The 115,343-nt window shown below is 63.8% G+C and carries 97 protein-coding genes (2 of these 97 only partly in view); 45 read left to right on the forward strand and 52 right to left on the reverse strand.

What is annotated here, in order from left to right; all coding sequences use genetic code 11:
• The 10 genes from PSEMO_RS07320 to PSEMO_RS07365 all read left to right on the forward strand — a co-directional run.
• A protein-coding gene (locus PSEMO_RS07320; protein WP_144443553.1) for a TonB-dependent receptor plug domain-containing protein crosses the window boundary here: on the forward strand, positions 1-357 show its final stretch. It extends 1,578 nt beyond the left edge of the window; the window shows 357 of its 1,935 coding nt (coding positions 1,579-1,935); its start codon lies beyond the left edge, outside the window; its stop codon occupies positions 355-357.
• A gap of 125 nt (positions 358-482) precedes the next feature.
• Positions 483-833 (forward strand): (2Fe-2S) ferredoxin domain-containing protein, encoded by a 351-nt coding sequence (locus tag PSEMO_RS07325; protein WP_075802454.1) that lies wholly within the window; start codon positions 483-485, stop codon positions 831-833.
• Complete coding sequence (locus PSEMO_RS07330) at positions 830-1,747, forward strand: ABC transporter substrate-binding protein (RefSeq protein ID WP_075802455.1); 918 nt, start codon at positions 830-832, stop codon at positions 1,745-1,747. Before PSEMO_RS07325 ends, PSEMO_RS07330 begins: the two co-directional genes overlap by 4 nt.
• Positions 1,748-1,880: 133 nt before the next feature.
• Positions 1,881-2,798, forward strand: coding sequence for a citrulline utilization hydrolase CtlX (gene ctlX / locus PSEMO_RS07335; RefSeq protein ID WP_075802456.1), 918 nt, complete (start codon positions 1,881-1,883; stop codon positions 2,796-2,798).
• Between the two features lie 28 nt (positions 2,799-2,826).
• Positions 2,827-3,873, forward strand: coding sequence for an ornithine cyclodeaminase (locus tag PSEMO_RS07340; protein WP_075802457.1), 1,047 nt, complete (start codon positions 2,827-2,829; stop codon positions 3,871-3,873).
• Positions 3,874-4,142: 269 nt separating this feature from the next.
• Positions 4,143-4,922 carry an ABC transporter substrate-binding protein gene (locus PSEMO_RS07345; RefSeq protein WP_075802458.1) on the forward strand — a complete coding sequence of 260 codons (780 nt, stop codon included), beginning with the start codon at positions 4,143-4,145 and terminating at the stop codon, positions 4,920-4,922.
• A 70-nt stretch (positions 4,923-4,992) separates the two neighbouring features.
• Positions 4,993-5,703 (forward strand): ABC transporter permease, encoded by a 711-nt coding sequence (locus PSEMO_RS07350; RefSeq protein WP_075802459.1) that lies wholly within the window; start codon positions 4,993-4,995, stop codon positions 5,701-5,703.
• Complete coding sequence (locus tag PSEMO_RS07355) at positions 5,700-6,413, forward strand: ABC transporter permease (protein WP_075802460.1); 714 nt, start codon at positions 5,700-5,702, stop codon at positions 6,411-6,413. Before PSEMO_RS07350 ends, PSEMO_RS07355 begins: the two co-directional genes overlap by 4 nt.
• A gap of 3 nt (positions 6,414-6,416) precedes the next feature.
• Positions 6,417-7,241: an ABC transporter ATP-binding protein gene (locus PSEMO_RS07360; protein WP_256721029.1), complete on the forward strand. Its 825-nt coding sequence runs from the start codon at positions 6,417-6,419 to the stop codon at positions 7,239-7,241.
• Between the two features lie 12 nt (positions 7,242-7,253).
• Positions 7,254-7,748, forward strand: coding sequence for an Lrp/AsnC family transcriptional regulator (locus PSEMO_RS07365; RefSeq protein WP_075802461.1), 495 nt, complete (start codon positions 7,254-7,256; stop codon positions 7,746-7,748).
• Positions 7,749-7,847: 99 nt separating this feature from the next.
• On the opposite strand, the gene PSEMO_RS07370 is transcribed toward PSEMO_RS07365, so the two are convergent.
• Positions 7,848-9,551, reverse strand: a complete 1,704-nt coding sequence (locus tag PSEMO_RS07370) for a putative bifunctional diguanylate cyclase/phosphodiesterase (RefSeq protein WP_075802462.1) — start codon at positions 9,549-9,551, stop codon at positions 7,848-7,850.
• A gap of 243 nt (positions 9,552-9,794) precedes the next feature.
• Between PSEMO_RS07370 and PSEMO_RS07375 the strand changes: the two genes are divergently transcribed.
• From PSEMO_RS07375 to PSEMO_RS07390, 4 genes are all read left to right on the forward strand, one after another.
• Positions 9,795-10,109: a helix-turn-helix domain-containing protein gene (locus PSEMO_RS07375; protein WP_075802463.1), complete on the forward strand. Its 315-nt coding sequence runs from the start codon at positions 9,795-9,797 to the stop codon at positions 10,107-10,109.
• Positions 10,110-10,330: 221 nt separating this feature from the next.
• Complete coding sequence (locus tag PSEMO_RS07380; protein ID WP_075802464.1) at positions 10,331-11,635, forward strand: C4-dicarboxylate transporter DctA; 1,305 nt, start codon at positions 10,331-10,333, stop codon at positions 11,633-11,635.
• Positions 11,636-11,664: 29 nt separating this feature from the next.
• Positions 11,665-12,372, forward strand: coding sequence for a FadR/GntR family transcriptional regulator (locus tag PSEMO_RS07385; protein WP_075802465.1), 708 nt, complete (start codon positions 11,665-11,667; stop codon positions 12,370-12,372).
• Positions 12,373-12,388: 16 nt separating this feature from the next.
• Positions 12,389-13,051 carry a GntR family transcriptional regulator gene (locus PSEMO_RS07390; protein ID WP_075802466.1) on the forward strand — a complete coding sequence of 221 codons (663 nt, stop codon included), beginning with the start codon at positions 12,389-12,391 and terminating at the stop codon, positions 13,049-13,051.
• Here PSEMO_RS07390 and PSEMO_RS07395 read toward each other — a convergent pair.
• The 5 genes from PSEMO_RS07395 to PSEMO_RS07415 form a co-directional block, all read right to left on the reverse strand.
• Positions 13,048-14,097 carry an AI-2E family transporter gene (locus tag PSEMO_RS07395; RefSeq protein WP_075802467.1) on the reverse strand — a complete coding sequence of 350 codons (1,050 nt, stop codon included), beginning with the start codon at positions 14,095-14,097 and terminating at the stop codon, positions 13,048-13,050. The two genes, PSEMO_RS07390 and PSEMO_RS07395, sit on opposite strands and share 4 nt — an antisense overlap.
• Positions 14,098-14,269: 172 nt before the next feature.
• On the reverse strand, positions 14,270-15,058 hold the full coding sequence (locus tag PSEMO_RS07400) for a DUF4892 domain-containing protein (RefSeq protein WP_075802468.1): 789 nt from the start codon (positions 15,056-15,058) through the stop codon (positions 14,270-14,272).
• A 117-nt stretch (positions 15,059-15,175) separates the two neighbouring features.
• On the reverse strand, positions 15,176-16,030 hold the full coding sequence (locus PSEMO_RS07405; RefSeq protein ID WP_075802469.1) for an alpha/beta fold hydrolase: 855 nt from the start codon (positions 16,028-16,030) through the stop codon (positions 15,176-15,178).
• Positions 16,027-16,821 (reverse strand): alpha/beta fold hydrolase, encoded by a 795-nt coding sequence (locus PSEMO_RS07410; RefSeq protein ID WP_075802470.1) that lies wholly within the window; start codon positions 16,819-16,821, stop codon positions 16,027-16,029. The genes PSEMO_RS07405 and PSEMO_RS07410 overlap by 4 nt, the downstream gene beginning before the upstream one ends.
• A 152-nt stretch (positions 16,822-16,973) precedes the next feature.
• Positions 16,974-17,303: a hypothetical protein gene (locus tag PSEMO_RS07415; RefSeq protein WP_081430214.1), complete on the reverse strand. Its 330-nt coding sequence runs from the start codon at positions 17,301-17,303 to the stop codon at positions 16,974-16,976.
• A 269-nt stretch (positions 17,304-17,572) separates the two neighbouring features.
• On the opposite strand from PSEMO_RS07415, the gene PSEMO_RS07420 reads away from it, so the two are divergent.
• Positions 17,573-17,851 carry a helix-turn-helix domain-containing protein gene (locus tag PSEMO_RS07420; protein WP_081430215.1) on the forward strand — a complete coding sequence of 93 codons (279 nt, stop codon included), beginning with the start codon at positions 17,573-17,575 and terminating at the stop codon, positions 17,849-17,851.
• A gap of 46 nt (positions 17,852-17,897) precedes the next feature.
• On the opposite strand, the gene PSEMO_RS07425 is transcribed toward PSEMO_RS07420, so the two are convergent.
• The 9 genes from PSEMO_RS07425 to PSEMO_RS07465 form a co-directional block, all read right to left on the reverse strand.
• A complete protein-coding gene (locus PSEMO_RS07425; protein ID WP_075802472.1) occupies positions 17,898-19,367 on the reverse strand; it encodes a hypothetical protein in 1,470 nt (489 codons plus the stop codon).
• Between the two features lie 160 nt (positions 19,368-19,527).
• A complete protein-coding gene (locus tag PSEMO_RS07430) occupies positions 19,528-21,720 on the reverse strand; it encodes an autotransporter outer membrane beta-barrel domain-containing protein (protein ID WP_075802776.1) in 2,193 nt (730 codons plus the stop codon).
• Positions 21,721-21,914: 194 nt separating this feature from the next.
• Positions 21,915-23,936, reverse strand: a complete 2,022-nt coding sequence (locus PSEMO_RS07435; RefSeq protein WP_144443554.1) for a hypothetical protein — start codon at positions 23,934-23,936, stop codon at positions 21,915-21,917.
• Positions 23,937-24,161: 225 nt separating this feature from the next.
• Positions 24,162-24,749, reverse strand: coding sequence for an RHS repeat-associated core domain-containing protein (locus tag PSEMO_RS07440; protein WP_075802474.1), 588 nt, complete (start codon positions 24,747-24,749; stop codon positions 24,162-24,164).
• Entirely contained in the window at positions 24,749-28,696 is a 3,948-nt protein-coding gene (locus PSEMO_RS07445) for an RHS repeat domain-containing protein (protein WP_075802475.1), read from the reverse strand. Before PSEMO_RS07445 ends, PSEMO_RS07440 begins: the two co-directional genes overlap by 1 nt.
• A gap of 79 nt (positions 28,697-28,775) precedes the next feature.
• Positions 28,776-31,664 carry a hypothetical protein gene (locus PSEMO_RS07450; protein ID WP_075802476.1) on the reverse strand — a complete coding sequence of 963 codons (2,889 nt, stop codon included), beginning with the start codon at positions 31,662-31,664 and terminating at the stop codon, positions 28,776-28,778.
• Positions 31,665-31,679: 15 nt separating this feature from the next.
• On the reverse strand, positions 31,680-34,019 hold the full coding sequence (locus PSEMO_RS07455; RefSeq protein ID WP_144443555.1) for a hypothetical protein: 2,340 nt from the start codon (positions 34,017-34,019) through the stop codon (positions 31,680-31,682).
• Positions 34,020-34,071: 52 nt separating this feature from the next.
• On the reverse strand, positions 34,072-35,865 hold the full coding sequence (locus PSEMO_RS07460; protein ID WP_075802478.1) for a hypothetical protein: 1,794 nt from the start codon (positions 35,863-35,865) through the stop codon (positions 34,072-34,074).
• A gap of 179 nt (positions 35,866-36,044) precedes the next feature.
• Positions 36,045-38,351, reverse strand: coding sequence for a hypothetical protein (locus PSEMO_RS07465; RefSeq protein WP_075802479.1), 2,307 nt, complete (start codon positions 38,349-38,351; stop codon positions 36,045-36,047).
• 159 nt (positions 38,352-38,510) lie between these two features.
• Here PSEMO_RS07465 and PSEMO_RS07470 point away from each other — a divergent pair, with 159 nt between their 5' ends.
• From PSEMO_RS07470 to PSEMO_RS07505, 8 genes are all read left to right on the forward strand, one after another.
• Positions 38,511-39,104, forward strand: coding sequence for a hypothetical protein (locus PSEMO_RS07470; protein ID WP_075802480.1), 594 nt, complete (start codon positions 38,511-38,513; stop codon positions 39,102-39,104).
• A gap of 35 nt (positions 39,105-39,139) precedes the next feature.
• Positions 39,140-40,231 carry a hypothetical protein gene (locus PSEMO_RS07475; RefSeq protein ID WP_075802481.1) on the forward strand — a complete coding sequence of 364 codons (1,092 nt, stop codon included), beginning with the start codon at positions 39,140-39,142 and terminating at the stop codon, positions 40,229-40,231.
• Positions 40,232-40,331: 100 nt separating this feature from the next.
• Positions 40,332-41,390 (forward strand): hypothetical protein, encoded by a 1,059-nt coding sequence (locus PSEMO_RS07480; protein WP_075802482.1) that lies wholly within the window; start codon positions 40,332-40,334, stop codon positions 41,388-41,390.
• Between the two features lie 60 nt (positions 41,391-41,450).
• Positions 41,451-46,388 carry an RHS repeat domain-containing protein gene (locus PSEMO_RS07485; RefSeq protein ID WP_075802483.1) on the forward strand — a complete coding sequence of 1,646 codons (4,938 nt, stop codon included), beginning with the start codon at positions 41,451-41,453 and terminating at the stop codon, positions 46,386-46,388.
• Positions 46,389-46,641: 253 nt separating this feature from the next.
• Positions 46,642-47,193 (forward strand): fimbrial protein, encoded by a 552-nt coding sequence (locus tag PSEMO_RS07490; RefSeq protein WP_075802484.1) that lies wholly within the window; start codon positions 46,642-46,644, stop codon positions 47,191-47,193.
• 64 nt (positions 47,194-47,257) lie between these two features.
• Positions 47,258-47,992: a fimbrial biogenesis chaperone gene (locus PSEMO_RS07495; protein WP_075802485.1), complete on the forward strand. Its 735-nt coding sequence runs from the start codon at positions 47,258-47,260 to the stop codon at positions 47,990-47,992.
• 31 nt (positions 47,993-48,023) lie between these two features.
• Positions 48,024-50,531 (forward strand): fimbria/pilus outer membrane usher protein, encoded by a 2,508-nt coding sequence (locus PSEMO_RS07500; RefSeq protein WP_075802486.1) that lies wholly within the window; start codon positions 48,024-48,026, stop codon positions 50,529-50,531.
• An 18-nt stretch (positions 50,532-50,549) separates the two neighbouring features.
• The gene (locus PSEMO_RS07505; protein WP_075802487.1) at positions 50,550-51,659 is read left to right on the forward strand and encodes a fimbrial protein; all 1,110 of its coding nucleotides are present in this window, start codon (positions 50,550-50,552) and stop codon (positions 51,657-51,659) included.
• Between the two features lie 295 nt (positions 51,660-51,954).
• On the opposite strand, the gene sixA is transcribed toward PSEMO_RS07505, so the two are convergent.
• The 3 genes from sixA to PSEMO_RS07520 are packed head-to-tail and all read right to left on the reverse strand — an operon-like array spanning position 51,955 to position 53,796.
• A complete protein-coding gene (sixA, locus tag PSEMO_RS07510; RefSeq protein ID WP_075802488.1) occupies positions 51,955-52,410 on the reverse strand; it encodes a phosphohistidine phosphatase SixA in 456 nt (151 codons plus the stop codon).
• Positions 52,407-52,754: a DUF4389 domain-containing protein gene (locus tag PSEMO_RS07515; RefSeq protein WP_075802489.1), complete on the reverse strand. Its 348-nt coding sequence runs from the start codon at positions 52,752-52,754 to the stop codon at positions 52,407-52,409. The genes sixA and PSEMO_RS07515 overlap by 4 nt, the downstream gene beginning before the upstream one ends.
• 16 nt (positions 52,755-52,770) lie before the next feature.
• Entirely contained in the window at positions 52,771-53,796 is a 1,026-nt protein-coding gene (locus PSEMO_RS07520) for an NAD(P)H-dependent glycerol-3-phosphate dehydrogenase (RefSeq protein ID WP_075802490.1), read from the reverse strand.
• A 107-nt stretch (positions 53,797-53,903) separates the two neighbouring features.
• Here PSEMO_RS07520 and PSEMO_RS07525 point away from each other — a divergent pair, with 107 nt between their 5' ends.
• The 5 genes from PSEMO_RS07525 (at position 53,904) to fabB (ending at position 60,817) form a co-directional block, all read left to right on the forward strand.
• Complete coding sequence (locus PSEMO_RS07525) at positions 53,904-56,048, forward strand: TonB-dependent receptor plug domain-containing protein (RefSeq protein WP_178391974.1); 2,145 nt, start codon at positions 53,904-53,906, stop codon at positions 56,046-56,048.
• On the forward strand, positions 56,048-56,941 hold the full coding sequence (locus PSEMO_RS07530) for an ABC transporter substrate-binding protein (RefSeq protein WP_075802491.1): 894 nt from the start codon (positions 56,048-56,050) through the stop codon (positions 56,939-56,941). Before PSEMO_RS07525 ends, PSEMO_RS07530 begins: the two co-directional genes overlap by 1 nt.
• Positions 56,938-58,857 (forward strand): response regulator, encoded by a 1,920-nt coding sequence (locus tag PSEMO_RS07535; RefSeq protein ID WP_075802492.1) that lies wholly within the window; start codon positions 56,938-56,940, stop codon positions 58,855-58,857. The genes PSEMO_RS07530 and PSEMO_RS07535 overlap by 4 nt, the downstream gene beginning before the upstream one ends.
• 212 nt (positions 58,858-59,069) lie before the next feature.
• Complete coding sequence (gene fabA / locus PSEMO_RS07540) at positions 59,070-59,585, forward strand: 3-hydroxyacyl-[acyl-carrier-protein] dehydratase FabA (RefSeq protein ID WP_075802493.1); 516 nt, start codon at positions 59,070-59,072, stop codon at positions 59,583-59,585.
• Positions 59,586-59,596: 11 nt separating this feature from the next.
• Entirely contained in the window at positions 59,597-60,817 is a 1,221-nt protein-coding gene (gene fabB / locus PSEMO_RS07545; protein WP_075802494.1) for a beta-ketoacyl-ACP synthase I, read from the forward strand.
• Positions 60,818-60,975: 158 nt separating this feature from the next.
• Here the strand turns inward: fabB and PSEMO_RS07550 are convergent, their stop codons facing one another.
• The 3 genes from PSEMO_RS07550 to PSEMO_RS07560 all read right to left on the reverse strand — a co-directional run bounded on the left by PSEMO_RS07550 (position 60,976) and on the right by PSEMO_RS07560 (position 64,284).
• Positions 60,976-62,601, reverse strand: coding sequence for a methyl-accepting chemotaxis protein (locus PSEMO_RS07550; RefSeq protein ID WP_075802495.1), 1,626 nt, complete (start codon positions 62,599-62,601; stop codon positions 60,976-60,978).
• Positions 62,602-62,745: 144 nt separating this feature from the next.
• Positions 62,746-63,210, reverse strand: a complete 465-nt coding sequence (locus tag PSEMO_RS07555) for a DUF3859 domain-containing protein (protein WP_075802496.1) — start codon at positions 63,208-63,210, stop codon at positions 62,746-62,748.
• 69 nt (positions 63,211-63,279) lie between these two features.
• Positions 63,280-64,284 (reverse strand): amidohydrolase family protein, encoded by a 1,005-nt coding sequence (locus PSEMO_RS07560; protein WP_075802497.1) that lies wholly within the window; start codon positions 64,282-64,284, stop codon positions 63,280-63,282.
• Between the two features lie 97 nt (positions 64,285-64,381).
• Here PSEMO_RS07560 and PSEMO_RS07565 point away from each other — a divergent pair, with 97 nt between their 5' ends.
• Positions 64,382-65,242, forward strand: coding sequence for a pirin family protein (locus tag PSEMO_RS07565; RefSeq protein WP_075802498.1), 861 nt, complete (start codon positions 64,382-64,384; stop codon positions 65,240-65,242).
• An 86-nt stretch (positions 65,243-65,328) separates the two neighbouring features.
• Here the strand turns inward: PSEMO_RS07565 and PSEMO_RS07570 are convergent, their stop codons facing one another.
• The 4 genes from PSEMO_RS07570 to PSEMO_RS07585 form a co-directional block, all read right to left on the reverse strand.
• Positions 65,329-66,054: a dienelactone hydrolase family protein gene (locus PSEMO_RS07570; RefSeq protein WP_075802499.1), complete on the reverse strand. Its 726-nt coding sequence runs from the start codon at positions 66,052-66,054 to the stop codon at positions 65,329-65,331.
• Positions 66,055-66,111: 57 nt separating this feature from the next.
• The gene (gene htpG, locus PSEMO_RS07575; RefSeq protein WP_075802500.1) at positions 66,112-68,016 is read right to left on the reverse strand and encodes a molecular chaperone HtpG; all 1,905 of its coding nucleotides are present in this window, start codon (positions 68,014-68,016) and stop codon (positions 66,112-66,114) included.
• A gap of 109 nt (positions 68,017-68,125) precedes the next feature.
• Entirely contained in the window at positions 68,126-68,587 is a 462-nt protein-coding gene (locus tag PSEMO_RS07580) for a PaaI family thioesterase (RefSeq protein WP_075802501.1), read from the reverse strand.
• Positions 68,584-69,060 carry a PaaI family thioesterase gene (locus tag PSEMO_RS07585; RefSeq protein WP_075802502.1) on the reverse strand — a complete coding sequence of 159 codons (477 nt, stop codon included), beginning with the start codon at positions 69,058-69,060 and terminating at the stop codon, positions 68,584-68,586. The genes PSEMO_RS07580 and PSEMO_RS07585 overlap by 4 nt, the downstream gene beginning before the upstream one ends.
• 157 nt (positions 69,061-69,217) lie before the next feature.
• Between PSEMO_RS07585 and PSEMO_RS07590 the strand changes: the two genes are divergently transcribed.
• Positions 69,218-69,511 (forward strand): hypothetical protein, encoded by a 294-nt coding sequence (locus PSEMO_RS07590; RefSeq protein ID WP_075802503.1) that lies wholly within the window; start codon positions 69,218-69,220, stop codon positions 69,509-69,511.
• 79 nt (positions 69,512-69,590) lie between these two features.
• On the opposite strand, the gene PSEMO_RS07595 is transcribed toward PSEMO_RS07590, so the two are convergent.
• From PSEMO_RS07595 to sdhC, 11 genes are all read right to left on the reverse strand, one after another.
• Complete coding sequence (locus PSEMO_RS07595; protein WP_075802504.1) at positions 69,591-70,328, reverse strand: DUF599 domain-containing protein; 738 nt, start codon at positions 70,326-70,328, stop codon at positions 69,591-69,593.
• Positions 70,329-70,590: 262 nt separating this feature from the next.
• Positions 70,591-71,904, reverse strand: a complete 1,314-nt coding sequence (gene brnQ / locus PSEMO_RS07600; protein ID WP_075802505.1) for a branched-chain amino acid transport system II carrier protein — start codon at positions 71,902-71,904, stop codon at positions 70,591-70,593.
• Between the two features lie 440 nt (positions 71,905-72,344).
• Positions 72,345-73,229 carry a succinate--CoA ligase subunit alpha gene (gene sucD, locus PSEMO_RS07605; protein ID WP_004376004.1) on the reverse strand — a complete coding sequence of 295 codons (885 nt, stop codon included), beginning with the start codon at positions 73,227-73,229 and terminating at the stop codon, positions 72,345-72,347.
• Positions 73,229-74,395 (reverse strand): ADP-forming succinate--CoA ligase subunit beta, encoded by a 1,167-nt coding sequence (sucC, locus tag PSEMO_RS07610; protein WP_023629628.1) that lies wholly within the window; start codon positions 74,393-74,395, stop codon positions 73,229-73,231. The genes sucD and sucC overlap by 1 nt, the downstream gene beginning before the upstream one ends.
• Positions 74,396-74,570: 175 nt before the next feature.
• Entirely contained in the window at positions 74,571-76,007 is a 1,437-nt protein-coding gene (lpdA, locus tag PSEMO_RS07615; RefSeq protein ID WP_075802506.1) for a dihydrolipoyl dehydrogenase, read from the reverse strand.
• A gap of 96 nt (positions 76,008-76,103) precedes the next feature.
• Positions 76,104-77,327, reverse strand: coding sequence for a 2-oxoglutarate dehydrogenase complex dihydrolipoyllysine-residue succinyltransferase (gene odhB, locus PSEMO_RS07620; RefSeq protein WP_075802507.1), 1,224 nt, complete (start codon positions 77,325-77,327; stop codon positions 76,104-76,106).
• A gap of 40 nt (positions 77,328-77,367) precedes the next feature.
• Positions 77,368-80,199 carry a 2-oxoglutarate dehydrogenase E1 component gene (locus PSEMO_RS07625; RefSeq protein ID WP_075802508.1) on the reverse strand — a complete coding sequence of 944 codons (2,832 nt, stop codon included), beginning with the start codon at positions 80,197-80,199 and terminating at the stop codon, positions 77,368-77,370.
• 258 nt (positions 80,200-80,457) lie between these two features.
• Positions 80,458-81,162, reverse strand: a complete 705-nt coding sequence (locus PSEMO_RS07630) for a succinate dehydrogenase iron-sulfur subunit (RefSeq protein ID WP_009396299.1) — start codon at positions 81,160-81,162, stop codon at positions 80,458-80,460.
• Between the two features lie 11 nt (positions 81,163-81,173).
• Positions 81,174-82,946 (reverse strand): succinate dehydrogenase flavoprotein subunit, encoded by a 1,773-nt coding sequence (gene sdhA / locus PSEMO_RS07635; protein WP_075802509.1) that lies wholly within the window; start codon positions 82,944-82,946, stop codon positions 81,174-81,176.
• Between the two features lie 3 nt (positions 82,947-82,949).
• Positions 82,950-83,318 (reverse strand): succinate dehydrogenase, hydrophobic membrane anchor protein, encoded by a 369-nt coding sequence (gene sdhD / locus PSEMO_RS07640; protein ID WP_075802510.1) that lies wholly within the window; start codon positions 83,316-83,318, stop codon positions 82,950-82,952.
• Positions 83,312-83,698 (reverse strand): succinate dehydrogenase, cytochrome b556 subunit, encoded by a 387-nt coding sequence (gene sdhC / locus PSEMO_RS07645; RefSeq protein ID WP_170394861.1) that lies wholly within the window; start codon positions 83,696-83,698, stop codon positions 83,312-83,314. Before sdhC ends, sdhD begins: the two co-directional genes overlap by 7 nt.
• A gap of 351 nt (positions 83,699-84,049) precedes the next feature.
• Between sdhC and gltA the strand changes: the two genes are divergently transcribed.
• A complete protein-coding gene (gene gltA / locus PSEMO_RS07650) occupies positions 84,050-85,339 on the forward strand; it encodes a citrate synthase (protein WP_075802512.1) in 1,290 nt (429 codons plus the stop codon).
• Between the two features lie 212 nt (positions 85,340-85,551).
• On the opposite strand, the gene PSEMO_RS07655 is transcribed toward gltA, so the two are convergent.
• The 9 genes from PSEMO_RS07655 to PSEMO_RS07695 all read right to left on the reverse strand — a co-directional run bounded on the left by PSEMO_RS07655 (position 85,552) and on the right by PSEMO_RS07695 (position 92,694).
• Positions 85,552-86,157: an START domain-containing protein gene (locus tag PSEMO_RS07655; RefSeq protein ID WP_075802513.1), complete on the reverse strand. Its 606-nt coding sequence runs from the start codon at positions 86,155-86,157 to the stop codon at positions 85,552-85,554.
• Positions 86,158-86,190: 33 nt separating this feature from the next.
• Positions 86,191-86,445: a YkgJ family cysteine cluster protein gene (locus PSEMO_RS07660; RefSeq protein WP_075802514.1), complete on the reverse strand. Its 255-nt coding sequence runs from the start codon at positions 86,443-86,445 to the stop codon at positions 86,191-86,193.
• A gap of 119 nt (positions 86,446-86,564) precedes the next feature.
• Positions 86,565-86,996, reverse strand: coding sequence for a translation initiation factor 2 (locus tag PSEMO_RS07665; RefSeq protein ID WP_256721035.1), 432 nt, complete (start codon positions 86,994-86,996; stop codon positions 86,565-86,567).
• A 114-nt stretch (positions 86,997-87,110) separates the two neighbouring features.
• Positions 87,111-88,556, reverse strand: a complete 1,446-nt coding sequence (locus PSEMO_RS07670) for an aminotransferase-like domain-containing protein (RefSeq protein WP_075802516.1) — start codon at positions 88,554-88,556, stop codon at positions 87,111-87,113.
• A 344-nt stretch (positions 88,557-88,900) separates the two neighbouring features.
• Complete coding sequence (locus PSEMO_RS07675) at positions 88,901-89,710, reverse strand: OmpA family protein (RefSeq protein ID WP_075802517.1); 810 nt, start codon at positions 89,708-89,710, stop codon at positions 88,901-88,903.
• Entirely contained in the window at positions 89,707-90,060 is a 354-nt protein-coding gene (locus PSEMO_RS07680) for a DUF4398 domain-containing protein (RefSeq protein WP_075802518.1), read from the reverse strand. Before PSEMO_RS07680 ends, PSEMO_RS07675 begins: the two co-directional genes overlap by 4 nt.
• 9 nt (positions 90,061-90,069) lie before the next feature.
• Positions 90,070-90,894 carry a substrate-binding periplasmic protein gene (locus tag PSEMO_RS07685; protein WP_075802519.1) on the reverse strand — a complete coding sequence of 275 codons (825 nt, stop codon included), beginning with the start codon at positions 90,892-90,894 and terminating at the stop codon, positions 90,070-90,072.
• A 120-nt stretch (positions 90,895-91,014) separates the two neighbouring features.
• Positions 91,015-91,944, reverse strand: coding sequence for an electron transfer flavoprotein subunit alpha/FixB family protein (locus PSEMO_RS07690; RefSeq protein ID WP_075802520.1), 930 nt, complete (start codon positions 91,942-91,944; stop codon positions 91,015-91,017).
• Positions 91,945-92,694, reverse strand: coding sequence for an electron transfer flavoprotein subunit beta/FixA family protein (locus PSEMO_RS07695; protein WP_075802521.1), 750 nt, complete (start codon positions 92,692-92,694; stop codon positions 91,945-91,947).
• 544 nt (positions 92,695-93,238) lie between these two features.
• On the opposite strand from PSEMO_RS07695, the gene PSEMO_RS07700 reads away from it, so the two are divergent.
• Positions 93,239-94,903 carry an electron transfer flavoprotein-ubiquinone oxidoreductase gene (locus PSEMO_RS07700; RefSeq protein ID WP_075802522.1) on the forward strand — a complete coding sequence of 555 codons (1,665 nt, stop codon included), beginning with the start codon at positions 93,239-93,241 and terminating at the stop codon, positions 94,901-94,903.
• Positions 94,904-95,084: 181 nt separating this feature from the next.
• Here PSEMO_RS07700 and PSEMO_RS07705 read toward each other — a convergent pair whose 3' ends face one another.
• Together PSEMO_RS07705 and PSEMO_RS07710 are read right to left on the reverse strand one after the other, a co-directional pair.
• Positions 95,085-96,395, reverse strand: coding sequence for an MFS transporter (locus PSEMO_RS07705; RefSeq protein WP_075802523.1), 1,311 nt, complete (start codon positions 96,393-96,395; stop codon positions 95,085-95,087).
• A gap of 89 nt (positions 96,396-96,484) precedes the next feature.
• Positions 96,485-96,970: a histidine kinase gene (locus PSEMO_RS07710; protein WP_075802524.1), complete on the reverse strand. Its 486-nt coding sequence runs from the start codon at positions 96,968-96,970 to the stop codon at positions 96,485-96,487.
• Positions 96,971-97,275: 305 nt separating this feature from the next.
• On the opposite strand from PSEMO_RS07710, the gene PSEMO_RS07715 reads away from it, so the two are divergent.
• From PSEMO_RS07715 to PSEMO_RS07725, 3 genes are read left to right on the forward strand one after another with little or no spacing between them, the layout of a single operon-like run.
• Positions 97,276-98,445, forward strand: coding sequence for an efflux RND transporter periplasmic adaptor subunit (locus PSEMO_RS07715; protein WP_075802525.1), 1,170 nt, complete (start codon positions 97,276-97,278; stop codon positions 98,443-98,445).
• Complete coding sequence (locus PSEMO_RS07720; RefSeq protein WP_075802526.1) at positions 98,446-100,410, forward strand: MacB family efflux pump subunit; 1,965 nt, start codon at positions 98,446-98,448, stop codon at positions 100,408-100,410.
• Between the two features lie 3 nt (positions 100,411-100,413).
• Complete coding sequence (locus tag PSEMO_RS07725) at positions 100,414-101,814, forward strand: efflux transporter outer membrane subunit (RefSeq protein ID WP_075802527.1); 1,401 nt, start codon at positions 100,414-100,416, stop codon at positions 101,812-101,814.
• Positions 101,815-101,902: 88 nt separating this feature from the next.
• Here the strand turns inward: PSEMO_RS07725 and pvdP are convergent, their stop codons facing one another.
• The 3 genes from pvdP to PSEMO_RS07740 all read right to left on the reverse strand — a co-directional run bounded on the left by pvdP (position 101,903) and on the right by PSEMO_RS07740 (position 105,745).
• Positions 101,903-103,522: a pyoverdine maturation tyrosinase PvdP gene (gene pvdP / locus PSEMO_RS07730; protein WP_075802528.1), complete on the reverse strand. Its 1,620-nt coding sequence runs from the start codon at positions 103,520-103,522 to the stop codon at positions 101,903-101,905.
• A gap of 220 nt (positions 103,523-103,742) precedes the next feature.
• Positions 103,743-105,065 carry an ATP-binding protein gene (locus PSEMO_RS07735; protein WP_075802529.1) on the reverse strand — a complete coding sequence of 441 codons (1,323 nt, stop codon included), beginning with the start codon at positions 105,063-105,065 and terminating at the stop codon, positions 103,743-103,745.
• Positions 105,062-105,745 carry a response regulator gene (locus PSEMO_RS07740; RefSeq protein WP_075802530.1) on the reverse strand — a complete coding sequence of 228 codons (684 nt, stop codon included), beginning with the start codon at positions 105,743-105,745 and terminating at the stop codon, positions 105,062-105,064. Before PSEMO_RS07740 ends, PSEMO_RS07735 begins: the two co-directional genes overlap by 4 nt.
• 168 nt (positions 105,746-105,913) lie before the next feature.
• On the opposite strand from PSEMO_RS07740, the gene dsbD reads away from it, so the two are divergent.
• The 4 genes from dsbD to PSEMO_RS07760 all read left to right on the forward strand — a co-directional run bounded on the left by dsbD (position 105,914) and on the right by PSEMO_RS07760 (position 110,083).
• The gene (gene dsbD, locus PSEMO_RS07745; protein WP_075802778.1) at positions 105,914-107,626 is read left to right on the forward strand and encodes a protein-disulfide reductase DsbD; all 1,713 of its coding nucleotides are present in this window, start codon (positions 105,914-105,916) and stop codon (positions 107,624-107,626) included.
• On the forward strand, positions 107,626-108,471 hold the full coding sequence (locus PSEMO_RS07750) for a TlpA family protein disulfide reductase (RefSeq protein ID WP_075802531.1): 846 nt from the start codon (positions 107,626-107,628) through the stop codon (positions 108,469-108,471). Before dsbD ends, PSEMO_RS07750 begins: the two co-directional genes overlap by 1 nt.
• Complete coding sequence (dsbG, locus tag PSEMO_RS07755) at positions 108,468-109,226, forward strand: thiol:disulfide interchange protein DsbG (protein WP_075802532.1); 759 nt, start codon at positions 108,468-108,470, stop codon at positions 109,224-109,226. The genes PSEMO_RS07750 and dsbG overlap by 4 nt, the downstream gene beginning before the upstream one ends.
• A 311-nt stretch (positions 109,227-109,537) precedes the next feature.
• On the forward strand, positions 109,538-110,083 hold the full coding sequence (locus PSEMO_RS07760; RefSeq protein ID WP_075802533.1) for an RNA polymerase factor sigma-70: 546 nt from the start codon (positions 109,538-109,540) through the stop codon (positions 110,081-110,083).
• A 24-nt stretch (positions 110,084-110,107) separates the two neighbouring features.
• Here the strand turns inward: PSEMO_RS07760 and PSEMO_RS07765 are convergent, their stop codons facing one another.
• On the reverse strand, positions 110,108-110,860 hold the full coding sequence (locus PSEMO_RS07765) for a substrate-binding periplasmic protein (protein WP_372239102.1): 753 nt from the start codon (positions 110,858-110,860) through the stop codon (positions 110,108-110,110).
• Positions 110,861-111,082: 222 nt separating this feature from the next.
• Here PSEMO_RS07765 and PSEMO_RS07770 point away from each other — a divergent pair, with 222 nt between their 5' ends.
• Entirely contained in the window at positions 111,083-111,634 is a 552-nt protein-coding gene (locus PSEMO_RS07770; RefSeq protein WP_075802535.1) for an exonuclease domain-containing protein, read from the forward strand.
• A 74-nt stretch (positions 111,635-111,708) separates the two neighbouring features.
• The gene (ppnP, locus tag PSEMO_RS07775; RefSeq protein ID WP_075802536.1) at positions 111,709-111,993 is read left to right on the forward strand and encodes a pyrimidine/purine nucleoside phosphorylase; all 285 of its coding nucleotides are present in this window, start codon (positions 111,709-111,711) and stop codon (positions 111,991-111,993) included.
• A 120-nt stretch (positions 111,994-112,113) separates the two neighbouring features.
• Here the strand turns inward: ppnP and PSEMO_RS07780 are convergent, their stop codons facing one another.
• Complete coding sequence (locus tag PSEMO_RS07780) at positions 112,114-112,803, reverse strand: alpha/beta family hydrolase (protein ID WP_075802779.1); 690 nt, start codon at positions 112,801-112,803, stop codon at positions 112,114-112,116.
• A 49-nt stretch (positions 112,804-112,852) separates the two neighbouring features.
• On the opposite strand from PSEMO_RS07780, the gene ccoN reads away from it, so the two are divergent.
• The 4 genes in view from ccoN to ccoP are tightly spaced (at most 10 nt apart) and all read left to right on the forward strand, a layout consistent with a single transcriptional unit that may run on beyond the window.
• Positions 112,853-114,277 (forward strand): cytochrome-c oxidase, cbb3-type subunit I, encoded by a 1,425-nt coding sequence (ccoN, locus tag PSEMO_RS07785; RefSeq protein ID WP_075802537.1) that lies wholly within the window; start codon positions 112,853-112,855, stop codon positions 114,275-114,277.
• A gap of 10 nt (positions 114,278-114,287) precedes the next feature.
• On the forward strand, positions 114,288-114,896 hold the full coding sequence (gene ccoO, locus PSEMO_RS07790; RefSeq protein ID WP_075802538.1) for a cytochrome-c oxidase, cbb3-type subunit II: 609 nt from the start codon (positions 114,288-114,290) through the stop codon (positions 114,894-114,896).
• Positions 114,897-114,902: 6 nt separating this feature from the next.
• Positions 114,903-115,100, forward strand: coding sequence for a cbb3-type cytochrome oxidase subunit 3 (locus tag PSEMO_RS07795; RefSeq protein ID WP_075802539.1), 198 nt, complete (start codon positions 114,903-114,905; stop codon positions 115,098-115,100).
• On the forward strand, positions 115,097-115,343 hold the start of the coding sequence (gene ccoP, locus PSEMO_RS07800; protein ID WP_075802540.1) for a cytochrome-c oxidase, cbb3-type subunit III. The gene runs 689 nt beyond the window's last position; only the first 247 of its 936 coding nucleotides appear in the window; the start codon lies at positions 115,097-115,099; its stop codon lies off the right edge, out of view. Before PSEMO_RS07795 ends, ccoP begins: the two co-directional genes overlap by 4 nt.

Consider the following 115,343-nt stretch of genomic DNA (forward strand, 5'->3'; position numbering starts at 1 on the left):
GACATGACCCGCAACCTCACCGAATCGCGCAATGGCGCCTCTATCAACAACATCCCCGGCTTCTTTGCCCGCAGCCGGGTCGGCTACGAGTCCGCCGACCGCATGTGGGGTGCCGGCGCGGCGATTCGCTATATCGGCAGCGTGGTCAGCCCGCGGGATATCGACTACGGGCACTACAGCGTGGTGGATGCCGATGCCTACCGGTACCTGGATGCCCGGCGCCAGCATCGCCTGGCGCTGCTGCTGGAGAACCTGCTGGACCGGGATTACACCACCAGCATGGACAGCGGGTCGCGACGGGTCGGGAACCTGGGGCGGCCGTTTACGGCTGAAGCGCGGTACACCTACAGCTTCTGACCTTGTGCTGTAACTGATGGCCTCATCGCTGGCAAGCCAGCTCCCACAGGTACTGCACAGGTCTCAAGCTTTGTGCTGAACCTGTGGGAGCTGGCTTGCCAGCGATGCTTTACCAAGGACACACCATGAACGAACAGGACATCCCCACCCACCCCGACTGGTCGCATATTCCCGAGCATGCCCGTCACGTCATGCTCTGCACCGGCCCGCGCTGCACCTTGCGCGGGGCGCTGAAGGTGTGGAAGACGGTACGCAACGAGCTGCTCGCCGCCGACCGGATCGAGACCAGGGACGGCGTGCTGCTGACCCGCACCCATTGCCAGTTCCCGTGCAATCTCGGGCCGATCGCCACGGTCTATCCGGATCGCTGCTGGTACCGCATCGCCAGTCACGACGATGCCCGGCGCTTTGCCCGGGAACACCTGGTCGACGGCAAACCGGTCGAGAACCTGCTGCTCAACAGGAGCAATCCATGAAGCACGCGCTCTGGCTCACCCTGCTACTGAGCACCACCGGCCACGCCCTCGACTACCGCAACTGCGGCGAAGACTGGACCCTGCGACAGTCACCACCGCAGCGCATCCTCGCCCTCAACCAGCACGCCGCCGACATGGTCCTGGCGCTGCAAGCCGGCCCAGCCCTGGCTGCCGTCAGCTATATAGATGACGATGCCAGCGCCCTGACCGATAACCGCTATCGCGGCGTGCCGCTGCTGTCACGCCAATACCCCTCGCCGGAGGTGTTCTATACCGGGCGCTACGACCTGGTGATCGGCGGTTTCTACAGTGCTTTCCGCGACGGCGTCGGCCCCCGCCGTGATCTGGCCCGGCACGGTATCGCCAGCTACCTGCTGGAAAATGCCTGCACACCCAAACCAGCAGCCAGCGGTTTCCAGGCCATCGAACAGGACCTGCGCACCCTCGGCCGCCTCCTCGACCGCCAGCCCCAGGCCGAACACCTGATCGCCCGGCAGCAGCACGACCTGAACGCCGCCCACCAGCTCGCTGCCGGACACAAACCCCTGAAAGTCTTCTACCTGGACAGCGAAACCCGCGGCCTCGACAGCGAAGGCAAGCAAGGCTTCGTCACCGAGCTGATCGCCAACGCCGGTGGCCGCAACGTACTCGCCGACATCGACCTGCACCGCGTTACCGTGGATGCCGAGACCCTGCTGCAACTGGACCCGGACGTCCTGCTGCTGGCCGACGCCGTGTGGTCCACCGCCGCAGCGAAACGCGCCTACCTGAGCAAACACCCGGCTTTGTCCCACCTGCGCGCCGTCAAGGAACAGCGCCTGATCGACCTGCCTTTCACCCACCTGGTCGCCGGCGAACACAGCGCCCGCACCGCCCTGCACCTGGCCCGTGAGCTGGCAGCAATGAGCGACTGAAGGCACGCAGCCGATTCGGCTGCGAAAGCGCCGGTTTCAGCTTTCCCCGCTGGGCACTCCACGTGCTTCAGCCGGGATTGCGGCGCCATCGGGAGGAAAATGAACGCATCGCCAACCCCTGGATGCGTGCCCGATGCAAACAACAAATACGGTCCTGATGATCCGCCCGGCGCGATTCGCCTTCAACCCGGATACCGCCCTCAACAACCGCTTCCAGAAGCCGCTGCTGGACGCCGACAGTGCACAGCAGAAAGCGCTGGAAGAGTTCGACGGCTATGTCGATACCTTGCGCCAGCATGGCGTCGAGGTACTGGTCGTCCAGGACACCCCGGCACCACACACCCCGGATTCGATCTTCCCCAACAACTGGTGGAGCAGCCACGCCGACGGCAGCCTGGTGCTCTATCCCATGGAAGGTCATAACCGCCGCCTGGAGCGGGACAAGGGCGTGCTGCGCGCGCTCGACGAGCGCTTCGCCATCCGCCACACCATCGACCTCAGCCCGCTGGAGCAACAGGAAATCTTCCTCGAAGGCACCGGCAGCATGGTCCTCGACCGCGAGCACCGCATCAGCTACGCCTGCCATTCCGGGCGCACCCATGGCGAGGCCCTGCGTGAGTTCGCCGAGCGCCTGGACTACCGCCTTTGCGTGTTCCATGCCGTCGACCGCCACCAGGCACCGATCTACCACAGCAACGTGATGATGAGCGTCGGCCGCCAGCTCGCCGTGGCGTGCCTCGACGCCCTGCCCAACGCTGCCGAGCGCTACACCCTGGAACGCAGCCTGCGCGACACCGGCAAGGACATCCTCGCCCTGGACTTCGACCAGCTCGAAGGCTTCGCCGGCAACATGCTCGAAGTGCACGACAAGCAAGGCCAGGCGCTGCTGGTGATGTCGCGCAGCGCCTGGAATTCCCTGAACCCGGCGCAGCGTCGCCAGGCCGAGCGCCACAGCCACCCGGTGGTGGTGAACATCGACCATATCGAACGCATCGGTGGCGGCAGCGCGCGCTGCATGCTCGCCGAAGTGCACCTGCCCGTTCGCAACTGAATCCGCCGCCTAGAAGAAGGAAGCCCTCATGACCCGCTATATCGACGTGACCGACCTCAGCCACCTGGTCGCCCGCAAAGGCCTGACCACCTGCCTGGAAGAAATGGCCGAGTACATCCGCCAGGACTACCTGCGCTGGCACGATTTCGAGAAGTGCGCGCGGGTGGCCAACCACTCGCCGGACGGGGTGATCGAGCTGATGCCGGCCTCGGACGCCAACCTGTACGCCTTCAAGTACGTCAACGGCCACCCGAAGAACACCCACAACGGCATGCTCACGGTCATGGCCTTCGGCGCCCTGGGTGACGTCGATACCGGCAAGCCCCTGCTGCTCAGCGAAATGACCCTGACCACGGCGATCCGCACTGCCGCCACCTCGGCCCTGGCCGCGCGCCATCTGGCCCGCCCGGACAGCCGCAGCATGGCGCTGATCGGCAACGGTTCGCAGAGCGAATTCCAGGCCATCGCCTTCCATGCCCTGCTCGGCATCGAGGAAATCCGCCTGTACGACCTCGACCCGCAAGCCACCGCCAAGCTGGCTGCCAACCTTGCCGCCTACCCGGGCATCCGCCTGGTCCTGGCCAAATCGGTGGCCGAGGCGGTACGCGGCGCCGATATCGTCACCACGGTCACAGCCGACAAGGCCTACGCCACCATCCTCACCCCGGAGATGATCGAACCCGGCATGCACCTCAATGCCGTCGGTGGCGACTGCCCGGGCAAGACCGAACTGCACCGTGACATCGTCGAGCGCGCCCGGGTGATCGTCGAGTACGAACCGCAAAGCCGCATCGAAGGCGAGATCCAGCAGATGCCGGCCGATTCGCCGGTGACCGAGTTCTGGCAAGTGGTCAACGGCCAGGCCCAGGGCCGCGAAACCGCAGACCAGGTGACCCTGTTCGACTCCGTAGGCTTCGCCATCGAGGATTACTCGGCGCTGCGCTACGTGCTGGATGTGGCCAAGGCCCTGGAGATCGGCAGCGAGATCGAACTGGTGCCGGACCTGAAGAACCCGAAAGACCTCTACGCCCTGCTCCAGCCGGCGGTTTCCGCAGTGCAGAAGAAGCGCGCCTGAGCCAGCCGAATCCGCCGCGACCAGAGCGCGGCGGATCGGAAAACGCTGCGCCAAAGCCAAAACCGGAGGTGCCTCGACAGAATCGGCTGCGCCATGCGCCGCTAACAGCATATTCCGGCAGTCAGCGCCGGTCTTTACGACACAAAAAATCCGCTGTCATCACGCATCCTGAGCCCCTGACCAGAGAGTCACTGCAAGACCCCACGGCTCACACCCGCGAAGATTTTCCAACTGCCCTACATCAACAACAAAACACAGGGAACCCACACATGACTTCATTGCGCAAACTCCTCGGCGTCATCCTCCTGCCCCTCTGCGCCAGCGCGGCCCAGGCCCAGGAATGGAAGGAAATCCGCTTCGGCGTCTTCCCCGAATACCCTCCCTTCGAGTCCGTCGCTGCCGACGGCAGCCTGCAAGGTTTCGATATCGAGCTGGGCAATGCGATCTGCGCCAAGCTGGAAGTCAAGTGCACCTGGGTGCACAACGAGTTCGACGGCATGATCCCCGCCCTGCGCGCGCGCAAGTTCGACGCCATCATGTCGTCCATGGCCGTGACCCCGGCGCGGCAGAAACAGATCGATTTCAGCGACCGCCTGTTCCTCAGCCCGACCTCGGTGATCGTGCGCAAGGGCGCGGATTTCGGCGAGACGCCGGAGTCGCTCAAGGGCAAGTCGGTCGGCGTGCTGCAAGGCTCGCTGCAGGAAGCCTACGCCCGCGCCAAGCTGGCGCCGCTGGGGGCCCAGGTCAAGGCCTACCAGGCCCAGGACCAGAACTACGCCGACCTGATGAATGGCCGCCTCGACGCCACCGTCACCGACAAGCTCGAAGCCCAGCTCAACTTCCTGACCAAGCCTGAAGGCGCCGGCTTCCAGAGCGGCCCGGCAATCAAGGACCCGACCCTGCCGCTGGATATCGCCATGGGCGTGCGCAAGAACGACACCGAGCTCCGGGAGCTGCTGAACAAAGGTATCGCTGCCGTGCTGGCCGATGGCACCTTCGCCAGGATCCAGCAGAAGTACGTGGGCGACCTGGATATCTACAACGAGTGACCCGCCCGGGCGGTGACCTGGGCCCGGCGCCCAGGTCACCGGCACACCCAATGCCCACCGAGACTTTCCCGTGAACGACTTCCTTCACTCTGTCAGCCTGCAGGGCTTCGGCCCGCTGTTGGCGCAAGGGACCTGGATGACCCTGAAACTGGCCTTCCTGTCCCTCGGCCTGAGCCTGTTGCTCGGCCTGATCGGCGCCAGCGCCAAGCTCTCGCCCGTGCGCCTGCTGCGCATCCCCGCGACCCTCTACACCACCCTGATCCGCAGCGTGCCCGACCTGGTGCTGATCCTGCTGATCTTCTACACCTTCCAGATCTGGCTCAACGACTTCACCGAATGGATGGGCTGGGGCTACTTCGAGATCGACCCGTTCGCCGCCGGGGTGCTGACCCTCGGCTTCATCTACGGCGCCTATTTCACCGAGAACTTCCGCGGCGCCATCCTCAGCGTCCCCGCCGGGCAACTGGAAGCCGCCACCGCCTACGGCCTGAGCCGCGCCCAGCGCTTTCGCCTGGTGCTGTTCCCGCAACTGATGCGCTTCGCCCTGCCGGGCCTGGGCAACAACTGGCTGGTGCTGCTCAAGTCCACCGCGCTGGTCTCGATCATCGGCCTCGCCGACCTGGTCAAGGCTGCGCAGAACGCCGGCAAGAGCACCAATAACGTCCTGTATTTCCTGATCATCGCCGCGCTGGTCTACCTGCTGATCACCACCCTCTCCAACCGCCTGTTCAAGCGCCTGGAGCGGCGCTACAACACCGGCATCAAGGGACTCGCATCATGATCGAACTGATCCAGGAATACGGCCTGGCCTACCTGTACAGCGACGGCGCCGGACTCTCCGGGCTGGCCATGACCCTGTGGCTGTTCATCGTCACCATGGTCGCCGGGTTTTTCCTCTCGCTGCCCCTGGCGCTGGCGCGGGTTTCGCGCAAGCCATGGCTGCGCTGGCCGGTGGAGTTCTACACCTACCTGTTCCGCGGGACGCCGCTGTATATCCAGTTGCTGATCTGCTACACCGGGCTCTACGGCCTGGAGGTGGTACGCGATCACGAGATGCTCGACCGCTTCTTCCGCAATGCGCTGAACTGCACCCTGCTGGCCTTCGTCCTGAATACCTGCGCCTACACCGTGGAAATCTTCGCCGGGGCCATCCGCAACATTCCCCATGGCGAGATCGAGGCAGCCCAGGCCTACGGCCTGCATGGCTGGAAGCTGAACCTGTTCGTGGTCCTGCCGGCGGCGCTGCGGCGTTCGCTGCCGTCCTACAGCAACGAACTGATCCTGATGCTGCACGCCACGTCGCTGGCCTTCACCGCGACCATCGCCGACATCCTCAAGGTGGCTCGCGACGCCAACGCCGCGACCTTCCTCACCTTCCAGGCCTTCGGCATCGCCGCGCTCCTGTACATGCTGCTGTCCTTTGCGCTGGTCGGGCTGTTCCGCCTGGCCGAACGACGCTGGATGCGTTTTCTCGTTCCTTCCCGAGGCTGACCCATGACCACTTCCGCACACGCCTTGTCGATCCAACCTTCCTTCACCGCCCAACCGGTTGCCGCCGCCAACAGCGCCGCGATCAAGCTGACGGTGGACGCGCTGCACAAGAGCTACGGCGATCACCAGGTGCTCAAGGGCGTCTCGCTGCAGGCGTGCAAGGGCGACGTGATCAGCCTGATCGGCGCCAGCGGCTCGGGCAAGAGCACCATGCTGCGCTGCATCAACTTCCTCGAACAACCGGAAGCCGGCGCCATCACCCTCGACGGCCAGACCATCGAGATGCGCCAGGGTCGCGGGCCGAATCCGGCACAGCTGCAGAACCTGCGCACGCGCCTGGCCATGGTCTTCCAGCACTTCAACCTGTGGAGCCACATGACCGTGCTGGAGAACATCACCCTCGCCCCGCGCCGGGTGCTGGGGGTCAGCCAGCAGGAAGCCGAGACCCGGGCACGCACCTACCTGGACAAGGTCGGCCTGCCGGCCCGCGCCGCCGACCAGTACCCGGCCTTCCTTTCCGGCGGCCAGCAACAGCGGGTCGCCATCGCCCGGGCCCTGGCGATGGAGCCGGAGATCATCCTGTTCGATGAACCGACGTCAGCCCTTGATCCAGAGCTTGTAGGAGAAGTCCTCAAGGTCATACAGACGCTGGCCGAGGAAGGTCGTACCATGCTCATGGTCACCCACGAGATGGGCTTTGCCCGCCAGGTGTCCAGCCAGGTGCTGTTCCTGCATCAGGGCCGGGTCGAGGAACAGGGAAGCGCGAGCATTCTCGACCAGCCGCAAAGCGAGCGCCTGCAGCAATTTCTTTCCAACCGCTTGAAGTGAAACAACGCCACCATGGATACCAAGGCCAACCCGACCCACGCCACGCCGCCGCTGGACCGCATCGACGAAGCGATCATCGATGTGCTGCGGCATAACGGCCGCATCACCTACGAGAAGCTCTCGACCCTGGTGCACCTGACCCCCAGGCCCTGCCTGGAGCGGGTGCGCAAGCTGGAGCGACGTGGGGTGATTCGCGGCTACGGGGCGATCATCGATGTGCAGATGGTCTCGCCGGGGTTGTCCTTGCTGGTCCTGGTGGCGTTGTCGAACCAGAGCGGGCGTTCGGCGCAGAAGGCTTTCGAGGCGTGTGTCAGGGCTTGTCCGCAGGTGTTCGATTGCCAGCTGATCAGCGGGCATTTCGACTACAGCCTGAGGATGCGTTGCCGGGACATGGAGCACTACCGGGTGCTGACCGAGACCTGGATGAACAACGACGAGCTGCATATCGACAAGCTGGTGGCGCATCCGGAGCTGGCGGTGGTCAAGAACACTGCCCCGCAGCTGTAGTTTTCTGCTGCCTGTACCGGCCTCATCGCTGGCAAGCCAGCTCCCACAGGGTTCGCGTAACCTGTGGGAGCTGGCTTGCCAGCGATGAGGCCATCTGCATCACAGCACTCCTAAAGCCTTCACCCGCCATTCCCTGGGCTGCTGGAACCGCTCCACCCACTCCACCACCTGCCAGGCCGGCATCGGCCGGGAAATCCCGTAGCCCTGGGCAATATCGCAGCCCAGGTCCATCAGCAGTTCGCCATGGGCCACGGTTTCCACACCCTCGGCAATCACCTGGCGGTCGAACTCCCGGGCCAGGCCGATCACCGCGCGGGTCAAAGCCAGGTCATCCTGGTCGTGGAGGATGTCCTGGATAAACGACTTGTCGATCTTCATGGTCTGGGTCGGCAGGCGCTTGAGGTAACTCAGCGATGAATACCCGGTGCCGAAATCATCCAGCGAGAAACGCACACCCAGGCGCTGGCAGGCTTCCAGGCAATCACTGACCCGCTGCAGGTTCTCGATCGCCACCGACTCGACGATCTCCAGGTCGAGCATCTGCGGCGCCACCGCTTCATGCCGCGCGAGCAAGCGCTGCAAGCGCACGACGAAATCATCACGCTGGAAATGCCGCGCCGCGATATTCACGCTCACCGGCCAGTAGCAGCCCAGTGCCTGCCATTGCTGCATCTGCGCCAGGGCGCGGTCGATGACCCATTCGCCAATATCGACGATCAGGTCGGTACGCTCCACCAGCGGCAGGAAATCCCCCGGCGGCACCACGCCGCGCAGCGGGTGATTCCAGCGCAGCAACGCCTCGAATCCGACCACCGCGCCGCTGCGCATATTGACCTTGGGCTGGTAGTACAACGACAGGTCGCCATGCTGCAGGGCGTGCCGCACCTGCTCGACGGTCTGGTGGTTGGCCTTGACCTCCTTGTCCAGCGACACATCGAACAGCTGGTAGCGATTGCGCCCGCGCTGCTTGGCCAGGTACATGGCCTGGTCGGCATGCCGCAGCAAAGTGTCGGCGTCGTCGTTGTCGTGGGGGAAACGGGTCACGCCCATGCTGGCGCTGACGCTGATGGAGCGCCCGCGGATCACGCAGGGCACGGCCAGGGCGCGAAGGACCTGCTCGAGGGTGTCCTGCAGGCACGGCGGCCCCTGGAGGTCGCCGAGGATCAGCACGAACTCGTCACCGGACAAACGCGCCAGGACGTCGCCGACACCAAGAAAACGCTTCAGGCGCCGCGCCATTTCCACCAGCAACAGGTCGCCGCTGTCATGACCATAACCGTCGTTGACCGCCTTGAAGCCGTCGAGGTCGAGCATGCACACCGCCAGCGAGCCATGTGCCGCGCGGGCACGCAGGAGCATCTCTTCAAGCAGCTCGCCGATGCAGGAACGATTGGGCAGGCCAGTGAGCGGGTCGTGCCCCACCCGCCATTCCAGGGTGTGCATCATCTGCCGCTTGTGGGTGACATCGAAACGGATCGAGGCGTACTTGCGCAGCTCGCCGGTGTCGCGGTCGAACAGCGGCACGATGGTGCTGTCGACCCAGAACAGCGAGCCGTCCTTGGACCGGTTGCACAGCTCGCCTTTCCACACCTGGCCGCCGGTCAGGGCCTGCCACATTTCCCGGAACAGCTCCGGGCCATGCTGGCCTGAATTGAGCAGGCGATGGTCGGCGCCCAGCAGTTCCTCGCGGCTATAGCCGGAGATGGCGCAGAACTGGTCATTGACGTAGGTGATACGCCCGTCAAGGTCGGTCTCGGAGAAGATCGCGGCCGCATCGACGGCGGTGCGGTAGCCCTCACCCATGGGCCACCCCGACGGAGAATGTCTGCTGCACAGCAGTGATTGGCAACTTGGGACGCACGATAGAGCTCCATGAGCCGCAGTAAAGATACGGGTTGTTCTCACCGAAACCCGCTGCGGGAAAACCTGTCCAGGGCACAAATTCTACGAGAAGCATCACCTTTTGCAATCCAAGGTGATGGCAGCGGAGGTTGTCCTTTAAAATAATTTGTCGTTAAGTTCTTGATTCTAAAAGGGAATTGAGCGATGGAAATTTCAAGTTTGGGGTCAGCCATCCGACGCTATCGCAAGGTCGCGGGGCTCACCCAGGCGGAGTTGGGGGAGCGTGCCGGTTTCGACCCCAAGACCATAAGCCGCTTTGAAACCGGTACCTACACCCCCAGCGTCGAAGCCCTCGTCATCTTTGCCCGAATCCTGGGCGTCAGACTCACCGCCTTTTTTACCGAACTCGATAGCGAAGAAGAACAACGCGCCTATCTGTTCGGTGTCATCCACAAAGCCCCGCGTCAGGACCTGAGCAAGCTGATCGCCGCCGTCGATCAGGCACTCGCCGATTCCTGAAGGCAGGCTGCGCGACAGAATGGTTCGCGACGTACAAGCGCAATATCAATATGATATTACTGGTCTGACCGGTAAAACCAATTGTCGCCTACCCTCTTGCGAAAGCGAAAATCCGGTGCGTATAGTGGCCGCGCACTGGACATACCGGTAAGACCACAATAATTAAGTCCGACGCGCCATCCTCGTCATGGCAGCCAGGACACCGATCAGAGATCCCTCCCATGCTCAAATGGTGCTCGCGTTCGATCTTTCTCCAAGTAGTGCTCGGCCTGATGCTCGGCATCGCCTGTGGCCTGAGCTTCCCCGACCTCTCCCTGCAACTCAAACCCCTCGGTGACGGTTTCATCAAGCTGATCAAGATGCTGATCGGCCTGATCGTGTTCTGCGTGGTGGTCAGCGGCATTTCCGGTGCCGGCGACCTGAAGAAAGTCGGGCGCATCGGCCTGAAATCGGTGGTCTATTTCGAAATCCTCACCACCATCGCCCTGGTCCTCGGCCTGGTGCTGGCCTTCAGCACCGGCATCGGCAGCGGCGCCAACATCCATCTGGACCAGCTCTCGGCCACCGACGCCGGCGCCCTTGCCGAGCGTGGCCAGCATATCCACAGCACCACCGCGTTCCTCATGGACCTGATCCCGACCTCGGTGATCGGTGCCTTCGCCGACAACAACATCCTTCAGGTCCTGGTGTTCTCGGTACTGTTCGGCAGTGCGCTGAACCTGGTGGGCGAATCGGCCTCGGGCATCTCGCGGCTGATCAACGAACTGAGCCACATCATCTTCCGCATCATGGGCATGATCGTGCGCCTGGCACCGATCGGCGTGTTTGGCGCCATCGCCTTCACCACCAGCAAGTACGGCCTGGACTCCCTGCAGCACCTGGGCGGCCTGGTGGCGCTGTTCTACCTGACCTGCGCCGGCTTCGTCCTGCTGATCCTCGGCGTGGTGATGCGCGTGTCCGGCCTGAAGATGCTGCCGTTCCTCAAATACCTGCGCGAAGAGCTGACCATCGTCCTCGGCACCGCCTCCTCCGACGCCGTGCTGCCGCAGATCATGCGCAAGCTGGAACACCTGGGCATCGGCAGCTCCACCGTGGGCCTGGTGATCCCGACCGGCTACTCGTTCAACCTCGACGGCTTCTCCATCTACCTGACCCTGGCCATCGTCTTTATCGCCAACGCCACCGGCACTCCGCTGGCGATGACCGACCTGCTGACCATCCTCCTGGTGTCGCTGGTCACCTCCAAGGGCGCCCACGGCATCCCCGGCTCGGCGCTGGTGATCCTCGCCGCCACCCTGACCGCGATCCCGGCGATCCCGGTGGTGGGCCTGGTGCTGGTGCTGGCGGTGGACTGGTTCATGGGCATCGGCCGCGCGCTGACCAACCTGATCGGCAACTGCGTGGCCACCGTGGCCATCGCCCGCTGGGAGAAGGACATCGACCTGGAGCGCGCCAACAACGTGCTCGAGGGCAAGCAGGGTTATAACTTCCAGCCGCGCAAGACGGCCCATCAGCAAGACTTCTAAAGCATGACCGATATCTCCTGGAGCGACCTGTGATCACCTCATCGACCGTCGTCAACGCAGTCGTCGACAAACTGCGCAAGGCCCTGGCCCGAGGCCAGTGGCGCTCCGGCGAGATGCTGCCGGGGCAACGCGAACTGGCCGAGCAACTGGGCATCAGCCGGCCCAGCCTGCGCGAAGCGGTAACCGTGCTGGAAACCCTTGGCCTGGTGCGTTCCATGCCGGGCAAGGGGGTGCTGGTGCTCGACCCCGACACGGCGGAACCGACCCTGGTCCCCGCCTCGTCGGTGGCCGAAGCCAGCCTCGAGGATGTGCTGCAACTGCGCTACACCCTCGAGCCGTTCATCGTCGGGCTGGTGGCCCAGTCCATCAACAGCAGCGAGACCGGGCAGTTGCGCCTGACCCTGATGGACATGCGCGAAGCCCTCGACGCCGACGACGCCGAAGCCGGGGTCAGTGCCTATATCGCCTTCCACGAGGCGCTGTTCGCCCTGACCTCCAACCCGATCTTCCAGAGCGTGGTGCAGCAGACCAGCAACGCCCTCAAGCAGAGCGCGCAGGTCCTGCGCAAATCACCGGAGCACCTGGCGGCGCGGCTGGCGGAAAACGAAGCGGTGGTGCGTGCCATCCGCAACAAGGACAGCGCCCAGGCCAGCGCGCAGATGCGCCGGCACATCCTCGAGGAAGGCCGGCGCATGGGTATCGAACTGAACGTCCCGGACGAACAGCCGGGTCACTGACCACAGGAGAGCGAAGATGAACACCTCCCTGCCCTTCCTCATGGCCGGCGGCGGGCGCCGGATGTCCGCGGAAGAGATTTATCCGCAGCTGTTCGACGCCATCCTCGAACAGCGCCTGAGCCCAGGCACGCCGTTGACCGAACTGGCCCTTGGCGAGGCATTCGGGGTCAGTCGCACGGTGATTCGCCGGGTGCTGGGACGCTTGTCGGACCAGCAGGTGATCGTCCAGCGCCCGGCCCATACCGCGCGCCTGGCGGCGCCGGACCCGGAGCAGGCACGACAGGTGCTGAGTGCACGGCGCCTGGCCGAAACTACCCTGATCGAACTGGCCGCGCAACGCTCGCGGCCGGGGCAACTGCGCCAGTTGCGCGACCTGATCGCCCGCGAGCGCCTGAGCCACGAACAGGGCCAGCGCTGCACGGCGATCCGCCTTGGCGGCGAGTTCCACCTGAAGCTTGCGGAAATCGCCGACAACGCGCCGCTGACGCGCTTTCTCAACGGCCTGGTGCCGATGACCTCGCTGATCATCGCCAAGTACGAGCAGCACGGTTGCGAGCATTGCGCCTGGGAGGAACATGCGGCGCTGGTGGATGCGCTGGAGGACGGTGACAGCGAGGCCGCGCTGCGGTTGATGCACCTGCATCTGGACCGCATCGAGGCCAAGCTGGACCTGGATTAAGTACGCTTCGCCGGGTTGCTGTGGTTGGACCAGTCCACCAGCAGGCTGTAGCCCACCGCCAGCAGGGTTGGCCCGATGAACAGGCCGATGAAGCCGAAGGCCAGCAACCCGCCGAACACCCCGAGCAGCACGATCACCAGCGGCAGGTCGCCGCCGCGGCTGATCAGGTAAGGCTTGAGCACGTTGTCCACGCCGCTGATGACGAAGGTGCCCCAGATCCCGAGGAACACCGCCATGCCGTATTCGCCCTGCCAGGCCAGCCAGGCGGTGGCGGGAATCCAGGCCAGCGGCGGGCCCATGGGGATCAGGCTGAGCATGAAGGTCACCAGACCCAGCACCAGCGCCCCCGGCACCCCGGCGATCAGGAAGCCGATCAGCGCCAGCAGGCCCTGGGCGGCGGCGGTGCCGATCACCCCGTTGACCACCCGCTGTACGGTGCCGGCAACCAGCCCCAGGTAGTAGGCGCCACGATCATCGACCAGGCGTTCCAGCAGGCGCAGGACAAAGCCCGACAGGCGTGGCCCGTCCCTGTAGAAGAAGAACACGAAGACCAGGCTGAGAATCAGCTCGACGATCCCGCTGCCGATCTGTGCACTGCGGGCAAGCAGCCAGTTGCCGACCTGGCCCAGGTACGGCTTGACCGTGGTCAGCAGCGCCGCGCCCTGCTGGTCAAGGGTGTTCCAGTAGCTCACCAGACGCTCGCCGATGAAGGGCACGCTGCCCAGCCAGGCGGGTGCGTCCGGCAGGCCGTCGACCTGCACGTCGCGGATGAAGGCGGTGGCGTCGCGGACATGGTCGGCGAGGTTGAACCCAAGCCAGACCAGGGGCAAGGCCACCAGCAGCAGCCACAGGGTAGTCAGCAAGCTCGCCGCGAGGGTTTCGCGCCCGCCGCACCAACGCGTCACCAGGCGCATCAGCGGCCAACTGGCGAAGGCCAGGATCGCGCCCCAGAGCAGCGCGGAAATGAACGGCGCCATGACCCACAGGGCGGCCCCGAGCAGGGCCAGCAAGAGGATCTGCACCAATAGGCGGTCGTTGTTGAGCATGATGCCTCTCTCATGGAACACAGATAAATCTTCGATTTGACGCAGGCCCCTGTGGGAGCTGGCTTGCCAGCGATGGCGTCAGATCAGACAACTCCTTTGCCAGCTAGGGCCTCATCGCTGGCAAGCCAGCTCCCACAGGGTTATTGGCAAGCCCGAATGGGGCGATCACCTGTCAGCGGATCAGTTCGACATGCAGGCCGGCAGCCGGCTTGTCGCCAGTCTCCAGCCTTGCCGCCCGCACCCCGGCCGCACTCAACTGGTCATTCCACGCCACCGCCTTGGCCCCGGTCAGGCTGACCCGCAAACTGCTGTCCAGGTTCAGGCTGCGCGCCAGCAACTCCACCCACGGCCTGGGTGGCTCGCCGTCCAGGTCCGGGTAATCCAGCTTGCCGGTGCTGCGCAGTTCCCGTAGCACCGTAGCCGGGGTCGGCAGCAGGTCGCCCAGCGGCGCATTGGCCTCGAACTGCTCCACATGCAGGAACGCGCGCTTGTTGCCGCGGGTGATGGCGTACAGGGCAATCAGGGTGTCGTGGTCGTCACCGGAACGGCGCAGGAGGATGAACGCCTGGTCCTCGTCCGAGCCATACAGCCGCGCATTGCGGAAGATCTCGTTGGCCCACAGGCTGCTCTCACCGCAATCGCGCCTTTCGCACCAGAACAGCGGATAGCCGCCATCGGCCTGCAAGGCTTCACGGGCGGTGGTAAAGGCTTCGCCGGCACTGCGCTCGGGCGGCAGTTGCCAGGTGGTGGAGCTGACCTGGCCACGGCTTTCCACCTTGCCTTCCATGCGCAACTGACCGCTGATCTTGCGCAACGCACCGAGCGGATAGACCCGCTCCTGCTCCCGCGCCGGCTGCTGGTCGAAGACCTTGGCATCCTGGGGAACCGGCAGTTCGCCGGCGGCCTGGGCACTGCCGGCAACCAGCAAAAGCGCGGCGAGAACGGACTGGACGGCACTCATCGGCGAACCCCGCCGGCATACCCGGCGTGGCGTACGGAAAGGGGGCTGCTGTCGTGCTGGGTCATGATTGTCTCCCTGATCAAAACCCGCCAAGCCTCGACAGTTGCCCGTTACAAGTCAAGGAATGGCAAAGAAGCGATTGAAACAGTCTGCAACAAGGGCCGCACCGGCCTCGTCGTTCAAGTGCAGGTGATGGCCACCGGGCAAGTGTTCCAGGGTGAAGGGTAGCTGCTCGAGCAGACTCGTGTTGCGCGCCAGCATGCCGTCGTCGGCGACCACCAGGGTGGTCGGGCAGGCGATGCGGCGGACGAAGCTCATGGCCTGTTCTTCGCTCATGCGCAGCGGCGACGGCAGGGTCAGGCGGCTGTCGCTGCGCCAACTGAAACCACCCGGAACCGGTCCAAGTCCGCGCTGGGCCAGGAGTTCGGCGGCTTCGCGGCTGACCGCGACCATGCCCTTCATCCGCGCTTCCACCGCCCGGTCCAGCTCGGCGTACACCGATTTGCGCTTGCCCTCATGGTGCAACTGCGCCTCCAGGGCCATGCCCATGCGCTCGGCGGCATCCTGTGCCGCCGCACCCGGCGGAATCACCCCGTCGATCAGGGCCAGGCGCACGATGCGCTCGGGCAGGCTGCCGGCGAGGATCACCGAGACGATCGCCCCCAGCGAATGCCCGAGCAGGGAAAAACGCTCCCAGCCCAGTTGCGCGGCGACCCGCAGCACGTCATGGGCGTAGTCCCACAGGGCGTAGCCGGCACCCGGCGGACGATGCCCGGAGTAACCGTGGCCGGCAAAATCCAGGGCGACGATGCGCAGGCCGTTCAGCTTCGGCGCCAGGCGGGCGAAGCTGTTGGCGTTGTCCAGCCAGCCATGCAGGGCGATCACCGGCCGGCCGTCTTGCGGCCCGTACAAATGCGCGGCCAGTTCGATATGGCCAAGGTCAAGGCGGATTTCTTCCACGGGGTGGCTCATGCCGATTGCTCCTGCCAGCGCTGGAACACGCTGCGAATCAGCCGTGCGGTGTCGTCCGGGCGCTCCAGCGGGAACATATGGCCGCCGGCAACACTGTGGTTTTCTCCCAGCGGCATGCGTCGCACCGCCTGGGCGTGATGGGCACGAACGATACGGCTGTCACTGCCGCGGACCATGGCCAGCGGCACCTTGAGCTTGCCGGGCGATGCCGGCCGGGTGTGCGGGATGCTGCGGTAGATGCGCATCTCGATGGCCGGATCGAAGGCCAGGCGCAGGCCCTCGCCTTCGCTTTTCAGGCCGTGTTGCAGGTAGGCTTCCAGGCAGTCCGGGTCGAAGGCGCGGAACAACGACTTGGCGGAAAAATAGGCGCGGGCCTGGTCGAGGTCGTCGAAGGCTTCGCGGCGGCCCTCGGTGCGCCCGGCCGGGGTGATCCGGTCGATGAAGCCCCAGCGTTTGGCCAGGCGGATCAGCCATTGGTCGGCGAGGGTCAGCACCGGCGAGTCGAGCATCACCACCCCGCGATACAGCTCCGGGCAGCGCAAGGCGGCATGCAGGTGCAGCACCCCGCCGAGGGAATGACCGACGCCCCAGACCGGCTCGGCCTGCTGCTCCAGGTGATGGATCAGTTCGTCCACCAGCAGCAGCCAGTTATCCCCGGCGGGAAAGCGCGGATCATGGCCATGCTGGGGCAGATGGCGGACCTGGTAGTCCGGCGCCAGGCCGGCGAACAGCTTGCCGTAGGTGGCCGAGGGGAAGCCGTTGGCGTGGGCGAAGAAGATCTGCTGCGACATTTTCGGACGGCCTGCTGCGGAAAAAACTGACAGTGATTGTCCGCAACGGACGGGGATGGAGCAATGACCGGAACGGCCATCAGGGACGGCACTCCGGTCAGGAGCTCTATGTTGCTGTCCAGGGCCTCACTGCAGGCACGTTCCCACAGCGCTCAGAACCCTTCGAACGAGCGATGCAGGCAGGCCTGGATATAGGCCACCTGGTACTCGTAGGCCTCACGCACCTGATGGCGCTCCTGTTCGCAAAGCTGGGCCCGCTGCATGGCCAGGCACGACACCTGGAGCATCTTCGCCATCTGCTCGCAGGCCAGTTGGAACTGCTGCAACTGCTCGGACCCGCGGCGATTGCCATAGCGCCGTACCAGCGCATCGAGGCGGGCATCGGCGGCATCGTGCAACACCTGGAACTCGGCGAAGTCCAGTTGATGGTTGAAGTTGCATTCATCCAGTACCTGGCGCAGGTCCGCTGAACAGGCTCGCATTCCATTACTTCCGATCATGGGGTTTCCTCCCAGGGCATGCTGCTCGTACACCTCCACGCTAGCAATTCGGAGTGAGTGCAACAACTGACAAAAAATACCAGGTCGGCGCATCGAAAGCGGGGGCGTGTCCACCCCGCAAAATCTCCACAACTGATATTTTTGTCAGGTTTCAACATGAAGAAACGGCGATATAAGTGTGTCCGTACCGTCCCGGTCGAATCGATTTTCGAAGGAATCACACTGCACTTCCAACGTCAGGAGCTCACTTCATGTACGCATCCCAATCCCTTGGCAGCGCCCCGTCCCTTGCTCCGGTCCAGCGCGTGCCCACCCTGTCGGAAGACCCCATCAGGCTGACCCTGCGCGAAACCGTGGTCCTGCAATGGAGCGCCGAAGGCAAGACGTCCTGGGAGATCGCCCACATCCTGCAATGCAGCGAGTCGGCGGTGAATTTCCATTTCTGCAACATCCGCCGCAAGTTCGGCGTGACCTCGCGCAGCGCGGCGATGCTCAAGGCCCTCGACCAGGGCCTGATCAAGTTGCGCTGAATCCGTCGCCCAGGCCGACCGCAAGCAGTCGGCCACGGGCCCGGCATCAGGGGATGAGCGTCAGCCTGAGGCTCGGAAAGTTCGGCGCGGCCTCGTACGGCCAGGTCTCACCAAGGTCGAAGCTGACATAGACTTTCACGCTGAGCATTTCCCCGATCTTCAGCGATTCGAGGAACGCCCTGGTGATGACCACATCACCTTCGGCACCGATGCCGCTGACCAGCTCCGCCTCGGTGACCCGATGGTCGTACAGGGCCCGGTGCACCAGGGTTTCGCCTGCGGGGTTAACGCCACTCACCAGAATCCTGACCATCTGATCGGTAGTCATCAGCTTCCAGAACGCAAGGGTCAGGCGCGCCCCCGAGGCCGGCACCCCCGCCAGGCTGAGCCCATTGCTGGTCTGGCCCTCGCACTGCACGGTAGGAAATCCGGACGAGACCTTGCTGACGCGGACACGGCGCGGCGTCGATGGCAGCACCTCGCCAGGCCCTCTTACCTCGTAATACAAGGTCACCGTCTTGCCGATCGACGCAATCACGCTTTCCCTGGGAATCCGGCAGAGCCGCGGATCACCGTCCTTGTCCAGCAGGCCCTCGAAGTCCGCCACACTGCCGGGATCATCCCAATGCACCCAGACCTCCTCGTCGGGATGGATGAGCACTTGCGCGTCGAGCACGACCTGTATGCCGCTGCGCCCCTTATCGGGATCGAGCACCAGTTCCTCGCCGACGCCATCGGCCTCCACTACATCCAGCCACAGCAGTTCCCGCGGTATCGGCGTGGCACTGACCGACAAGGGCACCTGCCTGGAGGAAACACTGGGATTGCCGGCGCGGTCCGTGACGTCGTAATGCACATAGCGCCGGCCATCGCCCCGCTCGCGAATCAGATTGCCGTCGAAGACCAACTCCAGCGGCTGGCCGATATCATCGGAAGTAAGCGTGCGCGAGCCCGCCTGATGATAGGCGAAGGGCTCTTCGTCCCAATACCAGGTCAGCGTGTCGCCGGGCCGTACCTCACGGTACTCCGGAACCTGCGCCACCACCCGGTCGTTGCAGGCCTCCAGGTACTGCCAGGTCAGGCCGCCGTCGATGACCTCGGGCGGAAAGACCAGGGCGCCCTGCTCACCGCCCAGGATCGGCGGGGAGGTATCGATGGTGAGGATGAGCGGCTGCGATCCCTGGGGCGAGCCATTGTAGAGCACCACCCTGTACTCCATGCGCTGCTGCCCTTCGGTGAGAAACTCCGTCGCCACCGTCAGGTGCAGATCTTCCGGCAGGATCGGCGTGGTCCAGAATCGCGTGGCTACGGCCTTTCCATTCCAGAACAGCTCCAGGCTCTCGGGATGGTCCGGCGAGGGGTCGCTGTGCAGCCATTCCGGGATCTCGACCGCCAGCGGCACCTGCAAGTCATCGATATGCAGCAGATTGGGCTGGCCACCGTCGATATCGTCGAGCAGGGCGTCGACGATGGGTGGCGGGAGCAGTACCAGGGCTTCTTGCAACGGGGTCGACATCGGCAGCTCTCCTCAAGAAAGCGGATCGGTACCCGAAGGCTCGGGTGTCGCACTCCATTTAACGGCAAGAAGGGGATCGGGCATAACTGACAGAAGTATCAGGTATCCGCGGCAGGCCAGGGTATTCAAGGAGCGAGCCTGGCGGCTCGCTCCCGCAGCATTACCAGCTATAGCGCAGGCCGACGTTGGCACCCCATGGCTGCTCGATCTGCTCGCCGTTGCTGTAGTCCAGGTCGACGTGCAGTTGCAGGCTCTGCGCCAGCGACACCGAGACCCCGGCCCCCAGCTCGCCACGCGAGCCGGAGAGGTCATTGTTGAAGCGGTTGTCGTTGACCCGCACCGCATTGTTGCTGGCGAACTCGTGGGCATAGGCGACCCGTACATAGGGCTGGATCACCCGCCCCTCGCCCAGCTCGACAGTCCGCCCGAAGGTGCTGCCAACCTTGCCCAGCAGCGAGTGGGTGGTATCGCCATCGGCGCGCATGCCATTGTCGAGGTCATAGCGCTTGCCCTGGATGGTCACGCCGGACCACTGGGTGTAGGGCTCGGCGAACCAGCCGTTGCCCAGGGCGATATGCCGGCCGAACTCCAACGAGGTCCCCAGCGCGTGGGTGTCGTAGTCGCCCTTGGTCCGGGTTCCGTCGCTGAGATTGACCGTAGCGTCGTTCTGCAGGCGGTTGAACTTGAGCACGGCATCGAAGTAGTAGCCGCTTTGCGGATCCAGCCAGGTGGTGTACGCCCCCAGGTAGTAGCTGTCGACCTGGCCACTGGAGCCACGGGCCAGGTTCAGGTCCGAGTCGCTGTAGCCGGCCAGCACGCCCGCCAGCCAGTGCCCGTCACCGATCGGCAGCGGCGCATCGGCACCGAAGGACACGCCCTGCTGGGTCTGTTGGTAGGCGGTGCCCGACGAAGCGGAAACGTTGTACTTATTGCCGTAACCGCGCATCCAGGCACCGGCCTTGCCGCCGTTCAGGCGCAGTTCCCCCATGCGGCTGCGCAGGCTCGACAGCTCGCCGTACCACACGGTGGGCGCGGCATTGAACAGGCCAAGCACGGTCTGGGTCCCGGGGCTGATTTTTCTCGTCGAGGCGTCCAGGTACCAGTTGTCACCATCGCGGAGCAGGTCGTAGGAAAACGTGCCAAGGTCCACCTCGCCGTTGAGCAGGGAGAAGCTGGCATCGCCACCGGCGGTTTGCACTACATGGATCTGCCCGTCGGTCAACGGGTCGGCACCGCTGCTGCCGACCAGCAATTTGTGATCGCCGTGGGCTTCGCCGGTCACTTCGAGAAAATCGGTCTGCCCGGTGGAGAAGTCGGTATCCATGATGAAGGTGCCGTTGCCGGAGAGGTTCTCCACGGTCAGGCGGTGGAAGGCGTCGGCCTCGCCGAACCGGACCGCGCCCCCGTCCATGACCAGGTCACCCACTTCGTCGTCCTCGATCATGTTCCACTGGCCCTGGCTGGCCAGGGTCAGGCTGGCGACGTTTTCCAGGGCGCCGGTCAGGGTGGCATGGTTCTGCAGGGTCAGGTTGGCCGTGGCGCCGTCCTCGGCCACCACATTGCCCACCAGGTGGCTGTTGTCCACGGTCATGTTGCCGGTCGAGCCGCTGGCGACCTTCAATACATTGCCGTCGCCGCCTGTCAGGGTCGATCCGTTGGCCACCACGATATCGGCGCTGACGCCCTGGCCTGCTCCCGTACCGACCAGGATCGCCGCACCGGTGCCACCCTCGACATGGGTGCCATCCAGGTTCACCGTGCCGCTGTCGGGAAGAGCGCTGTCCAGACGGATACGGATACCGTGGGTGCCGCCGATGATCGAGCTGTTGCGGGCCGTGACCGAGCCGCCGAACATCTGGATGCCCTGGCTGGTGGCATTGGTGCCGGTCACCTGGGTGTTTTCCAGGATCAGGTCGCTGTTGGCGGAAATCTGCACGCCGCTGCGGGCACCGGTGATGTTGCTGTCACGCACATTGGCGGTGGAGCCGTTGCTGCCCTGGCGTCCCAGGGACAAGCCTTCGGTTTCGCTGGTGATGTTGCTTCCCGAGATATCCGCCGAACCGCTGCCGAGGAACACGCCGACATTGATGCCGGTGGCGGTCACGGTGCTGCCGTTGAGGGTCAGCCTGCCGCCATCCTGGGTCAGGATATGTTGGGTCTGCGCACCATTGGCGGTCAGATGGGAGCCGCCGGTTACCAGGTAATTGTCGGAAGGCGTCGTTGCATCGATGGTTTCATCGCCGATGATCGTCCTGGCCATTGCATACTCGCTGCCCAGCACCAGCGGCGCGAGGGCGGCGAATTTCAGAATGCGAACCAGGGGACGCAGTTTGAACGAAGGAGTCTTGGGCATCATGAGAAGCTCTCGCAGGCTATGAAACGACGCGGTCAAACCAAGCTGACGGGCAACCGGGTTCACTTCGCAAAGGCCGGCGAGACTACAGACGACAACCCAAATTTTATGTAGGAAAATTCCACAAAATATAGCAGAGATTATGACAAGCCCCGCGCCCGCCGAATGCCCCGGGCGCGAGGTAACCCGGCCTGCTAGGGCACGCGTTTGCGCTCAGGCATAGGGCAGTAGCCCGAGGGCAGGTGCATGGAAACGGTCGCCACGACTTCCAGGGATGTCACCGGTACACCATTCAACTGGAAGGAATACTTGGTGTAGGCCCGCCCGTCGATCTTGCCCCCGTCCGGGTTATAGGTCGGCAGGATGTGCTTGTCGTAGGGGTGCACGCGAATGACGAAGCCGGTGGCCGGATGCTCGGTACCGATGATGTAGTCCTCGGTGAAGATCGCGTCCTCGATGATCTCACCGGTGTCGGCGAAACGGCTGTCCCAGGGTGTCCAGGTCACGGTCACGCTATCACCGTCCTTGAGCCATTTGCTCAGGTCGGGAATTCTCACCCGCACCGCCGGCTCGTCCGGATGGGGGTTGGCGAAGTCCTCGAACAGCGACTCGCAGAGCAGCCAGCCTCTGTCGGCGCTGACCCCCAGGTATTCCGGTGCTTCCGGGGTCAGGACGAAGGCGTCGACCTTCACGTGGTAGGTCTTCGAATGCTGCTTGTTGTTCCCGCCTGGCGCGCTGATGCGGTAATGCACCGGCACGGCGGGGCCATTGCCGACGTCCTGGATGATCTCCCAGGGAATCTCCACGCCGATCTCCGAGCCTGGCTCTTCGAAACCCTGCAGCACGTAGGTGTAGCCGAGGCGATCACCCCAGTAGAACTCGATGATCTCGTCCTTCACCGCCGGTGCGTAGAGGATGATGTTCTGCTTGGCCGGCTCGCCGTTGTCCGCGGGGGTCAGTTCGTTGAACTGCTCGGAGACCTTGCCATAGGTATCGAGCTGGCCCAGGGCCGGATTGACCGGGTCGGGCCAGGTCAGGTCCGGGTCGGGCCGCGGCGGACCGATATGGGAGAAGTCGACGTTGATCTTGATCTCCGGCGCATCGAACGGCACGGTGCCGCGCAGGATCCTGTAGCTGACACTGGTTTCCAGCTCGCCCACGGCGGTGCCGTACTCGGCCTTGAGAATGGCCGACGGTACCCGCACCGGCACCGGGAACACCGGGACCGAGCCCAACTCCTCCGCGGTCACCAGGCTGTTGCCCCACTTCACCTCGACGCGGTCTTTCGGCTTCCAGCCGACGTAGCCGGGAATGTTCACCACCACACCGATCCCGGCATCGGCCATGTCGATCAGGTTGTCGCCCTCGGCCAAGGGTACCGTCGGCGGCTCGAGGTCGGCCGGCAGGGTGCCCAGGGCAACGGCCACCGGCTGGTAGACGGCCAGGCGGCTGCGGTTCAGCGCCTTGTCGATCAGCATATAGGTTATGTAGCAGCCACCGTCCCCCACCTCGCGGATCAGATCCGTCCTGACCTTGAACGTCATCGGCTCGCCCGTCACAGCGAAACGCCCGCCGATCGGTACATCCATCGGGTCGTCGGGAATGGGGTAAGTCGCCCACCAGTAGATCAGTTCATCACCTGGCTGGCGGTCGCCGTACTCCGGAAGGGTGGCGGTGATGCCATCGGGGTTGTCGGTCAGGGTCTGCTCGCTGATGAAGCCATCGGGCATGATCAGCTTCGGCGGCTCGTGCGGGCGCCAGGGCTCGGAGGCGTCGACCAGCACAGTGAGCGCCGGCGACGTCTCCGTGGTGGTGTTGTAGTGGATGATCCGGTAGGTGATATCCCAGGCGCCATCCGCCTGCATGACCTCGACCGGCACGTGCCGGGTCAGCGGAAAGTGCGCGAGGAACGGCGGCGCCAGTTCGATCTCGTCGACCGTTTCGTAGTGGGTGGTGCCAGCGGGTGCCCACTGGATGAACACTCGCTCACGGTCCTCCGGATCGGCCGGGTCAGGCAGGGTCCAGGCCTGCATGGTAACGGCCAGTGGCGCCTGCCGGGCACTGCTGAACAGGGTATTGTCGTTGGCGTCGGCGATCACCCCGGGGGCCAGCGTCACCGGCGGCAGGTCCGTCGTTTCGTTACGCCGGTCCATTTGTGCCTTGCGGTAGTCCCTGCGCGCCTGCTCTGCGATTCGTTGCTGTTCTGACTGTGACATAGTGGTCACCCCTCTCCATGTGTCCAGCCATTCGCTGACACGGCGGATGCCGCTCCGGAACGAACAGCCGTGGGGCCATTTAATACCCCCGGATGGATTGGCGTAACTGACAGAAATAACAGGTGCACCCGGCGCGAGGGGCAGAAAAAGGCCGCCCCGAAGGGCGGCCACGAAGGGAGGGTGTGGAGGTCAAGCCAGGCAGGCTCACGGGCTTGAACGTTGATATCAGGACTTCCGATGCCCAACGGGATCACGAATGTCTTCGACACGTGGTCGCCCCGGCAGCGGTATACCGTTCTTATCGGTCAGCCCTTGCGTGTAGCTTTCCAGCTTCGACGATTTCGACGGCTGCTTGTGGGCATTCTCGAGAAATGCTTCATGCCTCTCACGGCTCTCGTACAGCTTGCTCGCCTCCTTCATCGACTGCAGTTCCTTGGCCTGTTGCTTGGCCGAAGTGTTGCTGCTGATACTCTGCTTGATACTGCCGTTCACCGGCGTTTCCGGAGCGTCGCCGGGCGCCGACGGGTATTTGCTGTTCCCCTTCGCCCTGTAGGCCGAGTACCCCAATCCCAAGGCCATCACACCGGAAAATGCAGCCACGATGCTCCAGTCGGCCTGGGCACGCCCCTTCTTCGTGGCGGCCATGATACTGGCATAGGCCGTGAAGGCGCCCGCGAGCAGAGCACCGCCCAGATACCAGACGTTATGCCCCGTCGGATCACTCGCATTCACCGGATCGCCCTTGCAATAGGCATAGGCATTCGGGCCTCCGCGGCCAAACGGGCTCCATTCGTCAGGGCTGCAGAACTTCATCAGGACAGGTCGGTAGAACCGGTAGCCTTTCCCAGCAGTTGCCCCCCCGCCTCCTCGTCCAGTTCGCCATTGAAGGCCAGGCGGGCCTGCACCCGGGTGCTGCGATGGCCGTGGGCGGTGTAGACCATGTCGGTGATACCCTCGCCGGCCACATGCTCGCTGAGCACGCTGTTCTTCTGGTCGCAGCCCAGCAGCAGGCTGATGTCGCCGGCCTGGTGCTCCGCCAGCAGGTTGCCTGCGCCGCGCATGAAGGTACTGCCCTGCTCGCCCTGGAGCAGGTTGGCCAGCTCCTCCTCGCGGTAGAAGCGCTGCTCGGCGCCCTGGGCACCGGACAGGCTGGCCAGGCGGTCGAGTGGATCGTAGCGGTAGCTACCGGACAGCGCGCCATTGCCGTCGCCAACCCCGAGCAGGCGCCCGAGGGCGTCGTAGTTCAACTGCCGGGCCTGTTCGTCGCGCACCAGGTTGCCGTCCTCGTCGTACTCCAGATCGATGCGCTGCGGATACGGTTCATCGCTGTTGATCACATGGGTCAGTTGGGTCGGATCGGCGGGGTTGTCGTAGTGGTAGTCGGCACGGTTCTGACCGCCGGGGAACACGGTCATGACCCGGGTGATGTTGTCCATTCCGTCGAAGCGGAACAATTGCGCCTGCACCGCCTGGCCGTAGGCGTCCAGCGGCGGCGAGCCATCGCACTGGTAGTCGGTCAGGCGATTGCGCTCGTCGTATCCGTAGCGCTCCTCGCGCACCAGCGTCTCCCCCTCATGGTGGATGCGCTTGGTCAGGCGATCCACCGCGTTCCACTCCTGGGTCAGGTGCTGGGTCAGGTCGCCGAAGTCGAAACAGCGCGAGATCTCCCGGGAGAAGTCGTCGTAGCCGATCTGCACATGCAGCTGCTCGGCGTTATCGTGAGTCTTGATGCACTCCAGTTGCCCCAGGCCGTCATAGTGGAAGGTCGAGTTGGTGGACCCCAGCACGGTACACATCAGGCGGCCGGCCGTATCGTACTCGTAGGTCTGGGTCTGCCCGAATACATCGGTATAGCTCAGCAAGCGCCCGCGCAGGCTGTAGGCGTAGTGCATGGCGTACTCCTGGCCATCCTCGCTGCGCGTCTCGCTTTTCAGTTCGCCGGTGCTGAAGTATTCGCGCACCAGCGACTGGCCCAGCTCGGTGCAACTGAGCAGGCGGGCGTTCTTCTTGTCGTACACATAGTCGGCCGCCACCTCCGGCGACAGCTCGCGACGCATGGGCTCATCGCCCAGTTGCGGCAGGTACTCATAGGCGATCACCGCGCCGGCCGGGGTGGTCACCGTGGCCGGCTGCATGCGCCCCGGCTTGTAGGTGAACAGGCGTTCGCGGCCGCCGGTCACCGAGCGGGTCATCCGCGACAGGCCGTCGAAGTCCTGCTGGCCAAGCTCGACCTCATCGACGCTGATGTGGGTCGGCAGGTCTTCATCGCTGTGGGTGACGAAGCGCCGGCGAACCACCGCCAGGCCAGGCAGGACGTTCTCGACCAGACGGTCGAAGGCGTCGTAATGGTAGAGGGTGGTCTGGTCCCGACCGTCCACCTCGCGTCGGGTCCGGCCCAGGCCGTCATAGAAATATTCGTGCAGGCTGATCCGCACCGGCTCGGCCTCGGTATCGAAGCGCTCGACCCGGGCCGGCTTGCCGAACAGGTTGACGCGGGTCACGGTCTGCCCGCTGACCTGCTCGCCGTCGATGCTTTCACGCCAGGCCCGGCTGATCGGCCCGGTCCAGTCGGTACTGCCGATGGGGTCGTGCTCCTCGAACACCACCACCTGGTCCGGCCCTGTGTCGCTGCGCTGCTGCCCCCAATCGTCATAGGTAAAGTGGTGCTCCAGCGGCAACTGCTCCTGCAGCAACCAATCGAACTCGCACTCCTCGACCTTCTGCCCCAGGCCGTCGAAACGCGCGGTATAGGTGGTGCGCCAGGCAATCTCGGCGTCGTCGGCACCGTCGACGTCCTGACGCTCCTCCAGAATCGGGCGGTTGAGGCCATCGACCGTGGTCCGGGTTTCGACGTTCTTGACATCGGTCATCACCTGGACCGCCCGCTGACCGTCAAGCCGGGCCAGGGTGTAGGCATAGTGGCGGGTGGCTTCGTAGTCGGTATCCGGGGCCACGGTTTCGGACGTGACCCGGCGCAGGCTGTCATAGCTGTAGCGGATCACCACATCGTCATCGTCGTGGGTCTGCACCGGCTCGCCGATCAGCAAGGCGTGCTGGAGCACCAGGGTCTTGCTGGTCTTATCGAAGCCGGTCAGGGTCTCGGTGGTTTGCAGCACGCCCTCCGTGGCCAGCACCTGGTAGCCATAGTCGGTGAAGGTCGGCTGGCCATTGCAGGTTTCACTGTCGCTGGCGATGCGTCCGTGCAGGCTGGCATCGTCCGGCTTGTCGAAATGTTCGTGGCGGGTTTCCTTGAGCACGGTCGCGCCGTCGCTCAGGGTTTCGCTCTCCAGCGCCAGCCAGGCGTTCTTCGCCACCGAGGCCAGGGGTTCGAGGCGAACGTAGCGGTATTGGGTGCGCAGCACCGGCGCATCGCAGGCGCCATCCGGCGCCGGCGTGACCACCTGCTCCTTGAGATGACGGACGAAGCCATCCGGATCCTCGGGGCAACCGTCCTCCCCTGCCGCCTTGTACCAGGTGCTGCTGGTGCTTACACCGTCGGGCCGGACTTCGAGGGTCGGGTTGCCATCGAGGTCGAATTCGCTGATCTGGGTCTCGGTGCGGTGCCGGCTCGGCTCGCCGTCGATCGACCAGCGGGTTTGCACCGAGCGTGGCAACTGGAAGTTTGCCGGCTGGTTATCGAAGGCGGTGTCCAGGGCATGATAGGCGGTCGTCACGGTTTTCACGCAACGCCCCTGCTGGGTCTGTTCCTCGGTCATCAGGTGGAACCGGTTGAAGGTGTACTTCACCGTGCGCACCACCTTGCCATCGAGTACGTGGCTGGCGACCGAACCGTAGTCGTAGGTGTAGTCGACCTTGTACAACTGGTCGAGGCCATCGTCCTGCCAGTTGATCGAGGAGCCGTTGCCGATGAAGTTCTCGGTGGTGTAGGTGTAGGTGGTTTCCTGCGCTGCCAGGCCCGGGCCAGGCACTATGGTGTGGCGGGTCACCCGCGGCAGATTGGGCCGGCCGGTGCTGCCCGGATAGGCATGGCCACCATCGAGGTATTCGAGGGTTTCGCTGCCGCCCAGCGGCGTGCCAACCGACTTGATACAACTGATACCGCGGACCGTCTCGTAAGTCAGGCGCCAGGACGCCAGCTCCGGCACCGGCAGCACGATCTCGCTGACCCGGCCACCACTCAGCTTCATCACGAAGCGCGACAGCGGCTTGTCATCGAACGGCGGCAACAGCAGCTTGACCTCGGAACTGTCACGCACAAGGCGCAGCAACTCGCCGCTGGCATCCGCGATGCTGGCCAGGCGATGGGTCGTCTCGAACACCGCGTAGCTCAGTTTGACCGCATGCCCGCTCGGCGCCAGGATCTCGCTGGGCAGGGCGATGCGCCGCGAGCCGCTGCCAAGCTCCTTGAGCACTTCCACCAGGCCGCTCTTGTGCACGATGCGCCAGACGCCGTTGCCCTCGTCGAAGAAGCGGAAGGTGTCGAGCTTCTTCTCCTTGATCGACGGTTCCTGGCCATCACCGGTGACCTTGTAGCTTTCCCCGGTATGCAGCGACAACATGCTGGTGACCGGGTTGAACTCGCTCAGGCGCAGGTTCCAGCCCAGGCCGTAGCCGCTGTCGAGCAGGTTGAGCGGATTGAAGTCGAGCTTGATCGGCACATTCGGGCCGATCAGGGCATTGGCCTTGAGCTCGGGCAGGTCGATCGACAGCGTGTACTGCCCGGTCCGCGGGTCGACGCTGTTGTTCATGAAACTCATGAAATTGAAGGCGTTGGAATGCACGGCGGAAGAAGTGGTCATGGTCTTTGGTCCCCAACGGAGAGAGAGCAGACGGCGCGGGCCCCGGTCGCTGGCCCGCGCCGCCCGGATTGCAGAGCGGTTACTGGATCTTGAGGACCAGCGTGTTGCGGCTGTCCTCCTCTGTCGGTGACTCGTAGCCCACCGCCAGCCGATGGCGATTGCCATACACATCCAGCAGGACGAAGATCACCGGTTTGTCCAGCTTCTCGCGGAAGCGCTTGTTCGGATCGCCTTCGGCCATGTCGTCGTACCAGTACCGCATGTCCGCCACGCGGTGGTTGCTCACCAGCAACTGGCCCGGAGACGGCGTGAAGTCACCTTCGAACTCCTCGCGGATCGGCGTGCCCAACGCCTCGCGTCCCAGCCTCTGGAAATAGGTGTCGAATGACAGCCGGGGCGGCGGCTCGTCGTAGCCGGAGAATGGGTACGGATAAAAGGCGTAGCCGGTGTAGCTGAAGAAGGTCTCGGCCATCTGCTCGCTTTCCCACTGCATGGTCGAGCAGTTTTCCTCGATCTGCAGGGTGGCGAAAGGTACTGGCCGGCCCAGGCTCTGGTAGTTGATGTACCAGTAGTCCAGCGAATCCATGTAGTAGGTGAAATCGTCGTCGCTGCCGGGATCGTCACCGCCGGGAGGGCCCTGCCAGACCCGATCGCGCACGATGTCGAAGTCATGGCCCGGACCGACCACCGGATCCACGAAGGGTGGAGGAACTCCGGTCAGCTCGATGCTGGTGTCCTCGACGCCTTTATCCGTGGACTCCCAGATCCCGCCGAATTTGTCGGTGAAACGCACGAAGAACTTCTCCGTGTCCCGCACCGTCGTATGCAGGTACAGTTCGCGATACCGCGTCTTGCCGTTGCGCGGCACCGGCACGGGCTGGCGCTGCAGCGGACCGGCCGCCGTGGCGGGGAACAGGGCGAAGCGGTTGGCGTACTTGTGGGTGAAGCTCACTTGACCACTGCCGTGCTCGATGCCTTCCTGCTCGTCAGCGAGAAATCCAATGTCGTCGCCGGTGTACATGTCCACCAGGCGGATCGACGCGACCTCGGCATCGTCCAGGGGCACCTCGTACTTCTCACCATCGAAATCGACGGTCGTGGTCTCCACCTCCACCACCAGGGGAATCTGCTGGTAGCCATTGGCATAGGCGCGGGTCAGGTTGTTGGGCGCCCTGATCTTGAAGGTCTCAAGCTGCGACCAGGGCGGCAGTTCCTTGCGGGCCGACAACTGCACCACCGCGTAGCCGGTGGCCAGGACCCTGTCGTCATAGACCAGCTGGCAGAGCACCAGGCTGATCACCGAGGTGGCCTGGTCTGGCGGGGTGAATACACCCTGGGCGTCCACGCTGCCTTCGCCGATCACGCTCCAGCGTTGGTACTGTGCCTCGATATCGGTGCTGAACGACGCCGTCTGGCCACGGGCGACGGACGGCACGTACACCGGCTCCACCAGCGCACCCGGGCTGCCGCCCAGCACGATCATGGTCGACTCGATGGTCTCGCCGCTCAGCTTGTCGCGGCACTGGATCTTCTGCACATTGATCAGCGTATCGACCTTGTCCGGCGGCGTGTAGACCGCGTGGCCCGGGCCCTGCACCTGCAGGCTGCCGATGCCCGGCGCGAGCAGCGTCCACTCCAGCTCGCCGCCACTCTGGCTCGATACATGGATATCCACCGGCTCACGCCCGCTGAGCAGGGACTGCGCCCGCGGCTGTACGCTCATCAGTTCGAAACGGCCGAGCACCATGGCCGAGCTTTCATGGGGCTGGCCATCGATCCTGTACTTGGCCGTGACCACCGCAGGCACGCTGTCCTGGCCCATGCGCTTTTCCGCCGGCGCGGTATAAAGCCCGCTGCTGCTGATGCTGCCCGCGGAGATCGGGCTGCCGAGGCTGCGGGTGCTCCATTGCACATCCGTTACCAGGCTGCCATCGGCAGCGCGCACCCGGAACTGGCGCTCCTGGCCCGGCTTCACCGCCCCCAGCAACGGCTCGATCACCGCGCTCTGCTGCGCCGGCTGGATGTTGCCCAGCACCAGCAGGTCGTGCGGCTCATGACGCCCGTCGGCGGTTTCGCTGAACAGGTTGCGCGCCGGGAAGCCCAGGCGCTCGATCATTTCCAATGGACGCTCGCCGACCCATTCGCGCAGCTCCGCATTCAGCACCAGCGACGCGTTGTACAGGGGCTCGCCACCCTTGCTCATGTCACTGGGGATCAGGTAGGGGAAATCATCGTTGTGTGCCGGTTCGCCACCGTTGCTGTCGATGCCCTTGAGCCGGGTGAACAGCAGCAGCGCACCGTCACCGTCGGTGGAACCGGGCGCCGGCTGGGTGTACACATGGAATTCCCTCGGGCTCAAGGGGTTGTAGCCATTGAGGTCCATCAAGCCCATCTCGAAGATGCGCCGGCTGCGCGGTTGCCCCTTGATGAAGTCGAGCAGCAGCGCGCCCATGGTTTTCTGTGCCCGTTCTTCGACCAGAACGTTGCACAGCGGTTTTTCACCCTTTTCCAGGTCGAGGACGAAGCGACCGCGGTGGTCGACATCGCCGACCAGGGTCGAGAGGTCCAGGTCCATGGCCAGGGTGAAGCCGTCGGCTTCGCTGAAATCGAAGCAGGTCAGCAGCCGCGGCATGCTGTCCATCAGGTTCTGCACCAGGCTGAAGCTGCCACCGATCACCCCGACCGACAGCCTGACCCGGGCCATGGGCAACGCAGCCGGTTCGAAGGAAATCTGCGGCGCGCCGAAGGTCAGGTTGCGGAAGGTGGCGAGCATGCTTTGCTCGTCGGTCAGCGACACCGTGCCACTGAACGGCGGCATCAGGCGGAAATCGCTGAGTCCGCTGACGTATTGATGGCGCAGCAGGTGGTTGATACGGTCGCGGCCGAAGGCGGCGATGGCGCCCCAGCCGAGGGTGACCGGCTTGTCGCGCATGCGCGCCAGCAGTGCTTGCAGGGTATGTTCGGACATGATGGTGACTCCCTCTCAGGGCTTGCCTGGCTTGTGCTCCAGGCACTTGGCCTGGACTTGGAGCGCCTTGTCGATATCTAGCAACGGGATCGGCAGGATGATGTGGCCCCTGGCCTTGAAAATGCCGATCGAATACAGCGCCTCGACCACGGCGAACTTGTGCTTGCCGGCCGGGTCGATCTTAAACAATCCATTAGGGGTGACGGTTCCGGATCCGGCGACCACCGTAAGGGTCAGGTTTTCATCAGGTGGCACATCGTCCATTTCATGCTTGAGGCGCAGTCGCACCTCGTCCGGCTTGTCGGTCTTCTCGTAGCGAATGGTCAGGGTGCCAGAAATATGGGTCACCACGACGTAGCTGGAAACCTTGGAGCCCGTGCTCTTGTTCTCCACCACCACTTCCTCGACGAGGATATGGACGTCCTTCTTCGGCCCGGGCTTGAACGCCTTGTCACCGAACTCGACGTTGCTCGGCACGATCTGCGAGCCGGAACTGGGGTCGGCGATCGACCAGACCAGCTCGCCGTCACCCAGGGTGCCCGCCGACATTTCCCGCAGCACCCCGCTTTCCACGCCCATGGACACCACCAGCGGGTTGAGGGCAATGTCCCGGCTGACGATGCTGACCAGCGCACTCTGGCGGTAGTCGCCCACCTTGGCCGTGACCCTGACCCGGGTGAAGGTGCCGTCGAGTTCGCTCTTCTCCGGCGCGGTATACACTCCGCTGGTGCTGATGCTGCCGACGTTGTCGGACGAACCCGGGACCTTCTCCACCGACCAGGTGACACCGCTGAGCGGCGGCACCGTCTTGAACGTCACCTGGCCTTCGGGGCCGACCTTCTCGTCCATGGGCGTGATGGAGAAATGGGTCAGGGAGGGAGAAACATCGCCGACCAGGAACATGTCACGAGGCTGGTGCACGTCCTTGAGCACCACCACGTTGTCGCCCTTGAACATGATGCTGTTGAGGCGGAACACATCGATGGCCGAGGCTGGTTCGGAGAACCTCGCCAGGGTGTCGAACAACCGCTGCGCCAGTCGCGGCTCGAGGAAGCTGGTGATTTCCACAAAATTATCGATCACCACCGGCAGCTCGTGATCACCGGGTGACACTTTCAGGCGCTTCATCGGGGTTTCGTCCAGGGCGACCAGGCTAACCATACCCGTCGCACTGTCGAGCCGGGGTTCGAACGAACGGATCATGTGCCAGGCCGCATCCGCCCAAAATTCCTGTATCTGACCATACTGCGGTAAAACTCCCAGGCGGAACTGCGAAAAGCCTTTCCAATCCAGCGTGATACGGCCGTCGCTGAACTTGCAGGTCATGACCACATCATTGTTGGCCAGCGGGAACGCGAGCAAACCAGCGGTGATCTCCTTGAAGGTCGCGCTGCTGCCGGTGATTTCGGGCCCGCTGACAACACCCCGCAATACCCGCATATGATCGATGATGCCTTCCTGATAGCTGACCAGTTCGAAGTCATATTCGCTGCCTTGATCGGCCAGGGCCCGGCAGCCCTCGGAAAAGATCTTGGCCATCAGGAAGTCGTGGCCCAGCAGCATGCTGGCCGAGAAACCATCCGGGATCAGGTACGGCTGGTCCTCGTCCTTGACCGCGATCTTGCCGTTGTCCTGGCCCAGGGTGGTGATGAACACCAGCACCGCCCCGGCACCACGGTTGGCGGAATGCGGATCCTTGCCTCCGGGCGCAGCATGGGTGCGGATAAAGAACTCCTGGTGCACCAGGTACTGGTCGGGGTTCACCTTGATTTCATTGAGCACGTGGATCTGCTGGTCCTCCGGCAGGTCCTTGAAATAGTCATTGAGGAATTCCCCGCCGATTGCGCGTTCACGGTCGGTCGCCGCGAAGGTCAGCATGATGACTTCGAAGTCATCCTTGAGGTTGAGGTAGATCTTGCCGTCCTCGCTGATCACCCCCTCGGTCCCCTTGAGCTTGATGTCCATGTACACCAGCGGTCCCTGCAGGGCATCGATGGAGCTGATCCCGGCCACCTTCAGCTGGCCGGAGTCCGACTCCTCCAGGGACACCTGCGAACCACCGATGACATGCATGGTCAGCCGGGCTTCCGATTTGTCGATGCTGGCGTTCTCGAAGGACAGCCGTCCGGCATCGAGGATGTAGTCGTAGGTCAGCTCGCGGGTCTTGCCCGAGGTCGGCACGTCCATGTTGATGGGTTTCAGGTAGGTACCGGCGGTGAAGCGTTCGATGTACTCCTGGAGCAGCACGGTATTGGTCTTGGTCCGGTCGTAGGCGACGATGCAGTTGAAGCCGCCGGTCCGCGAGCCGCCGCGCAACCACTCCAGCATGTCGTCAAGGGAAGCTCTGGATTCCATGGTGTGTATCCTCTTTCGGTGCAGGGTTGCATAAGCAGGCGTTGGCCTGCGGTCAGGGTCTCAGGGGCAGGTTCAGGTCCTTGAAGGGGTAGTAGCTGCCACCGCCGTCGAAACTCACCCTGGCGGTCAGGGTGAAGTTCTGCCCCATTTGCAAGGATTCGAGGAACATGCGGATCAGCCTCGCCTCGATCTGCTCGGCCGCCACTTCGGCGGCGGTCACCGGCGCGGCGTTACGTACCATCAGGTTGACCGGCTGGCCTCCGGCGTCCACTCCGCTGGCTTCGATGCTGAGCAACTGGCCCACGGCCATGAAGTACCACCTGGCCAGGACCAGGTCGGCCCCGGCAGCGGGAACCCTGGCCAGGGACAGGGCCCCGGAGTCGGCCTGGACGATCTGCACATTGCCGTAGCTGCTGCGCGGGATGGCTTCGATCCGCAAGTTGAAGGGCTCGGACTTGAGGGGCTCTTCGCCCTCGGGCGTCAACTGGTAGAACACTTCGAAACGCTTGGTCTCGCCCGCGCCCATGTTGGCGGCGATGGCCGTGGACGGAATGTGGAAGCGGCGTTCCCGGCCGTTGACCGGAGTGTCGGCGATATGCTGCCCGCCTGCCGGATGACCGTCCCAGTGCACGGCCAGGCGATCGCCCGGGCCCAGCGGGAAGCTGTCCGGCACGTCGACGTAAGCGCCCGTGCGGGCATCGAAGGCCAGCAACACACCCTTGTTCTCCCCGGCGCCGCCCTCGGCCGTGGCGTGCTCGACGTTTGGCGGCAGCAGGTTCAGCGGCGCGCGGATGTTCAGGGCCAGTTCTTCGCTGCTATGGGCCACACCCTCGCGGGCATACTGGTGGAACACCCGCACCTGGCTGCCGATATTGGCCTGCAGCCAGTGGGCCTCGATCAACACCTCGATCACCCCGCTATCGATGGCCGAGGTATCGATGCGCAGCGACTTGATCACGCTGTCGGCCTCGCGTCCGCCAATCCAGTGCACCAGCAGGCGGTCACCGTCCTGCATGTCCGGCCAGGGCGCGATACGCAGGTACAGGCCATCGGGAAAATGCCCGGGATCGAGGCTGTCGTCGTCATGCCCCTCGACTTGCGGCGCCGGCAGGCGCGCGGAGTCTGCCGGGCGGATCTGGAACGTCTGCACTGCCGAGACGCTGGCCTGCTCGCCCGAGGCATATTCGACCCGGTAGCTGACCTCGGCATGACCGCCCTCGATCCAGCTCAGCTGGCTCTTGGGCACTTGCCAGGTCAGCGGTTTGCCGACATCGGCGGCGCTCAGTTCCTTGGGCTGCGACCAGGTCTCATCCAGCTCCCCGTCGTCGTAATAACCGGCAAAGCTGAGGGTCACCTTGTCTCGCGGACGCATGGCCAGGTAAGGCGGGACCACCGCCGGGGTGGTGCTGCCGATGACGCTGTCGGGGTCCAGGGCCAGGTCATGGGAATCGCGCATCTGCGCCACCGGCAACACGGCCGCCTGCCGCGGGCGTACCCCGACGTAGCAGAACTGGCGCAGCGACTCCGGACCGCGCTCGCCGCCCTGGAGCGCGACCGAGTAGGAGTACATGGCCCAGCCCTGGTCCAGGGCGTTCAGCAGGCTGCCCCTGATGGTGACCGCCACGCCCATCTCCGGGTCGTAGTTGGAGTCGTCGACTTCGATCACCTCGCCGACGTAGTCGTAGGCTGCGCTGTCCTGGCCGCAGCCACGCCACACGGGAAAGACCTCGTCGCCATGGGCAAACCCCGGGTACTTGATCCAGGTGGCCAGGTCCCCTTCCAGGTCCTTCAGGTCGATGGTGTCGTCCCGCAACAACGGGATGGACGGTTTGGGTAAATCACTCATGAGTCATTCCTGTCAGTGGCCGGAATCAACCGGCAGGCATTCGCTTGCAGTGGAGTTTTTGTACACCCCGCTGCGCGTTGCCGGTACTGGCAGAACTATCAGGTTGCCAAATGCGCAACGGCAGTTACGCTTGATCAGCGCGGCATTCGCCAATACGCCCCGAACAGCGCCGGGGAACGTTATCGTTGCGCAGGCGAGGAAATGGAAAAGCCTTGCCAGGACGGCTTTGGAAGTTCAATGAAGGGAAACGGCAAGAGCATATAACCGTTCGACTTTATGGTTTCCGTCCAATGAACTTTGGCGATCACTATTGAATAGCGCAGCGGCGATGTTGCATCGGGGGTAAAGACTCCCGAAGTTGCATCGACCGTGCCGGCACCCAGAAGTACTTGCCATTCCCGCGGATATTCGCCGGGTACTTCCTCGCCCTCGTGGAACGCCTTGAGTGCGATGGTCTTGCCATCGGCTGCCGGTGTCGCGGTGATCTGCAAGGTGGGGGTGAAATGAGTCAGCATGACATGCACGGTTCGCGAGCGCCGGGTCGGGTCGTGGGTGACCTTGATCTCGTCGATCGACCAGAGGACGCCAGCCTGTACCGGCCCGGGGAAGTAGGTCTTGTCGCCGTCCGCCATCTGGCTGGGCACGATGCGCGCGCCAGAGCCCGGGTTGACCAGGGTCCAGGTCAGCGAGCCCGGATCGCGGGCCCCGGCGCGCATTTCCCGGCCCATGCTCGAGCCGGCGCTGTGCACCATCACCAGCGGGTTGACGCTGATCTCGCCGGGCAGCACGGTGACCAGGGCGCTGCTGGTATGGCCGGGGGCCGAGGCGCTGATGCGCACCCGCAGGAAGGGACGGTCGAGCTCGCGCGGGGCGGTGTACATGCCCAGGGCATTGATGCTGCCCACCGGACTGCTCTCCCCCTCTGGCGCTTCCACCGTCCAGGTCACGCTGCGCAGCGGCAGGGTGTAGAACATCCGCGTCTCACCCGGGCCCATGAGCAGTTCCCCCGGCTGCACGAAGAACACCTGTGAATACGGGGCTATGCTGCCGAACAGGGCCAGGTCGCGGGCAAAGCCGGTCTTGTCGAAACGCAGGTGCTCCTCGCCGCGAAACAGCAGGCGGGTCATCTTGTCCAGATCGATGGAGACGAATTTCGATTTCGCCTGGTCCAGCCAGGTCTTGACGTGACCGAGCACGGCGTCGCGCATCTTTACGCCCAGCTCTTCCTTGAACCGGTCCACTATCTCGGCTGGTATATTCGTGCCCCCGATCGCGAACTCACAGGTATTTTCACTACCACCACTCACTTCGACGACCTGCAACTGTCCTTCGCTTCTGAGCAGGCTTAGCCGGTACTGGCGCCTGATCAGAAAATCGACTTTGCCGACCGCGACCAGCTTGGTGCCGGATCTCAGATCGAGATTGACGTCGGGGTTATATTCGCCCTGCCAGAGCAGGACGATATCGTTGTTGGAAAAGGTCAGTTTGAACTGACACTGGGCCGAAGCCAGCGGCAACCTGATCCTGCAGTTCACGTAGTCGAAGGTCACGGACCTGCGACTGATGTACAAGGACCAGGCACTGCCGGAGGCTGCATGCAGGTAGAAGGCCGCCCCCTCCGACGGTGACTCCACGCGCCCGACAAACGGCGTTGCGGAGTCCGTGAGCACGGCGCAGGCCGGAGTGAACATCCGCTCCAGCAAGAAGTCGCGCCCCAGCAACATGGCAAAGGAGTAACCGCCCTCCAGCAGATAGCGCAGGTCCCGGTCGGTGGGCGGCTCGCCACCGTTGTCGTAGCCTCGCATCCTGACCATGAACAGCACCGCTCCCGCCTCGGGATCACCCGGCTTGCCATGGATGCGGATCTCGAAATACTCCGGCTGCAGGAACTCGCCCGGAGGCACCAGCAGTTCGCCGAGGACGAAGATCTTTTTCTCCTTGGGCAGGTCCTCGAATTTCTTCTGGAAGAATTCGCCGCCGATCAGCCGCTCCCGCGTCGAGTCGGCGAAGCTCAGCTCGAAATCGCCGCCCTCGGCCAGGTCCAGCACCACCTGGCCCAGTGCATTGGTTGCTCCGGCCGTGCTCCGGAGCGCCAGCTTCATGTACAGGGTGGGGCCGGCCAGCACATCGATCTCGGCGATCCTGGCGAGCTTCGGCGAACCGTCGTCGGCAGCCTCCACCGAGAGTTGCGAGCCACCGACCACCCTCATGCGCAAACGGGCCCTGGGGTCGGCGTAGGTCGACTGGTCGAACGACAGCCGCGGGCAATCGAGGGTGTAGTCGTAGATCAGTTCGCGGGTGAGCGGCGAGGTATCGATCTGCGCGGTAAACGGCGGCAGGTAGCTGTCGCTGGTAAAGCGCGCCATGTATTCCCGTAGCAACAGGGTGTTGACCCACTTGCGGTCCCAGGCCAGCAGGCAACCCCAGCCGTAGGTGCGTGGCGCCTCGCGCAACCAGTCGAGAAGCTCCAGGTAGGCATCGGACATGGTTCCTCCAGGCAATCGCCGCTGGGTTCAGCGCTCTCAGTACAGCCCTGCCCGCCGCCGCCCGCAACCTAGCAGTTCTGCCAAGTAGGCAAGCACGGCCACCGGGTATTAACTGAGCCGACCTATTTGCCGGACGTTCCGGACTGCAAGGAGCCAGACATGAAAGTATCAATCCACGCCGCTCGACCACTGGGCCAGGCTTTGCTGGGGCTGGCGCTGGCCACGGCGCTGACGGCATGCGCCCAGGCCCCTGCGCAGCATGCGCCGAGGGCGCAGGTCACTGTGGAGCCGCTTGAGTGGTCTAAAGCGGAGTGGGAACAGGACAGCAAGTTTCATTGCCTCCCTGATCAGTTCCTTATTGCCAGAAAGCACGCAGGCGACGAGTACCAGAAGGGATGGACCGCCTACCAGTGTGGCAAGGCGTTCCAGTTCCAGGCGATTCCGATCAAGGACCCCAAGTTCATCCGGGAGGTGCATGAGGCGGCGGGGGTCGAGTTCATCTGCCCGGAGAACCAGGTCATGACCGGGCGCGAGCACGACGGCGACGAAAACGGTGCGACCCGGTATTACTGCGGCACCCCGATGGACTATTGGGACAGACCCCTCCAGGTCATACACGACCAATGGTTTTGGACACCGAAGGAGCACATCGAGCATACCGCCGCATGCCCCGAGAATATGTTCATGGTCGGTCGCTATCACAAAGGTGACGAGAAAGAACCGACCCGGTACCTCTGCGCCAGGGTGTTCTGAGCATTTCTGCATACCTCTCAAAGGACGTTTTCATCATGCCCCTGAAAACCTTGCTGTGCAGCCTGTTGCTCGGCCTGGCCCTGCCCGCCGTCGCTGCAGAGCCTCCGACAGAAAACCCGGGCGACGATAGCGCGCCCCCCGTGGAGGCCGAGACGCCCTCCGCGCAACCCGCAGCCACCAAATCCCTGACCGAAGGGATCGCCGGCTTCATCAGCGTCCTGACCGAGAATGAAAAGTTATGCTACCTCCCCGTGCCCATCGCCGGCAGTGGGCTGACCCGCAGGTATGAATTCACGGCGGACGGATCGCCCTGTTCCGGACTCAATGACCGGGCCTGGTCCGTCATGCTCGAGGACCTGCCGTCGGCAACCGAAATACTCCTGAGCGATAGCAGGAGCTGCAAGACCACGGGGTCGAGCGAAACCGTCGGCAAGTTCTGGGTCAAGCTCAGGACCACTAAGAAAGTGACCATTACCGAGGAGATACAGCTCCCGTTCTTCTTCCGCTTTGCCAACAACAAGCTCATCAAGCCCGGCCTGCTGCTGGTGGACAAACACCTGGAAGGCGACAGCGTCGATACGCTGAATGCCCTGTCCTGCATCACCGTTACCACCTCCCGCGCCACCCTGCCCAAGCCGGTGGAGCCCATCACCTTTACCGACCTGCAGTGGGAGCAGTTGACCGAGTACGACTCGAAGTTCAAATGCGGTGAAAACCGCGTGATGCTCGGTCGGGAAGCCTCTGGCACCGAGAAACCGACGGTCAGATACCTGTGCGGCGTACCGATGCAGGGCACCCGGGAAGTCGTGCTGAAAAACCAGAAGATGAGCTCCGGCCTGCATGGTGTGACCCACGAATACGTCTGCCCGCTCAACACTCTGATGACCGGTCGCGAGCAGGACGGCGACCATCTCGGCGAATCGCGCTACTGGTGCGCCGAGGCCTGGATCGGTGACGAGCGCCTGGAAGTGCTGACCCTCGATCACTGGTGGGGCCGCTTGCAGGAAAGCAACCACCAATTCACCTGCTACGACAACACGGTCATGGCCGGCATGTCCAGGTACGGCCGGGAAGACACCGGGACCTGGTACCGCTGCGCCAGCGTGTTCCAGCTTTCTCCACCTTGAGCCTCACGCGCCTGCAGCGCAAGGGCGAGCCCGGCATGGCTGCGCCAGCAGGTCCGGGGTCGGGAGAATCACTCAACTCATGTCAAAGGACGCCTTTATCATGACCATGAACACCTTGAGCGTCAGTCTGTTGCTCGGCGTGGCCCTGCTGGTGATTGCAGCGCAAGCGCCGGCGCAGATGTCTCCTGCCCCGCCCACAACGCCTGCCCTGGCCTTTCCTCCGGATGAGGTCGCCGGCTACATCACGGCCTACGATGCCGACGAGCGGTACTGCTATATCCCGGTACCCACGGCGGGTAGCGGCGTAACCCGGGTCTACGACTTTCTCGCCGGAAACGCGGGCTGTCATGACCTGAACGACAAGGCACAGTCGGTCGCCTTCGAAGATTTGCCGTCGGCCACCGAGATCCTCCTCACCGACAACCCCACCTGCTCGACCACCGGCAGCGATGTTGCGGTCGGCAAATTCTGGATCAAGCTCAAGACCACCAGGAAGGTGACCATCACCGACATCATGCAGCTCCCGTATTTCTTCCGGTTTACCAAGAACACCCTCATCAAACCGGGTCTGCTGCTGGTGGACAACTATCTGAAAGGCGACAGCACCGATGCGCTGAACGCCCTGTCCTGCATCAGGATCACCACCTCCCGGGCCACCCTGCCCAAGCCCACCGTGCCGGTACACCAGATCGACGAGAACACCCAATGGGTCAACTGGGACGACGGTTTCACCTTCCATTGCGGCGGCAACCGCGTGCTGCTCGGCCGCGCCCACTTCGGCGACGAAGAAGACCCGAACGAGTTCCGCTGCGGCACCCCCATGCAGGGTGAAACCGCCATTACCATGAGAAACCACAAGACGGCGGCCAGGCATGAGTTCAACCATTACTTCGTCTGCCCTGCAAACACCGTGATGACCGGGCACGAGCACGACGGCGACGAACGCGGCGAGACCCGCTACACCTGCGCCGAGGCCTGGGCCGGCAATACCCCGCTGTACGTCCTGCCGGATGACTACCGCACCGCCTCGCTGGAGGAAAACCATCACCGCTTCGCCTGCGGGGACGGCAAGGCGCTGATCGGCCGGGCCCATTGGCACGACGAAAAGGGCGAGACCTGGTACCAGTGCGGCACCGTCTACCAGCAGTCGCCGCCCTGACAGCCCGCCCAATACCCTGCGCAACGCTTTTCATTCATTCGATCAAGAGGTGCCCTGGGCATGACTACCCACAGCAATGTCAGCTCCAATGCATTCAACTACCTTGAGTTTTTCAAGGGCAGCGTCGATCCGCGCACCGGGCAGTACACCCTGTCCATCGACCTGCCGAACCTCAAGGCCAATTCCCTGAGCGGGCCCGACCTGCCGCTCACGCTCGATTTCAGCCCGCTCAACCTCGAGGACAGCGGCTACGGTATCGGCTGGAACCTGCGCCTGAGCCAGTACGTGATCGCCAGGAGCATGCTCTCGCTGTACACCGGCGAAAGCTTCAAGATCACCGGCGATGGCGCGGAACCCTCGATCGCCGAGAAACGCCTCGACAGCTTCCGCTTCTTCGACGATGGCAACGATACCTGGCGCGTGGTGCACCACAGCGGCCTGGTGGAAGTGCTCACCGCCCAGGGCGGCGCGGGCAAGCGCGTGGCCTTGCCGACCCTGATCTACGGCCCGGGCGGCCACGCCATCAAGCTGACCTGGGCCGACTTCGCCAATGGCGAGCGGCGCCTGGCGAAGATCGAGGACGCCCGCGGCGAGCTGCTGCGCATCGTGCGTGACAGCGAAAACCTCAAGGTCCTGCTGCCGCCCTTCGACGACCAGCCGCAGAGCCGTTTCCTGATGAAACTGAGCGGCGACCGGGTCCGGGAAATCATTCTGCCGGTGGCCGAGCAGGCCTCCTGGCGCCTGGACTACATCACTGTCCGCGGGCTGACCTGCATCAAGGAGGTCAAGACGCCGATGGGCGCCCATGAAACCGTGGAGTACCTGGATGGCGGCCATGCCTATCCGGGCTCCAGCGGGCGCCCCAACCTGCCCCGGGTGACGCGCCACCTGACCAGCCCCGGCCCCGGCCTGGCGGTCCATGAAGCCACCTACACCTACAGCACCAACAACTTCCTCGGCAACGGCTCCGGCATCAACTGGCAGGACGATGGCCTCGACCAGTTGTACAAGGTCGACTTCACCTACGACTACTGGACCACGGTCCAGCAATGGCTGGGCGGCAAGGCGGTGCGCCAGGTGAAGCACACCTACAACCGCTTTCACCTGCAGGTCGAAGAGGAAACCCGCCAGGGCAAGTGCGTCTTCACCAAGGTCATCGACTACTACGCCGATAACAAGCCCTTCGAGCAGCAACCGAAGCAGTTCCAGATGCCGCGCTCGGTGCAGCACACCTGGCGCCTGGAGGACGACTCGAGCAAGATCCAGCACGAACTGCAGCTCAGCGAATACGACGAGCATGGCAACAAGACCCTGGAGGTTCGGCCCGATGGCGTCAGCACGCGCACGGTCTTCTACGATCCCAACGGCGAGGACGGTTGCCCGCAGGACCCGTTCCTTTTCACCCGCAACGTCAAGGAAGTCATCGTCACCCCCGCGCCGCAGGCCCGCGGTGATGCGCCGGTGCTGATCACTCGCTATCGCTACAGCCAGCACGCGCCACTGAACGGTGCGCCGGAAAACGACTGGCTGACGGTCAGCGAGGAGTCGCTATTCGAGTGCCGCGGCGACAAGGAAACCCTGCTCAACCATAGCCTGCGCACCTACTACGAAACCCCGGACAACCCGCAACTGCATGGTCGTCCGCTGCGCCAGGTCAACACCCTCAACGGCACCAGCAACAGCACCGACTACCACTACGGCAAGGCGCGCGACAAGCTGCTGGACCAGGAAAGCCTGCACACGGTGGAAACCTTTACCGGCTACGACGGCGAGCAGAAGGTGTACACCAGCGACCAGGCGCTGAACAGCGGCCAGTTGCTGCTCGGCCATGACCCCAACGACGTACAGGTGCGCTTCGAATACGACAACCTGCGTCGGCTGACCACGGAAACCGTGGCCCCCGGCAGCGACTTCGAGGCCACCCGCAGCTACGCCTATCAACTGGTCCACGCCGACGGGCAACAGGCCAGCCGCACCGTGACCGACGTCAAGCAGGTGCAGACCCGCGACCACTACGACGGCCTGGGCCGCGTGTTGCTGAGCGAGGTCAAGACCGGGGCGACCTGGCAGCGCACCTACAGCGCGATCTACGATGGCCTCGGCCAGCTCAGCGAGGAAACCCGGTATGACAAGCTCGACGACCGCGAGCTGAGCCTGACCACCCGTTACGCCTACAACGACTGGGGCCAGCGCTGCCGCGTCACCGGCCCGGACGGGGTCAGCCTGGTCACCGAGACCACGCCGTTCGGCGACGGCGGCAAGCTGCAGCGCAGCTGGCGTGAAAGCGTCGGCGCCAAACCTCTGGTGAGCATGCTGAGCGTCACCCAGTACAACGCCTTCGGCAAGATTGACTGGACCGAGCGCCACGACGACGAGGACAAGGTAGTCGGTCGTCAGGTGTATATCTACGATGGCTACGGCGAGTGCATCCGCGCTGACGAGGAACTCGCCCTGGAAACCCGCAGCACCCATTTCCAGTACGACTCGCGGCGCCGGGTGGCGCACACCCGCCTGCCGGACCAGACCGTGGTCGAGCGTAGCTTCGCCGAGCACAGCCGCGACGAATTGCCCACCGAGATCCGCGTGATTCCCGGCGACGACCAAAAGACCACCCTGCTCCTCGGCGAACAGCAATTCGACGGCCTCGACCGCCTGACCTGCCTGACCGTCGGGCCACGTAGCGAAAGCTACGAATACGATGACCAGACGCTGCGGGCCAGCCGCCTGATCACTCCGGCGCAGGCCACCATCGAGTATTTCTACGAGCAGAACCTGAGCGACCAGCCGAAGACGATCATTGTCGATGGCCAGACCTTCACCTACGGCTTCGACCGCGACGATGCCGGGATCAAGAGCGCCACCAGCGACGCCGGCGAGCGGGCCTATACCTACAACGTGCTCGGTCATCTGAAATCGGAAAGCTGGACCGACAGCAATGGCGACGTGCATGAAACCCACTACGAGACCTCGCTGCAAGGCCTGCCGCTGAAACGCACCGACAACGCCGTCGACACCCTGTACACGTACGATGATCAAGGCCGCGTGAAGTGCATGACCCAGGGCCAGTTGCAGGCCGAATTCGAATACGACGACAACGGCCGGCAATACCTCACCACCACCCGCGACCTCGGCAGCGGCGACAGCCTGGTCAGCGAGAACACCTACGACAGCCTCGACCGCGTCTGGATCCGGACCCTGCTGCTCAACGACAGCCCGGCGCGAACCCTCACCCACACCTGGCGCGATGACGACCAACTGGTTGGCCGGCACCTGGAAATGGACGGCCGCAGCCTGTTGCAGGAAGAGTACGTCTACGACCAGCGCGGGCGCCTGACCGAACATCACTGCTCGGGCGAACGCCTGCCCAGCGATCGCTATGGCAATGCCATCACCGACCAGATGTTCCGCTTCGATGCCCTCGGTAACATCAAGCGCTGCATGACCAGTTTCGCCAATGGCGAGACCAACGTTGCAATCTTCACCTACGCCGAAGACGACAGTTGCCAACTGATCAAAGTGACCAACTCCTACGAGGAAGGCGGTTACCCCGGCGAGCAGACCTTCACCTACGATGATGACGGCAACCAGCTCAACGACGAGGCCGGGCAACGCCTGCGCTACGACGCCCATGGCCGCCTGCTGGAAGTGACCAGCGCCGACGGCAGCGAGTCCCTGGTCAGCTACCGCTACGACGGCCACCAGCACCTGGTCGGCGCACGGATCGGCGGGCAGGCGGAAACCCTGCGCTTCTACCAGGGCTACAGCCTCAGCCATACCGTCCAGGACGGCGTGCAGACCCAGTACTTCAGCCATGCCGGCCAGCCGCTTGGCCAGCAGCAACTGGATGACCACGAGCGCACCATGCTCCTGCTCACCGATGCCAGCCCCAGCGTGATCGGCGCCAGCCTTGCCAGCGGCCTGCGCGAGGTGGTGTACAGCGCCTATGGCGAGCTGGCCGACGAGCAGCGCCTGGAATCCCTGATGGGCTTCAATGGCGAACTGCGCGAAGTTGCCACCGGCTGGTACCTGCTGGGCCGCGGCTACCGGGCCTACAACCCGTCGCTGATGCGTTTCCACAACCCCGACTCGCGCAGCCCGTTCCTCGAGGGCGGGCTCAACCCTTACACCTATTGCCTGGGCAACCCGATACGTTTCCGCGATCCAACCGGGCACCGGGCCGTAGACCCGAGACGACCCGACCCGATCTACCGGCCGCCACCCCCAGAGCCGGGCGCAGGGAGCTTCCTGGAAAAATGGGGGCCGGCAGCGGGGCTTATCCTGGGGGCGGTGGTGATGGCTATTTTCACCCCCTGGACAGGTGGCTTGACCATACCGCTGGTGGTAGGCGCCATAGGGGTGGCTGTTTCGGCTGCAGGCGGCGCGCTCGCAGTAGTGGCAACACTGAAGGAGGATCGGGAAATGTTTACGCTCGCCACGATCATGGTGACTGTCGGTGGCGCCATCTCCGCAGCAGGCGGGGCGCTCGACAAGTGGGGCCCGAAAGACAAGTGGGGATGGCCCAAGTCTCAAAAAACACCGCCGGACGAGCCAGAGATCAGGCAGACCACTGATACTGGAGATGGTGCAACAACGCCGCTGATCGACCAGAGCGCCCAGCAAGGAGGCTCCGTGAGTCGCAGTGGCAAGAGTATAGCGTTAGTCATTAGTAACCGTTTCCGGCGCAAACCAACGGTTAATAAGAGCACAAACACAGAGGAATCTTCCACGACAAATGGGCCAGTGCAGGGCAGCGGCCCAACAAACGGAGGTAGCGACGGGCAGGTTGGCTCCGGCGGGGCTGGAGCAGGGAGTGGCGGCAAGGAGGCGACGATACCACCTGCACCGCCTCCCCCAGACAGCACCACCCACAGCAAACCACACACCGGACCTGTCTTGCACATGACCTCCGGCAACTTTGAAAAGGGCGGCTCGGGATGGGTGCCGACGTCGGGCGGCCCAATTGTCACGTTCAAAAAGGACCTCACTATCAACCATTGAGTCGGGTTAGTCGAAACGCCGGGGCCGAACTTGATTCGGCCCCGGTTGTTTTTCCGATACAAACTTCTCCCACCACCCAACACCGCTATTCAACAATCTCCGTCTCCTTTTCCTACATACCTTTAAAAAACACCTGCATAAACTTCCCAACCTGTAGGCCATTACCCTTTAAACACGGGAACAGTCCTACAAAAAGTAACAAAAACAACTGAAGTCCAACTTCGGACAATCCTCTTCAATTCGAGTCGATAACATGAAACGAACCTTCCTGGCCGCCGCCCTGTTGCTGGCCGGCACTTCCGCGTTCGCCAATACCGGCACCATCAACTTCAACGGCAAGATCAACGGCAGCACCTGCCCGATCGAAATCGTCAACCCCGACAGCGGCGCGGTCGGCAACCTGGTGCAGATGGGTGCACCGCGGGTCGCCGACTTCCCCAACCTGGGTGCCGAGGCCGGTGGCCGCAGCTTCTCCATGCGCGTTCCCGGCGGCGCCGCCTGCGGAATAGACCCGGAGAATCCGAATACCGCCAGCGTGACCTTCACCGGCGTGCAGGGCGGGGCCGGCGCCGACGGTTCGCTGTATGCGATCAAGACCGTCGGTGGCGCCGCCACCGGCGTGGCCGTGGCGCTCAAGGACCGCTCCGGCAACCCGGTGAAGAACGGTGAGGCCTCTGCGGCCTATCCGCTGAACGCCGTAGGTGCCACCGAGATGTTCTTCACCGCCGTGTACAAGTCCACCGCTCCCGCGGTGACCCCGGGCGCGGCCGACGCCGACGTGTCCTTCGTCGTCAACATCAACTGACGGCCCTTGCCCGCGAGCGTTCCCCCCTTTCGCTCGCGGGCTCCGTACTGCACAGGTAGTCCCCATGTCCATCCCGACCCTGCGCCGGATCACCGGCGCCACCCTGCTGCTGCTCGCCGCCTGGCAGCCGGGGGCCCACGCCGCCCTCAGCCTCAATGCCACCCGCGTGGTCTTCGACAGCGACAAACGCAGTGTTTCGATCGTGGTCAACAACCCCAGCACCAGCACCTTCGCCGTGCAGACCTGGGTCAATACCGAGGCCGACGACACCACCACCGCCGTGCCGCTGATCGCCTCGCCGCCGCTATTCCGCCTCGATCCCGGCGCCGAGCAACTGGTGCAGATCAACGGCCTGCCCACACGCCTGCCCGAAGACCGCGAATCGCTGTTCTTCTTCAATGTCCAGGAAATCCCCGAGGCCCGCGGCGGCCAGGCCAATGTGCTGAACATTGCCCTGCGCACGCGGATCAAGCTGTTCTACCGGCCCAGCCAGCTCACCGACAAGCCGATGGACAGCCTCAAGGACCTGCGCTGGTCGATCGAGCGCAGCGACGGCAAGCCGCAACTGGTAGTGGATAACCCGACGCCCTTCCATTACTCGTTCAGCCGCCTCGAAGTGCACCACGGCGAACACACCCTGCGCCCGCTGGAGGCGCCGATGGCCGCGCCGCTGTCGAAGCAGCGCTATCCGCTGCCAGCCTCCGGCCTGGGCGGCAATCTCCGGGTCACCTTCGCCGCGATCAACGACTACGGCGGCTACAGCAAACCCGTCACGGTGGCCCTGCCGTCCGACCTCTGAACCCCGCCCTTTCAGCGCCAGGAGCATGACCATGCATTCCTCTCCACGGCGATGGAGCCTGATCTCCCGCCCTCCCCTGTTTCACCTGCTGCTTGCCGGTGGCGGCCTCGGCCTGTCCACCTCCCAGTCGGCCCAGGCCCAGAGCATCCCGGGCTTCGAGGCCAGCTTCATGCACCAGGCGCCCGGCCACGACCACGAAACCGGCGCACTGGCCCTGGACGACCTGGCCAGCCAGCGCACGCTGGCGCCAGGCAGCTACCCGGTGGAAGTGCTAGTCAATGGCGACAGCCTCGGCCAGCACCAGGTCGACTTCAGCGCCAGCCCGCGCGGCGGCCTGCAGCCCTGCCTCGACGCCCGGCTCGTCGGCCAGTTGGGCATCCGCCCCGACAGCCTGGAACAGCCCGGGCAATTGCTGGACGCGTGCGTCGACCTGCCGGCCGTGGTGGAAGGCGCCCAGGTGGATTTCGACGGCAGCCGCCTGCAACTGGCGATTTCCATTCCGCAGTTGTATCTGCGCCGCGATGCCAGCGCCGGCCTCTCCCAAGATGACTGGAACCACGGCATCAATGCCGCCTTCCTCAATTACCAGGTCGCCGCCCAGGAAGGCCGCAACCGCTTCGCCGGGGCGACCAGCAGCCAGGACCTGAACCTCAGTACCGGCCTCAACCTCGGCCCGTGGCGCCTGCGCAGCAACCAGTCGTTGCGCCAGGACGAAGACGACAAGCGGCGCTGGACCAGCGCCTACACCTACGTGCAGCGCGACCTGCCCGGCACCCACGCCAACCTGACCCTGGGCGAAACCTTCACCAGCGGCGACGTGTTCCGCAGCGTGCCCATCAGCGGCGCCCTGGTCGCCTCCGACCTGGGCATGCTCAGCGATCGCCAGCAAGGCTATGCACCGATCGTGCGCGGCGTGGCCTATACCCGGGCCCGCCTGGAAATCCGCCAGAACGGCTACCCGATCTACACCACCTACGTCAGCCCCGGCCCCTACCAGATCGATGACCTGGGCACCCTCGGCGGCAGCGGCGAGCTGGAAATCATCCTGACCGAGGCCGACGGCCAGGTGCGCCGCTTCACCCAACCCTACTCGACCCTCAGCAACCTGCTGCGCGCTGGCGTGTGGCGCTACAGCCTGGCGGCAGGGCGCTACAACGCGTCGTCCCGGCTCGACGATCCCCTGCTCTGGCAAGGCACCCTGGCGGCTGGCGGGGCCTGGGACTCGACCCTGTATGGCGGCCTGATGGGCAGCAGCTTCTATCGCGCCGGCAACCTCGGCCTGGCCCGCGACCTGGGCGCCCTGGGGGCCGTGTCCTTCGACCTGACCCGCTCCGAATCGCAAAGCGACGCCAGCGCTGGCCAGATCAGCGGCATGAGCTATGCGGTGAAATACGGCAAGTCCTTCGCCACCCGCACCAACCTGCGTTTCGCCGGCTACCGCTACTCCACCGAGGGCTACCGCGACTTCGACGAAGCCGTCAGCGAGCGCAGCCGCCACCGCAGCTTCCATGGCAGCCGGCGCAGTCGCCTGGAAGCGGCGGTCTACCAGAACATCGGCAGCCGCAGTGCGATCAACCTGACCCTGTCGCAGCAGGACTACTGGAACAGCGCCTATGAGCAGCGCCAGTTCCAGTTCAACTTCAACACCCAGTACAAGGGCGTCAGCTACAACCTCTACGCCTCCCAGTCACTGAGCGACGAGCGCTACGGCAACGATCGGCAAATCGGCCTGAGCATCAGCCTGCCGCTGGACTTCGGCCGCTCCACCAGCGCCACCTTCGACGTGCTGGAAAATGGCGGGCGCTACAGCCAGCGTGCCAGCCTCAATGGCAGCCTCGCCGACACGCGCGTCAGCTACCGCGCCTCGCTCGCCAGCGACGAACAGCAGCGCCAGTCCGCCGCTATCGCCCTGGGCTACCAGGCGCCCTACGCCAGCCTCGGCGCCGGCCTGACCCAGAGCAGTGACTTCCGCTCGCTGTCGTTCAACGCCAGCGGCGCCGTGCTGGCCCATGGCGACGGCCTGACCTTCGGCCCGTACCTGGGTGAAACCATGGCCTTGGTAGAAGTCCCGGACACCGCCAACGTCGGCCTCCTCAACAGTCACGAAGTACGCACCAATGCCCGCGGCTTCGCCCTGATGCCTTACTTGCGCCCTTACCGGACCAACCGTATCGCCCTGGAGACCGACCTGCTCGGCCCGGAGGTGGAGATCGTCAACGGCACTACCCAGGTCGTGCCGCGGCGCGGCGCAGTGATCAAGGCACGCTTCGAGGTGCGCAACGTCAACCGCCTGTTGCTGACCCTGCACGATGCCGACGACCAGCCCCTGCCCTTCGGCACCCAGGTGCGCAGCGCCGAGGGCGAGGTATTGGGCCTGGTCGCCCAGGCCGGCCAGGTGATGCTCAGTACCGAGGTCGCCAGCCAGGTCCTGGACATCCGCTGGGGCAACGACAGCCTCGACCAGTGCCGCCTGCCGATCGACACCCGCCATATGACCGCGAGCCAGGGTTATCACCTGCAATCGCTGACCTGCCAATGAGAACCCATCGAGTCGACCATGATCCCACGCCTCCGTCCCCTGCTGGCCTGTGCCGGCCTTTTCCTGAGCAGCCAGCACGCCTTCGCCGAAGACCCCTACCCCGGTGACCAGTATTGCGAATGGCGGGTCAACACGCCCGTCGGCCCCATGACCCATACCAACCATCTGGGCACCTACTATGTGCCCAGGGACGCACCGGTAGGCACCTTCATCAGCCCGCCTGGGGTGAAGTGGCCTGTTACCAACAACCTGCTTGCCATACCCCAGTGCTTCCGCGATGTCGGCCCGCACAGCCTGTACATTTCCGTCACGGCCAGCGTCCCGATCTATCCCGGGCCGTTGCCGCCGGTGCTTGGCGACGACGTCACCGGCAGGGTCCTGCAGACCAACATTCCCGGGGTCGGTGTGGTGATCGAGCTCGGTCTTCCGTTCAACTGGCCCTACGCGACCAATACCTGGAAAACCGTGGGTCCGCCTATCGTTCCCTTCGAAGGCTACGTCGATCACAACACCGTCGGCTACCTGCTCATGAGCAGGTTGAATCCCTTCATCACGCTGATCAAGACCGGTGACATCCCACCCGGCATCAATGAGCTCGACGGACGCGAACTGTGGAGCTCCACCGCGACCAGGATTGGCAAGGTGGCAGGCCATCACCTGTACGGCACGGTGATCCAGTCCCAGTGCGGGCTGCCACCCAACCCGGTGAGCGCGGACCCGGTGGAACTGGGCGAATGGGACAACACGGACTTTACCGGCCCCGGTTTCACCACCCCGTCCGTGCCGTTCACCATCACCCTGACCGACTGCGAGGACGACCCGGAGGGCGCTGTCGCCACCGCACATATCCGCCTGGAGGGCGCCAAGGGCTCCACACCGATCGATGCGCAACGCGGCATCTTCGGCCTGACCGACGACTCGACCGCCGAGGGCGTGGGGATCCAGATGCTGATGGCAGATGGCGTCACCCCGGTGCAATTGAACGAGGACGTGCCGCTGCAGGTGATTTCGCCGAGCGGCGATACCGTATTGCCGTTCTCGGCGCGCTTCTACCAGACAGAAGCAAGCCAGGCGGTGAAGCCGGGATCGGCCAAGGGGGCGCTGAACTTCACCATTACCTACCAATAGGTGGCGTGGGCCTGCACCGGCCTCATCGCTGGCAAGCCAGCTTCATGGAACAAAACATAACTCTTTGATTTGCAGGGACCTTGTGGGAGCGGGTTCACCCGCGATTGCAGTAGTGAATTCACCATAGCAATCGCGGGTAAACCCGCTCCCACAGGGTACGCGTCGTGCTTTGGAACTGTTCTCTGCGCGACAGCGCAGCCTGAAAGGCTGGGCGGACTTCCACAGGGAAGCGTGCGCCGCTGAACCTGTGGGAGCTGGCTTGCCAGCGATGAGGCCATAAGCCACGCCAGACGCCTCAGGGATGACGCAGGCTCTCCAGGGTCATCAGCCCCTTGAGCAGCGCTTCACCCTGCAGTTGCGCCAGGCTGGCAGTGCCCATCGGATCGCCCGATTGACGGTTGCCGTGCACCAGCAGGCCGAGCAAGGTACTCACCAGCGGCTGGTGACTGACCAGCAACACCTGTTCCAGCCCCAGGGCATCGAGCCGGGCGATGGCCTGGTCGGGATCGCTGTCCGGGGTCAGCCAGGGCACGGTGACTACCGCCTTTTCAAAGCCCAATGCCTGGTGCACCAGCGCCGCCGTCTGCTGCGCCCGCACATAAGGGCTGGCAACAATCGCATCGAGCGGCTGGCCGATCAGCTGCGCAGCACTGCGCAACACCTGCTTGCGCCCATGTTCGGTGAGGTTGCGCTGGTCATCACTGCGGGCCTGCGGCTCGGCCTCGCCGTGGCGCAGGATCCACACCTTCACAGCTTCGGCTCTTCGTCACGCACCGGGTGCGGCGCCGGCGGCACGCTGTGGGCGGCTTCGCCCTCGGCCGGGCGCGGGGTCGGCCAGTCGGCGAACGGCCAGGGCTTCTGCTCGGTATGGAAGCTGCCGAAACGGCCGATCTGGGCAAGGAACTGGCTGAGGCTGTCGCCAAAGTTCATCAGGCCGGCGTTCGGCGCGCCATACACCAGGCGATAGATCAGCTGGACCAGTACCAGCAGGCCGAGCAGGGTCTGGGCGACCTGCCAGACCAGCAGAAACAGCAGCATCCAGAGAACGCGCAGAACGATGGATTCATGCTGCATCTGCTTGGGGGATTCACTCATGTCGTGCTCCTGTGACTCAGTTGAAACCGCTGGTGGAAATGAAATCGACGTCGGTCTTCGGCTCGCCGCGCATCAGCAGCTCGATGACCTGGGCCAGGGTCCGGCCCTCGAACAGGATCGCGTGCAATCCGGCCACCAGCGGCATGTACACCTGCGCCTGCTGGGCCTTGGCCTTGAGCACCTTGAGGGTGTTGACCCCTTCGGCCACCTCGCCGAGGCGATTGACCGCCTCGTCCAGGCTCAGGCCCTGGCCCAGCGCGTAGCCGACCTGGTAGTTGCGGCTCTTGGGCGAAGAACAGGTAACGATCAGGTCGCCGACCCCGGCCAGGCCCAGGAAGGTCATGGGGTTGGCGCCCTGACTCACGGCGAAGCGGGTCATCTCGGCCAGGGCCCGGGTGATCAGCATGCTCTTGGTGTTCTCGCCCATCTCCAGGGCCACGGCCATGCCGGCGATGATCGCGTAGACGTTCTTCAGCGCCCCGCCCAGCTCGACACCGAAGCGGTCGGCACTGGCGTAGACGCGGAAGGTGCGCCCGTGCAGCACGGCCTGGACCCGCTGGCAGAGTTCCTCGTCCTCGCTGGCGACCACGGTGGCGGTCAGCGCATGCTCGGCGATTTCCCGCGCCAGGTTCGGCCCGGAGAGCACGCCGATGCGCGCCTTGGGTGCGATGTCCTCGAGGATCTGGCTCATCAGCTTGAAGGTCTGCGCCTCGATGCCCTTGGTCAGGCTGACCAGCATCTTGCCTTCGAGCAAGGCAGCATGGGGCGCCAGCACGCTGCGCAGGGCGCTGGACGGCAGGGCGACGAAGATCAGCGCGCTGCCTTCGAGCACCGGCAGCAGGTCGCTGACCGGGTCGACATCAGGGTGGACCTTGATGCCCTTGAGATAACGCGGGTTTTCCCGGGTCGTGCGCATGGCCTCGGCCTGGGCCGGGTCGCGCATCCATTGGCGTACCGCGACACCGTTTTCCGCCAGCAGGTTGGCCACGGCGGTGCCGAAACTGCCGCCCCCCAGAACCGCAACAGGTTGCTGTTCAGTCATATCCAATCCGTCAGAGCCATTAAGTAAGTGGCGAAGCCGGCATTATACGGAGCGCCCGTGTCACCACCAGCGCCAGATCACTGGAAAATGCCGGCTACTCGGTTAACATGCCCGTTTCGTTGACCGATCAAGGCCGTCCTGTGTTCCCTGGCCCACGCCCTTCGCACCCTTTATTGCTCCTGGCCGCCCTGGTCGGCGGGCCGGCCGTCGCCGACGATCTGTTCGTCGACAGCCAGGCCCTGCCCCAGGTGTTGACCGCCACCCGCCTGAAACAATCCCCGGCTGCCGTGCCCGGCAGCATGACCGTGCTCGACGCCGAGCTGATCAAGGCCAGCGGCGCCCGGGATATCCCCGAGCTGCTGCGCCTGGTGCCGGGGATGATGATCGGCTACGGCGCCGGCAACCAGCCGACCGTCAACTACCACGGCAGCAACGTCAACGACGCCCGGCGCATGCAGGTGCTGATCGATGGCCGCTCGGTGTACCGCGCGGGCCTGGCCACCGTGGACTGGAGCGATATTCCCCTGGCCATGGAGGATATCGAGCGCATCGAGGTGTTCCGCGGGCCGAATACCGTCAGCTATGGCGCCAATGCGCTGATGGCGGTGGTCAATATCCTCACCCGCAGCCCGGCGGACAGCCACGGCACGCGGCTCAAGGTGACCCGCGGCCAGCGCGGCATCGACGATTTCTACGCCAGCCAGGGCCTGGGCTGGGACGGCGGCGACCTGCGCCTGTCCTTGTCGGGGATGCAGGACGACGGCTTCGACCATAACGCCGCGGGCGGCGACTACCGCGACAGCCGGCGCCTGACCCGCTTCAACATCAGCGCCAGCCACACCCTCGACCTGAACCAGAGCCTCGACTGGCAACTGTCGGCCAAGGAAGGCAGCGATCAGCGGCCCTACACCTACAAGCCGGTGTTCTACGGGGTCAACGATGGCGGCGACAACTCCGATGTCAACGCCAAGGACTACGCCGGTTCGGTGCGCTGGAACATCGACTTCGACCCGAGCCACAGCCTGTACGTGCAGGGCTCGGCACAGCATTGGGACCGCCAGCAGGTCTGGCGCGCCTGCGATGCGGCGATCTCCTTCAGCCCCGAGCTGACCCGCCTGTGGCAGTTGAACCCCAACTATGCCGAGCAACTGGCCCGCAATATCACGGCGCCGATTCCGACCGGCAACGCCGTCGAGCAAGGCCTTGCCGCGCAGGTCAAGCAACAGTGGAGCAGCGGCGGGGCCAATGTGGTCTGCGGCAACGTCGACCAGAGCACCCGGGAAACCCGCTACGACCTGGAAATCCAGGACACCCTGAGCCTGGCCGACAACCTGCGCCTGGTCAGCGGGGTCAACTACCGCTACGACCGCGCCGATTCCGAGACCTACTTCAACGGCAGCCTCGACGACCAGACCTGGCGCCTGTTCGGCCAGTTGGAGTGGCGGGTCGACGAGCACTGGATCGTCCAGGGCGGGGCGATGTATGAAAACTCGCAACTGGCCGGCGATTCGCTGACCCCGCGGGTCGCGGTGAACTACCTGATCACCCCGCGCCACGGCCTGCGCGCGGTGTACTCCGAAGCGGTGCGCTCGCCGGACATGTTCGAGAACAACGTCAACTGGAGTTACCGGGTCAGCGGCCTGAACCCGCCGGCCTTCGGGCAGAACACCGCCGAATACTTCGTCAAGACCCGCGGCCCGGGCAACCTCGACCAGGAGCTGATGCGCTCCCGTGAGCTGGGCTACAACGGCTACTTCGCCGACCTCGACCTGAGCGTCGATATCAAGCTGTTCCACGACCGCATCACCGGGATGATCAGCGAGCCGCTGCGCAACAACCAGTACATCGCCAGCAACAGCAACGAGGCGCGCTTCACCGGCACCGAGACCCAGCTCGACTGGCGGGTCAGCGGCGCCGACCGCCTGCGCCTGACCTACGCATACGTCGACGCCGAGGCCAGCAACCCCGCCGACCAGCGCCTCAGCGCACGCAACAGCGGTTCCGCCGGGTGGATGCGCGACTGGGGCCGGGGCTGGTCCAGCGCCCTCTTCTATTACGGAGACGACGCCCTGAACCAGTACCGCTTCGAACGGGTCGACCTGCGGGTAGCCAAGCGCATCGCCCTGCCCCGGGCCAGCCTGGAACTCGCCGGTACCTTGCAGCAGCGCCTGGACGACCAGCCCACCGCCAATATCGACAACCGCTACGACAGCCGCCACCTGCTGTACTTCAGCGCGGAGCTGGAATTCTGATGCGCTTCTGGCGGCGCTGCCTGCTGCTGGCCCTGCTCTGGCCACTGGTGTCGCTGGCCGGCGGCGAGATCCTGCTGACCGGCGCCCAGGACAGCAGCGGCGTCAGGGATTTCGTCGATGCCCTGAAAGCCCGCCGGCCAGCCGACACGGTACGCTTCGTGCCCTTGGCCGAGTTGCCGGAGCCGGCGCGGCTGCGCAGCGACACCCGGTTGATCCTGCTCGACCCCGAAGCCCTCGACTGGCGCCTGCGCGAACCGGCCGGCCCGCCCGCGCTGGTGCTGCGCATCAGCCGGGTGCAAGCCCAACAGCGCCTCGGCGACCTGCGCCCGGCCTACCTCAGCCTGCTCTGGAGCGATCCACCGCTGGCCCGGCAACTGCACCTGATCCGCTACCTGCTGCCGCAAGCACACCGGGTCGGCGTGCTCTACAGCGAACAAAGCCGCTTCCTCCTCGATGAACTGCGCCATGCCGCGCGCCCGCTGGGCATGCAGATCGACGCCCAGCCCTGGCCCGACCTGCGCGACAACCGGCCGCTGCAGAACCTGCTCAAGGACACCGACGTCCTGCTCGGCCTCGACGACCCGTCGCTGTACAACCCCAAGACCGCGAAGAACGTCCTGCTCAGCGCCTATTCGCGGCAGATGGCCCTGGTCGGCCCGAATGCCGGCTTTGTCCGCGCCGGCGCCCTGGCCAGCACCTTCAGCGACCAGAATGCCTGGCTGGCAGAGCTCGACCGGCTGCTCGACCAGCCCCCGGAAAAGTGGCCGCGCAGTCACTATCCGCACTATTTCAGCGTGGCCGGCAACCAGCAGGTGGCCCGCGCCCTGGGCATCGAGGCGATCGACCCCGATGCCGCCGAGCAGGCCCTGTCCGCAGGAGAATCCTCCCGATGAAAAGCTGGGATATCAGTACCCGCACGCAGATCATCAGCCTCGGCCCGGCGCTGGTGCTGACCCTGCTGCTGATCGGCTTCTTCACCTTCGTACGCATCCAGGACCTGCGCCAGGAGCTGAACCACACCGGCCAGCTGATCGCCAACCAGCTCGCCCCGGCCTCGGAATACGGGGTGATCTCCGGCAACGACGAGGTGCTCGAAGGGCTGATGCGCGCGACCTTGACCATTCCCCATGTGCGCTTCCTCGAAGTGCAGGACAACGCCAACCACATCCTGGTCTACGTCGAGCAACCGGACGAACACGTCAACCGCGCCCAGGAGGTCGAGGTGTTCCAGGCACCGATCCGCCTGCAACGGATCAGCCTCGACGGCGATTTCCTGCACAACGGCGAGCAGCCGGCCAGCATCATCGCCGACGACTACCTGGGCCGGGTGATCGTCGGCATGTCCGATGACGCCTTCAGCCAGCGCCAGCAGGAGATCGTGATCAAGGCGGCGATCCTCGCCCTGTTCGCCCTGGTCTTCACCTTCCTCCTGGCCCGGCGCCTGGCACGCAGCCTGGCGACACCGATCGCCGACATGGGGCATGCGGTGAAGGCGATCCAGAAAGGCGATTTCCACACCCCGCTGCCGGTGGTCGACGACAGCGAGCTGGGCCATCTGGCGCGGCATATCAACAACCTCGCCAGCGGCCTGGCCAAGGCCTCCGACGAACAGCAGCAGGCCATGGACCAGATGACCCAGGCCCGCGAGGAGGCCGAGCAGGCGAACAAGGCCAAGTCGGAGTTCCTGGCGATGATGAGCCACGAGTTGCGTACACCGATGAACGGCGTGCTGGGCATGCTGCAACTGCTGCAGACCACCGAGCTTAGCGACGAACAGCACGAGTACACGGTGGTCGCCAGCGAGTCCACCGGGCACCTGCTCAAGGTGATCAACGACATCCTCGATTTCTCGCGGATCGAACGCACCGCCGCCCTGCAACTGGAGCAGATCGACTTCAACCTGGCCGACCTGATCGGCAGTTGCGTGTCGTCCTTCGTGCATACCGCCCAGCAGCACCACCTGGCCCTGGAGCTGGAAATGCCCGAGGGCCTGGAGCAGTTGCAGGTCTGCGGCGACCCGACGCGGATCCGCCAGGTGCTGGTCAACCTGATCGGCAACGCCCTGAAGTTCACCGAACAGGGCAGCGTGCGCGTGCTGCCGCGCTGGCAGGTACTGGATCGCCAGCTCATCTGGTTCACCTGCGCGGTGCACGACACCGGCATCGGTATCGACAACGCGCGCCTGGAAACCATGTTCGTGGCCTTCCAGCAGGCCGACAGCTCGATCTCCCGGCGCTATGGCGGCACCGGCCTGGGCCTGTCCATCGCGCGCAACCTGGCCGAACGCATGGGCGGCAGCCTGCGCGCGGAAAGCCATGTCGGCAAAGGTTCGGTATTCACCCTGGAAATGCCCCTGACCCTGCGCCAGCGCGCATTCCAGCCGGCATTGCCGGACAGCGCCGTCGCCGCCAGCGAAGCCAAGGGGCAATCGGTGTTGCTGGTGGAAGACAACCCGGTCAACCAGGCCGTGGTCCAGGCCATGCTGCGCAGCCTGGGCTTCGAGGTGGCAATCGCCGCCGATGGTGCCCAGGCCATCAGCCTGGTGGCCCGGCAGCGCTTCGCCGCCGTATTGATGGACTGCCGCCTGCCGATCGTCGACGGCTACGAGGCCACCCGGCGCATTCGCCAGTTGCCCCAGGCCCGCGACCTGCCGATCATCGCCCTGACCGCCAACGCCCTGCAGGGCGACCGCGAGCGCTGCCTCGAAGCGGGGATGAACGATTACATGGCCAAGCCGTTCAAACGTAATGATCTGGAGCAGATTCTGCGACGCTGGCTGCCCGCCGAGACAAGCGCGACTGGCGAATAATGCAAAATTGCGGCAGTCTTACACGCCGAACCGATCTATAAGAAAGGTCTGTCGGAAAAATTTCAGTGCACAAGTGTACATCTTCGTCCTCTGTGCTGTGACTTTCACTACAACGCAATAGTCTATGAGTAGGCTGCCGCCCAAGGCCAAGGGCTTTGGGATGGAATCGGGAAGAACGATCCCTGCCGCACGAGGATTATTGAGGAGCTCGCATGACCAAACAAAACGCCTTTACCCGGGAAGACCTGCTGCGCTGCAGTCGCGGTGAGCTGTTCGGCCCAGGTAACGCGCAACTGCCCGCACCGAACATGCTGATGGTGGATCGCATCACCCACATCAGCGAGGAAGGCGGCAAGTACGGTAAAGGTGAGTTGGTCGCCGAGCTGGATATCACCCCGGACCTGTGGTTCTTCGCCTGCCACTTCGAAGGCGATCCGGTGATGCCGGGCTGCCTGGGCCTCGACGCCATGTGGCAGCTGGTCGGCTTCTTCCTCGGCTGGCAGGGCCTGCCGGGCCGCGGCCGCGCCCTGGGTTCGGGCGAAGTGAAATTCTTCGGTCAGGTGCTGCCACAGGCGAAGAAAGTCACCTACAACATTCATATCAAGCGCGTCCTGAAGGGCAAGCTGAACATGGCCATCGCCGATGGTTCGGTCAGCGTCGACGGTCGCGAGATCTACACCGCCGAAGGTCTTCGCGTCGGTGTCTTCACCTCCACTGAAAATTTCTAAGGGTTATTCGCATGCGCCGCGTCGTAATCACCGGTCTGGGCATCGTTTCCTGCCTGGGCAATGACAAAGAGACCGTCTCCGAAAACCTGCGTAAAAGCCGTCCGGGCATCCGTTTCAACCCGGAATACAAGGAAATGGGGCTGCGCAGCCAGGTTTCCGGCTCCATCGACCTGAACCTCGAAGAGCTGATCGACCGCAAGGTCTACCGCTTCGTCGGCCACGCCGCGGCCTACGCCTACCTGGCGATGCAGGACGCGATCAAGGATTCCGGCCTGACCGAAGAGCAGATCTCCAACCCGCGTACCGGCCTGGTGGCTGGCTCCGGCGGCGCTTCGACCCTGAACCAGATGGAAGCGCTGGACACCCTGCGCGAGAAAGGCGTCAAGCGCGTCGGCCCGTACCGCGTGACCCGCACCATGGGCAGCACCGTTTCCGCGTGCCTGGCCACCCCGTTCAAGATCAAGGGCATCAACTACTCGATCTCCTCGGCCTGCGCCACTTCCGCGCACTGCATCGGCACCGCCATGGAGCAGATCCAGTGGGGCAAGCAGGACATCGTCTTCGCCGGTGGTGGTGAAGAAGAGCACTGGAGCCAGTCGTTCCTGTTCGATGCCATGGGCGCCCTGTCGACCAAGCGCAACGAAGACCCAAGCAAAGCCTCCCGCGCCTACGACGCCGACCGTGATGGCTTCGTCATCGCCGGTGGTGGCGGCATGGTGGTGGTCGAGGAGCTGGAACACGCCCTGGCCCGTGGCGCCAAGATCTACGCGGAAATCGTCGGCTACGGCGCCACTTCCGACGGCTACGACATGGTTGCCCCGAGCGGCGAAGGCGCGATCCGCTGCATGGAGCAGGCGCTGTCCACCGTCGACACCCCGATCGACTACCTGAACACCCACGGCACCTCGACCCCGGTCGGCGACGTTGCGGAAATGAAGGGTGTGCGTCACGTGTTCGGCGACAAGGCTCCAGCGATCAGCTCGACCAAGAGCCTGTCCGGTCACTCCCTGGGCGCCGCTGGCGTGCACGAAGCGATCTACTGCCTGCTGATGATGGAAGGCAAGTTCATCGCCGGTTCCGCCAACATCGACGAGCTGGACCCGGAAGTGGCCGACCTGCCGGTACTTCGCGAAACCCGCGAAAACGCCAAGATCGACACCGTGATGAGCAACAGCTTCGGCTTCGGCGGCACCAACGCCACCCTGGTGCTGAAGCGCTGGGAAGGCAAGTAAGGGCCAGCCCGCTTGCAACGAAAACGCCCCGACCGAGTTCGGGGCGTTTTTGTTTGTGGGCCTTGAGGGCCTCATCGCTGGCAAGCCAGCTCCCACAGGTTCTGTGTGCACCGCGGAACCCGTGGGAGCTGGCTTGCCAGCGATGAGGCCCTGAAGTCTTACACCGAGAAGCGCCGCACCAGCCCGTTCAAGTCGACCGCCAACTGCGACAGGGCCTGACTCGCCTCCACCGTCTGCGTCGCCCCCGCCGAGCTCTGCAGCGCCAGGTCGCGGATGTTGGTGAGGTTGCGATCCACCTCCCGCGCCACCTGGGCCTGCTGCTCCGACGCACTGGCGATCACCAGGTTGCGCTCGTTGATCCGGCTGATCGCCGCAGCGATCTCTTCCAGCGCCGCCCCCGCCGCATGCGCCCCATCCAGGGTATTGCGGGCCCGCTCGCGGGTCTGCTGCATGCCATCCACCGCGCGGTCGGTGCCCTGCTGGATGCCGTCGATCATCTGTTCGATTTCCCGGGTCGATTGCTGGGTGCGATGGGCCAGCGCCCGCACTTCGTCGGCCACCACGGCAAAGCCGCGCCCGGCATCCCCGGCCCGGGCCGCCTCGATCGCCGCGTTGAGCGCCAGCAGGTTGGTCTGCTCGGCAATCGAGCCAATCACATCGAGCACCTTGGAAATTCCGTGGACCTGCTCCGCCAGTTGCCCCACCTCGTCGACGTTGAGGCTGACCCCCGCCGCCAGCTCCTCGATGGACACCACCGTCTGCTGCACCTGGGCCGCACCCTGGCGGGCGATACGGTCGGACTCCCGGGACGCCTCCGAGGTCGCCACGGCGTTGCTGGCCACCTCCTCCACCGCCGCCGTCATCTGGTTGACCGCCGTGGCCGCCTGCTCGATCTCCTGGGTCTGCTGCTGCAGGCCACGGGTGGCGTCTTCGGTGACCGCGCTCAGCTCTTCCGAGGCGGACGCCAGTTGGTTCGACGAATCGGAGATCCGCGCGATGGTGTCGCGAAGGCTTTGTTGCATCTGCTTCAGCGCCGCCAGCAGGCGCGCCGGTTCGTCGCTGCCGTGGATGCTGATCTGCGGGGTCAGGTCGCCCGTCGCCACCACCTCCGCCACCTGCAGCGACTGCGCCAGCGGCTGGACGATGCTGCGGGTCAGCACCAGGGCCAGGATCACCGTCAGCACCAGCGCCCCCAGCAGCAGGCCGATGACCCAGACACGCGCACCTTCATACACCGTCTGCGCCTTGTCGGTGGCCATATGGGCATGCTGGTTGTTGAGTTCGATCAGTTGATTGAGGGTGGCAGTGAGGGTATCGGCCAACTGGTTCATCTCGCCATTGACCAGGCCCGTCGCCGCCTCGACCTGGCCGCCGGTGGCCAGGCTCATCACCTGGGCCTGAAGGGTCAGGTACTGCTTCTGCAGCTCGGTGTAGCGATCGAACAGAACCCGCTCCTCAGGCAGCACGATCAGCGCGTCGTAATCCTGCTGCGCCTTGGCCAGGCCTTGCTTGAGGGTTTCGATGCGGGACACGCTCTGCTGCTGGGTGGCCTCATCGCGGGCGATCAGCAGCCGCAGCGTCAGGGCGCGGATGCGCAGCATGTCCTGGCTCATGGTGCCGACATTGATCACGCTGGGCAGCCAGTTGCTTTCCACCTGTTCGGACTGCTCGCGCATGCTCGACATCTGCGCCAGCGCGAACAGCCCCAGGGTCACCACCAGCAGCGCCAGCAGGCCGAAGCCCAGTCCGGCCCGAGGGGCAATGTTCAGGCTTCTCAGACTCATGGAACGGTTCCTTCCGAAAGTGCTGCATCCGTCATGCAGCGGACACTTCTTTAGAAGGTATCGGACCGTTGAGTTTTTGCGTAAGACGATTTGGTGATATCAAATCGCCTTATGATTGCCGGGACAACATCTATTCGGAAAGGTTCAACGAACGGTGAAACGTTTCTCCGCCAGCAAACGATCGCCCTGGAACACCATGAAATGCCACTCGCCCGGCACCGCCTCATGATGCTCGGTGAACTCGTAGGCCATTACGTCCTGCGGGGCGGCCGGGACCAGTTTCTGGATCACTTCGAACTTGTCGTGACGCTTGCCGTCCGGGGTGACGATGCCCGGGGTGAGGTACAGCAAGGTCAGCGGGGTGTCATCGGCGGTCTTGCCTTCGAGGCGATAGCGGATGCCGAATTTGCTGCCCAGTTTGGCCGGAACCACGTCGGTGGCCTGGATATTCTGGCTGTTCATGGTGATGACCCGCTCACCCGGTTGCGGGTTCTTGATATTGGTTTCGAACACGCCATATTCCACCGGGCCCTGCACCCGCACCTCGGCCTGGGCCAGGCCGGCGATGCACATCAGCCCGAGCAGGGCGCTAAAACGGCTAGTCAACATGTTGCGCTTCCTTTGTTGTGGATCGCGGCAGACTATGACTCGCGCATGACAGGCTGATGACAATCCCGCTCAAGGGGCTTTCGGCAGCACGGCAAGGAAGTTGTCTTTCGCCACCTTGCGCGCGATGTCCTCCGGCAAGGCGTCGAGGAACGGCGCGAAACCGTGCAGTTGCTCGCCCAGGCTGCCAAAGCGCCCGACCACATCGGAGCCCAGCATGAAGCGCTCCGGGAAGCGCTTGACCAGCGCCAGCCACTCGCCCCTCGGCTTGCCCTGGTCATCCAGCAGATAAGGCTCCAGCACGCTCCAGGACAGGTCGACATACAGGTTGGGATAGTCCTCCAGCAGCCGGGTCAGGGTGGGCAGGAGAAAATCCATTTTTTCCTGGTGCCGGTGAATCTCCAGGCTGCTGCCGGCGTGCGCCCAGATGAAGCGGGTATGCGGATGATTGCGCAGCGGCTCCTCGATCTCCGCCAGGTACAGCGGATTGCGCTCGCGCTTGGAGGTGATGTTGGAGTGCAGCAGCACCGGCAGGTCGCGCTCGGCTGCCAGGTGGTAGATGCGGGTCATGGCCTCGTTGTTGGCCCGGGGCGTATCGCCGCTGGTCAGGGCAGTCAGGTCGTCGTGACGGGTGAAGACTTCGCCGATGCCCTGCCACAACCCCGGATGCAGCTCGAGCATGCGCTCGATATGGGTGACGGCATTCTTGTCCACCGGATTGATGCCGGTGAGGAATGGATGAAAGCGCTTGCGCTGCTCCGGCGCAAGTTTCTCCACGGCCGCCGCGACGTAGCTGTCGGTGGCGCTGTACCAGTAGGCATCGGCGTCGTCGCCGGCGTAATAGCGCGGGCGCTTGGGTTCGTCCTCGTGCCATTTCTTGGCGACCGGGATGCCGCTGATCATCGCCTGGTCGATCCCGGCCTTGTCCATGGCCTCGAGCAGCGCGGGCATGCCCTCGGTTTCCTGGAAGAAATCCACGTAGTGCAGGTGGGCGTCGCTGTAGCGGTAGTCCCGGGCCTGGGCCGCGGTGATCAACAAGCTGGCCAGCGCGAGGCCGCCCAAGGTTCGCAAGAGCATTGCCGCCCTCCTTCGTCATGCATGGGACAAGGTAGACCGCGCGCCGGCTACGGCGGTTCGCTATGCTAGGCCGACTTCAACCTGGCTGGAGCCTGACATGACCTCGCCCCTGGTAATCCGCCCCCGTGCCGAATCGGTGGAGGGACAGCCGATCCTGCGCCCGCTGCCTTCGGCCAAGTGCCGCAGCGTCGGGCCCTTCGTGTTCTTCGACCACATGCTGCACACGGACTACGCGCCGGGGCATGGCATGGATATCCGCCAGCATCCGCATATCGGGCTCTCTACCCTCACCTACCTGTTCGAGGGTGAATTACTGCACAAGGACAGCCTGGGGTCGTCGCAGCGCGTGCGGCCTGGCGAGGTGAGCTGGATGACCGCCGGTGCCGCCATCGCCCATGTCGAGCGCACGCCGGAGGATCTGCTGGCCGCCGGATCACAGCTGCATGGCTTGCAGATCTGGCTGGCGTCACCCAGGGAAGCCGAGCAAGGTGCCGGGCACTACAGCCATCACCCGGCGGCGAGCCTGCCGGTGAGCGAGGCGCTGGGGGTGAAGATCCGCATGATCGCAGGAAACGGGTTCTGCCTGGAGTCGCCGGTGCCGGTGCTCTCGCCCACGTTGTATGCCGAGGTGTTCATGGAAGCGGCCACGACCATGTGCGTGCCCGATGAGCATCGGGAACGGGCGGTGTATGTGCTGGCCGGGGAGGTGCGGCTGGATGACGAGTTGCTGGAGCCGCAGACGCTGGTGGTACTGGGCGAGGGTGAGGAAGCCAGCCTGTATGCCGAGGGCGAGAGCCATCTGGTGATCATCGGCGGGGCGCCGCTGGATGGACCGCGCAGGATGAACTGGAATTTCGTGGCGAGTGATCCGGGGTTGATCGATCGGGCCCGGGAACGATGGGCGGCCGGGGATTGGCCGGTGGTTGCGGGTGAGTCAGGGAGGATTGAGTTGCCCTGAAGTCAGTCATCGCTGGCAAGCCAGCTCCCACAGTTTCAGCGGTGCACGCGATCCCTGTGGGAGCTGGCTTGCCAGCGATAGGGCCCTCAAGCCTTGAACACTTCTTCCAGCAGATTGTGCATCGCCGTGAACGCCCGCTTGGCCGTCCGCGCGTCATACATCATCTTGCCCGGCACATTCGCCCCCGGATCGGTGAACGAGTGCACCGCACCGCCATAGCTCAGCAACTGCCAGTCCACGCCCGCCGCATCCATCTCGGCTTCGAACGCCGGCAACTGCTCCTTCGGCACCAGCGGATCCGCCGCGCCATGCAGCACCAGTACCGAGCCCTTGATGTTCTGCGCATCCGCCGGGTTCGGCGTGTCCAGGGTGCCATGGAAGGACACCGCCGCCTGCAACGGCGCACCGTCACGGGCCAGTTCCAGGGCACAGCAACCACCGAAGCAGAAACCGAACGCCGCCAGCTTGCCCGGCGTCAGCACCGCCTTCGACTGCCCCAGCAACTGCGCCACTGCCGCCTGCATACGCTTGCGCAGCTCGGCGCGGTCGTTCTTCAGCGGCATCATCGCCGCCCCCGCCTGCTCGGCGTTCTGCGGCCGCACCGATTGCCCGTAGAGGTCGGCGATCAGCACCACATAGCCCTTCTCGGCCACCGCCCGGGCAATGCGCTCCGCCCCTTCGCTGATGCCCATCCAGTTCGGCGCCATCACCAGCGCCGGCTGCTGCAGGGCGCCATGGGTGTAGACCAGGCGGCTTTCATAGGCTTCACCACCGACGTGGTAAACCAGCGATTCGATCGTCACGTTGCTCATCGATTTCTCCTTGCAAGAATGAAAAAAGCCCGCCGAAGCGGGCTTTCCTGCATCACATCAAGCTGACAGCTCGACCAGCAGCTTGTTCAGCCGGCGCACGTAGGCGGCCGGGTCTTTCAGGCTGTCGCCGGCAGCCAGGGCCGCCTGGTCGAAGAGGATATGCGAGAAGTCGGCGAAACGGTCTTCGCTCTGCTCGTGGTCCAGCTTCTCGATCAGTGGGTGAGCCGGGTTGAATTCGAAGATCGGCTTGGAATCCGGGACCTTCTGCCCGCTGGCTTCGAGGATCTGGCGCATCTGCAGGCCGAGGTCCTGTTCGCCGATGGCGAGAATCGCCGGCGAGTCGGTCAGGCGGTGCGAGACGCGCACTTCGCTGACGCTGTCACCCAGCGCAGCCTTCAGGCGTTCGACCAGGCCTTCCTTGTCCTTGGCGACTTCTTCCTGGGCCTTCTTGTCCTCTTCCGAGTCCAGCTTGCCCAGGTCGAGGTCGCCGCGGGCGACGTCGACGAAGCTCTTGCCGTCGAATTCGTTGAGGTAGCTCATCAGCCACTCGTCGATACGGTCGGTCAGCAGCAGCACTTCGATGCCTTTCTTGCGGAAGACTTCCAGGTGCGGGCTGTTCTTGACCTGCGCGTAGGACTCGCCGGTGAGGAAGTAGATCTTGTCCTGGCCTTCCTTGGCGCGGGCCAGGTAGTCGGCCAGGGAAACGTTCTGTTCGCCACCCTCTTCGTGGGTCGAGGCGAAGCGCAGCAGGCCGGCGATCTTCTCCTTGTTGGCGAAGTCTTCCGCCGGGCCTTCCTTGAGGACCTGGCCGAAGTTCTTCCAGAACGCCTTGTACTGCTCCGGTTCGTTCTTCGCCAGCTTCTCGAGCATGTCCAGCACGCGCTTGGTCAGCGCCGACTTCATCGAATCGATGATCGGATCCTTCTGCAGGATCTCGCGGGAAACGTTCAGCGACAGATCGTTGGAGTCGACCACGCCCTTGATGAAGCGCAGGTACAGCGGCAGGAAGGATTCCGCCTGGTCCATGATGAACACGCGCTGCACGTACAGCTTCAGGCCGCGCGGGGCTTCACGCTGGTACAGGTCGAACGGCGCACGGGCCGGGACGAACAGCAGGGAGTTGTACTCCAGCTTGCCTTCGACCTTGTTGTGGCTCCAGGCCAGCGGATTCTCGAAATCGTGACCGATGTGCTTGTAGAACTCCTGGTATTCCTCGTCCTTGATCTCGGTACGCGGACGGGTCCACAGGGCGCTGGCGCGGTTGACGGTTTCCCATTCCTGAGCCGGCTTTTCTTCGCCTTCGGCCGCTTCGGCCTCTTTCGGCAGCTCGATCGGCAGGGCGATATGGTCGGAGTACTTCTTGACGATGTTGCGCAGGCGCCAGCCGTCGGCGAACTCTTCCTCGCCCTTCTTCAGGTGCAGGACGATGCGGGTGCCGCGCTCGGCCTTCTCGACGGTGGCGACTTCGAAATCACCCTCGCCTTTCGACGACCAGTGCACGCCTTCGGCAGCCGGCGAACCGGCACGGCGGCTGTACACGTCGACCTGGTCGGCGACGATGAACGCCGAGTAGAAGCCCACGCCGAACTGACCGATCAGGTGCGAGTCCTTCTTCTGGTCGCCGGTGAGGTTCTTCATGAAGTCGGCGGTGCCGGACTTGGCGATGGTACCAAGGTGGGCAATGACCTCATCGCGGTTCATGCCGATGCCGTTGTCTTCGAGGGTGACGGTGTTGGCGTCCTTGTCGAAGCTGACGCGGATCTTCAGGTCGGCGCCGCCTTCGAGCAGCTCAGGCTTGGCCAGGGCTTCGAAGCGCAGCTTGTCGACGGCGTCGGAGGCGTTGGAGATCAGTTCGCGAAGGAAGATCTCCTTGTTCGAGTACAGCGAATGGATCATGAGGTGCAGCAGCTGCTTTACCTCGGTCTGGAAGCCCAGGGTTTCTTTTTGAGTCTCCACACTCATGGTCTTCAAAACTCCGATCTGATGTCATTGATCGCGCTGGCGAGCGGGCCTTCCGGGCACGCGCTGCGCCAGTCGCAGCGGGATGAACAGCAGATGGGGCCGTGACGGGCTATTTCAAGGGCGCGCTCAATTCTTTGATCTTGAAATGGGCGCGGGCGGTGGCGATGGGCTCGCTGATATCGCCCTGCCAGGCGGTAATCGCCACGTTGGTCACCCGCCGGCCCTGGCGCCACAGCTGGCATCGCGCCCAGGTATCGCAAAAGCGGCCGGCGCGCAGGTAGTCGATGGAAAAATCGATGATCTTCGGGATGCTCGCGCTTTCGCTGTAGATCAGCAGGTACAGGGCCGCCGACAGTTCCATGAAGCCGGCGATCACCCCACCGTGGATCGCCGGCAGCAAGGGGTTGCCGATGTTGTCCGGGTTGGCCGGCAGGCGGAACAGCAGGTCGTCGCCGTCACGGCTGCACTCGATGCCGATCAGCCCGGCGTAGGGGATCAGTTGCAGCAAGGCCGAGTAATCGCCACGGCTGTGCGCCTCGCGCAATTGCTGATGGATGTCCGCCGGAATCATTGCGCCTCTCCCTTGAGCTTGCGGGCGAAATTGATGCCGCCCTTGATGTCCTTGCCCAGGCGCATGTAGGTGCCGACCACCTGGGCGACGGGCTGCGTCGGGTCGGCCTGGTAGCAGGTGCCACGGATAAAGATCACCTCGCGGCTGACCCGATAGCAGTGGGCATGGCCGAACAGGTCCTGGTGGGCGACGCCGGGGCTCATGTAGTCGATGCGCAGGTCGAGGGTCGGGCACACCTCGAATTCCGGCAAGGCGCAGAGCGTGGCCATGCCCAGCGCGGTGTCCATCAAGGTGGTGATCGCGCCGCCGTGAACCGCTCCAGTCTGCGGGTTGCCGACGATCGCGGGGGAATACGGCATGTGCAGGACAATGCCCTCCCCGTCCACGGCATGAACTTGCATGTTCAATACCTGGCAATGACGCAGCGCGGAAAGAAAGCGCCCGGCGCGCTCCTGCAATGACGAATCATTCATACCTGAAGATTTCTCCAGCACTGTGCGGACCCGCACAAGACTGACAAAAAGTCCATATGGATCCGTAACTTATATATGTGTATCGTGCGCGGAACTTAAATCCAGAGGCACAACTCAAAGGATTCAAGTACCGCTATTCCACAAGGAGAAACACCCCATGCGTAAACCTTTTGCTTATGCCGTCATGATCGCCGCCGCCCTGGGTCTGGCCGCTTGCGATAAAGCCAGCGAAAACAAGGCACAGGATGCTCAACAACATGCCGAGCAAGCCCAGCAGAAGATGGACGAAGCTCAGGATAAAGTGAACGAGGCCGCGAAAGAAAACGCCGAAGCTGCCAAAGATTCCGCTGAAGCTGAACAAAAGGCCGCTGAAGAAGCTGCCAAAGAAGCTGCTCCAGCGACCCCGGCTCCAACCGCTCCAGCTGCTCCGGCAGAACCCGCCAAGCAATAAGTCTTGCTGGAATAAAAAAACCCGACTTCGGTCGGGTTTTTTTATTGTTCGAAAAAGTTCAATTTAAACTAGGCAACGCTCAAGCCGCGTCCTTGGCTGAGTCCTGGGCAACTGCCTCGGTCGGCGTATAGACCATCACCTCCAATACATCCGAGTGGAATTCCCGGCGGTACAACACCAGCACTACGCCGGCACTCATCGCCATGAACATCCACGGGCTGATGAACCAGCTGAGCATGGCCATGCCGAAATAGTAAGAGCGCAAACCGAAGTTGAACTGGTTGGCGGCCATGGAAATCACCCGCGCCGCCCGGGCCGCGAAGGCCTTGCGTTCCTGTTCGCTGACCTGGCGCTCGCCGATCATCGGCGCCGAACCCACCAGTACGGCGGCGAAGTTGTACTGGCGCATGCACCAACTGAAGGTGAAGAAGGCATAGACGAAGACAATCGCCAGGCACAGCAGCTTGATCTCCGACATGCTCTGCGACGCCTGCTGGACCAGCGGCAGGTCGGCCAGCAGCGACAGTGCGCGGTCGGAGGCGCCGAGCACGGTGAGAATGCCGGCAAGGATGATCAGGGTGCTGGAGGCGAAGAACGAGGCGTTGCGCTCCAGGTTGCCGATCACGCTGGCGTCGGCGATGCGGTTGTCGCGCAAGAGCATGCGGCGCATCCAGTCTTCGCGGTACAGGTGCATGACGCTGGCCAGGCACGCGGTGTCGCGGCCCTTCCAGGTGGCATAACGGGTGTAGCCGCCCCAGCAGGTGATGAACCACAGGGCGGCCAGCAGGTTGGTCAGGTTGCTCAGAATGAAGCTCATGGAGGGGTCCGGTGGGCAGTGACGGCAGTTCGACGTCCACACCCCCAAAAAGGACACGGCGCGGACCCTGTGGGAGCTGGCTTGCCAGCGATTGCGGTAGTGAATTCACCATCGCAATCGCTGGCAAGCCAGCTCCCACAGGGTCCGCGGCGCTTCCGGACATCCATGAAAAAGCCCCGCTTCCTGGGTAGGAAACGGGGCTTCGGGTATCACCGTCGGCAGGCGTTGATGGCTTGTGGCCTCGCCCGCCCTTCGATGCTACTCAGGCAGTCACTTCGCGCGGCTTGCCGAGCATGCGGTCACAGACCACGGCCACCACCAGGGTCGCCACGCACGGCACCAGCCAGGCCAGGCCCTGCTCGCTCAGCGGCAGGTGCTCGGCCCAGGCCGGCAGCCAATGCTCCAGGCCAGCGCCCTTCACCGCATCGATCACACCGAAGACCAGCGACACCGCCATGACCGGGGCCATGATACGGGTCTGCGAGTGCCACATGCCTTTGCAGAAGCTCAGGCCGACCAGCACGATGCACGGCGGGTAGATGGCGGTCAGCACCGGGATCGAGAACATGATCAGCTTGGTCAGGCCCAGGTTCGACACCAGCAGCGAGAAGCCGGCCAGGATCACTACCAGGGCACGGTACGACAGCGGCAGCAGGCGGCTGAAGTATTCGGCGCAAGCGCAGGTAAGGCCGACCGCGGTGACCAGGCACGCCAGGGCGATCAGGACCGCCAGGAAGCCGCTGCCCAGGGAGCCGAAGGTGTGCTGCACATAGGCATGCAGGACCACGGCACCATTGGTCGCGTTCGCGGCGATGTCATGGCTGCCCGCGCCAAGGCGGAACAGGCTGACATAGACCAGGGTCAGGCCGACACCGGCGATCAGGCCGGCGATCACTGCGTAGCGGGTGATCAGGCGCGGCGACTCGACGCCACGGGAGCGGATCGCGTTGACGATGACGATGCCGAACACCAGCGCGCCGAGGGTATCCATGGTCAGGTAACCCTGGATGAAGCCCTGGGAGAACGGCGCCGCCACATAGGCCGGCTGCGCTTCACCGATGGTCCCTGCGGGCAGGGCGAACGCGGCGATACCGAGTACCGACAGGGCGATGATCTTCAGCGGCGCGAGGAAGCGGCCGACGGTGTCGAGCAGCTTGCCCGGGTACATGGACACGGCCAGTACCACCACGAAGTACAGCAGGCTGTAAATGAACAGCGCGGTCGGGCTTTCGCCGGTCAGCGGTGCCACACCCACCTCGAAGGACACCGTCGCGGTACGCGGCGTGGCGAACAGCGGGCCCACTGCCAGGTAGGCAGCCGCGGCCAGCAGGCCACCGGCGATCTTGCCGATCGGGCTGCTCAGTTCGTCCATGCCGCCGCCGACCTTGGCCAGGGCGATAACGGTGACCACCGGCAGGCCGACTGCGGTGACCAGGAAGCCCAGGGCTGCCATCCACACGTGCGGACCGGACTGCAAACCAACGATAGGCGGGAAAATGATATTGCCGGCCCCGACGAACAACGCGAACGTCATAAAGCCAAGCGCCAGGATGTCCTGGCCTTTCAAAACTTTCATTTAAGGAAATACCACACTGCGTAAATCGGAATTTAGAGAGGGATTTCCCCTTGGGTTAGGGAAATGTTTTTTCCGCCCTGATTGAGGCGGACTTTTATAGCGTGGCGCCTCCTTTTGGGGGGCGGACACGAAATGAACCGGCATGGTACTCAAATTGACGCTCTGGCGCACGGCTTTGGGGCGGTTTGTCCGATGAGTGAACTGGAATGTCGCAAACGGTTGCGTCAGATCAGGAATGCGCGACTCTCGAAGCACACATCGGCCCCTGTGGGAGCTGGCTTGCCAGCGATGAGGCCAGATCAGGCAACATCATTGCCCTTGCCGGCCCTATCGCTGGCAAGCCAGTTCCCACATGGGTTTTGTGTCGTCCTGCAGATTCGAGCCAAAACGAAAAAGGCCACCCGAAGGTGGCCTCTTTCTGCTTGTTCAGCGAAGAAGTCTTACTTCTTCACTTCCCAACCGGTCAGCTCGGCCAGGGCCTTGCCGATGTCGGCCAGGGAACGCACGGTTTTCACACCAGCGTCCTGCAGGGCTGCGAATTTCTCGTCCGCAGTGCCCTTGCCGCCAGAGATGATGGCGCCAGCATGGCCCATGCGCTTGCCCGCTGGGGCAGTCACACCGGCAATGTAGGAAACCACTGGCTTGGTCACGTTGGCCTTGATGTAGGCAGCCGCTTCTTCTTCAGCCGAACCACCGATTTCGCCGATCATGACGATGGCTTCGGTTTTCGGGTCTTCCTGGAACAGCTTCAGGATGTCGATGAAGTTCGAGCCTGGAATCGGGTCACCGCCGATGCCGACGCAGGTGGACTGACCGAAACCGGCGTCAGTGGTCTGCTTCACGGCTTCATAGGTCAGGGTGCCGGAACGGGAAACGATACCGACCTTGCCTGGCAAGTGGATGTGACCTGGCATGATGCCGATCTTGCACTCGCCCGGAGTGATGACGCCTGGGCAGTTAGGGCCGATCAGGGTAACACCCAGCTCGTCGCATTTGACCTTGGCATCCAGCATGTCGAGGGTAGGGATACCCTCGGTGATGCAGACGATCAGCTTGATGCCGCCGAAGGCCGCTTCCAGGATCGAGTCCTTGCAGAACGGAGCCGGAACGTAGATGACCGAAGCGTCAGCGCCGGTAGCTTCCACGGCTTCCTTGACGGTGTTGAACACCGGCAGGCCCAGGTGGGTGGTGCCACCCTTGCCTGGGGTAACGCCGCCGACCATCTTGGTGCCGTAGGCGATGGCCTGTTCGGAGTGGAAAGTACCTTGCGAGCCGGTGAAGCCCTGGCAGATGACTTTGGTGTCTTTATTGATCAGGACGCTCATTACTTGCCCTCCGCAGCTTTTACAACTTGTTGAGCAGCGTCGGTCAGGCTGGTGGCCGCAATGATGTTCAAACCGCTTTCTGCCAGTACTTTAGCGCCCAGTTCAGCGTTGTTGCCTTCGAGGCGAACGACGACCGGTACTTTAACGCCGACTTCTTTCACCGCGCCGATGATGCCTTCGGCAATCATGTCGCAGCGAACGATGCCGCCGAAGATGTTGACCAGGACGGCCGCGACATTGCTGTCGGACAGAATGATCTTGAAGGCTTCGGTAACGCGCTCTTTGGTAGCACCACCACCTACGTCGAGGAAGTTGGCTGGCTTGCCGCCGTGCAGGTTGACGATGTCCATGGTACCCATGGCCAGGCCGGCACCGTTGACCATGCAGCCGATGTTGCCTTCGAGGGCAACGTAGTTCAGTTCGAACTTGGCAGCGTGGGCTTCACGGGCGTCGTCCTGCGACGGGTCGTGGAAGGTCTTCAGCTTGGGCTGGCGGTACATGGCGTTGGCGTCGATGTTGATCTTGGCATCGAGGCAGTGCAGGTCGCCGTCGGCCTTGATGACCAGCGGGTTCACTTCCAGCAGGGCCAGATCGTGATCCTTGAACAGCTTGGCCAGGCCAACGAAGATCTTGGCGAACTGTTGAACCTGCTTGCCTTCCAGACCCAGCTGGAAAGCCAGTTCACGACCCTGGAACGGCTGAGCGCCGACCAGCGGATCGATGGTTGCCTTGAGGATCTTCTCGGGAGTGTCGTGAGCGACTTTCTCGATGTCCACGCCACCTTCGGTGGACGCCATGAACACGATACGGCGGCTCGAACGATCTACAACAGCGCCCAGGTACAGCTCTTTGGCGATGTCGGTGCAGGACTCGACCAGGATCTTGGAGACTGGTTGACCGTTGGCGTCAGTCTGGTAGGTGACCAGATTCTTGCCCAACCATTGTGCAGCGAACGCCTTGGCGTCTTCCTTGCTGCGAACCAGCTTGACGCCGCCCGCTTTACCGCGACCACCGGCGTGGACCTGGGCTTTGACGACCCACTCCGAACCACCGATCTTGTCGCAGGCTTCTGCTGCTGCTTCCGGGGTGTCGACTGCGAAACCCTTGGAAACTGGCAGGCCGTATTCAGCGAACAGCTGCTTACCCTGATACTCGTGAAGATTCATGCTTTTTACCGTCTTCGTTAGGTACTGCGCTTCGGCGCTGCGCCCGGGAGGGGTGCCGCGCCACCTGTGACCGCTTGCCCCCGGTATGCTCCGGGAGTTCGAGTCCGGCGGACTTTCCGCGGTGAGTCATGCACGCAAGACTCACGACGGGCCGTCCGCCGTGGTTTTCTTATGATTAACGCTTCTTACGGTTGGCTACGTGGATGGCACCGCCATTCACGGCCAGCGCGGCTTCATGCAGCGCTTCGGACAGGGTCGGATGGGAGAAGACCATCATGCCCAGGTCTTCGGCACTGGTGCCGAATTCCATTGCGATTGCACCCTGCTGCACCAGTTCGGCGGCGCTTGGGCCAATCACGTGTACACCCAGGACGCGGTCGGTCTTGGCATCGGCGATGACCTTGACGAAACCGCCGGTGTCGTTGGCTGCCATCGCACGGCCGCTGGCCGCGAACGGGAAGGTGCCCACGTTAACCTCAACACCCTCTGCCTTCAAGGCTTGTTCGGTCTTGCCGACCCAGGCGATTTCCGGGTGGGTGTAGATAACCGACGGGATCAGGTCGTAGTTCATCTGGGCCTTGTGGCCCTTGATGCGCTCGACGACCATGATGCCCTCTTCCGAGGCCTTGTGCGCCAGCATCATGCCGCGCACCACGTCACCGATGGCGTAGACGCCAGGCACGCTGGTGGCGCAGTGATCGTCAACGAACACGAAGCCGCGCTCGTCGATGGTCACGCCGCTGTCGGCAGCCAGCAGGTCGGTGGTCACCGGACGACGGCCGACCGCGACGATCAGCTTGTCGAAGGTGATCTTCTGCTCGCCGTTGGCGTCGGTGTAGGTGACTTCGACTTCGTTGCCGTTGACTTGCGAGCCGGTGACGCGAGCGCCCAGCTTGATGTCCAGGCCTTGCTTGGTCAGGGTCTTCTGGGCTTCCTTGGCGACGGCGCTGTCAGCGGCCATCAGGAAGGTGTCCAGGGCTTCCAGGACGGTGACTTCGGCACCCAGGCGAGCCCAGACCGAACCCAGTTCCAGACCGATCACGCCAGCACCGATAACGCCCAGGCGCTTGGGTACGGCCTGGAATTCCAGGGCGCCGGTGGAGTCGACGATGACGTTCTGGTCGACCGGAGCCGGCGGAATGTCGATCGGACGGGAGCCCGAAGCCAGGATCACGTTCTCGGCTTCGATGATTTCGGTGGTGCCGTCAGCCTTGATGACTTCGACTTTCTTGCCGGCCAGCAGCTTGCCGTGGCCCTGGATCGAAGTAACGCCGTTGGCCTTGAACAGGGTGGCAACGCCGCCAGTCAGGTTCTTGACGATACCGGCCTTGCGGCCAACCATCGCAGCGACGTCCATCTTGACTTCGCCGGTGGAGATACCGTGGACGTTGAAGCTTTCTTTCGCTTCCTTGTACTTCCAGGAGCTGTCCAGCAGCGCCTTGGAGGGAATGCAGCCAACGTTCAGGCAGGTACCGCCCAGGGCCAGCTTGCCTTCGGCATCGGTGTATTTCTCGATGCACGCGGTCGTGAAGCCCAGTTGCGCGGCCTTGATGGCAGCCACGTAGCCGCCAGGACCTGCACCAATTACTACTACGTCGAACTTCTGGCTCATAAAAAGATTCCTTTATAGCTTCAAGCAGCAAGCTACAAGCTGCAAGACGACCGGCTTCTGACTTGAAGCTTGCCGCTTGCAGCTTGCAGCTGCGTATTAGATGTCCAGCAGCAGGCGTGCCGGGTCTTCCAGCAGGTTCTTGATGGTCACCAGGAAAGTCACAGCTTCTTTACCGTCGATCAGGCGGTGATCGTAGGACAGCGCCAGGTACATCATCGGACGGATCACGACCTGGCCGTTGATGGCCATAGGACGCTGGATGATGTTGTGCATGCCCAGGATGGCAGCCTGTGGCGGGTTGACGATCGGGGTCGACATCATCGAACCGAAGGTACCGCCGTTGGTGATGGTGAAGGTACCGCCAGTCATCTCTTCGATGGACAGCTTGCCGTCACGGGCCTTCTTGCCGAAGGTAGCGATGCCGTTCTCGATCTCGGCCAGGCTCATCAGCTCGGCGTTGCGCAGAACAGGCACTACCAGGCCACGGTCGCTGGAGACGGCAACGCCGACGTCCGAGTAGCCGTGGTAGACGATGTCGGAGCCGTCGATCGAGGCGTTGACCGCAGGGAAGCGCTTCAGGGCTTCGGTAGCGGCTTTCACGAAGAACGACATGAAGCCCAGGCGCACGCCGTTGTGGGTCTTCTCGAACAGGTCCTTGTACTTCGAACGCAGGGCCATGACTTCGGTCATGTCGACTTCGTTGAAGGTGGTCAGCATGGCCATGTTCGACTGTGCTTCGACCAGACGCTCGGCAACCTTGGCACGCAGGCGGGTCATCGGTACGCGCTTCTCGGTGCGGTCGCCAGCGGCGGTGACCACAGGAGCGGCGGCAGCAGCGGCAGGCTTGGCAGCCGGGGCAGCAGTTGGAGCGGACTTCTTGGCAGCAACGGCAGCCACGACGTCTTCCTTGGTCACGCGACCGCCTTTGCCGGTGCCGGCAACGGCAGCCAGGTCGATGCCGTTCTCTTCAGCCAGCTTGCGCGCGGCTGGAGCGGCGATCGGGTCGTCTTCGCCAGCGTCGGCAGCAGCAGCGGCCTGAGCAGGTGCGGCAGCCGGGGCAGCGGCAGGCGCGGCGGCAGCGCCACCGGCTTCGATCGAACCCAGGACTTCGTCGGACAGAACGGTGTCGCCTTCGTTCTTGACGATCGCGCCCAGCACGCCATCAGCGGTAGCCAGTACTTCCAGAACGACTTTGTCGGTCTCGATGTCGACGATCAGGTCGTCGCGCTTGACGGCTTCGCCCGGCTTCTTGTGCCAGGTGGCAACGGTGCCGTCGGCAACCGATTCCGGGAAGGTAGGGGCTTTGATCTCGATAGCCATTATCAGTGGTTCCTTAATTCGGTTTCAGGTGCGCGAGGCATTAAACGGTGAAGGCATCTTGCAGCAGTTTTTCCTGCTGCTCGGCGTGCATCGAAGCGTAACCACAGGCTGGAGCCGCGGACGCATCACGACCGGCGTACTCAAGGACCAGGTCCTTGTTGTGACGACCGAGGATACGGCGCATGTGGTGCTGGCTGCTGTACCAGGCGCCCTGGTTCATCGGTTCTTCCTGGCACCACACCACGTTCTTCAGCTCGGTGTACGGGGCGAGGATTTCAACCAGATCGTCTTCAGGGAACGGATACAGTTGTTCGATACGCACGATGGCGATGTCTTCACGACCTTCGGCACGGCGTTTTTCCAGCAGATCGTAGTAGACCTTGCCGCTGCACAGGACCAGACGGCTGACCTTTTTCGGATCGAGGGTATCGATTTCCGGGATCACGGTCTGGAACGAGCCTTCGGCCAGATCTTCCAGGGTCGAGATGGCCAGCTTGTGGCGCAGCAGCGACTTCGGTGTCAGTACGATCAGCGGTTTGCGCAGCGGACGGATCACCTGGCGGCGCAGCAGATGGTAGATCTGGGCCGGGGTGGTCGGTACGCAGACCTGGACGTTGTGCTCGGCGCACAGCTGCAGGTAACGCTCAAGACGTGCCGAGGAGTGCTCGGGGCCCTGACCTTCATAACCGTGTGGCAGCAGCATGGTCAGACCGCACAGGCGGCCCCACTTGTGCTCGCCGCTGGTGATGAACTGGTCGACGACCACTTGCGCGCCGTTGGCGAAGTCACCGAACTGGGCTTCCCAGATCACCAGCGCGTTCGGCGTGGTGGTGGAGTAGCCGTATTCGAAGGCCAGCACCGCTTCTTCGGACAGGAACGAATCGTACAGGTCGAAACGTGGCTGGCCTTCGAAGAGGTTCTGCAACGGAATGTAGGTGCTGGCGTCCTTCTGGTTGTGCAGTACCGCATGGCGGTGCGAGAAGGTGCCACGGCCGATGTCCTGGCCGGTCATGCGGATCGGGTGACCTTCGAATGCCAGGGTGGCGTACGCCATGGTCTCGGCATAACCCCAGTTGATCGGCAAGCCACCGGCCTGCATCTTCTGGCGGTCTTCGTAGATCTTCGACACCTGGCGCTGGACCACGAAGCCTTCCGGCAGCTCGAGGAGCTTGGCCGACAGTTCCTGCAGGGTCTTCAGGTCGAAGCGGGTGTCGTGACGCGCGGTCCAGGCATGGCCCAGGTACGGACGCCAGTCGACGAACAGCTCCTTGTTCGGCTCCTTGACCAGGCTCTTCACCACGTGCAGACCGTTGTCCAGCGCGTTGCGGTACTCGTCGACCTTGGCCTGGACGCGCTCGGCGTCGAGGCGACCCGCCTGGGTCAGGCTTTCGGCGTACAGCTCGCGGGTGGTGCGCTGCTTGGTGATCTGCTGGTACATCAGCGGCTGGGTGCCGTTCGGCTCGTCGGCCTCGTTGTGGCCGCGGCGACGGTAGCAGACCAGGTCGATGACCACGTCACGCTTGAACTGCATGCGGTAGTCGACCGCCAGCTGGGTCACGAACAGCACCGCTTCCGGATCGTCGCCGTTCACGTGCAGGATCGGCGCCTGGATCATCTTGGCGACGTCGGTGCAGTACTCGGTGGAACGGGAGTCCAGCGGGTTGCTGATGGTGAAACCAACCTGGTTGTTGATCACGATGTGCACGGTACCGCCGGTCTTGAAACCGCGGGTCTGCGACATCTGGAAGGTTTCCATGACCACGCCCTGCCCCGCGAACGCGGCATCACCGTGGATGGAGATCGGCAGTACCTTGTCGCCAACGGTGTCGTTGCGGCGGTCCTGACGGGCGCGAACCGAACCTTCCACTACTGGCGAGACGATTTCCAGGTGGGAGGGGTTGAACGCCATGGCCAGGTGGACTTCGCCGCCTGCGGTCATCACGTTGGACGAGAAGCCCTGGTGATACTTCACGTCACCGGAGCCCAGCTCGACCTTCTTCTTGCCTTCGAACTCGTCGAACAGCTCGCGCGGGTTCTTGCCGAAGGTGTTGACCAGCACGTTGAGACGGCCACGGTGGGCCATGCCGATAACCACTTCCTTGGTGCCGTAGGAGCCGGAGCGCTGGATCAGTTCGTCCAGCATCGGGATCAGGCTCTCGCCACCTTCCAGGCCGAAACGCTTGGTGCCCGGGTACTTGGTGCCCAGGTACTTCTCCAGGCCCTCGGCCGCGGTGACGCGCTCGAGCAGGTGGCTCTGGATGTCGGCAGAGAAGGACGGACGGCCACGCACGCTCTCCAGACGCTGCTGGAACCAGCTGCGCTGCTCGGAGTCGACGATGTGGGTGAACTCGGCGCCGATGGTGCGACAATATGTCTGCTGCAACGCATCGAAGATTTCGCGTAGGCTCGCTTCCTCTTTGCCGATGAACAGGTCGCCGGCACGGAAGGTCGTATCAAGATCGGCATTGGTCAAGCCGTAGTGATTGATCGACAGGTCTACTGGCGCGGGGCGCTGCCACAACCCCAACGGGTCGAGCTTAGCCGCTTGGTGGCCGCGCATACGGTAGGCCTGGATCAGTCGCAGCACTTCAACCTGCTTCTTCTCATGCTCACTGCTCACGCTCCCGGCGGACACCGGTTGGGCGCGGCGCTGGTTCTTCGCCAGCAGCACGAAATGGTCGCGGATCGTCGAGTGCGATACATCGGTAGCAGTGCTGCCTTCTGCGGGCAACTTCTGGAAGTAGGTGCGCCACTCTTCTGGCACGGCGTTAGGGTCGTGCAGGTAGAGCTCGTAGAGCTCTTCCACATATGCAGCGTTACCACCTGACAGGTGGGCGCTGTTCCACATGCGCTGCATCACGCTTTCTTGCATGCTTGGTCACCCTCGGTTAGGGGCCTCGATCGGCAGAACCACGTAAGCCTGGAGTCATCTCACCAAAACCAGGCCTGCAAGATCCCGCAGATTTACCGGGTACCAGCCCGGATGCCCCTGCTGGTCTCATATCTTCATAGGTAAAAGCTCGGGCTTTTGACCCTCGCTCGGGTTGCACCTCGATGCGGGCTTGCGCCCGCATCTTGGCGTACTGCGGTTACAACATTACAGCTTCACACTTTCAACACACTTTCAGAATCAGGTACCGCTCTGGAGCAGCATGTTACGTACGTGACCGATGGCCTTGGTCGGGTTCAGACCTTTAGGGCAAACGTTCACGCAGTTCATGATCCCGCGGCAGCGGAAGACGCTGAACGGGTCGTCCAGGGACGCCAGGCGCTCCTGGGTCTTGGTGTCGCGGCTGTCGGCCAGGAAGCGATAGGCTTGCAGCAGCGCGGCAGGACCGAGGAACTTGTCGGGGTTCCACCAGAACGACGGGCAGGAAGTCGAGCAGCAGGCGCACAGGATGCACTCGTACAGACCGTCCAGCTTGTCACGTTCTTCCGGCGATTGCAGACGCTCGATAGCCGGGGCCGGCGTGTCGTTCTGCAGGAACGGCTTCACCTTCTCGTACTGCTTGTAGAAGATGCTCATGTCGACGACCAGGTCACGGATAACCGGCAAACCAGGCAGCGGACGCACCACCAACTTGTTACCTTTTACGACAGAGGACAGCGGCGTGATGCACGCCAGGCCGTTCTTGCCGTTGATGTTCATGCCGTCGGAGCCGCAAACGCCTTCACGGCAGGAGCGACGGTAGGAGAAACCTTCGTCCTGCTCCTTGATCAGGGCCAGCACGTCCAGCACCATCAGGTCCTTGCCACCGGTATCGACCTGGAACACCTGGGTTTTAGGCGCCGAATCGGTATCCGGGTTGTAACGATAAACTTCTACTTGCAACATGGCGGCCACCCTTAGTAAGTCCGGACTTTTGGTTCGAACGCCGGTACGGTCTTCGGCGCGAAGTTGACTGCACGCTTGGCAACCCGCTTCTCACCTGGGAAGTACAGGGTGTGGCACAGCCAGTTTTCGTCGTCACGGTCTTCGAAGTCTTCACGGGCGTGGGCGCCGCGGGACTCTTTACGGTGCTCGGCCGCGATGGCGGTAGCTTCAGCGACTTCCAGCAGGTTCTGCAGCTCCAGCGCTTCGATACGCGCGGTGTTGAAGGCCTGGGACTTGTCGTTGATCTTGACGTTGGCGATACGCTCGCGCAGATCGGCCAGCTGGGCGATACCTTTCTGCATGTATTCGCCGGTACGGAACACACCGAAGTAGTTCTGCATGCAGCTCTGCAGCTCGCGCTTCAGGGTTGCGACGTCTTCACCAGTGGTGCGCTCGTTGAGCTTGTTCAGACGGTTCAGGGCGACTTCGACGTCGGTGTCGCTGGCGTCGCGGTATTCGATACCGTCGGTCAGCGCCTTTTCCAGGTGCAGGCCGGCAGCGCGGCCGAAGACCACCAGGTCGAGCAGCGAGTTGCCGCCCAGGCGGTTGGCACCGTGGACCGAGACGCACGCCACTTCACCTACGGCGAACAGACCTGGAATGATCTGGTCCTGGCCGTTGGCGTCCTGGGTGATGGCCTGGCCATGAATGTTGGTGGCAACGCCGCCCATCATGTAGTGGCAGGTTGGAACGACCGGGACCGGCGCGACGACAGGGTCGACGTGGGCGAAGGTCTTGGACAGTTCGCAGATGCCTGGCAGGCGGCTGTGCAGAACTTCTTCACCGAGGTGGTCGAGTTTCAGCATCACGTGGTCGCCGTTAGGGCCACAGCCGTTGCCGGCGATGATTTCCTTGACCATGGAACGGGCAACGACGTCACGACCTGCGAGGTCCTTGGCGTTCGGAGCATAACGCTCCATGAAACGCTCGCCGTGCTTGTTGATCAGGTAACCGCCTTCACCACGGCAGCCTTCGGTGACCAGTACACCTGCGCCGGCGATACCGGTCGGGTGGAACTGCCACATCTCGATGTCCTGCACCGGAACGCCGGCACGCAGGGCCATGCCCACGCCGTCGCCGGTGTTGATCAGGGCGTTGGTGGTCGAGGAGTAGATGCGACCGGCACCGCCGGTAGCCAGTACGGTGGCCTTCGAACGGATGTACTGGGTTTCGCCGGTTTCGATGCAGATTGCGATCACGCCGACGAACGCGCCGTCCTGGTTCTTCACCAGGTCAACCGCGTAGTACTCGTTGAGGAAGGTGGTGCCTGCCTTCAGGTTGCCCTGGTACAGGGTGTGCAGCAGCGCGTGACCGGTACGGTCGGAAGCGGCGCAGGTACGGGCGGCCTGGCCACCTTTACCGAAGTCCTTGGACTGGCCACCGAACGGACGCTGGTAGATACGGCCAGTCTCGGTACGGGAGAACGGCAGACCCATGTGGTCCAGTTCGAAGACCGCAGCCGGGCCTTCCTGACACATGTATTCGATAGCGTCCTGGTCACCGATGTAGTCGGAACCCTTGACGGTATCGTACATGTGCCAGCGCCAGTCGTCGTTCGGGTCGGCCGAAGCGATGGCGCAGGTGATGCCGCCCTGGGCGGATACGGTGTGCGAACGGGTCGGGAACACCTTGGTGATCACGGCAGTCTTGTGACCGCCCTGGGCCAGCTGCAGCGCAGCGCGCATGCCGGCACCGCCGCCGCCAACAATGATGGCGTCGAAAGAAATCGTTGGAATGATAGCCATGAATCAGATACCCCAGAGAATCTGCACACCCCAGACGAAGTACGCGAACATCGCGACACCGCATACCGCCTGGAACAGGAAACGAATCGCAGTCGCCGACTTGCCGAACGCCATAGGGGTCAGGTAGTCGGTTGCAATGGTCCACATGCCGACCCAGGCGTGAGCGCCCAGGGCAACCAGTGCCAGCAGACTGAAGATACGCATCGCGTTGTTGGAGAACAGAGCGTGCCACGTGGCATAGTCGATGCCAGGGTGCGCGACCAGGTAGCCGATCAGGAAGATGAAATAAGCCGCGAGAACGACCGCAGAAACGCGCTGCGCCATCCAGTCATAGAGGCCCGAACGCGAAAGGTTCGTGACGTTGGTTACCATATCCAAACTCCCGCCAGCACGATCACCACCACGGAGATGACGATGACAATTTTCGAGCCCAGTTTGCCGCCTTCCAGCGTCTCACCGATGCCCATGTCCATGATCAGGTGGCGCACACCGGCCACCAGGTGATACAGCAAGGCGGACAGCAGAGCCCAGAACACGAACTTGGCCAGCGGACTGGTCAGACACGCCTTCACCTCGCCAAAGCCTTCCTCGGAACCCAGGGATTTGCCCAATGCATAAAGCATGATGGCCAGGCCCAGGAACAGGATGACGCCGGAGATACGGTGAAGAATGGACGTGTAAGCGGTGATCGGGAGTTTGATGGTCCTTAGGTCTAGGTTTACAGGTCGTTGGCTTTTCACGGCTTTTTTCACACTGAAGAGCCCCTAGCAAGCAGGGCAAAGTTGTTGGTAAGTGTACTGGTCAGGTACCCACCACCCAGGGAGCGGCGACCCCCAGTGAGACGGGCGCGGATGCCCCTGGCGGTCGGGTGCCGAGTATAGACAGTTAGGCTACTAATGACAACGTGAAGGGGTAGCCCAAATAGCGCATTGCCTTTATCGAACAAAAGGCGTAAATGGGCGACATTTTCGAGGAAAAACAGGGCCTAAACCCCGTTACAACCGGGCTTTAGGCAAATTGACATTCGAATTTATCTCACTATAGTGGTGCGGGCCCTGCGTGGGGGGTCTGTCAGATGATTTCAAGCATTAATAGGAGGCCACATGGCTGACAAAAAAGCGCAGTTGGTCATCGAGGGCGCAGCCCCCGTCGAGCTGCCCATTTTAACCGGCACCGTTGGTCCAGATGTTATCGACGTCAGAGGGTTGGGGGCCACGGGTCACTTCACTTTCGACCCTGGTTTCATGGCGACTGCATCCTGCGAGTCGAAGATCACCTACATCGACGGCGACAAGGGCATCCTGCTGCATCGCGGCTACCCGATCGAACAGCTCGCCGAGCAATCCGACTACCTCGAAACCTGCTACCTGCTGCTCAACGGCGAACTGCCGAACGCCGAGCAGAAGGCCCAGTTCGTCAGCACCGTGAAGAACCACACCATGGTGCACGAGCAGTTGAAGTCCTTCTTCAACGGCTTCCGCCGCGACGCCCACCCGATGGCCGTCATGTGCGGCGTGGTTGGCGCCCTGTCGGCGTTCTATCACGACTCGCTGGACATCAATAACCCGCAGCACCGGGAAATCTCCGCCGTGCGCCTGGTCGCCAAGATGCCGACCCTGGCCGCGATGGTCTACAAGTACTCCATGGGCCAGCCCATGATGTACCCGCGCAACGACCTGTCGTACGCGGAAAACTTCCTGCACATGATGTTCAACACCCCGTGCGAGATCAAACCGATCAGCCCGGTACTGGCCAAGGCAATGGACCGGATCTTCATCCTCCACGCCGACCACGAGCAGAACGCCTCCACCTCCACCGTGCGCCTGGCCGGCTCCTCGGGTGCCAACCCGTTCGCCTGTATCGCCGCCGGTATCGCTGCACTGTGGGGCCCTGCCCACGGCGGTGCGAACGAAGCCGTGCTGACCATGCTGGATGAAATCGGCGACGTGTCGAACATCGACAAGTTCATCGCCAAGGCGAAGGACAAGAACGATCCGTTCAAGCTGATGGGCTTCGGTCACCGCGTCTACAAGAACCGCGACCCGCGCGCCACCGTGATGAAACAGACCTGCGACGAAGTCCTGCGCGAGCTGGGCATCAAGAACGACCCGCAGCTGGAACTGGCGATGCGCCTGGAAGAGATCGCGCTCACCGATCCGTACTTCATCGAGCGCTCGCTGTACCCGAACGTCGACTTCTACTCGGGTATCATCCTCAAGGCGATCGGCATTCCGACCAGCATGTTCACCGTGATCTTCGCCCTGGCGCGGACCGTCGGCTGGATCTCGCACTGGAAGGAAATGCTCTCCAGCCCGTACAAGATCGGCCGCCCTCGCCAGCTGTACACCGGCTACGAGTCCCGCGACATGGTCAAGCTGGAAGACCGCAAGTAAGCTTCGGCCGAACGCAAAAAAAGGCTGCCATCTGGCAGCCTTTTTTATTATCCGGAACCGACGCCAACCCCTGTGGGAGCTGGCTTGCCAGCGATAGGGCCCGCCCGGACAACCTCTTTGCCCCCTGCCGGCCTCATCGCTGGCAAGCCAGCTCCCACAGGGACCGCGTCACAGTTGCAGACTTCCATAGGAAAGCCAGCAACTGTTACACCTCACTTCGCCGCTTCAGCCCTCGCCTTCAACGCCTTCAAGGTATTGAACGGCGCCTCCACCACGAATTTGTTCGACAACCAGGACGGCACGCTGCCACCCGGGTCGGTATGTAACTGGTAGGTCACCTCGGTGGCATCACCCTTCGGCACCAGCTTCCAGAAACCATCCGCCGCCGCGACCCGCACAAAGCCTTTCTCTTCCGGCTGGTAAGTCGGCGCTGCCTCGATCTTGCGGGTCACGCTGCCGTCGGCGCCCTGCTCGGTGGTGATATGCAGCACCGAATCCCGCGCCGTCACCGGCCACGGGGTATTGAACTGGGCGTAGGTCCAGCTCTGGTCACCCTCGTGCTTGAGCAGCTTCTGCTGCTTGCACTCATGGATCCAGGCGCAGGAACCGGCCACATCTTCCTGCAGCTTGACGATGGTCGCCACCGGCGCCTTGATCAGGGCGACACCGCGATAGGCCTTGTACTTGGAGCCCGCCACATCGCTGAGGGACACCTTGATGCCCTCTTCTTCCTTGGCCACTTTCCAGTCTTCGGCAAGGGCCATGTTCGACAAGGCAGTCAAACCCACGATTATTGCTACATGCTTGAACGATCTCATCCGCTTGTTTTCCTTGTTGTCGAAGATTCGCTTTCAGGCCGCAGTCATTTGCTCCCACCAGCCGATGATCCTGATCGCCTCGTCGCGATCGCTGCCACACACCTCGATATCCGCCGTGAAACCGGAACAGACCGCCGGACGCTCCGGCTGCCCGAACAGATTGCACAGGTTGACCGCAGAGAGATGAATGCAGCGCTCGCCAGCCGGTTTGCCATCAGGCATGCCGGGAATGAACGAGCTGATCGATGGCGCAATGCAGCACGCGCCGCAGCCTTCTCGGCATTTCATGAATCAGAACCTCAGGAACGCAAATGGTGCGGATGAAAGGATAGTAACGACTAAAACAAGCGTTTGAAATTCCCGACAGGATGAAATATCGCTGACCGGTCGGTTCTCGTTACGCGGGGTTACTGCTTGAATTCGAAGTCGATGGCGGCGCCTTCGATTTCCTGCTGGCGCATATCGTTGCGTAGCTGCAACTGCATTTCATTGCTCAGCAGCCGACCGTTGAGCTGGAACGGACTGTCGGTTTGCGGCTTCTCCCCGAACATCGCCGGCAACAGTGGCTTGCGCACCTCGGCCTCGATCTCGGCCACCGGCTTCATGCCCTTCATCAGGTCCGGCGGCAGGCTCAGGTCCAGCCTGGCCTTGGGTAGCGGCGCCGCGATGGCGTCGGCCTTCTTGCGTGCCGCAGTCTTTTTGACCTTCACCGGCTTTTTGGTCGCCGTGACGGGCTTGGCCTTGGCCGCCGACTGCTTCTTCGCACTGGGCTTTTCGCTTTTCTGTACCTGTGGCCTGACCTCGGAAGCGGCCGCCACCGGGCCGGCTGAAGACAGCACGAGCAACCCCGCCAATACCAGTCCGAGACAACGCGAGAGAGTCATAGGCAACGACAGACTACCAGGGGAAAGTGCCTATGCTCCCCGTTCCAGACACGCCTGACAAGGTGCAGATTACAGATAGCCAGCACTGGCCGTTTCCTGGCACAGCTGGTTGGCCAGCATTCCCAGGGTCATCAACGCCCTCTCCGCCTCACGATTCCACGGGATCCCGCAGTTGAGACGGATGCAGTGGTTGAACTGCTCGGTATTACTGAAAATCAGCCCCGGCGCAATACTGATCCCTTGCTGCAGGGCGCGCACGTGCAGTTCCTGGGTATTGACCCGGCCGGGCAAACTGACCCACAGGATGAAGCCGCCCGTTGGTCGGGTCATCTGCGTGCCTTCCGGGAAGTACTGCTGCACGGCCAGCTGATAGGCACTGAGATTCTTCCGGTATTCCTGGCGGATAAACCGCAGATGACGGTCGTAACCGCCATTTTCCAGGTAAGCGGCAACCCCCATCTGCGTCACGCTGCAGGCGGAATGGGTGCTGAAGGTCTGCAAACGCTGGATTTCCGCCTGGTAGTTGCCAGCGATCATCCAGCCGATGCGCACACCGGGCGACAGGGTCTTGGAAAAGCTCGAACAGTAGATGACCCGGCCCAGGCGGTCGAAGGCCTTGAGCGACTTGGTCTTGCCCTGCTCGAACATCAGTTCGCCGTAGATATCGTCTTCGATGATCTGGATGTTGAAGTCCGAAGACAGGCGCAATAACTGTTTCTGCCGCTCCTCCGGAATGGTCCCACCCAGCGGATTGCTCAGGCGCGCGGTCAGCACCAGGGCCTTGATCGACCATTGGTTGGCGGCCAGTTGCAGCGCTTCCAGGCTGATGCCGGTGGAGGGATCACTGGGGATCTCGATCACCTTCAGGCCCAGCAGATCCGCCAGTTGCAGCAACCCATAATAGGTCGGTGATTCCGCCGCGATCAGATCCCCCGGCCGGGTCAGCACCCGCAACGACATCTGCAAGGCATCGACGCAACCATGGGTGACCACCACTTCGGACGGATCCACCACCACCCCGGCATCACGCATGCGAATGGCGATCTGCCGGCGCAGCGGCTCGAAGCCCGGGCTGAACATATAGCTGAAGGCCCGCGGGCTCTGGAAGCGGGTGACCTTGGCCAACTGCTGATGCAGCGCGCGCACCGGCAGGTAATCGACATGGGGGACTGCCGCGCCCAGCGGGAACACGCCGTCGCGCCGGGCTTCGGTGAGCACCTGCTGGATGATGCTGGCCCGGGTGACCAGGCCTGGCCGCTCGACCCGGGCGATATCCGGGGTCGATGCCGTCAGCGCGGGAGTCTGGTGCACGTAGTAGCCGGACTGCGGCCGGGCGCGGATCAGGCCCTGGTCCTCGAGATTGGCATAGGCCTGCAGCACCGTGGCATGGCTCACATTCAACTGCGAGCTCATCTTGCGCACGGACGGCACGCGCTCACCCGGCTGGTAGACACCACGCCGGATATCCTCGGCGAGCTGCTGGGCGATGCGCTGGTAAAGCAACAGGTTGGTCATGGATCCTTCTCTCGACACGGCAGGCAATCCGGTTGTACGTGTGTTCTGGCGACTGAGATTACCGTAACAGTTGCCAAGTGTACTGGGACAGATTGCGGATCAGCAGACGATACAGTTGTGTAGCGGGGAAGCAAAGCGGCGTTTGGGTATAACCATCGGGAGTTTTCAATCCTTTTTGAATGATGTTGTGGCTGAGGGCCTCATCGCTGGCAAGCCAGCTCCCACAGGGTTCTGCGGCGCTGCGGACCCTGTGGGAGCTGGCTTGCCAGCGATGAGGCCCTCCAGGCCAACAAAAAAACCCGGGATCTTTCGACCACCGGGTTTCTTTCAAAGCAGTCAGCACCTCACCGCTCGGCGCCCAGCCTGCCCTTCTCATCGGAGAACACGATCTCGACCCGGCGATTCTGCGCCCTGCCCCGCTCCGAGGCGTTGGCCTCGACCGGGTACTGGTCGCCATAGCCGATCACCTTGATGCGCTTTTCATCGACACCCAGGTCCACCAGCATATCGGCCACCGACTGCGCACGATCCCGCGACAGCGTGAGGTTGTCGTCCGGGTTGCCGGTGCTGTCGGTATAACCCTCGATACGCACCACCCGCTTCGGATTCAGCTGGAGGAACTGCACCAGTTTCAAAACGGTCCGGCTGGCCGAATTCTTCAGCTCCGCCTCGCCGGTATCGAACAGCACATCACCCAGGGTCATCACCAGGCCGCGATCAGTGTCGGTGGTGGCGAGGCTGACAATCTGCTCTTCCAGCCATTTGCCCTGCTGCTGCACGCTGGACAGCTTGGCTTCGCGCAGGGCCAGTTGCAGGCGCTGACGCTCCAGTTCGAGCTTGGCTTGACGCTCCTGGTTGAGTACCAGGTTGCTGTGCTCGCGGGCGATTTCGCTGTAGCGCTGGCTCAGGTAGGCGTAGTGGCGCACATCACTGCCGGTACCCCAGTAGGTCGCCAGGCGCTCGGCCTTGGCCAGCGACTCACCCGCCCGGATCACATCCCGTGGCGCACTGCGCAACACATTGGAATCATCCTTGACCGACTGGAAGGCAGCGCTCGCCTGATCCAGTGCCACTTCGCTGCGCTGGCTGGCGCAACCCTGCAAACCGAGAACGCCGGCAATCGCCAGCACCGCCAGAGGCTTGATCGAACTCACCGTTGCTCCCCCACTTGCTTGCGAAGACGGTCCACCCGGGATTGCAGCAGGGTCAGTTGTTCCTGGCTCTTCAGGGTCAGCACCCTGGCCTCGGCCAGGCGCGCGTCCAGTTCGGACTGTTCGGCGCGCATCCGCGCATCGCGGAACGACTCGCTCAGCATGTTGGAACGAGCACGCTCCAGCTTTTCTTCAGCCAGCTTGAGCTCGGCAACATCATCGGTGGCACCGACGGCCTTGGCCTGCTCCAGCGCCTGCTCGGACAGGCGCATCTGCTCGTGGGGTGCCGGGTCACTGGCGCAACCGGCCAGGGCCAGCAGCGCCAGAGCGGCGAATAGCGATTGAATTCTCACAGGGTATTCCTACTGTTTTGGGGCATCGAGCGGCGGCTGCAACTGCGCCTGCCAGCGCTCGACATTGCGCTGCACCGCCGCCTGGACTACGCCAGAAGCCGGCAATTCTGTCAGTTTTTTCGCCAACTGTCCGCGTAACCAGGCGTCGTTACAGACGGAATTGTGCGACAGCGCCAGGAACAGCCCCGGGTGATCGAGGGCCTGGCCACGGGCCACGAGGTTATCGGCCATGCCCAGGCTGCGCGCCATGGCCATGCCCGAGTAGCGCCCGGCGAGCACATAGTCCACCTGGCCGAGCAGGAGCTTCTGCATGGCCTGGGTCAGGTTGGGCACCTGGACCAGCTTCAACTCGCTCTTGCTGAATGCCGCGAATTCCGGGGTGAGCCGGGATTTCTCGGAGATGGCGCCCTGATGCTTGTGCAGGTCGGCGAGATTGTCGTAGACCAGCGTGGAATCATGCCGGGTCCAGACCACGTACTCGTTTTGCAATACCGAGGGATGGATATAGTCCATGGAGGTCAGTTCGCTGACGGCCAGCGGCGCATCCACCAGCAGGTCCATGCGCCCGCTGCGCACTTCGTCCTGGGCCTCGCTGCGCTTGCCGGCATACAGCACTTCGATCTTCAGGCCCAACTCGGCCGCCACCTGCTTGAGCAGATCGACGCTGGCGCCCATCAGGTGCCGGGGATCCTGCGGGTCGCGCCATGAATACGGCGGCGCATCCGGACTGCCCGTCGCCACCAGCCGCTCGCATTTGCCGGCCGCCAGCGTCACCGACGGCAGGCAAGCCAGACCGAGCACCGCCAGTATTCCCTTTCGTGCAAACCGCACCATCACACGCCCCTTCTTCGACCTGCGGAAATCAAAAAGCCCGGTTGCCCGGGCCATGTCACGGTGGAAAACCACCGGCACACGCCCCGGACAACCGGGCCCTTTATAAGTGAAGCGACTGGATTAAACCAGCTTCTCCAGCTCTGGAACGGCTTCGAACAGATCCGCCACCAGGCCATAGTCGGCCACCTGGAAGATCGGAGCTTCCTCGTCCTTGTTGATCGCGACGATGACTTTCGAGTCCTTCATGCCGGCCAGGTGCTGGATCGCGCCGGAGATACCGACGGCGATGTACAGCTGAGGCGCGACGATCTTGCCGGTCTGGCCGACCTGCATGTCGTTCGGTACGAAACCTGCGTCGACCGCAGCGCGGGAAGCGCCGACGGCCGCGCCCAGCTTATCCGCCAGGGTGTACAGGTGCTTGAAGTTGTCGCCGTTCTGCATGCCGCGGCCGCCGGAAACGACGATCTTGGCAGCGGTCAGCTCAGGACGGTCGGACTTGGCCAGCTCTTCGCCGACGAAGGCCGATTTGCCAGCGTCGTGGGCAGCACCGACGGTTTCGACAGAAGCCGAACCACCTTCGGCGGCAACGGCGTCGAAGCCGGTGGCGCGAACGGTGATGACCTTGATCGCCGCGGTCGATTGCACGGTGGCAATGGCGTTGCCGGCGTAGATCGGACGCTTGAAGGTGTCGGCGGATTCAACCGAGATGATCTCGGAGATCTGGTCGACGTCCAGCAGCGCGGCGACGCGTGGCAGGACGTTCTTGCCGTTGGAGGTGGCAGGCGCCAGCACGTGGCTGTAGGCCTTGCCCAGCTCGGCTACCAGCGGCGCGACGTTTTCCGGCAGGAAGTGCGCGTAGGCAGCGTTGTCGGCTACCAGGACCTTGGCCACGCCAGCGATTTTCGCGGCAGCTTCGGCAACACCACCGACGTTCTGGCCAGCGACCAGGACGTGCACGTCGCCACCGATCTTGGCGGCAGCGGCAACGGTGTTCAGGGTAGCGGGTGCAACGGCACCGTTCTCGTGTTCAGCGATAACCAGGATAGTCATTTAGATTACCTTCGCCTCGTTCTTCAGTTTCTCGACCAGTTCAGCAACCGACTTGACCTTGATGCCCGCGCTGCGTGCAGCCGGCGCTTCGACTTTCAGGGTCTTGTTGGTCGAGGCGGTGGAAACGCCCAGCGCGTCCGGAGTAACGGTCTCCAGCGGCTTTTTCTTGGCCTTCATGATGTTCGGCAGCGACGCGTAGCGCGGCTCGTTCAGGCGCAGGTCGGTGGTGACGATCGCCGGCAGGTTCAGGGCAACGGTCTGCAGGCCGCCGTCGATTTCACGGGTGACGTTGACCTTGTCGCCAGCCAGTTCGACTTTCGAAGCGAAAGTGCCTTGGGCGTAGCCGGTCAGCGCAGCCAGCATCTGGCCGGTCTGGTTGTTGTCGCTGTCGATGGCCTGCTTGCCGAGGATCACCAGCTGAGGCTGTTCCTTGTCGACAACGGCCTTGAGCAGCTTGGCCACGGCCAGGGAGGTCAGCTCTTCGGCGGACTCCACCAGCACGGCGCGGTCGGCACCCAGGGCCAGGGCGGTACGCAGTTGTTCCTGGGCAGTGGCCGGGCCGACGGTAACGACGACGATCTCGCTGGCCACGCCTTTTTCTTTCAGGCGTACGGCTTCTTCGACGGCGATCTCGCAGAAGGGGTTCATGGACATTTTGACGTTGGCGAGGTCGACGCCGGAGTTGTCCGCCTTGACGCGAACCTTGACGTTGTAGTCGACCACTCGTTTGACAGCTACAAGAACCTTCATGGATTCCTCGTTACTCTCCGGTGAAAAGAATGTCGCCTGGGCCGAACCCGGCGATTGCGCGTGGGTACAAGGGCACCTCTTAAAAACGTTCGCAGCGGAAGAAAGTTAGACGGACTGATCAGTCTCGTTTCGACCCTTCATCGCAAAACCCGTGAGTCATTTTTTGTGGTGACGTGTAAACTTCACTACAAACCCCGGTTTGGCGTAACTGCCCTGCTTGTAGCGAGGTCTTTAGGGGTGCTCCTGCATCCGACGGTCAGCCTACGGCGAGCGTAAAACCGCCCGTATCTTGACCGTAACGCCCAATCCGGTCAATACGGCAAAACCGCCAGCTTCAAGCCGCGCCTCTTTGATTTTACTGGGCTCCGGCAAATTCAAACAAACGTTTGTATTGGACCGCACAAGTGGTGTAGATATAATGCGCGGCCAAGAGAAAGCGGTGTAGTACGTCATCCCCCGAAGCTACAGAATCGCCCCCTTCGAAGTGACCGCCTTGCACCCACATTAGAAAGAAAAACCGAGAGCCTTGAGTAGGAGAGAACCTGTGGAACGCGAATACATGGAATTCGACGTGGTCGTCGTCGGCGCAGGCCCGGCGGGCCTGTCCGCTGCCTGCCGACTGAAGCAGAAAGCCGCCGAAGCCGGTAACGAAATCAGCGTCTGCGTGGTCGAAAAAGGCTCCGAGGTCGGCGCGCACATCCTCTCCGGCGCGGTGTTCGAACCCCGCGCACTGAACGAACTGTTCCCGGACTGGAAAGAGCTGGGCGCGCCGCTGAACACCGAGGTCAAGCGCGACGATATCTACGTGCTCAAGGACGGCAGCAGCTCGGTCAAGGTGCCCGACCTGTTCGTGCCGAAAACCATGCACAACCAGGGCAACTACATCATCTCCCTGGGCAACCTGTGCCGCTGGCTGGCCCAGCAGGCCGAGAACCTGGGCGTCGAGATCTACCCGGGCTTCGCCGCCCAGGAAGTGCTGTTCGACGACAACGGCGTGGTTCGCGGGATCATCACCGGCGACATGGGTGTCGACCGCGAAGGCCAGCCGAAGGACGGCATGTACACCCCGGGCATGGAACTGCGCGGCAAGTACACCCTGTTCGCCGAAGGCTGCCGTGGCCACCTGGGCAAGCAGCTGATCAAGCGTTTCAACCTGGACAGCGATGCGGACGTGCAGCACTACGGCATCGGCCTCAAGGAAATCTGGGAAATCGACCCGGCCAAGCACGAGCAAGGCCTGGTGGTGCACACCGCCGGCTGGCCGCTGGACGTGATGAAGAAGGACAACACCGGTGGTTCCTTCCTCTATCACCTGGAAAACAACCAGGTGGTGGTCGGCCTGATCGTCGACCTGTCCTACAGCAACCCGTTCCTGTCGCCATTCGACGAATTCCAGCGTCTGAAGCACCATCCGGTGATCAGCCAGTACCTCGAAGGCGGCAAGCGCATCAGCTATGGCGCCCGCGCCCTGGCCAAGGGCGGCATCAACTCGCTGCCGAAGATGGTCTTCAACGGCGGCGCCCTGATCGGTTGCGACCTGGGCACCATGAACGTGGCCAAGATCAAGGGCAGCCACACCGCGATGAAGTCCGGCATGCTCGCCGCCGAAGCCGTGGCTGACGCCCTCCTCGCTGGCAGCGAAGGTGGCGACCAGCTCAACAGCTACGTCGAGGCGTTCAAGGCCAGCTGGCTGCATGAAGAACTGTTCGCCAGCCGCAACTTCGGCCCGGCCATGCACAAGTTCGGCCCGATGCTCGGTGCGGCGTTCAACTATGTCGACCAGAACTGGTTCGGCGGCAAGCTGCCGTTCACCCTGCACGACACCAAGCCGGACTACGCCTGCCTCAAGCTGGCGGCCGACTCGACCAAGATCGAGTATCCAAAACCTGACGGCAAGCTGAGCTTCGACAAGCTGAGTTCGGTGTTCCTCTCCAGCACCAACCATGAAGAAGAACAGCCGTGCCACCTGAAGCTGGCCGATGCCGGCATCCCGATCGGCACCAACCTGCCGCTGTACGACGAACCGGCGCAGCGCTACTGCCCGGCCGGGGTGTACGAAGTCGTCGCCCAGGAAGACGGCAGCAAGCGCTTCCAGATCAACGCGCAGAACTGCGTGCACTGCAAGACCTGCGATATCAAGGATCCGTCGCAGAACATCACCTGGGTCACCCCGGAAGGTGCGGGCGGGCCGACTTACCCGAACATGTAAGTCGCCAGCCATGAAAAAGCCCCTCTGCCGCAAGGCATGAGGGGCTTTTTATTGCATCTCGACAGAGCGACGCTGAACCCTGTGGGAGCTGGCTTGCCAGCGATGAGGCCAGCCGGAGCAATGATGTTGTCATGTCGGGCCCTATCGCTGGCAAGCCAGCTCCCACAGGGTCCGAGTCGCCTCAACTATTGGCGAGAGCCAGATCCTCTTCCGTACTCAGCCGCTCCCGCGCCCCGAAGTACATCGCCGTCAACACCCCGACCAACCCCATCGCCGCGCAGAACACCAGGCATACCCACGGGCTCCACGGCATCAGCGCGATCAGCATCAGCGGCGTGGTACTCGCCCACAGCGCATAGGCGACGTTGTAGGTGAAGGAAATCCCCGACACCCGGATCCGCGCCGGGAACAGCCCGACCATCACCGACGGCACCACCCCCACCACGCCGCAGGCCAGGCCGGCCAGGGCATAGGCCACGCCCACCGTGTCCCAGCCCGCCACCAGACTGGCATACAGCGCGCCGATGCCCAGCGGCAGCAGCAGCGAATAGAGGATCAACGCACGCCAGGCGCCAATGCGATCCACCAGCATCCCGGCCAGCACACAGCCGATATTGAGGAAGACGATGCCGATACTGCTCAGGGCAAACGTGTGGCTGGCACTCATGCCGAAACGCTGCTGCATCACGGTCGGGGTGATCACCACCAGCACCACCACCGCCGAGGTCAACACGCAGGTCAGCAGCGCAGCAGGAACCAGCGCCCGGCGATGCTCGCGCAGCACCGCACGCAGGGGAAATTCCACCGGTTTGTCATTACGCTGGCGCTCCAGGGCCAGGAAAATCGGCGTCTCGCTGAGCCAGCGGCGCAGCCACACGCCGATCACGCCGAACACGCCGCCGAGCAGGAAGGGATAGCGCCAGGCGTAGTCGAGGATCTCCTGCGGGGTGTAGATCCGCGCCAGCAGCGTCGCGGTCAGGGCCCCGAGCAGATAACCGAAGGTCAGGCCGGCCTGGAGAAAGCCCAGGGCGTAACCGCGCCGCCCGACCGGCGCATGTTCGGCAACGAAGGTCCAGGCACTCGGCACCTCGCCACCCACCGCCGCACCTTGCAGGATGCGCAGCGCCAGCAGGATCAGCGGCGCCGCGTAACCGATCTCGGCATAGGTCGGCATCACCCCGATCAGCAGGCACGGCAGCGCCATCATCAGGATGCTCAGGCTGAAGACCTTCTTGCGCCCCAGGTGATCGGCGAAATGGGCCATGAGGATGCCGCCCAGCGGCCTGGCCAGGTAACCGGTGACGAAGATCCCGAAACTTTGCAGCAGACGCAGCCACTCGGGCATTTCCGGCGGGAAGAACAGCTGGCTCAGGGTCAGGGCGAAGAACACGAAGATGATGAAATCGTAGATCTCCAGCGCACCGCCCAGGGCCGCCAGGCCGAGGGTCTTGTGGTCGCCGCGCGAAAGCCGCGTGGAGTCGTTGGCAGTCATAGGGAGTTCCGCAGGAATGAACGGGGCCGCGCCAGGCGCGCCAGAACGAGGCGCAGAGCATATCAAAAATGCGCGAGGAAGCAGGTGCCTCAGGAAGGCCGGGAGAACACCGTCTGGCCGAGGTTCTGCAAGCGCTTCGCCGAGCCGCGCAGGCCGGGCTTGCCCTGCGGGCGCGGCAACTGGCCGATCACCCGCGGCCCATCCACCAGGGCCATGAAGGCATGCAGGGTTTCGTCATCGGGCACCTTGGGCAGGCTGATGCTCACCGCCTGGCGCTGCCCGGGAGGCACCACGGGCATCTTCAGGTGCTGGGATTCATACAGCAGCGCATGCTGGATCTGCACATTGACCCGACAGAACCGCTCCAGGTCCACCCCGGCATGGCTGGCCAGGTCGATATTGCCGATCAGCAGGTTGAACGGCAGCAAGGCGTTCTGCACCAGGTGCTGGAGGTCATCGAAGGACTGCACCGGGGCGATACGGAAGTAGCCCATGCGGTTGAGCATTTTCTCCAGTTGCAGAAGCTGCATCGGATGCGCGTCGGCGAGGAGGATTCGCAAGGACTTGTCGGGCATCGTCGGTGACCAGGGGCAGTGGTTGAAGGGCAACGATCCTTGGTCGATTAGCCGCAGGAAGCGGCTTTCCTTCGCAGCTCTCCTTGATAGTTGACGGGAAACCGTCGGAAATCAAGAAGGCGTCAATATATTGTTGAACTAGCCGATTCGCTTGTTGCTCCGAAACGCATGATTATATCGGGCAACTGTAAATGACTCTCACACGCCACCGGCGGGTAAATCAGGGCACACGCCCTTCGTTTATCTGGGAGTCTCCCGTGCCGCCCCGGCGCCGCACGGGCCGAACCCATTGGCTGGAACCCCGCATGAGACGTCCGACATTCAAACGCCGCCTGCTGCTGTGCGCCCTTGGCCTGGCCAGCGTCGGCGCCCTGGTGGCCTGGAAAGCCCTGCCGGGCCACGACCCGCTGAGCACCGTCACCGTCACCCGCGGCGATATCGAAAGCAGCGTGACCGCCCTTGGCACCCTGCAACCGCGGCGCTATGTGGATGTCGGTGCCCAGGCCTCCGGGCAGATCCGCAAGCTGCATGTGGAGCCCGGCGACCAGGTCCAGGAAGGCCAGTTGCTGGTGGAGATCGACCCTTCGACCCAGCAGGCCAGGCTCGACGCCGGGCGTTATTCCATCGACAACCTCAAGGCACAACTGGCCGAGCAGCAGGCCCAGTACACACTCGCCGAGCAGCAGTTCAAGCGCCAGCAGAGCCTCGCCGCCGGCGGCGCCACCCGCGAGGAAGACGTGCAGACCGCCCAGGCCCAGCTCAAGGTGACCCAGGCGCGCATCGACATGTACCGTGCGCAGATTCTCCAGGCCCAGGCCAGCCTGCGCAGCGATGAGGCGGAGCTGGGCTATACGCGGATCTACGCGCCGATGTCCGGCACCGTGGTCGCCGTGGATGCCCGCGAAGGCCAAACCCTCAATGCCCAGCAGCAGACCCCGCTGATCCTGCGTATCGCCCGGTTGTCGCCAATGACCGTCTGGGCCCAGGTGTCCGAAGCCGATATCGGCCACGTCAAACCGGGCATGCAGGCCTACTTCACCACCCTGGCCGGCGGCAAGCGGCGCTGGGTCAGCACGGTGCGGCAGATCCTGCCGATCCCGCCCAAGCCCCTCGACCCGTCGATGCAGAGCAGCGGCGGCAGCACCTCCGGGAGCAGCAGCGGCGGCAAGGTGGTGCTCTACACCGTACTGCTCGACGTGGATAACCCGGACAACAGCCTGATGGCTGAAATGACCGCCCAGGTGTTCTTCGTCGCCGGCCAGGCCAGCGACGTGCTGACCGCGCCCCTGGCGGCACTGGAGGAAGACGGTGACCAGCCCGACCAGCGCCTGGTCCAGGTGGTCGACCGCGACGGCCATGTGCAGCAGCGCCATGTGCGTACCGGGATCAGCGACCGCCTGCGGGTGCAGATCCTCGACGGCCTGGCCGAAGGCGATCACCTGCTGATCGGCGCACCTGTCGCCAGCGGGGGTTGAATGAGCACCCCGCTGATCGAACTGCGCGATATCCGCAAATCCTACGGCGGCATCGACACGCCGAAGGTCGAGGTGGTGCGGGGCGTGAACCTGGCCATCCACCCGGGTGAGTTCGTCGCCATCGTCGGTGCCTCCGGCTCCGGCAAATCGACCCTGATGAACATCCTCGGTTGCCTCGACCGTCCCACCAGCGGCCAGTACCTGTTCGCCGGCAAGGACGTTGCCGAACTGGACAGCGACGAACTGGCCTGGCTGCGCCGCGAGGCCTTCGGCTTCGTGTTCCAGGGCTATCACCTGATCGCCTCCGGGTCGGCGCAGGAGAACGTCGAGATGCCGGCGATCTACGCCGGCACCCCGGCCGACGAACGCCACGCCCGCGCCGCCGCCCTGCTGGAGCGCCTGGGCCTGGCCGGGCGCACCGGCAACCGCCCGCACCAGTTGTCCGGCGGCCAGCAGCAACGGGTGTCCATCGCCCGGGCGCTGATGAACGGCGGGCATATCATCCTCGCCGACGAACCCACCGGCGCCCTCGACAGCCAGAGCGGCGCCGAGGTCATGGCCCTGCTCGACGAGCTGGCCAGCCAGGGCCATGTGATCATTCTCATCACCCACGACCGCGAGGTCGCCGCCCGCGCCCAGCGGGTCATCGAGATCCGCGACGGCCTGGTGATCAGCGACTCGGTCAATGACCAGCATGAGCGCGAACCGGCCAGGGCCGGCCCCCAGGCCGAGGAATTGCGCCAGCACCTGGATCGCGGCGCGACCCAGACCGGCGCCTGGAAAGGCGAGCTGCTGGAAGCCCTGCAGGCGGCCTGGCGGGTGATGTGGATCAACCGCTTCCGCATCGCCCTGACCTTGCTCGGCATCGTCATCGGCGTCGCCTCGGTGGTAGTCATGCTCGCCGTTGGCGAAGGCAGCAAGCGCCAGGTGGTGGCGCAGATGGCCGCGTTCGGCTCGAACATCCTCTACCTCAGTGCCAAGTCCGCCAGCCTGCATGCGCCGGCCGGGCTGGTGACCCTCGACGATGTCGAAGCCCTGTCCGGGCTGCCCCAGGTGAAGAAGATCATGCCGGTGATCGGCAGCGAGCTGACGGTGCGCTACGGCAATGCCAGCAACAAATTCTACGTCGGCGGCAACAACACCTCCTTCCCGGGGATCTTCAACTGGCCGGTGGTCGAGGGCAGCTTCTTCACCGATGCCGACGAGCGTGCCGGTGCCGCCGTGGCGGTGATCGGGCAGAAGGTCAGGGAAAAACTGTTCGCCGAGCGCAACCCCATCGGCGAATACATCCTGATCGGCAACGTGCCGTTCCAGGTGCTCGGCATCCTTGCCGCCAAGGGCGCCAGCTCCGGCGATACCGACAGCGACGGGCGCATCGTGGTGCCCTACTCCGCCGCCTCGGTGCGCCTGTTTGGCAGCCGCGACCCGGAATACGTGACCATCGCCGCCGTCGACTCGGCCCGGGTCAAGGAAACCGAACTGGCCATCGACCACCTGATGCGCAAGCTGCACCACGGCAAGCAGGACTACGAACTGACCAACTTCGCCGCGCTGATCCAGGCCGAGGCGCGCACGCAGAACACCCTGTCGCTGATGCTCGGGGCGATCGCGGCGATTTCCCTGCTGGTGGGCGGTATCGGGGTGATGAACATCATGCTTATGACCGTGCGCGAACGGACCCGTGAGATCGGCATCCGCATGGCCACCGGGGCCCGCCAGCGCGACATCCTGCGCCAGTTCCTCACCGAGGCGGTGCTGTTGTCGATGGTCGGCGGGGTCACCGGGATCGGCCTTGCCGCGCTGATCGGCGGCGGCCTGATGCTGGCGGATATCGCCGTGGCCTTCTCCCTCGGCGCCGTGCTCGGCGCCTTTACCTGCGCCGTGATGACCGGCGTGGTGTTCGGCTTCATGCCGGCCCGCAAGGCGGCCCGGCTGGATCCGGTCAAAGCCCTGACAAGCGAATAAGCGATGAACTCCAGCCGTCTCAGTCTTCTTACCCTCAGCCTGCTGCTCGCCGCCTGCAGCAGCCAGGCGCCCGACAGCTCGCCGCCCGCCGCCCCTGCGCAATGGCAGGGCCAGCCGCAAACCAGCGCACCGATCGCCGATGGTCCGTGGTGGCAGGCGTTCGCCAGCCCGCAGCTCGATGCCCTGATCGAACAGGCTCGGGCCAATAGCTTCGACCTTGCTGCAGCCATGGCGAGGGTCCGCCAGGCCCAGGCCAGCGCGGTGATCGCCGGGGCGCCGTTGCTGCCGGAGGTGAAGTTCGGTCTCGATGCCAGCCGCCAGCGTCTGCTGCGAGGCAAAGGCTACGGCGGCATCGATGCGAGCAGCAGCGAGCGTACGTATATTTCCTACGGCACCGCCCTCAACGCCAGTTATGAAGTGGATTTCTGGGGTGGCAAGCGGGCGGCGCGGGACAGCGCCTTGCGCAGCCTCGATGCCAGCCGCTTCGACCGCCAGACCGTGGAACTGACCCTGTTCAGCGGCGTCGCCAGCAGCTACCTGCAAAGCCTGGCGCTGGTCGAACAGCTGAATATCGCCCGGCTCAACCTGACCAATGCCCGGGATGTACTCAAGGTCGTGCAGACCCGCCATGACGCGGGTTCGGCCACGGCCCTGGAACTGGCCCAGCAGCGCAGCCTGGTGGCAGCGCAGGAGCGGCAGATTCCCTTGCTGGAGCAGCAACTGCAGGACACCCGCATCACCCTGGCGACCCTGCTGGGCGAGCCGGTGCAGCAATTGCCGGCCAGTCGCGAGCCCTTCGCGGCCATCCACTGGCCCGACATCGGCAGCGGCGTGCCCAGTGACCTGCTGGGGCGGCGGCCGGATATCGCGGCGGCGGAAGCGCGTCTGGCGGCGGCAAAAGCCAATGTCCAGGTGGCGCGGGCGGCGATGCTGCCGAGCCTGACCCTCGGGGCCAATCTCGGCTCGGGCGCGCAGGTGTTCGATCAGTTGCTGCGCAGCCCGTATTACAGCCTGACTGCCGGGCTGGCAGCGCCGATCTTCGACAATGGCCGGCTAGGGGCGGAGCGGGATAGAGCCCAGGCCGAGCAGGAGGAGTTGCTGGAGGTGTATCGCGGCAGCATCGTTTCTGCGTTCGGTGATGTGGAAAAGGCCCTGAACGGGATTGGCGGGGTGGATCGCCAGCGCCAGTGGCAGGATGAGGAAGTGCGTCAGGCACGGACGGCGTTCGAGCTGGCGGAAAGTCGTTACCGGGCGGGGGCGGAGACGCTGCTGACGGTGCTGGAGACGCAGCGGACCTTGTATCAGGCGCAGGATCAGCAGGTGCAATTGCGGTTGGCGCGGGTGCAGGGGAGCGTGGCGTTGTACAAGGCTTTAGGAGGAGGTTGGCAGATAGCTTCTCGCTAGGCTTCATGGCCTCATCGCTGGCAAGCCAGCTCCCACAGGGACTGCATGCACCGGACCTGTGGGAGCTGGCTTGCCAGCGATGAGGCCCTCAGGCAATTCCCTTCATCGACAGGTGCCGCGCATACCACGGCCGCTGCGGCACGCGCTTGAACAGCGGCTCCAGCAGGTCATCCTTGGCAAACACGATACGCAGCGCCAGCTTCATGGTCTCGATATCCATCTCCACCGACTTGCCCGGCAGCAGCCCCGGCGTGGTGCTGCAGCCGTGGGTATCCGGCCCCAGCCAGGGGTCGTCCACCTCGTTCCAGCGCCCCGGCGCGAACCAGTCCACACCACTGACCTGCAACCGCTGCACCTGCCCCGGATTGTGCCGCTCATGGGCGCGGTACCAGTCGTCGATACGGTCGTCGATCCAGCCATGGAAGCCCCAGAACACCGGGTTCACATGGGACGAGAAAGGATCACCGAGAAAGTCGTTTTCCGGCTCGTACCAACGCGCGGCGAAGTCCGCCGGATCGCGGGCGAACGGCACCGGTGCACCATTGGACGGATCACGCGGCACCGACGCCCAGCACATGTGCAGCCAGTCGTGCAGGTTCATCTCCAGCTCCGAGCCCAACTGGCCGAGGGTCATCTTCGACAGGTAGTGCGGGTCCTGGTACTGCGATTCCCAGACCTGGAAGTTGGAGCAGAAGGTCTCCTGCGCCTTGATCGCCGCAACCCACTGGGTGTAGTCGCTGTCGCCCGGCGCACGCCAGGTCGGCGGCACGCTGTAGCCGTCGTGGTTGTCGAAATAGCGGGCAAAGCCGTGGCGGTCATATTCCACGTTCGGCTGCGGCAGGGGGAAATGCGCCCAGGACTCGAGCGGCTGGATCCTGCGGGCGGCGTTGAGCATATGCCGGTGCATGAACAGGAAGTCCACACCCGAGCCATTGCGGTGCTTCTTCGGCCCCCGGGCATCGCGCTCCTTGTCCCTCGGCCCGGGCTGCCAGCCGAGGCCGCGCAGGGCGCCGTGGCGCTCTTCGGAAAGGCGGTGCCACTTGTCCCGGGTCGCGTGCCAGAGCTGGTGGAACAGGCGATGTTCGGCGCTGATCAGCCAGGCGTGCATTTCCGGGGTATAGGCGATGCGCTCGCGGGCCTCGGGGAACATCCGCTTGACCGCGACGAAATGGCTGTCCTGCAAGGGCAGCGCCAGGGAGCGGTCGAGGCGCTGCATGCGCCCGGTCAGGGTACCGCTGCCGGCGTTGCCGTATTCGCCCCAGACCTCGTCGAGGGTGGCGATGCACTCGAAGCCGGGGCCGCCCTGGTTGCTCAGCAGACGCCAGCGCACCTCGGCGGTGGAGGCGCCGACCAGGTCGCCAAGCACGCGGTACATGGCCGGGCCGGGTTGTTCGAGGTTGTCCCGGGTGCCCAGCACGCCGCGCAGGCCACGGCCCTTGGCAGCGATGTCGAGGTAGAGCTGGATGCCGTCGCGGGGCAGACCGGGCAGGCCGCCGTCGGCGCCGGTGAAGCGGATATCCCAGACGCCGCGCAACTGGTTGCCCAGTTGCTGGCCGGCGATATCGGCCAGCTCGACGCTGGCTTCGCCAGGGGTGACGATGTCGTCCTCGGGGTCATGGGTCAGCTTCTGATGGGCGTAGTAGACGGCCGGCACCGCCGCACCCGTCACCGCCAGACCTGCCAAGAACCCTCGCCGCGATATCGTCATTCCCCACCCGTGTCAGCCATGGAAACTGCTTATGTCCAAGCTAGAACGTTGGGTTGAAGGAAAAATTTAGGCGAGAGAACACAATAGCCGCAACACCACAAAACCCTGTGGGAGCTGGCTTGCCAGCGATAGGGCCGGCAAGGGCAATGATGTTGTCGGGTCTGGCCTCATCGCTGGCAAGCCAGCTCCCACAGGGGCCAGTCCCACAGGGAGATCCGGGTCAGGCAGAGGCCTTGAGTGGCATCCTCAGCAACACCCGCAGCCCGTCGCTGCGGCTGTCGAAGTTCAGCGAGCAGGCACAGCGCTGGACGATGGCCTGGACGATCGCCAGCCCCAGCCCACTGCCCTCGCTCTGCCCATTGCGCCAGAAACGCTGGGTCAGGTGTTGCAGGTCCTGCTCGGGGATCCCCGGTCCATGGTCACGAACCAGGAAGCCGACACCCTCCTCTTCCACCCGCACCTCCAGCTCCACCGGCGCCTCGCCGCTGCTATGGCGCAAGGCGTTGTCCAGCAGGTTGCGCAATGCCGCCACCGCCAGCGCCCCGGGCATGTCCAGCAGGGCCTTGCCCGCCTGCGCCGGGGCGTTGAGGACGATACGCCGGTCATCACCGGTATCCTGGATCGCCTGCCGCGCCACCTGGTCGGCACTGCACTGCACGCCATCATCGAACGACAGGCTGCCCTCGACCCGCGCCAGCAACAGCAACTGCTCCAGGGTCCGGTGCAGGCGATCGGCGCCCTCCTCGGCATGCGCCAGGGCCTGCTCGCGCACCCGCCCGTCAGTCATCCGCGCCACCTGAAGGTGGGTCTTGATCGCCGTCAGCGGGCTGCGCAGCTCGTGGGCCGCATCGCCGGTCAGGCGCCGCTCGCGTTCGATGGTCTGACCGATCCGCAGGAACAGCTGGTTCTGGGTATCCAGCAGGGGCTGCAACTCGCTGGGCACCGCCTTGATCTGCAACGGTTCCACTGAGTCCGGGCTGCGCCGGCGCAGGGCCTCGCGCATCCAGTTCAGCGGCGCCAGGCCCTTGCCGATGCCGATCCAGAGCAGACCGAGGCTGCCGAGCAAGGCCACCAGCACCGGCGCCGAAGCGGCCAGCAGGATCGAACGGTTGAGCGCCTCGCGCTCCAGGTGACGGTCCGCCGTGGTGATGCGGATATCGCCATGGGCAAAGGTGAAACTGCGCCAGCGCGCACCATCGATCATCTGGTCGTGGAAGCCGCCGCGACCGTCGTCCATATGCTGGTCGGCATTCTGATGACTGCGCGCAAGGATCTCGCCGCGCAAGGAGGTGACCTGGCAGGCCATGCCGTCCGGCACGCTGAGCTGGTCGGCGCTGAGGTGGGTGCCGTCGCCCTTGCTGGTCAGGGGTTGCGGCAACTGGTCGATCAGCCCGGCGACCATGCGCGCCGAGGCGACCAGGCGCTGGTCGAGGGAAAACATCATCTGCTGGCGCAGGTCACGGAGCATCCAGGCCGCGGCCAGGGCCCAGATCAGGACGAAGGCGGTGCCGAGGATCAGGCTCAGGCGCAGGCGCAGGCTCATTGCCCGGACTCCTCGGGCAGCCGCGCCGGGCCGAGGCGATAACCCAGGCCCCGCACGGTCTCGACGATGCCATTGCCCAGCTTGCGCCGCAGATGGTGGATATGCACGTTGAGGGCGTTGCTTTCCACCTCGTCGCCGAAGCCGTATACGCTGTCCTTGAGCTGCTCGCTGGACAGCACCCGCCCCGGGTTGTTGAGCAGGGCCTGGAGCAGCGCCTGTTCACGGCGGGACAGGTCCACCGGCTGGCCGCCGAGGCTGGCGTCGCAACTGCTCGGGTCGAAACTCAGCGGCCCGTGCTCGATGATGTTCACGCAGCGCCCGGCGCTACGCCGCACCAGGGTGTGCAGGCGCGCCGCCAGTTCACGCAGGTCGAAGGGCTTGAGCAGGTAATCGTCGGCCCCCGCCTGCAGACCATCGACCCGATCGGTCACCGCGTCGCGGGCGGTGAGGATCAGCACCGGCAGGCTGTGGCCCTGCTGGCGCAGGCGCTGCAGCAGTTTCAGGCCGTCTTCGTCGGGCAGGCCGAGGTCGAGCACCATCACGTCGAAATGCGCGGCCTGGAGCATGGCCCGCGCCGCGCTGGCGTTGGCCACGCGGTCCACGTTGAGGCCCTGGGCGCTCAGGCCGGCAATGATGCCGCTGGCGATCAGGTCGTCGTCTTCACAGAGCAGTACATGCATGGGCGCGATTCGGTCACGGAGTCAGGAAAGCCTGCATTGGGCCTGAGCAGGATTAACCGGGGATTATGCCCTGCCCCGCAGGCCCCGTCGCCTGCCGGCCGACGGCTTAACAATGGGTTAATCCATACTCGGCAGCCTTGGCCACTCATGAAATTGCAAGGCTTCGACATGCGTGCATTGATCCTGGCGCTTCTCTGCCTGTTCAGCTCCCTGAGCCTGGCGCAGAACTTCGCCAACCCCTTCGCCCAGAGCGACTTCCTGCCGGTGGAAAAGGCCTTCGTCTTTACCAGCGAACGCCTGCCGTCCGGCGAGACCCGTCTGCACTGGGCGATCACCAAGGATTACTACCTCTATCAGAAGCGCCTGAAATTCGATGGCCTGACCCCGGAGCAAATCCCGCAACTGCCTCCCGCCGTCGATCACCATGATGAGTTCTTCGGCGACCAGCCGGTGTATCGCGGCGCCCTCGAACTGATCATCCCCGCCTCGGCCCAGGGCACCCTGCGCATGGGCTGGCAGGGCTGCGCCGATGCCGGGCTGTGCTACCCGCCGCAGACCTCGGTGGTCGAGCTTGGCGGCACGGCCACCAGCACCACACAGGCCGACGACCAGGCCCTGGCCGGGACCCTGCAACAGGGCCAGCTGGCCTGGGGCCTGCTGGTGTTCTTCGGCCTCGGCCTGCTGCTGGCGTTCACCCCCTGCTCGCTGCCGATGCTGCCGATCCTCGCCGGGCTGGTGATGGGCAACAACGTCAGCAGCCGGCGCGGCTGGGTCCTGGCCGGAACCTACGTGCTGAGCATGGCGCTGGTGTATGCCGCCCTCGGGGTGATCGCCGCACTGCTCGGTGCCAATCTCCAGGCCTGGCTGCAACAGCCGTGGCTGCTGGGCAGCCTGGCAGCGCTGTTCGTGTTGCTGGCCCTGCCGATGTTCGGTGCCTTCGAACTGCAATTGCCGATGTTCCTGCGCGATCGCCTGGAGCGTGCCGGCAGCAAGACCCGCGGCGGCAACCTGGCCGGCGCGGCCCTGCTCGGCGCGCTGTCCGGTTTGCTCATGGGCCCGTGCATGACCGCGCCACTGGCCGGTGCCCTGCTCTATATCGCCCAGAGTGGCAATGCCGTGCACGGCGGCCTGGTGCTGTTCAGCCTCGGCCTGGGCATGGGCCTGCCGCTGTTGCTGCTGGTCACCGTGGGCAATCGCTACCTGCCGCGCCCCGGGGCTTGGATGAACCTGGTCAAGGGCCTGTTCGGCTTCGTCTTCCTCGGCATGGCCCTGTACACCCTGCGCGTGGTCCTGGCACCGAGCCTGTGGCTGGCCCTGGCCGGCGCCTGGCTGCTGGCCCTGGCCTGGAGCGCCTGGCCGGCCTTGAAGCGCTTCCGTGCGCTGCAGCCGGTGATGCTGATCGCCGGATTGTGGGGCGTGCTGGCGCTGGTCGGTGCCGCCGGTGGCGGTAGTGATCCGTGGCGCCCGCTGGCGCCGTTCAGCGGCGGCGGCACCCCGCTCGTGGCCCACGAAGACGCCTTCACCACGGTCAGCACCCCGCAGGCCTTGCAGGCCGAACTGGACGCCGCGCGCAGCCAGGGCCAGTGGGTGTTCCTCGACTACTATGCGGACTGGTGCGTGTCGTGCAAGGTCATGGAGAAGCAGGTCTTCGCCCGCCCTGACGTCCTCGCGGCCCTGGCCGGGGTCCGCCTGGTGCGCCTGGACGTAACCGCCGACGCCGCCCCCGCCCGCGAGCTGCTCAAGCGTTACCAGGTCCCGGGCCCACCGAGCATGCTGTGGATCGGCCCCGACGGCGAAGAGCGCCGCGCCCGGCGTATCGTCGGTGAAGTGGACGCGACCACCTTCCTGCAACACTGGAACGCCACCCGGAGCGAAGGCTGATGCTGACGGTGAATATCGGCCCGATCGCCGTGGCCCTCGACCACCTGCTGCTCCTGCTGGCCCTGGGCCTGGCGACCCTGGTCGGCTGGCGCGTGGCCAGGCGCGGTGGCGATAACCCCGAATCGTCGCTGTTCAACCTGTTCATCCTCGGCCTGCTCTGCGCGCGGATCGGTTTCGTCATCGCCTACTGGCCGCTGTACCGCGACGACCTGCTGCAGATCGTCGATATCCGCGATGGCGGCTTCCTGCCCTGGGTCGGCCTGCTGACCGTGGTGCTCGGGGCGATCTGGGCCGGCTGGCGCAGGCCGGCACGCCGCAAGCCGCTGGGCTGGGGCCTGGCCAGCGGCGCGCTGTTCTGGATCCTCGCAAGCTGGGCCAGCCACCTGTACGAACAGGGCACGCAACTGCCCCACCTCACGCTGAAGAATGCCCAGGGCCAGGAAGTGGCGCTGGACAGCCATCGCGGCAAGCCGCTGGTGATCAATATCTGGGCCACCTGGTGCCCGCCGTGCCGGCGCGAGATGCCGGTGCTGCAACAGGCCCAGCACGAGTACCCGGACGTCACCTTCCTGTTCGTCAACCAGGGCGAGACGCCGCAGATCGTCACCAATTTCCTCGCCACCACCGGGCTGAACCTGTCCCACGTACTGTTCGACGCCGGTGGCCGGCTGGCCACCGCGGTCGGCTCGATGGCCCTGCCCACCACGCTGTTCTACGACGCCGACGGACGCCTGGTGGGCAGCCACCTGGGCGAACTGTCCAGGGCCAGCCTGCACCATGCGTTGCAGTCCCTCGACGAGGACCTGCGCCGTGCCCCCACATCCGCAACAAGGAATGCACCATGAGGATCCCCCTGTACCTGAGCCTGGCCGCCGGCCTGATCGCCAGCCCGCTGGTCGTCGCCGAAGAACTGCCCGCCGCCGTGCGCCAGATCGAAGCCAAGGGCGCCAAGGTCGTCGGCAGTTTCGATGCGCCCAACGGCATGAAGGGTTATGCCGCGCAGTTCCGCAACCAGGGCGTGGCCATCTACCTGACTGCGGACGGCAAGCACGCGCTGGTGGGCAGCCTGTTCGACGAGCAGGGCCAGGACCTCAGCGAGCCGCAACTGGAAAAGCTGGTCTACGCGCCGATGGCCAAGGAGGTCTGGGCGAAGATGGAAAAGGCCGCCTGGATTGCCGACGGCAAGGCCGATGCGCCGCGCATCGTCTACCTGTTCAGCGACCCCAACTGCCCGTACTGCAACCTGTTCTGGGAGCAGGCGCGGCCCTGGGTCGAGTCGGGCAAGGTGCAACTGCGCCATATCATGGTCGGCATCATCCGCGCCGACAGCCCTGGCAAGTCCGCCGCCCTGCTCGCCGCCAAGGACCCGCAAAAGGCCCTGCTGGAGCATGAAAAGGCCGGCAAGGCGAGCACCCTCAAGGCGCTGGACAAGGTGCCCGCCGAGGTCCAGGCCAAGCTCGACGCCAACCAGGCGTTGATGGACGAGCTGGGCCTGTCCGCCACCCCGGCGATCTTCTATCTCGACGACCAGCAGCGCCTGCAACAACAGCAAGGCGCCCCGCGTCCGGAATTGCTGGGCAAGATCCTCGGCAAGCGCTGAGACCGTCCTCCCGCCCGGAGCGAATTCAGCCCGCGCTCCGGGTTGCTTGACCGCCCATCGCGGCGGTCTTTTTTTGCCTGTGCGGCAGACCCCGATTCGTCATTTGCCTGTGCGATAAGGAAAGCCTTCCCCCTGCCTGAGCGGCCCGATTCATGCGGCGCATCACAGACCGGGCCTTAGATCCAAATCGCAGGACGTCTCATCTACTTTCGCATTTGACAATAATTATCATTAATACTAGTTTGTCGCACGTCGCAGCGAATGGTCCCGTAAGGCCATTCGCTATCCACTTAGAGAAAAGGTGATTTTCCATGGCGGAACAACTATCCACAGGTAAGTGCGATTCACCGTTACTCCAAGCGTTCGTCGACAATCGCGGCATCCTCGTCAAGATCGCAGCCCGCATCACCGGCTGTCGCTCGCGGGCAGAGGACGTCGTCCAGGACGCTTTCTTTCGCCTCAATTCCGCGCCGCAGATCACCTCGTCGTTCAAGGCACAGCTGAGCTACCTGTTCCAGATCGTGCGCAACCTGGCCATCGACCATTACCGCAAGCAGGCGATGGAGATGAAGTATTCGGGAAGTGAAGAAGAAGGCTTGAACGTGGTGGTCCAGGGCGCTTCGCCCGAGGCCGCGCATATCAATTTCGCCACCCTCGAGCACATTGCCGACGCGCTCACCGAACTGCCGCCACGTACCCGCTATGCCTTCGAGATGTACCGCCTGCACGGTGTGCCACAGAAGGATATCGCCAAGGAACTCGGCGTCTCGCCGACCCTGGTCAACTTCATGATCCGTGATGCCCTGGTGCATTGCCGCAAGGTCTCCAGCGCGCGCAGCGCCGGCCTGCCCCACTGATACCGCCAGGTGAGCCGGCACCGCTCAATGGGTATGCGGGCCGATCACCTGGATCTGGTACGGCTGGAAAATCCTCAGCAACTCGCCGCTTGCCCGCAACTGCTCCAGCAGCGCAGCGAACTCCTCGCCGCTGATCTTCGCCTGCGGGCGCAACAGCGCGTAATGGTGATAGACCTGATCGATGCGCTCCGAGGCCAGCAGCTCGGCGACGCTGTCCGGGTTGCGCTTCATGTAGTCACTCAGGTACGAGCGGGTAACCAGGGCGATATCGGCGCGATCGCGCTGGACCATCAGCAGGTTGCTGTCGTGGGAATAGGTCAGGGTGGCGTTGTAGGTGGTGGCGAGATAGCGCGGGTCGGGATTGAAGTTGGCAAAGGCGTAGTGGTAACCGCTGAACAGGGCCAGGCGCTTGCCCTTCAGGTCTTCGAAGTAATGCTGGTCGCGTCCCTCGGAACGGTGGGTGACGAAGACTTCGGCATCTTCCAGGCCCATGTCGACGCTGACATGCTTGATGTTCTGCCAGCCCCAGTCGGGGTTCTCGAAGATCGCCATGTCCACCCGTCCCTGCTCGAAATCGCGAAAGCGCCGCGGAATCGAGGTGGGCACGAGCACGAAATGGAAGCGGTCCTGGGCCTTGTTCAACGCTTCGGCCAGTTGCGGCAACAGGCCGGTGTCGGCGCCCTGTTCGGGGCGTACGGTATACGGCGGGAAGTGCGCCGCGCCGATCCTGATGTCGACGCTTTCCACAGCGAAAGCCGCGTCTGCCTGCCAGGTCAGGAAAAGACACAGCAACGAAGGCAATACCCGTGGTATTGGCGCAAGAATCAAGGCAACACTCTCAAGGATTTCCAACCTGAATCTGACTAAGCTAGGTGTTTTCCCGGGGTAGCACAACCCGGGACAAGCGCCATTTTCGCGCACTGGGGGCAAAATGCCATGGGATACCGGCGACGGCCGGGTTTGGCTACGCTTGAGCCTCTACCTGTCAGGGAAACAATTATGGGCCATTGGTTGGTGATCGACCTGGAAGCCACCACCGACGACGGCGGTTGGCCGCTCACGGAAATGGAAGTGATCGAAATCGGCGCGAGCCTGGTCAATCGGGAAGGACGCGAGGTGGATCATTTCCAGCGCTTCGTCAAACCGCGGCGGCGTCCGCAACTGACGCCGTTCTGCCGGCAACTGACCCACATCACCCAGGCCAACGTGGACAGCGCGGCGCCCTTCGCCGAGGTCTGGGGCCAGTTCGAGCGCTGGCTGGGCAACTACCAGCCGCGCCTGGAGGGCTGGACCAGCTGGGGCGACTACGACCGCAAGCAATTGCTGCAGGAATGGCAGGCCAATGGCATCGACAGCCTGCTGGCCCACGTGACGCATCTCAACCTCAAGCAGCGCTTCGCCAAGGCCCGCCACCTGAGCCGGCCGCTGGGGTTGAATGGTGCGCTGCAACTGGCTGGATTGCAGTTTCACGGGCAGCAGCATCGTGCCCTTGAGGATGCGCGCAACACCGCGCGTTTGCTGCCGCTGACCCTGCCGTTGCAGGGCACCTGAAAGCGGATGACGGGACCACGGGGGTTGGGCATACTGGCCGGCCTTTTTGGTCCCTTTCTTTTCAGGAGTCGCCCATGTTCAAAGTCAACGAGTACTTCGATGGCACGGTCAAATCCATCGCCTTCACCGGCGCTGAAGGTCCGGCCACTGTCGGCGTCATGGCCCCGGGCGAATACGAATTCGGCACTGCCCAGCGTGAAATCATGCACGTGGTCTCCGGCGCCCTGACCGTCAAGCTGCCGGACAGCGACAACTGGGAAACCTTCTCCGCCGGCAGCCAGTTCAATGTCCCGGCCAATGCCAAGTTCCAGCTGAAGGTGGCGGTGGATACCGCTTACCTGTGCGAGTACCGCGACTGATTTAGCGGCTTGCACAAATCACTGTGGGAGCTGGCTTGCCAGCGATAGGGCCGGCAAGGGTAATGATGTTGCCTGATCTGGCCTCATCGCTGGCAAGCCAGCTCCCACAGGGTTCTCGGCTCACTTCAGGAATCGTGCAACGCGCTGCGCCGCCGTCTGCATATGATCGGCATGAGTAAAGCCTGAAGCCTTCAACGGCTTGAGGTCATGGTCCCCCGCCTCCAGCCAGCACAGCTCGATCACCGGCGACAGTTCATAGCCTTCCACCGTCTCCCGGTTCCCCAGCGCGTCCCGCGTACCCTGGACAATAAGCGTCGGCGTCTTCAGCCCGGCCAGGTGCGCCACCCTTGGCTTATCCGGCTTGCCCGCTGCATAGAACGGATACCCCAGACACACCAGCCCGTCCGCACCCAGCTCATCCGCCAGCAAACTGGCCATGCGCCCGCCCATGGACTTGCCGCCAATCGCCAGCGGCCCAGCGACCAATGGTCGCACCTCCTGCCACACCTCCCGCCAGCACCCCAGCAAAACCGCCTGCGGATTCGGCGGCCTTTTGCCACCACTGAGCCGCCGTTCAGCCATGTACGGAAACTCGAAGCGCAGCACGCCAACCCCTTGCCCGGCAAGCCTTTGCGCCATGTCCTGCATGAACCCGCTGTCCATCGGCGCACCCGCCCCGTGGGCCAGGATCAGGCACCCGCGCACGCCGCCATCTGCCTGATTTTGCGGGGCATTCCATAGCCACCCCCGCACGTTCGCCCTGTTCGCCAGTTGATCCCCGTCAATACCGGCGATCTGCCCATTAATCATGCTTGCCTCGCTGTCTAGCCTGCCTATAACCGTGGATGGGAACCCATACATGAACACAACCAGCAGTACCGCCTACAACTACAAGGTGGTCCGCCAATTCGCCATTATGACGGTGATATGGGGAATCGTCGGGATGGGGCTCGGCGTTTTCATCGCCGCTCAACTCGCCTGGCCCGCCCTTAACTTCGACCTTCCCTGGACCAGCTTCGGGCGCCTGCGCCCGCTGCATACCAACGCGGTGATCTTCGCCTTCGGTGGTTGCGCGCTGTTCGCCAGTTCGTACTACTCGGTCCAGCGTACCTGCCAGACCACCCTGTTCGCGCCCAAGCTCGCGGCGTTCACGTTCTGGGGCTGGCAACTGGTGATCCTGCTCGCCGCCATCACCTTGCCGCTGGGCTACACCAGCTCCAAGGAATACGCCGAGCTGGAATGGCCGATCGACATCCTCATCACCATCGTCTGGGTGGCCTATGCCGTGGTGTTCTTCGGTACGCTGATCAAGCGCAATACCAAGCACATCTACGTCGGCAACTGGTTCTTCGGCGGGTTCATCCTGACCGTGGCGATGCTGCACATCGTCAACAACCTGGAACTGCCGGTCAGCCTGACCAAGTCCTACTCGCTGTACAGCGGCGCCACCGATGCCATGGTCCAGTGGTGGTACGGCCACAACGCCGTGGGCTTCTTCCTCACCGCCGGCTTCCTCGGGATGATGTACTACTTCGTGCCGAAACAGGCCGAACGTCCGGTGTATTCGTATCGCCTGTCGATCGTGCACTTCTGGGCGCTGATCACCCTGTACATCTGGGCCGGTCCGCACCACCTGCACTACACCGCCCTGCCCGACTGGGCCCAGTCCCTCGGCATGATCATGTCCCTGGTGCTGCTGGCGCCAAGCTGGGGCGGCATGATCAACGGCATGATGACCCTCTCCGGTGCCTGGCATAAGCTGCGCTCCGACCCGATCCTGCGTTTCCTGGTGGTGTCCCTGGCGTTCTACGGCATGTCGACCTTCGAAGGTCCGATGATGGCCATCAAGACCGTCAACGCCCTGTCCCACTACACCGACTGGACCATCGGCCACGTACACGCCGGTGCCCTCGGCTGGGTTGCGATGATCTCCATCGGCGCCCTGTACCACATGATTCCGAAAGTCTTCGGCCGCGCCCAGATGCACAGCATCGGCCTGATCAACGCGCACTTCTGGCTCGCCACCATCGGCACCGTGCTCTACATCGCCTCGATGTGGGTCAACGGTATCGCCCAGGGCCTGATGTGGCGTGCAGTCAACGCCGACGGCACCCTGACCTACTCGTTCGTGGAAACCCTGGTGGCCAGCCACCCCGGCTTCATCGTGCGCTTCGTCGGCGGTGCGATCTTCCTGACCGGCATGCTGCTGATGGCCTGGAACACCTGGCGCACCGTGCGTGCTCCAGCCCAGGCAACCGCAGACGCTTCCGCGCAGCTGGCCTGAGGAGTACGAGATGAAACACGAAGCCATTGAAAAGAACGTCTTCCTGCTGGTCCTGCTGATGGTGTTCGCCGTGAGCATCGGCGGCCTGACCCAGATCGTTCCGCTGTTCTTCCAGGACGTGACCAACAAGCCGGTGGAAGGCATGAAGCCCTACACCGCGCTGCAACTGGAAGGCCGCGATATCTACATCCGCGAAGGCTGCGTCGGCTGCCACTCGCAGATGATCCGTCCGTTCCGCGCCGAAACCGAGCGCTATGGCCACTACTCGGTCGCCGGTGAAAGCGTCTGGGACCACCCGTTCCTGTGGGGCTCCAAGCGTACCGGTCCTGACCTGGCCCGCGTGGGCGGCCGCTACTCCGACGACTGGCACCGCGCGCACCTGTACAACCCGCGCAACGTGGTACCGGAATCGAAGATGCCGTCGTACCCATGGCTGGTTGCCCAGCCAGTGGATACCAGCCACACCGAAGCCAAGATCAAGGCCATGCGCACCCTCGGCGTGCCGTACACCGACGACGACATCAGCGGTGCCGTCGCCTCGGTCAAGGGCAAGACCGAAATGGACGCCCTGGTCGCCTACCTCCAGGTGCTTGGCACCGCGATCAAGAACAAGAGGTAAGCAACCATGGAATTCAGCCTGGATATCGGCCAGTTGCGCGGCCTCGGCACCCTGATCGTGGCAATCGCCTTCATCGGCCTGTCGCTGTGGGTGTTCAACCGCCGCCGTGACCGCGAATTCGCCGAAGCGAGCCTGCTGCCCTTCGCCGATGAACGCCTGCCCAACGCCGAACAAGAAAACGCCACGAGGAGTAATCGGCAATGACCACCTTCTGGAGTACGTATATCAGCGTACTGACCATCGGTAGCCTGATCGGCCTGACCTGGTTGCTGCTGTCCACCCGCAAGGGCGAGACACCCGGCAGCACGGACCAGACCATGGGTCACGCCTTCGATGGCATCGAGGAGTACGACAACCCGCTGCCGCGCTGGTGGTTCTGGCTGTTCGTCGGCACCCTGGTGTTCGCCGCCGGCTACCTGGTGCTCTACCCGGGCCTGGGCAACTGGA

Source organism: Pseudomonas putida (genome assembly GCF_001941965.1).
In the GTDB taxonomy this organism is placed as follows: domain Bacteria; phylum Pseudomonadota; class Gammaproteobacteria; order Pseudomonadales; family Pseudomonadaceae; genus Aquipseudomonas; species Aquipseudomonas putida_L.

What these genes read in the sequence shown, in the direction of transcription:
- PSEMO_RS07325 (WP_075802454.1), top strand. Translation starts at nt 483, where the DNA reads ATGAACGAACAGGACATCCCCACCCACCCCGACTGGTCGCATATTCCC.
- PSEMO_RS07330 (WP_075802455.1), top strand. Translation starts at nt 830, where the DNA reads ATGAAGCACGCGCTCTGGCTCACCCTGCTACTGAGCACCACCGGCCAC.
- ctlX (WP_075802456.1), top strand. Translation starts at nt 1,881, where the DNA reads ATGCAAACAACAAATACGGTCCTGATGATCCGCCCGGCGCGATTCGCC.
- PSEMO_RS07340 (WP_075802457.1), top strand. Translation starts at nt 2,827, where the DNA reads ATGACCCGCTATATCGACGTGACCGACCTCAGCCACCTGGTCGCCCGC.
- PSEMO_RS07345 (WP_075802458.1), top strand. Translation starts at nt 4,143, where the DNA reads ATGACTTCATTGCGCAAACTCCTCGGCGTCATCCTCCTGCCCCTCTGC.
- PSEMO_RS07355 (WP_075802460.1), top strand. Translation starts at nt 5,700, where the DNA reads ATGATCGAACTGATCCAGGAATACGGCCTGGCCTACCTGTACAGCGAC.
- PSEMO_RS07360 (WP_256721029.1), top strand. Translation starts at nt 6,417, where the DNA reads ATGACCACTTCCGCACACGCCTTGTCGATCCAACCTTCCTTCACCGCC.
- PSEMO_RS07365 (WP_075802461.1), top strand. Translation starts at nt 7,254, where the DNA reads ATGGATACCAAGGCCAACCCGACCCACGCCACGCCGCCGCTGGACCGC.
- PSEMO_RS07370 (WP_075802462.1), bottom strand. Translation starts at nt 9,551, where the DNA reads ATGGGTGAGGGCTACCGCACCGCCGTCGATGCGGCCGCGATCTTCTCC.
- PSEMO_RS07375 (WP_075802463.1), top strand. Translation starts at nt 9,795, where the DNA reads ATGGAAATTTCAAGTTTGGGGTCAGCCATCCGACGCTATCGCAAGGTC.
- PSEMO_RS07380 (WP_075802464.1), top strand. Translation starts at nt 10,331, where the DNA reads ATGCTCAAATGGTGCTCGCGTTCGATCTTTCTCCAAGTAGTGCTCGGC.
- PSEMO_RS07390 (WP_075802466.1), top strand. Translation starts at nt 12,389, where the DNA reads ATGAACACCTCCCTGCCCTTCCTCATGGCCGGCGGCGGGCGCCGGATG.
- PSEMO_RS07395 (WP_075802467.1), bottom strand. Translation starts at nt 14,097, where the DNA reads ATGCTCAACAACGACCGCCTATTGGTGCAGATCCTCTTGCTGGCCCTG.
- PSEMO_RS07400 (WP_075802468.1), bottom strand. Translation starts at nt 15,058, where the DNA reads ATGAGTGCCGTCCAGTCCGTTCTCGCCGCGCTTTTGCTGGTTGCCGGC.
- PSEMO_RS07405 (WP_075802469.1), bottom strand. Translation starts at nt 16,030, where the DNA reads ATGAGCCACCCCGTGGAAGAAATCCGCCTTGACCTTGGCCATATCGAA.
- PSEMO_RS07410 (WP_075802470.1), bottom strand. Translation starts at nt 16,821, where the DNA reads ATGTCGCAGCAGATCTTCTTCGCCCACGCCAACGGCTTCCCCTCGGCC.
- PSEMO_RS07415 (WP_081430214.1), bottom strand. Translation starts at nt 17,303, where the DNA reads ATGCGAGCCTGTTCAGCGGACCTGCGCCAGGTACTGGATGAATGCAAC.
- PSEMO_RS07420 (WP_081430215.1), top strand. Translation starts at nt 17,573, where the DNA reads ATGTACGCATCCCAATCCCTTGGCAGCGCCCCGTCCCTTGCTCCGGTC.
- PSEMO_RS07425 (WP_075802472.1), bottom strand. Translation starts at nt 19,367, where the DNA reads ATGTCGACCCCGTTGCAAGAAGCCCTGGTACTGCTCCCGCCACCCATC.
- PSEMO_RS07430 (WP_075802776.1), bottom strand. Translation starts at nt 21,720, where the DNA reads ATGCCCAAGACTCCTTCGTTCAAACTGCGTCCCCTGGTTCGCATTCTG.
- PSEMO_RS07435 (WP_144443554.1), bottom strand. Translation starts at nt 23,936, where the DNA reads ATGTCACAGTCAGAACAGCAACGAATCGCAGAGCAGGCGCGCAGGGAC.
- PSEMO_RS07440 (WP_075802474.1), bottom strand. Translation starts at nt 24,749, where the DNA reads ATGAAGTTCTGCAGCCCTGACGAATGGAGCCCGTTTGGCCGCGGAGGC.
- PSEMO_RS07445 (WP_075802475.1), bottom strand. Translation starts at nt 28,696, where the DNA reads ATGACCACTTCTTCCGCCGTGCATTCCAACGCCTTCAATTTCATGAGT.
- PSEMO_RS07450 (WP_075802476.1), bottom strand. Translation starts at nt 31,664, where the DNA reads ATGTCCGAACATACCCTGCAAGCACTGCTGGCGCGCATGCGCGACAAG.
- PSEMO_RS07455 (WP_144443555.1), bottom strand. Translation starts at nt 34,019, where the DNA reads ATGGAATCCAGAGCTTCCCTTGACGACATGCTGGAGTGGTTGCGCGGC.
- PSEMO_RS07460 (WP_075802478.1), bottom strand. Translation starts at nt 35,865, where the DNA reads ATGAGTGATTTACCCAAACCGTCCATCCCGTTGTTGCGGGACGACACC.
- PSEMO_RS07465 (WP_075802479.1), bottom strand. Translation starts at nt 38,351, where the DNA reads ATGTCCGATGCCTACCTGGAGCTTCTCGACTGGTTGCGCGAGGCGCCA.
- PSEMO_RS07470 (WP_075802480.1), top strand. Translation starts at nt 38,511, where the DNA reads ATGAAAGTATCAATCCACGCCGCTCGACCACTGGGCCAGGCTTTGCTG.
- PSEMO_RS07475 (WP_075802481.1), top strand. Translation starts at nt 39,140, where the DNA reads ATGCCCCTGAAAACCTTGCTGTGCAGCCTGTTGCTCGGCCTGGCCCTG.
- PSEMO_RS07480 (WP_075802482.1), top strand. Translation starts at nt 40,332, where the DNA reads ATGACCATGAACACCTTGAGCGTCAGTCTGTTGCTCGGCGTGGCCCTG.
- PSEMO_RS07485 (WP_075802483.1), top strand. Translation starts at nt 41,451, where the DNA reads ATGACTACCCACAGCAATGTCAGCTCCAATGCATTCAACTACCTTGAG.
- PSEMO_RS07490 (WP_075802484.1), top strand. Translation starts at nt 46,642, where the DNA reads ATGAAACGAACCTTCCTGGCCGCCGCCCTGTTGCTGGCCGGCACTTCC.
- PSEMO_RS07495 (WP_075802485.1), top strand. Translation starts at nt 47,258, where the DNA reads ATGTCCATCCCGACCCTGCGCCGGATCACCGGCGCCACCCTGCTGCTG.
- PSEMO_RS07500 (WP_075802486.1), top strand. Translation starts at nt 48,024, where the DNA reads ATGCATTCCTCTCCACGGCGATGGAGCCTGATCTCCCGCCCTCCCCTG.
- PSEMO_RS07505 (WP_075802487.1), top strand. Translation starts at nt 50,550, where the DNA reads ATGATCCCACGCCTCCGTCCCCTGCTGGCCTGTGCCGGCCTTTTCCTG.
- PSEMO_RS07515 (WP_075802489.1), bottom strand. Translation starts at nt 52,754, where the DNA reads ATGAGTGAATCCCCCAAGCAGATGCAGCATGAATCCATCGTTCTGCGC.
- PSEMO_RS07520 (WP_075802490.1), bottom strand. Translation starts at nt 53,796, where the DNA reads ATGACTGAACAGCAACCTGTTGCGGTTCTGGGGGGCGGCAGTTTCGGC.
- PSEMO_RS07525 (WP_178391974.1), top strand. Translation starts at nt 53,904, where the DNA reads ATGCCCGTTTCGTTGACCGATCAAGGCCGTCCTGTGTTCCCTGGCCCA.
- PSEMO_RS07530 (WP_075802491.1), top strand. Translation starts at nt 56,048, where the DNA reads ATGCGCTTCTGGCGGCGCTGCCTGCTGCTGGCCCTGCTCTGGCCACTG.
- PSEMO_RS07535 (WP_075802492.1), top strand. Translation starts at nt 56,938, where the DNA reads ATGAAAAGCTGGGATATCAGTACCCGCACGCAGATCATCAGCCTCGGC.
- fabA (WP_075802493.1), top strand. Translation starts at nt 59,070, where the DNA reads ATGACCAAACAAAACGCCTTTACCCGGGAAGACCTGCTGCGCTGCAGT.
- fabB (WP_075802494.1), top strand. Translation starts at nt 59,597, where the DNA reads ATGCGCCGCGTCGTAATCACCGGTCTGGGCATCGTTTCCTGCCTGGGC.
- PSEMO_RS07550 (WP_075802495.1), bottom strand. Translation starts at nt 62,601, where the DNA reads ATGAGTCTGAGAAGCCTGAACATTGCCCCTCGGGCCGGACTGGGCTTC.
- PSEMO_RS07555 (WP_075802496.1), bottom strand. Translation starts at nt 63,210, where the DNA reads ATGTTGACTAGCCGTTTTAGCGCCCTGCTCGGGCTGATGTGCATCGCC.
- PSEMO_RS07560 (WP_075802497.1), bottom strand. Translation starts at nt 64,284, where the DNA reads ATGCTCTTGCGAACCTTGGGCGGCCTCGCGCTGGCCAGCTTGTTGATC.
- PSEMO_RS07565 (WP_075802498.1), top strand. Translation starts at nt 64,382, where the DNA reads ATGACCTCGCCCCTGGTAATCCGCCCCCGTGCCGAATCGGTGGAGGGA.
- PSEMO_RS07570 (WP_075802499.1), bottom strand. Translation starts at nt 66,054, where the DNA reads ATGAGCAACGTGACGATCGAATCGCTGGTTTACCACGTCGGTGGTGAA.
- htpG (WP_075802500.1), bottom strand. Translation starts at nt 68,016, where the DNA reads ATGAGTGTGGAGACTCAAAAAGAAACCCTGGGCTTCCAGACCGAGGTA.
- PSEMO_RS07580 (WP_075802501.1), bottom strand. Translation starts at nt 68,587, where the DNA reads ATGATTCCGGCGGACATCCATCAGCAATTGCGCGAGGCGCACAGCCGT.
- PSEMO_RS07585 (WP_075802502.1), bottom strand. Translation starts at nt 69,060, where the DNA reads ATGAATGATTCGTCATTGCAGGAGCGCGCCGGGCGCTTTCTTTCCGCG.
- PSEMO_RS07590 (WP_075802503.1), top strand. Translation starts at nt 69,218, where the DNA reads ATGCGTAAACCTTTTGCTTATGCCGTCATGATCGCCGCCGCCCTGGGT.
- PSEMO_RS07595 (WP_075802504.1), bottom strand. Translation starts at nt 70,328, where the DNA reads ATGAGCTTCATTCTGAGCAACCTGACCAACCTGCTGGCCGCCCTGTGG.
- brnQ (WP_075802505.1), bottom strand. Translation starts at nt 71,904, where the DNA reads ATGAAAGTTTTGAAAGGCCAGGACATCCTGGCGCTTGGCTTTATGACG.
- sucD (WP_004376004.1), bottom strand. Translation starts at nt 73,229, where the DNA reads ATGAGCGTCCTGATCAATAAAGACACCAAAGTCATCTGCCAGGGCTTC.
- sucC (WP_023629628.1), bottom strand. Translation starts at nt 74,395, where the DNA reads ATGAATCTTCACGAGTATCAGGGTAAGCAGCTGTTCGCTGAATACGGC.
- lpdA (WP_075802506.1), bottom strand. Translation starts at nt 76,007, where the DNA reads ATGAGCCAGAAGTTCGACGTAGTAGTAATTGGTGCAGGTCCTGGCGGC.
- odhB (WP_075802507.1), bottom strand. Translation starts at nt 77,327, where the DNA reads ATGGCTATCGAGATCAAAGCCCCTACCTTCCCGGAATCGGTTGCCGAC.
- PSEMO_RS07625 (WP_075802508.1), bottom strand. Translation starts at nt 80,199, where the DNA reads ATGCAAGAAAGCGTGATGCAGCGCATGTGGAACAGCGCCCACCTGTCA.
- PSEMO_RS07630 (WP_009396299.1), bottom strand. Translation starts at nt 81,162, where the DNA reads ATGTTGCAAGTAGAAGTTTATCGTTACAACCCGGATACCGATTCGGCG.
- sdhA (WP_075802509.1), bottom strand. Translation starts at nt 82,946, where the DNA reads ATGGCTATCATTCCAACGATTTCTTTCGACGCCATCATTGTTGGCGGC.
- sdhD (WP_075802510.1), bottom strand. Translation starts at nt 83,318, where the DNA reads ATGGTAACCAACGTCACGAACCTTTCGCGTTCGGGCCTCTATGACTGG.
- gltA (WP_075802512.1), top strand. Translation starts at nt 84,050, where the DNA reads ATGGCTGACAAAAAAGCGCAGTTGGTCATCGAGGGCGCAGCCCCCGTC.
- PSEMO_RS07655 (WP_075802513.1), bottom strand. Translation starts at nt 86,157, where the DNA reads ATGAGATCGTTCAAGCATGTAGCAATAATCGTGGGTTTGACTGCCTTG.
- PSEMO_RS07660 (WP_075802514.1), bottom strand. Translation starts at nt 86,445, where the DNA reads ATGAAATGCCGAGAAGGCTGCGGCGCGTGCTGCATTGCGCCATCGATC.
- PSEMO_RS07670 (WP_075802516.1), bottom strand. Translation starts at nt 88,556, where the DNA reads ATGACCAACCTGTTGCTTTACCAGCGCATCGCCCAGCAGCTCGCCGAG.
- PSEMO_RS07685 (WP_075802519.1), bottom strand. Translation starts at nt 90,894, where the DNA reads ATGGTGCGGTTTGCACGAAAGGGAATACTGGCGGTGCTCGGTCTGGCT.
- PSEMO_RS07690 (WP_075802520.1), bottom strand. Translation starts at nt 91,944, where the DNA reads ATGACTATCCTGGTTATCGCTGAACACGAGAACGGTGCCGTTGCACCC.
- PSEMO_RS07695 (WP_075802521.1), bottom strand. Translation starts at nt 92,694, where the DNA reads ATGAAGGTTCTTGTAGCTGTCAAACGAGTGGTCGACTACAACGTCAAG.
- PSEMO_RS07705 (WP_075802523.1), bottom strand. Translation starts at nt 96,395, where the DNA reads ATGACTGCCAACGACTCCACGCGGCTTTCGCGCGGCGACCACAAGACC.
- PSEMO_RS07710 (WP_075802524.1), bottom strand. Translation starts at nt 96,970, where the DNA reads ATGCCCGACAAGTCCTTGCGAATCCTCCTCGCCGACGCGCATCCGATG.
- PSEMO_RS07715 (WP_075802525.1), top strand. Translation starts at nt 97,276, where the DNA reads ATGAGACGTCCGACATTCAAACGCCGCCTGCTGCTGTGCGCCCTTGGC.
- PSEMO_RS07720 (WP_075802526.1), top strand. Translation starts at nt 98,446, where the DNA reads ATGAGCACCCCGCTGATCGAACTGCGCGATATCCGCAAATCCTACGGC.
- PSEMO_RS07725 (WP_075802527.1), top strand. Translation starts at nt 100,414, where the DNA reads ATGAACTCCAGCCGTCTCAGTCTTCTTACCCTCAGCCTGCTGCTCGCC.
- pvdP (WP_075802528.1), bottom strand. Translation starts at nt 103,522, where the DNA reads ATGACGATATCGCGGCGAGGGTTCTTGGCAGGTCTGGCGGTGACGGGT.
- PSEMO_RS07735 (WP_075802529.1), bottom strand. Translation starts at nt 105,065, where the DNA reads ATGAGCCTGCGCCTGCGCCTGAGCCTGATCCTCGGCACCGCCTTCGTC.
- PSEMO_RS07740 (WP_075802530.1), bottom strand. Translation starts at nt 105,745, where the DNA reads ATGCATGTACTGCTCTGTGAAGACGACGACCTGATCGCCAGCGGCATC.
- dsbD (WP_075802778.1), top strand. Translation starts at nt 105,914, where the DNA reads ATGCGTGCATTGATCCTGGCGCTTCTCTGCCTGTTCAGCTCCCTGAGC.
- PSEMO_RS07750 (WP_075802531.1), top strand. Translation starts at nt 107,626, where the DNA reads ATGCTGACGGTGAATATCGGCCCGATCGCCGTGGCCCTCGACCACCTG.
- dsbG (WP_075802532.1), top strand. Translation starts at nt 108,468, where the DNA reads ATGAGGATCCCCCTGTACCTGAGCCTGGCCGCCGGCCTGATCGCCAGC.
- PSEMO_RS07760 (WP_075802533.1), top strand. Translation starts at nt 109,538, where the DNA reads ATGGCGGAACAACTATCCACAGGTAAGTGCGATTCACCGTTACTCCAA.
- PSEMO_RS07770 (WP_075802535.1), top strand. Translation starts at nt 111,083, where the DNA reads ATGGGCCATTGGTTGGTGATCGACCTGGAAGCCACCACCGACGACGGC.
- ppnP (WP_075802536.1), top strand. Translation starts at nt 111,709, where the DNA reads ATGTTCAAAGTCAACGAGTACTTCGATGGCACGGTCAAATCCATCGCC.
- PSEMO_RS07780 (WP_075802779.1), bottom strand. Translation starts at nt 112,803, where the DNA reads ATGATTAATGGGCAGATCGCCGGTATTGACGGGGATCAACTGGCGAAC.
- ccoN (WP_075802537.1), top strand. Translation starts at nt 112,853, where the DNA reads ATGAACACAACCAGCAGTACCGCCTACAACTACAAGGTGGTCCGCCAA.
- ccoO (WP_075802538.1), top strand. Translation starts at nt 114,288, where the DNA reads ATGAAACACGAAGCCATTGAAAAGAACGTCTTCCTGCTGGTCCTGCTG.
- PSEMO_RS07795 (WP_075802539.1), top strand. Translation starts at nt 114,903, where the DNA reads ATGGAATTCAGCCTGGATATCGGCCAGTTGCGCGGCCTCGGCACCCTG.